110 protein-coding genes, 1 tRNA gene and 5 pseudogenes (1 of these 116 only partly in view) are annotated in these 113,990 nt (G+C 58.8%); 37 read left to right on the top strand and 79 right to left on the bottom strand.

Annotated features, from left to right (window positions below):
• Nucleotides 1-86, top strand: partial view of an amidase gene (locus C5F70_RS04880; protein WP_104902819.1) — the end only. Its footprint begins 1,321 nt before the window's first position; only the last 86 of its 1,407 coding nucleotides appear in the window; its start codon lies beyond the left edge, outside the window; the stop codon is at nt 84-86.
• A 153-nt stretch (nt 87-239) separates the two neighbouring features.
• Entirely contained in the window at nt 240-1,103 is an 864-nt protein-coding gene (locus C5F70_RS04875) for a LysR family transcriptional regulator (protein ID WP_017847522.1), read from the top strand.
• Nucleotides 1,104-1,279: 176 nt separating this feature from the next.
• Here the strand turns inward: C5F70_RS04875 and C5F70_RS04870 are convergent, their stop codons facing one another.
• From C5F70_RS04870 to C5F70_RS04810, 13 genes and pseudogenes are all read right to left on the bottom strand, one after another.
• Entirely contained in the window at nt 1,280-2,791 is a 1,512-nt protein-coding gene (locus C5F70_RS04870; protein WP_104902818.1) for a hypothetical protein, read from the bottom strand.
• A 115-nt stretch (nt 2,792-2,906) separates the two neighbouring features.
• Nucleotides 2,907-3,284: a hypothetical protein gene (locus C5F70_RS04865; RefSeq protein WP_104902817.1), complete on the bottom strand. Its 378-nt coding sequence runs from the start codon at nt 3,282-3,284 to the stop codon at nt 2,907-2,909.
• 247 nt (nt 3,285-3,531) lie between these two features.
• Complete coding sequence (locus C5F70_RS04860; protein ID WP_104902816.1) at nt 3,532-3,894, bottom strand: hypothetical protein; 363 nt, start codon at nt 3,892-3,894, stop codon at nt 3,532-3,534.
• A gap of 30 nt (nt 3,895-3,924) precedes the next feature.
• Nucleotides 3,925-4,136, bottom strand: a pseudogene (locus C5F70_RS04855) (hypothetical protein); the annotation flags it as partial.
• Nucleotides 4,137-4,162: 26 nt separating this feature from the next.
• Nucleotides 4,163-4,540 carry a hypothetical protein gene (locus tag C5F70_RS04850; protein WP_371920060.1) on the bottom strand — a complete coding sequence of 126 codons (378 nt, stop codon included), beginning with the start codon at nt 4,538-4,540 and terminating at the stop codon, nt 4,163-4,165.
• Nucleotides 4,540-4,902, bottom strand: coding sequence for a hypothetical protein (locus C5F70_RS04845; protein WP_046490582.1), 363 nt, complete (start codon nt 4,900-4,902; stop codon nt 4,540-4,542). Before C5F70_RS04845 ends, C5F70_RS04850 begins: the two co-directional genes overlap by 1 nt.
• A gap of 2 nt (nt 4,903-4,904) precedes the next feature.
• Nucleotides 4,905-5,138: a hypothetical protein gene (locus C5F70_RS04840; RefSeq protein WP_104902815.1), complete on the bottom strand. Its 234-nt coding sequence runs from the start codon at nt 5,136-5,138 to the stop codon at nt 4,905-4,907.
• Nucleotides 5,139-5,302: 164 nt separating this feature from the next.
• The gene (locus tag C5F70_RS31430) at nt 5,303-5,527 is read right to left on the bottom strand and encodes a hypothetical protein (RefSeq protein WP_371920059.1); all 225 of its coding nucleotides are present in this window, start codon (nt 5,525-5,527) and stop codon (nt 5,303-5,305) included.
• Between the two features lie 20 nt (nt 5,528-5,547).
• Nucleotides 5,548-5,925 carry a hypothetical protein gene (locus C5F70_RS04830; protein WP_104902814.1) on the bottom strand — a complete coding sequence of 126 codons (378 nt, stop codon included), beginning with the start codon at nt 5,923-5,925 and terminating at the stop codon, nt 5,548-5,550.
• Between the two features lie 2 nt (nt 5,926-5,927).
• Nucleotides 5,928-6,923, bottom strand: a complete 996-nt coding sequence (locus tag C5F70_RS04825) for a hypothetical protein (protein WP_104902813.1) — start codon at nt 6,921-6,923, stop codon at nt 5,928-5,930.
• Nucleotides 6,924-7,059: 136 nt separating this feature from the next.
• Nucleotides 7,060-8,123, bottom strand: a pseudogene (locus tag C5F70_RS04820) (lipocalin-like domain-containing protein).
• Nucleotides 8,113-10,575 carry an FtsX-like permease family protein gene (locus C5F70_RS04815; protein WP_104902812.1) on the bottom strand — a complete coding sequence of 821 codons (2,463 nt, stop codon included), beginning with the start codon at nt 10,573-10,575 and terminating at the stop codon, nt 8,113-8,115. Before C5F70_RS04815 ends, C5F70_RS04820 begins: the two are co-directional and overlap by 11 nt.
• Nucleotide 10,576: 1 nt before the next feature.
• On the bottom strand, nt 10,577-11,245 hold the full coding sequence (locus tag C5F70_RS04810; RefSeq protein WP_104902811.1) for an ABC transporter ATP-binding protein: 669 nt from the start codon (nt 11,243-11,245) through the stop codon (nt 10,577-10,579).
• Between the two features lie 279 nt (nt 11,246-11,524).
• On the opposite strand from C5F70_RS04810, the gene C5F70_RS04805 reads away from it, so the two are divergent.
• The 3 genes and pseudogenes from C5F70_RS04805 to C5F70_RS04795 all read left to right on the top strand — a co-directional run bounded on the left by C5F70_RS04805 (nt 11,525) and on the right by C5F70_RS04795 (nt 15,573).
• The gene (locus C5F70_RS04805) at nt 11,525-12,205 is read left to right on the top strand and encodes a histidine phosphatase family protein (RefSeq protein ID WP_104902810.1); all 681 of its coding nucleotides are present in this window, start codon (nt 11,525-11,527) and stop codon (nt 12,203-12,205) included.
• 186 nt (nt 12,206-12,391) lie between these two features.
• Nucleotides 12,392-14,047, top strand: a complete 1,656-nt coding sequence (gene arnT, locus C5F70_RS04800) for a lipid IV(A) 4-amino-4-deoxy-L-arabinosyltransferase (RefSeq protein WP_104902809.1) — start codon at nt 12,392-12,394, stop codon at nt 14,045-14,047.
• Between the two features lie 9 nt (nt 14,048-14,056).
• Nucleotides 14,057-15,573 (top strand): annotated as a pseudogene (locus tag C5F70_RS04795) (ArnT family glycosyltransferase).
• 92 nt (nt 15,574-15,665) lie between these two features.
• On the opposite strand, the gene C5F70_RS04790 reads toward C5F70_RS04795, so the two are convergent.
• The 9 genes from C5F70_RS04790 to C5F70_RS04750 form a co-directional block, all read right to left on the bottom strand.
• Entirely contained in the window at nt 15,666-16,172 is a 507-nt protein-coding gene (locus C5F70_RS04790) for a hypothetical protein (RefSeq protein WP_079444284.1), read from the bottom strand.
• A complete protein-coding gene (locus C5F70_RS04785) occupies nt 16,169-16,687 on the bottom strand; it encodes a hypothetical protein (RefSeq protein WP_104902808.1) in 519 nt (172 codons plus the stop codon). Before C5F70_RS04785 ends, C5F70_RS04790 begins: the two co-directional genes overlap by 4 nt.
• Nucleotides 16,684-17,310, bottom strand: coding sequence for a hypothetical protein (locus C5F70_RS04780; RefSeq protein ID WP_256588360.1), 627 nt, complete (start codon nt 17,308-17,310; stop codon nt 16,684-16,686). The genes C5F70_RS04785 and C5F70_RS04780 overlap by 4 nt, the downstream gene beginning before the upstream one ends.
• Before the next feature lie 200 nt (nt 17,311-17,510).
• Nucleotides 17,511-18,443 carry a pyridoxamine 5'-phosphate oxidase family protein gene (locus C5F70_RS04775; protein WP_104902806.1) on the bottom strand — a complete coding sequence of 311 codons (933 nt, stop codon included), beginning with the start codon at nt 18,441-18,443 and terminating at the stop codon, nt 17,511-17,513.
• Between the two features lie 79 nt (nt 18,444-18,522).
• Nucleotides 18,523-19,407, bottom strand: a complete 885-nt coding sequence (locus C5F70_RS04770; protein ID WP_104902805.1) for a LysR substrate-binding domain-containing protein — start codon at nt 19,405-19,407, stop codon at nt 18,523-18,525.
• Nucleotides 19,407-20,327, bottom strand: coding sequence for a LysR family transcriptional regulator (locus C5F70_RS04765; RefSeq protein ID WP_079444289.1), 921 nt, complete (start codon nt 20,325-20,327; stop codon nt 19,407-19,409). The genes C5F70_RS04770 and C5F70_RS04765 overlap by 1 nt, the downstream gene beginning before the upstream one ends.
• An 18-nt stretch (nt 20,328-20,345) precedes the next feature.
• The gene (locus C5F70_RS04760) at nt 20,346-20,978 is read right to left on the bottom strand and encodes a glutathione S-transferase family protein (protein ID WP_046490607.1); all 633 of its coding nucleotides are present in this window, start codon (nt 20,976-20,978) and stop codon (nt 20,346-20,348) included.
• A 132-nt stretch (nt 20,979-21,110) separates the two neighbouring features.
• A complete protein-coding gene (gene fetB, locus C5F70_RS04755; protein WP_104902804.1) occupies nt 21,111-21,902 on the bottom strand; it encodes an iron export ABC transporter permease subunit FetB in 792 nt (263 codons plus the stop codon).
• Entirely contained in the window at nt 21,899-22,576 is a 678-nt protein-coding gene (locus C5F70_RS04750) for an ATP-binding cassette domain-containing protein (protein WP_104904527.1), read from the bottom strand. Before C5F70_RS04750 ends, fetB begins: the two co-directional genes overlap by 4 nt.
• A 256-nt stretch (nt 22,577-22,832) precedes the next feature.
• On the opposite strand from C5F70_RS04750, the gene C5F70_RS04745 reads away from it, so the two are divergent.
• Complete coding sequence (locus C5F70_RS04745) at nt 22,833-24,038, top strand: DUF1835 domain-containing protein (protein ID WP_104902803.1); 1,206 nt, start codon at nt 22,833-22,835, stop codon at nt 24,036-24,038.
• Nucleotides 24,039-24,157: 119 nt separating this feature from the next.
• Here the strand turns inward: C5F70_RS04745 and C5F70_RS04740 are convergent.
• Nucleotides 24,158-24,442, bottom strand: a pseudogene (locus C5F70_RS04740) (Hcp family type VI secretion system effector); the annotation flags it as partial.
• Between the two features lie 110 nt (nt 24,443-24,552).
• Here C5F70_RS04740 and C5F70_RS04735 point away from each other — a divergent pair.
• The 3 genes from C5F70_RS04735 to C5F70_RS04725 all read left to right on the top strand — a co-directional run bounded on the left by C5F70_RS04735 (nt 24,553) and on the right by C5F70_RS04725 (nt 27,116).
• On the top strand, nt 24,553-24,912 hold the full coding sequence (locus C5F70_RS04735) for a hypothetical protein (protein WP_236255045.1): 360 nt from the start codon (nt 24,553-24,555) through the stop codon (nt 24,910-24,912).
• A gap of 147 nt (nt 24,913-25,059) precedes the next feature.
• Nucleotides 25,060-26,505 (top strand): PAAR domain-containing protein, encoded by a 1,446-nt coding sequence (locus C5F70_RS04730; protein WP_104902800.1) that lies wholly within the window; start codon nt 25,060-25,062, stop codon nt 26,503-26,505.
• Nucleotides 26,502-27,116, top strand: a complete 615-nt coding sequence (locus C5F70_RS04725; protein ID WP_104902799.1) for a hypothetical protein — start codon at nt 26,502-26,504, stop codon at nt 27,114-27,116. Before C5F70_RS04730 ends, C5F70_RS04725 begins: the two co-directional genes overlap by 4 nt.
• A 241-nt stretch (nt 27,117-27,357) precedes the next feature.
• Here C5F70_RS04725 and gspD read toward each other — a convergent pair whose 3' ends face one another.
• The 18 genes from gspD to C5F70_RS04640 form a co-directional block, all read right to left on the bottom strand.
• Complete coding sequence (gene gspD / locus C5F70_RS04720) at nt 27,358-29,481, bottom strand: type II secretion system secretin GspD (RefSeq protein WP_104904526.1); 2,124 nt, start codon at nt 29,479-29,481, stop codon at nt 27,358-27,360.
• Between the two features lie 5 nt (nt 29,482-29,486).
• A complete protein-coding gene (locus tag C5F70_RS04715) occupies nt 29,487-30,005 on the bottom strand; it encodes a general secretion pathway protein GspN (protein WP_046382760.1) in 519 nt (172 codons plus the stop codon).
• The gene (gspM, locus tag C5F70_RS04710; RefSeq protein ID WP_017847564.1) at nt 30,002-30,601 is read right to left on the bottom strand and encodes a type II secretion system protein GspM; all 600 of its coding nucleotides are present in this window, start codon (nt 30,599-30,601) and stop codon (nt 30,002-30,004) included. The genes C5F70_RS04715 and gspM overlap by 4 nt, the downstream gene beginning before the upstream one ends.
• Nucleotides 30,576-31,574 carry a type II secretion system protein GspL gene (locus C5F70_RS04705; protein WP_104902798.1) on the bottom strand — a complete coding sequence of 333 codons (999 nt, stop codon included), beginning with the start codon at nt 31,572-31,574 and terminating at the stop codon, nt 30,576-30,578. Before C5F70_RS04705 ends, gspM begins: the two co-directional genes overlap by 26 nt.
• On the bottom strand, nt 31,571-32,272 hold the full coding sequence (locus C5F70_RS04700; RefSeq protein ID WP_046486560.1) for a hypothetical protein: 702 nt from the start codon (nt 32,270-32,272) through the stop codon (nt 31,571-31,573). Before C5F70_RS04700 ends, C5F70_RS04705 begins: the two co-directional genes overlap by 4 nt.
• Nucleotides 32,269-32,877: a prepilin-type N-terminal cleavage/methylation domain-containing protein gene (locus tag C5F70_RS04695; protein ID WP_104902797.1), complete on the bottom strand. Its 609-nt coding sequence runs from the start codon at nt 32,875-32,877 to the stop codon at nt 32,269-32,271. The genes C5F70_RS04700 and C5F70_RS04695 overlap by 4 nt, the downstream gene beginning before the upstream one ends.
• Nucleotides 32,874-33,206 (bottom strand): type II secretion system protein, encoded by a 333-nt coding sequence (locus C5F70_RS04690; protein WP_104902796.1) that lies wholly within the window; start codon nt 33,204-33,206, stop codon nt 32,874-32,876. Before C5F70_RS04690 ends, C5F70_RS04695 begins: the two co-directional genes overlap by 4 nt.
• Nucleotides 33,203-33,628 (bottom strand): type II secretion system protein, encoded by a 426-nt coding sequence (locus C5F70_RS04685; protein WP_104902795.1) that lies wholly within the window; start codon nt 33,626-33,628, stop codon nt 33,203-33,205. Before C5F70_RS04685 ends, C5F70_RS04690 begins: the two co-directional genes overlap by 4 nt.
• 7 nt (nt 33,629-33,635) lie before the next feature.
• Entirely contained in the window at nt 33,636-34,046 is a 411-nt protein-coding gene (gene gspG / locus C5F70_RS04680; protein ID WP_017847570.1) for a type II secretion system major pseudopilin GspG, read from the bottom strand.
• 20 nt (nt 34,047-34,066) lie between these two features.
• Nucleotides 34,067-35,269 carry a type II secretion system inner membrane protein GspF gene (gspF, locus tag C5F70_RS04675; RefSeq protein WP_104902794.1) on the bottom strand — a complete coding sequence of 401 codons (1,203 nt, stop codon included), beginning with the start codon at nt 35,267-35,269 and terminating at the stop codon, nt 34,067-34,069.
• Complete coding sequence (gspE, locus tag C5F70_RS04670) at nt 35,266-36,975, bottom strand: type II secretion system ATPase GspE (protein WP_104902793.1); 1,710 nt, start codon at nt 36,973-36,975, stop codon at nt 35,266-35,268. The genes gspF and gspE overlap by 4 nt, the downstream gene beginning before the upstream one ends.
• Nucleotides 36,976-37,362: 387 nt before the next feature.
• The gene (locus C5F70_RS04665) at nt 37,363-39,753 is read right to left on the bottom strand and encodes a TonB-dependent receptor (RefSeq protein ID WP_104902792.1); all 2,391 of its coding nucleotides are present in this window, start codon (nt 39,751-39,753) and stop codon (nt 37,363-37,365) included.
• A 176-nt stretch (nt 39,754-39,929) separates the two neighbouring features.
• Nucleotides 39,930-40,217 (bottom strand): cyd operon YbgE family protein, encoded by a 288-nt coding sequence (locus C5F70_RS04660; RefSeq protein ID WP_017847574.1) that lies wholly within the window; start codon nt 40,215-40,217, stop codon nt 39,930-39,932.
• The gene (cydX, locus tag C5F70_RS04655; protein ID WP_017847575.1) at nt 40,214-40,336 is read right to left on the bottom strand and encodes a cytochrome bd-I oxidase subunit CydX; all 123 of its coding nucleotides are present in this window, start codon (nt 40,334-40,336) and stop codon (nt 40,214-40,216) included. Before cydX ends, C5F70_RS04660 begins: the two co-directional genes overlap by 4 nt.
• Before the next feature lie 22 nt (nt 40,337-40,358).
• Nucleotides 40,359-41,495: a cytochrome d ubiquinol oxidase subunit II gene (cydB, locus tag C5F70_RS04650; RefSeq protein ID WP_017847576.1), complete on the bottom strand. Its 1,137-nt coding sequence runs from the start codon at nt 41,493-41,495 to the stop codon at nt 40,359-40,361.
• On the bottom strand, nt 41,488-43,059 hold the full coding sequence (locus tag C5F70_RS04645; RefSeq protein WP_104902791.1) for a cytochrome ubiquinol oxidase subunit I: 1,572 nt from the start codon (nt 43,057-43,059) through the stop codon (nt 41,488-41,490). The genes cydB and C5F70_RS04645 overlap by 8 nt, the downstream gene beginning before the upstream one ends.
• Nucleotides 43,056-43,232, bottom strand: a complete 177-nt coding sequence (gene cydP / locus C5F70_RS30765) for a cytochrome oxidase putative small subunit CydP (RefSeq protein WP_017847578.1) — start codon at nt 43,230-43,232, stop codon at nt 43,056-43,058. Before cydP ends, C5F70_RS04645 begins: the two co-directional genes overlap by 4 nt.
• Nucleotides 43,233-43,391: 159 nt before the next feature.
• Nucleotides 43,392-44,729, bottom strand: a complete 1,338-nt coding sequence (locus C5F70_RS04640; RefSeq protein WP_017847579.1) for a sigma-54-dependent Fis family transcriptional regulator — start codon at nt 44,727-44,729, stop codon at nt 43,392-43,394.
• Nucleotides 44,730-44,970: 241 nt separating this feature from the next.
• On the opposite strand from C5F70_RS04640, the gene C5F70_RS04635 reads away from it, so the two are divergent.
• The 11 genes from C5F70_RS04635 (at nt 44,971) to C5F70_RS04585 (ending at nt 56,444) form a co-directional block, all read left to right on the top strand.
• Complete coding sequence (locus C5F70_RS04635; protein ID WP_017847580.1) at nt 44,971-45,849, top strand: MBL fold metallo-hydrolase; 879 nt, start codon at nt 44,971-44,973, stop codon at nt 45,847-45,849.
• A gap of 54 nt (nt 45,850-45,903) precedes the next feature.
• Complete coding sequence (locus C5F70_RS04630) at nt 45,904-47,574, top strand: bifunctional protein tyrosine phosphatase family protein/NAD(P)/FAD-dependent oxidoreductase (protein ID WP_017847581.1); 1,671 nt, start codon at nt 45,904-45,906, stop codon at nt 47,572-47,574.
• A gap of 28 nt (nt 47,575-47,602) precedes the next feature.
• Nucleotides 47,603-48,409 (top strand): sulfite exporter TauE/SafE family protein, encoded by an 807-nt coding sequence (locus tag C5F70_RS04625; RefSeq protein WP_017847582.1) that lies wholly within the window; start codon nt 47,603-47,605, stop codon nt 48,407-48,409.
• A 447-nt stretch (nt 48,410-48,856) separates the two neighbouring features.
• A complete protein-coding gene (locus tag C5F70_RS04620) occupies nt 48,857-49,039 on the top strand; it encodes a hypothetical protein (RefSeq protein ID WP_017847583.1) in 183 nt (60 codons plus the stop codon).
• Between the two features lie 352 nt (nt 49,040-49,391).
• On the top strand, nt 49,392-50,948 hold the full coding sequence (locus C5F70_RS04615; RefSeq protein WP_104902790.1) for a methyl-accepting chemotaxis protein: 1,557 nt from the start codon (nt 49,392-49,394) through the stop codon (nt 50,946-50,948).
• Between the two features lie 255 nt (nt 50,949-51,203).
• Nucleotides 51,204-52,235 (top strand): phosphate ABC transporter substrate-binding protein PstS, encoded by a 1,032-nt coding sequence (gene pstS, locus C5F70_RS04610; protein WP_026140103.1) that lies wholly within the window; start codon nt 51,204-51,206, stop codon nt 52,233-52,235.
• 74 nt (nt 52,236-52,309) lie between these two features.
• A complete protein-coding gene (pstC, locus tag C5F70_RS04605) occupies nt 52,310-53,275 on the top strand; it encodes a phosphate ABC transporter permease subunit PstC (protein WP_026140104.1) in 966 nt (321 codons plus the stop codon).
• Entirely contained in the window at nt 53,275-54,168 is an 894-nt protein-coding gene (gene pstA, locus C5F70_RS04600) for a phosphate ABC transporter permease PstA (protein ID WP_026140105.1), read from the top strand. The genes pstC and pstA overlap by 1 nt, the downstream gene beginning before the upstream one ends.
• Nucleotides 54,169-54,244: 76 nt before the next feature.
• Nucleotides 54,245-55,006, top strand: a complete 762-nt coding sequence (pstB, locus tag C5F70_RS04595) for a phosphate ABC transporter ATP-binding protein PstB (protein ID WP_017847588.1) — start codon at nt 54,245-54,247, stop codon at nt 55,004-55,006.
• A 104-nt stretch (nt 55,007-55,110) separates the two neighbouring features.
• Nucleotides 55,111-55,812 (top strand): hypothetical protein, encoded by a 702-nt coding sequence (locus tag C5F70_RS04590; protein WP_104902789.1) that lies wholly within the window; start codon nt 55,111-55,113, stop codon nt 55,810-55,812.
• Complete coding sequence (locus C5F70_RS04585; protein ID WP_169885755.1) at nt 55,809-56,444, top strand: hypothetical protein; 636 nt, start codon at nt 55,809-55,811, stop codon at nt 56,442-56,444. Before C5F70_RS04590 ends, C5F70_RS04585 begins: the two co-directional genes overlap by 4 nt.
• 248 nt (nt 56,445-56,692) lie before the next feature.
• Here C5F70_RS04585 and C5F70_RS04580 read toward each other — a convergent pair whose 3' ends face one another.
• Complete coding sequence (locus C5F70_RS04580) at nt 56,693-57,592, bottom strand: LysR family transcriptional regulator (protein ID WP_104902787.1); 900 nt, start codon at nt 57,590-57,592, stop codon at nt 56,693-56,695.
• A 499-nt stretch (nt 57,593-58,091) separates the two neighbouring features.
• Between C5F70_RS04580 and C5F70_RS04575 the strand changes: the two genes are divergently transcribed.
• Complete coding sequence (locus tag C5F70_RS04575; RefSeq protein ID WP_256588358.1) at nt 58,092-58,844, top strand: amidohydrolase family protein; 753 nt, start codon at nt 58,092-58,094, stop codon at nt 58,842-58,844.
• A 405-nt stretch (nt 58,845-59,249) separates the two neighbouring features.
• Nucleotides 59,250-59,519: a DUF2790 domain-containing protein gene (locus tag C5F70_RS04570; RefSeq protein WP_017847593.1), complete on the top strand. Its 270-nt coding sequence runs from the start codon at nt 59,250-59,252 to the stop codon at nt 59,517-59,519.
• A gap of 167 nt (nt 59,520-59,686) precedes the next feature.
• On the opposite strand, the gene C5F70_RS04565 is transcribed toward C5F70_RS04570, so the two are convergent.
• The 4 genes from C5F70_RS04565 to C5F70_RS04550 all read right to left on the bottom strand — a co-directional run bounded on the left by C5F70_RS04565 (nt 59,687) and on the right by C5F70_RS04550 (nt 63,705).
• Complete coding sequence (locus C5F70_RS04565; protein WP_104902786.1) at nt 59,687-60,829, bottom strand: FAD binding domain-containing protein; 1,143 nt, start codon at nt 60,827-60,829, stop codon at nt 59,687-59,689.
• Between the two features lie 52 nt (nt 60,830-60,881).
• Nucleotides 60,882-61,994: an alkene reductase gene (locus tag C5F70_RS04560; RefSeq protein ID WP_102618323.1), complete on the bottom strand. Its 1,113-nt coding sequence runs from the start codon at nt 61,992-61,994 to the stop codon at nt 60,882-60,884.
• A 37-nt stretch (nt 61,995-62,031) separates the two neighbouring features.
• Nucleotides 62,032-62,676: a DsbA family oxidoreductase gene (locus C5F70_RS04555; protein ID WP_057005726.1), complete on the bottom strand. Its 645-nt coding sequence runs from the start codon at nt 62,674-62,676 to the stop codon at nt 62,032-62,034.
• A gap of 111 nt (nt 62,677-62,787) precedes the next feature.
• Complete coding sequence (locus C5F70_RS04550) at nt 62,788-63,705, bottom strand: LysR family transcriptional regulator (RefSeq protein WP_104902785.1); 918 nt, start codon at nt 63,703-63,705, stop codon at nt 62,788-62,790.
• Nucleotides 63,706-63,940: 235 nt separating this feature from the next.
• Here C5F70_RS04550 and C5F70_RS04545 point away from each other — a divergent pair, with 235 nt between their 5' ends.
• The 3 genes from C5F70_RS04545 to C5F70_RS04535 are packed head-to-tail and all read left to right on the top strand — an operon-like array spanning nt 63,941 to nt 67,928.
• The gene (locus C5F70_RS04545; protein WP_104902784.1) at nt 63,941-65,215 is read left to right on the top strand and encodes a c-type cytochrome; all 1,275 of its coding nucleotides are present in this window, start codon (nt 63,941-63,943) and stop codon (nt 65,213-65,215) included.
• On the top strand, nt 65,212-65,676 hold the full coding sequence (locus C5F70_RS04540) for a (2Fe-2S)-binding protein (RefSeq protein ID WP_017847599.1): 465 nt from the start codon (nt 65,212-65,214) through the stop codon (nt 65,674-65,676). Before C5F70_RS04545 ends, C5F70_RS04540 begins: the two co-directional genes overlap by 4 nt.
• Nucleotides 65,673-67,928 carry a molybdopterin cofactor-binding domain-containing protein gene (locus C5F70_RS04535; RefSeq protein WP_104902783.1) on the top strand — a complete coding sequence of 752 codons (2,256 nt, stop codon included), beginning with the start codon at nt 65,673-65,675 and terminating at the stop codon, nt 67,926-67,928. Before C5F70_RS04540 ends, C5F70_RS04535 begins: the two co-directional genes overlap by 4 nt.
• 130 nt (nt 67,929-68,058) lie before the next feature.
• Here the strand turns inward: C5F70_RS04535 and C5F70_RS04530 are convergent, their stop codons facing one another.
• From C5F70_RS04530 to C5F70_RS04515, 4 genes are all read right to left on the bottom strand, one after another.
• Nucleotides 68,059-68,778: a TetR/AcrR family transcriptional regulator gene (locus C5F70_RS04530; RefSeq protein ID WP_104904525.1), complete on the bottom strand. Its 720-nt coding sequence runs from the start codon at nt 68,776-68,778 to the stop codon at nt 68,059-68,061.
• 67 nt (nt 68,779-68,845) lie between these two features.
• Nucleotides 68,846-69,490, bottom strand: a complete 645-nt coding sequence (locus C5F70_RS04525; RefSeq protein ID WP_104902782.1) for a DsbA family protein — start codon at nt 69,488-69,490, stop codon at nt 68,846-68,848.
• An 85-nt stretch (nt 69,491-69,575) separates the two neighbouring features.
• Complete coding sequence (locus C5F70_RS04520) at nt 69,576-70,493, bottom strand: LysR family transcriptional regulator (RefSeq protein WP_017847603.1); 918 nt, start codon at nt 70,491-70,493, stop codon at nt 69,576-69,578.
• 13 nt (nt 70,494-70,506) lie between these two features.
• Nucleotides 70,507-71,739 (bottom strand): MFS transporter, encoded by a 1,233-nt coding sequence (locus tag C5F70_RS04515; protein ID WP_104902781.1) that lies wholly within the window; start codon nt 71,737-71,739, stop codon nt 70,507-70,509.
• 387 nt (nt 71,740-72,126) lie between these two features.
• Here C5F70_RS04515 and C5F70_RS04510 point away from each other — a divergent pair.
• Nucleotides 72,127-72,525, top strand: a pseudogene (locus tag C5F70_RS04510) (transposase); the annotation flags it as partial.
• Nucleotides 72,526-72,589: 64 nt separating this feature from the next.
• On the opposite strand, the gene C5F70_RS04505 reads toward C5F70_RS04510, so the two are convergent.
• Complete coding sequence (locus C5F70_RS04505; protein ID WP_104902780.1) at nt 72,590-74,173, bottom strand: ABC-F family ATP-binding cassette domain-containing protein; 1,584 nt, start codon at nt 74,171-74,173, stop codon at nt 72,590-72,592.
• A gap of 620 nt (nt 74,174-74,793) precedes the next feature.
• Here C5F70_RS04505 and C5F70_RS30485 point away from each other — a divergent pair.
• The 3 genes from C5F70_RS30485 to C5F70_RS04480 all read left to right on the top strand — a co-directional run bounded on the left by C5F70_RS30485 (nt 74,794) and on the right by C5F70_RS04480 (nt 77,863).
• Nucleotides 74,794-75,141 (top strand): hypothetical protein, encoded by a 348-nt coding sequence (locus tag C5F70_RS30485; protein WP_141123336.1) that lies wholly within the window; start codon nt 74,794-74,796, stop codon nt 75,139-75,141.
• 572 nt (nt 75,142-75,713) lie between these two features.
• On the top strand, nt 75,714-77,057 hold the full coding sequence (locus tag C5F70_RS04485) for a site-specific integrase (RefSeq protein WP_104902777.1): 1,344 nt from the start codon (nt 75,714-75,716) through the stop codon (nt 77,055-77,057).
• Nucleotides 77,058-77,125: 68 nt separating this feature from the next.
• Nucleotides 77,126-77,863: a hypothetical protein gene (locus tag C5F70_RS04480; protein ID WP_104902776.1), complete on the top strand. Its 738-nt coding sequence runs from the start codon at nt 77,126-77,128 to the stop codon at nt 77,861-77,863.
• A gap of 15 nt (nt 77,864-77,878) precedes the next feature.
• On the opposite strand, the gene C5F70_RS04475 is transcribed toward C5F70_RS04480, so the two are convergent.
• Both C5F70_RS04475 and C5F70_RS04470 read right to left on the bottom strand, forming a co-directional pair.
• Nucleotides 77,879-78,943, bottom strand: coding sequence for an inovirus-type Gp2 protein (locus C5F70_RS04475; protein ID WP_158683836.1), 1,065 nt, complete (start codon nt 78,941-78,943; stop codon nt 77,879-77,881).
• A 290-nt stretch (nt 78,944-79,233) separates the two neighbouring features.
• Entirely contained in the window at nt 79,234-79,446 is a 213-nt protein-coding gene (locus tag C5F70_RS04470; protein WP_104902774.1) for an AlpA family transcriptional regulator, read from the bottom strand.
• Between the two features lie 618 nt (nt 79,447-80,064).
• Between C5F70_RS04470 and C5F70_RS04465 the strand changes: the two genes are divergently transcribed.
• Entirely contained in the window at nt 80,065-81,033 is a 969-nt protein-coding gene (locus C5F70_RS04465; protein WP_104902773.1) for a DUF932 domain-containing protein, read from the top strand.
• A gap of 806 nt (nt 81,034-81,839) precedes the next feature.
• Here C5F70_RS04465 and C5F70_RS04455 read toward each other — a convergent pair.
• Nucleotides 81,840-82,187, bottom strand: coding sequence for a helix-turn-helix domain-containing protein (locus C5F70_RS04455; RefSeq protein ID WP_104902771.1), 348 nt, complete (start codon nt 82,185-82,187; stop codon nt 81,840-81,842).
• Nucleotides 82,188-82,460: 273 nt separating this feature from the next.
• Here C5F70_RS04455 and C5F70_RS04450 point away from each other — a divergent pair, with 273 nt between their 5' ends.
• Nucleotides 82,461-83,192: a hypothetical protein gene (locus C5F70_RS04450; RefSeq protein ID WP_104902770.1), complete on the top strand. Its 732-nt coding sequence runs from the start codon at nt 82,461-82,463 to the stop codon at nt 83,190-83,192.
• A gap of 977 nt (nt 83,193-84,169) precedes the next feature.
• On the opposite strand, the gene C5F70_RS04445 is transcribed toward C5F70_RS04450, so the two are convergent.
• The 15 genes from C5F70_RS04445 to thrS form a co-directional block, all read right to left on the bottom strand.
• Complete coding sequence (locus C5F70_RS04445) at nt 84,170-85,162, bottom strand: restriction endonuclease (protein WP_104902769.1); 993 nt, start codon at nt 85,160-85,162, stop codon at nt 84,170-84,172.
• Nucleotides 85,163-85,194: 32 nt separating this feature from the next.
• Nucleotides 85,195-86,667, bottom strand: coding sequence for a class I SAM-dependent DNA methyltransferase (locus C5F70_RS04440; protein ID WP_104902768.1), 1,473 nt, complete (start codon nt 86,665-86,667; stop codon nt 85,195-85,197).
• Nucleotides 86,664-87,452 (bottom strand): HNH endonuclease signature motif containing protein, encoded by a 789-nt coding sequence (locus tag C5F70_RS04435; protein WP_104902767.1) that lies wholly within the window; start codon nt 87,450-87,452, stop codon nt 86,664-86,666. The genes C5F70_RS04440 and C5F70_RS04435 overlap by 4 nt, the downstream gene beginning before the upstream one ends.
• A complete protein-coding gene (locus C5F70_RS04430) occupies nt 87,449-89,143 on the bottom strand; it encodes an AAA family ATPase (protein ID WP_104902766.1) in 1,695 nt (564 codons plus the stop codon). Before C5F70_RS04430 ends, C5F70_RS04435 begins: the two co-directional genes overlap by 4 nt.
• Before the next feature lie 2 nt (nt 89,144-89,145).
• Complete coding sequence (locus C5F70_RS04425) at nt 89,146-90,909, bottom strand: restriction endonuclease subunit S (protein WP_104902765.1); 1,764 nt, start codon at nt 90,907-90,909, stop codon at nt 89,146-89,148.
• A complete protein-coding gene (locus C5F70_RS04420) occupies nt 90,906-93,686 on the bottom strand; it encodes a type I restriction-modification enzyme R subunit C-terminal domain-containing protein (protein WP_104902764.1) in 2,781 nt (926 codons plus the stop codon). The genes C5F70_RS04425 and C5F70_RS04420 overlap by 4 nt, the downstream gene beginning before the upstream one ends.
• A 204-nt stretch (nt 93,687-93,890) precedes the next feature.
• Nucleotides 93,891-93,967: transfer RNA gene (locus C5F70_RS04415), tRNA-Pro, on the bottom strand.
• Nucleotides 93,968-94,057: 90 nt separating this feature from the next.
• The gene (locus tag C5F70_RS04410; protein WP_003174972.1) at nt 94,058-94,414 is read right to left on the bottom strand and encodes a MerR family transcriptional regulator; all 357 of its coding nucleotides are present in this window, start codon (nt 94,412-94,414) and stop codon (nt 94,058-94,060) included.
• Nucleotides 94,395-94,697: an integration host factor subunit alpha gene (gene ihfA / locus C5F70_RS04405; RefSeq protein WP_002553164.1), complete on the bottom strand. Its 303-nt coding sequence runs from the start codon at nt 94,695-94,697 to the stop codon at nt 94,395-94,397. The genes C5F70_RS04410 and ihfA overlap by 20 nt, the downstream gene beginning before the upstream one ends.
• A gap of 3 nt (nt 94,698-94,700) precedes the next feature.
• Complete coding sequence (pheT, locus tag C5F70_RS04400; RefSeq protein ID WP_102618316.1) at nt 94,701-97,079, bottom strand: phenylalanine--tRNA ligase subunit beta; 2,379 nt, start codon at nt 97,077-97,079, stop codon at nt 94,701-94,703.
• Nucleotides 97,080-97,105: 26 nt separating this feature from the next.
• Entirely contained in the window at nt 97,106-98,122 is a 1,017-nt protein-coding gene (gene pheS, locus C5F70_RS04395; protein ID WP_017847666.1) for a phenylalanine--tRNA ligase subunit alpha, read from the bottom strand.
• A gap of 109 nt (nt 98,123-98,231) precedes the next feature.
• Nucleotides 98,232-98,588, bottom strand: a complete 357-nt coding sequence (gene rplT, locus C5F70_RS04390; protein ID WP_002553161.1) for a 50S ribosomal protein L20 — start codon at nt 98,586-98,588, stop codon at nt 98,232-98,234.
• Nucleotides 98,589-98,618: 30 nt separating this feature from the next.
• Entirely contained in the window at nt 98,619-98,813 is a 195-nt protein-coding gene (rpmI, locus tag C5F70_RS04385; RefSeq protein ID WP_002553160.1) for a 50S ribosomal protein L35, read from the bottom strand.
• A gap of 60 nt (nt 98,814-98,873) precedes the next feature.
• Nucleotides 98,874-99,425, bottom strand: a complete 552-nt coding sequence (gene infC, locus C5F70_RS04380) for a translation initiation factor IF-3 (RefSeq protein ID WP_169850653.1) — start codon at nt 99,423-99,425, stop codon at nt 98,874-98,876.
• Nucleotides 99,425-101,356, bottom strand: coding sequence for a threonine--tRNA ligase (gene thrS, locus C5F70_RS04375; protein WP_104902763.1), 1,932 nt, complete (start codon nt 101,354-101,356; stop codon nt 99,425-99,427). The genes infC and thrS overlap by 1 nt, the downstream gene beginning before the upstream one ends.
• A 367-nt stretch (nt 101,357-101,723) precedes the next feature.
• Here thrS and C5F70_RS04370 point away from each other — a divergent pair, with 367 nt between their 5' ends.
• Together C5F70_RS04370 and C5F70_RS04365 are read left to right on the top strand one after the other, a co-directional pair.
• Nucleotides 101,724-102,038, top strand: a complete 315-nt coding sequence (locus C5F70_RS04370; RefSeq protein ID WP_082118816.1) for a hypothetical protein — start codon at nt 101,724-101,726, stop codon at nt 102,036-102,038.
• A 289-nt stretch (nt 102,039-102,327) separates the two neighbouring features.
• Nucleotides 102,328-102,540: a cold-shock protein gene (locus C5F70_RS04365; protein WP_003234260.1), complete on the top strand. Its 213-nt coding sequence runs from the start codon at nt 102,328-102,330 to the stop codon at nt 102,538-102,540.
• A gap of 72 nt (nt 102,541-102,612) precedes the next feature.
• Here C5F70_RS04365 and C5F70_RS04360 read toward each other — a convergent pair whose 3' ends face one another.
• Both C5F70_RS04360 and C5F70_RS04355 read right to left on the bottom strand, forming a co-directional pair.
• The gene (locus C5F70_RS04360) at nt 102,613-102,933 is read right to left on the bottom strand and encodes an I78 family peptidase inhibitor (protein WP_017847669.1); all 321 of its coding nucleotides are present in this window, start codon (nt 102,931-102,933) and stop codon (nt 102,613-102,615) included.
• 144 nt (nt 102,934-103,077) lie between these two features.
• On the bottom strand, nt 103,078-103,386 hold the full coding sequence (locus tag C5F70_RS04355; RefSeq protein WP_026140116.1) for a hypothetical protein: 309 nt from the start codon (nt 103,384-103,386) through the stop codon (nt 103,078-103,080).
• A 171-nt stretch (nt 103,387-103,557) separates the two neighbouring features.
• On the opposite strand from C5F70_RS04355, the gene C5F70_RS04350 reads away from it, so the two are divergent.
• On the top strand, nt 103,558-103,770 hold the full coding sequence (locus tag C5F70_RS04350; RefSeq protein ID WP_017847671.1) for a hypothetical protein: 213 nt from the start codon (nt 103,558-103,560) through the stop codon (nt 103,768-103,770).
• Between the two features lie 33 nt (nt 103,771-103,803).
• On the opposite strand, the gene C5F70_RS04345 is transcribed toward C5F70_RS04350, so the two are convergent.
• The 7 genes from C5F70_RS04345 to C5F70_RS04315 are packed head-to-tail and all read right to left on the bottom strand — an operon-like array spanning nt 103,804 to nt 110,771.
• Entirely contained in the window at nt 103,804-104,832 is a 1,029-nt protein-coding gene (locus C5F70_RS04345) for a nucleoside hydrolase (protein WP_104902762.1), read from the bottom strand.
• 26 nt (nt 104,833-104,858) lie between these two features.
• Entirely contained in the window at nt 104,859-105,263 is a 405-nt protein-coding gene (gene rbsD, locus C5F70_RS04340) for a D-ribose pyranase (RefSeq protein ID WP_017847673.1), read from the bottom strand.
• Nucleotides 105,260-106,177: a ribokinase gene (gene rbsK / locus C5F70_RS04335; RefSeq protein WP_104902761.1), complete on the bottom strand. Its 918-nt coding sequence runs from the start codon at nt 106,175-106,177 to the stop codon at nt 105,260-105,262. Before rbsK ends, rbsD begins: the two co-directional genes overlap by 4 nt.
• A gap of 23 nt (nt 106,178-106,200) precedes the next feature.
• Nucleotides 106,201-107,223, bottom strand: coding sequence for a LacI family DNA-binding transcriptional regulator (locus tag C5F70_RS04330; protein ID WP_104902760.1), 1,023 nt, complete (start codon nt 107,221-107,223; stop codon nt 106,201-106,203).
• 3 nt (nt 107,224-107,226) lie between these two features.
• Nucleotides 107,227-108,204, bottom strand: coding sequence for an ABC transporter permease (locus C5F70_RS04325; RefSeq protein ID WP_017847676.1), 978 nt, complete (start codon nt 108,202-108,204; stop codon nt 107,227-107,229).
• Entirely contained in the window at nt 108,201-109,754 is a 1,554-nt protein-coding gene (locus tag C5F70_RS04320) for a sugar ABC transporter ATP-binding protein (protein ID WP_104902759.1), read from the bottom strand. The genes C5F70_RS04325 and C5F70_RS04320 overlap by 4 nt, the downstream gene beginning before the upstream one ends.
• 57 nt (nt 109,755-109,811) lie before the next feature.
• Nucleotides 109,812-110,771, bottom strand: a complete 960-nt coding sequence (locus C5F70_RS04315; protein WP_026140120.1) for a sugar ABC transporter substrate-binding protein — start codon at nt 110,769-110,771, stop codon at nt 109,812-109,814.
• 563 nt (nt 110,772-111,334) lie between these two features.
• On the opposite strand from C5F70_RS04315, the gene C5F70_RS04310 reads away from it, so the two are divergent.
• The 3 genes from C5F70_RS04310 (at nt 111,335) to C5F70_RS04300 (ending at nt 113,562) form a co-directional block, all read left to right on the top strand.
• Nucleotides 111,335-112,423 (top strand): asparaginase, encoded by a 1,089-nt coding sequence (locus tag C5F70_RS04310; protein WP_017847679.1) that lies wholly within the window; start codon nt 111,335-111,337, stop codon nt 112,421-112,423.
• A 190-nt stretch (nt 112,424-112,613) separates the two neighbouring features.
• The gene (locus C5F70_RS04305) at nt 112,614-112,865 is read left to right on the top strand and encodes a DUF1654 domain-containing protein (RefSeq protein ID WP_017847680.1); all 252 of its coding nucleotides are present in this window, start codon (nt 112,614-112,616) and stop codon (nt 112,863-112,865) included.
• A gap of 4 nt (nt 112,866-112,869) precedes the next feature.
• Nucleotides 112,870-113,562 (top strand): endonuclease, encoded by a 693-nt coding sequence (locus tag C5F70_RS04300; RefSeq protein WP_017847681.1) that lies wholly within the window; start codon nt 112,870-112,872, stop codon nt 113,560-113,562.
• Nucleotides 113,563-113,605: 43 nt separating this feature from the next.
• On the opposite strand, the gene C5F70_RS04295 is transcribed toward C5F70_RS04300, so the two are convergent.
• Nucleotides 113,606-113,986, bottom strand: a complete 381-nt coding sequence (locus C5F70_RS04295; protein WP_026140121.1) for a hypothetical protein — start codon at nt 113,984-113,986, stop codon at nt 113,606-113,608.
• Nucleotides 113,987-113,990: the final 4 nt, after the last annotated feature.

The following is a 113,990-nucleotide window of genomic DNA, read 5'->3' as shown; positions in this document are numbered from 1 at the left end:
ATGAGACGGTGTTGCGGGTTTGCCAGGCATATGCAAAAGCATTCCCTACCGCCCCCCTGCCAGCCCCGATCACCGGAACAGCGTAGATCCAACCCAACGCTGGGAGGGGGCTTGCTCCCGATGGGGGTGTGCCAGAACCCGATCAGTCAACTGACACACTGCAATCAGGAGCAAGCCCCCTCCCACAGTTCTTGAGCGCATTCCACTACAATAGGCCCCCAATCATCCCTGGGGGCTTCATGGACATCGAACTGGCACGCACTTTCCTCGAAATCACCCGCTGCGGCAGCCTGGCCGCGGCGGCCGAGAAACTGCACGTCACCCAGACCGCCATCACCGCCCGCGTGAAGAACCTCGAAAGCCAGCTGGACAGCACGCTGTTTGTGCGCAACCGCGCCGGTGCGCGACTGACCGCCGACGGCGAGGCCTTTGTGGTGTACGCCAACCAACTGCTGCAAACCTGGGAAGCCGCGCGCCGCGACCTGCCATTGCCCGAGGGCTATCGCAATGTGCTGCATATCGGCGGTGAGGTCAGCCTGTGCAACCCGTTGATGCTCGGCTGGGCCCAGGCCTTGCGCGAACATATCCCAGGCTATGCGCTGCGCACGGAAATCCGTGAGGGCGAATACCTGCTGCGCCAATTGGAACTGGGTGTGCTCGACGCCGCGCTGGTGTTCCAGCCGCAGTACTGGCCAGGTTTGCAGGTGGAGCAGGTGCTGGAAGAAAAGCTGATCCTGGTGCAACTGGTGAGCAAGCCGGGCCCGTATGTGTATATCGACTGGGGCCCGGGGTTTCGCCAGCAGCATGACGCCGCGCTGCCCGACAAGGCCCGCGCCGCGCTGAGTTTCAACCTCGGGCCCTTGGCGCTGCAATACATTCTGGAGAACGGCGGTGCCGGATATTTCCGTACCCGAGTGGTGCAAAGCTACCTCGACAGCGGCGTGATGCAACGCGCGCCCAAGGCGCCGGAGTTCAGCTTCCCGACGTTCCTGGTGTACTCACGGGCGCGGGATTCGGCCGTGTTGCAGCAGGCGCTGGAGTTGCTGCGCGGTGTGGTCAAGGCGGAAAGCGACTGGTCACAACGCTGGGACCCGCTGATTTGAATGTTCACGCCTGAGCCCGTCCTATCGAGGGCTCGCCTATTGGAGCAAAAACTCGCACATTCGCCACCGCCCGAGAGCATGGCACGCGTGCCGTTGAAACTGGCGCTGACGCCATAATGCAAAAAGGGCATACAGGCGCTCGGCCTGTATGCCCTGGGTACTACCGGTTTACTGCATCAGCTCTTGGTGCTGCTGAGCAGCGTCTGTTTGCACAAGTGGCCGAAGCTGACGTACTCGACATTGTCACCACCGACACCGATGCCCGGATACTCCAGTACTTCCATGCGCCACACGCCGTAGTTAAAGTCGCTGCGCCAGGTGTTTTTGTAGCCCTGGGCATAATCGACAAAAGTGGTCTGGAAATCACCGGAGCACGTGCCCACGTTGATCGTGCCGCTGGCTTGACCCGAGCTGTCGGTGGCCGCCGAGTAGGCCTTGTAGACGATATTGCCGGTGTCCGGGTTGATATGCTGATCGAGATACACAATCGGATGCAGCCCTACCAGCGGCGCACCGGTGCTGTCCGACAGGCCCATGGTCCAAGTCAGGTCGCGATAGGCTTGGGTGGTCATGTAGCCATAGCCCACATTGGAAGCGGAGAACGGGATGCGCAACACGTTCGCCTCGCCTTTTACATCAGGGCTGTTCACCCGCAGGCTGGAACCCAGCGACAGGTTGTATTTGCCCGTCGCGCTCCACGGTTCGTTCGGGTGCTGGTTCGGACGCACGCGCACCTTGACCACCCCTCCGACGCCAGGGCTCGGGATCGAGGTCGATAGCACATTCGCGCCCACGGTGACCCACTGCGCGCCATCGAAACGCTCCAGTATCCATTTGCCCCGCGCGCTGCCGCTGGCGGCGTCGGCAGTCAATGCGATCCCCACGCTCTGGCCACGTACTGCGGTGAAGTCGAAGTAATCAACGTCATCGAGACTGTCGGCATTGCCACTGATGTAGTTCAGCGTGTCAGGCAGTTTGAAGGCGGTGTCCGGCGTGTCATTGGGTTCGAAGGCGTCGAGGTTGGTATCGACCGCCACACCGAACTGAAAGCCCGACCCCTGGACCGCCGCGTTGGCTTCCATGAACCAGTAGTAATCACCGGCCGGCACCACGCCGCCAAGGCTCTCATCAGCGGTGCCCGGGTTATTGGAGGTGCCCAAGGGCAGCGGATTGCCCTGGCCGTCGTCCTGAAACAAGGTCAACGACATGTCGGTGCCCGTCGTCTGGCTGACCAGCAGAGCGTTGATCCGGGCCTTCTTCGGCAGGTTGAAGTGGTAGCACAGCAGGTCGCCGGTTTGCACGCCGGTGATCGTATAGAGCGCGTTGACATCCAGCGTGGTTTCACAGCCCTGAACCAGCGCCGCCTGCACTGCAGCAGCCTGTTTGGCAGTGGCTTTCTGTACTTGGGTGACGGGGGCCGGCGCGGTGTTGTCTTCCACCACCGAGTCGGCCTTGGCCTTCGCGGCGAATACCGCTTTCTTCGACTGAGCGCCTGCCCGCAGTTGCTGTTTCAGCGCCGTGGGAGCCTTGTTGGCGGCGATTTTTGCACTGGATTTCAACGCCTGTTTGACGCTGGGTTGAAGCGCTTGCGCAGCCAGGTGAGGGTATTGCTCGGCCAGGGCGAAGGCCGAAACGAAGCAGGAGGCCGCCATGGCTGCACCCAGCATAAGGTTTTTTTTCGATTTCATTTTTTATCCATCCATAGTTAAAAACTGAAGGTCAGGTGACATCCGGTCACCTGGGATGGACTGTAGGATATTACTGTATGTATGTACAGTATTTTTGAAAGAAATGCAGTGCCTTTCAGATGATGACGTTGCACCACCTGCGCCAAACCGACCAAACGACCGTTGCGATAGCCCAAATGAACGCAAGGTAATAGGGCCACAACACCCAACGTTTGAGCGCTAAAGGAATAGACGCCAGTTCGGCTTCGGTCACAAGACCGGCTTTCACATGACGTTTAGAGTCTGCAAGGTATTCAAAAATCAGCATCATGCGATATTGTCTGTCGATCCATTGGTTTCGTCCCCAAAAGCGCTTGTTGTTGCGAACTTCTTCATTTTCACTGAAGTAACTTTCCAACTCGTCGAGTTTTGTATATTCGGCAAATAGCAGCAGTCCCAAGACGACAGACATCCCAACAAACAACACAATGGAATAAACGAGAAAAAAATCCATGGTTAAGCCCCCTCTGGCTGGAATATCAAATCACCAATGAAGTTGGCGTCGAAATATAGGCAAGCGAATACTGTCCGGACACAAGCCCCAGGGGGCTCAATCACATTTAGGAAGTTGCCTACACAGAAGAAGATCGGCGCCTACAGAAAAGTGCTAATACCTGGTCATCTCCAGAGCCCTTAAACCTCACCGACCCTTCCAGTACGGAATACTCAGGTTCATCCAGGTGGCGGTGAGGACAGGTGAGCTACCATCGGTACCAAATTTCCCAAACGACTGATGCGATCAGCCAAATAAAAGAAAGACGATACGGCCACAGTGCCCAACGCTTGAGCGCTATAGGAACAGACGCCAGCTCGGCCTCGGTCACAAGACCTGCTTTCAAAAAGGGTTTTGGGTTTGATAGAAAATCAATCATCAGGCCCATCCGATGAAATCTGTCGATCCGCTGATTTCTTTTCCAAAATCGCTTATGGTAACGAACCTTTTCGTTCTCACTAAAGTAACTTTCCAACTCGTCGAGTTTTTTATATTCGGCAAATAGCATCAGTCCCAAGAGGATAGACATCCCAACAAACAGCACAATGGTATAGACGAGAAAAAAATCCATAGTCAGGCCCCCTCTGGTTGAAAGATCAAATCACCATCGTTCTCTATGATCTTGCCGCCGAGAAACCCCACCTTCAAACTGCACCGGCCCTTGCCAGTACGGAATATCCAGGCCTTCGGGTTGACAGCTTCAGTTATGGACAGCGGCGTTGTGCAGGGTTTGGGTTGACCTTCGCGGTCGTTCCAGGTGCCGGTGAAGTAACCCGTACTGTCCTTTTTCCTTACGCGAAACAGCATCAACTGCTCAGGTGTAGGAAAACGAGCGACCACTAGAGCCAAGTGCACCAATAGCCCCAGCTAATAGCCAAAATCATCGCAAGGCGATATGGCCACACGGCCCAACGCTTAAGTGATAACGGAACGCAGGCCAACGCTTCCTCAGTCACAAGACCTTCTTTCACGTAGCGTTTTGACATTAGCAGGATATCAATCATCAGGCCCATGCGATGAAATCCGCCGAACCGTGGGTTTGGCCCCCAGAGTTGCTTACGTTTACGAACCTCTGCGTTTTCACTGAAGTAACTTTCCAGCTCGTCGAGTTTTGTACGTTTGGCAAAAAGCATCAGTCCCAGGACGACGAACGCCCCAATAATCATTACAATGGTGTAGGCAAGAAACAACGACATCGTAGCATAGGAAATATTCATCACCACTTATACCAAACGGACCAAACGCCTAATGCAACAAGCCAGATATAAGAAATGCGATATGGCCACAACGCCCAACGCTTGAGCGCTATAGGAACAGACGCCAGCTCGGCCTCGGTCACAAGACCTGCTTTCAAAAAGGGTTTTGGGTTTGATAGAAAATCAATCATCAGGCCCATCCGATGAAATCTGTCGATCCGCTGATTTCTTTTCCAAAATCGCTTATGGTAACGAACCTTTTCGTTCTCACTGAAGTAACTTTCCAACTCATCGAGTTTTTTATATTCGGCAAATAGCATCAGTCCCAAGAGGATAGACATCCCAACAAACAGCACAATGGTATAGACGAGAAAAAAATCCATAGTCAGGCCCCCTCTGGTTGAAAGATCAAATCACCATCGATCTCTATGATCTTGCCGCCTAGAAACCCCACCTTCAAACTGCACCGGCCCTTGCCAGTACGGAATATCCAGGCCTTCGAGTTGACAGCTTCAGTTATGGACAGCGGCGTTGTGCAGGGTTTGGGTTGACCTTCGCGGTCGTTCCAGGTGCCGGTGAAGTAACCCGTACTGTCCTTTTTCCTTACGCGAAACAGCATCAACTGCTCAGGTGTAGGAAAACGAGCGACCACTAGAACCAAGTGCACCAATAGCCCCAGCTAATAGCCAAAATCATCGCAAGGCGATATGGCCACACGGCCCAACGCTTAAGTGATAACGGAACGCAGGCCAACTCTTCCTCAGTCACAAGACCTTCTTTCACTTAGCGTTTTGACATTAGCATGATATCAATCATCAGGCCCATGCGATGAAATCCGCCGAACCGTGGGCTTGGCCCCCAGAGTTGCTTACGTTTACGAACCTCTGCGTTTTCACTGAAGTAACTTTCCAGCTCGTCGAGTTTTGTACGTTTGGCAAAAAGCATCAGTCCCAGGACGACGAACGTCCCAATAGACATTACAAGGGTGTAAGCAGGAAAAAACGACATCATTAAACTCCCTCCCTCGTTCAAATTGGAATGTTGCACCACCTGCGCCAAACCGACCAAACAACCGTTGCGATAGCCCAAATGAACGCAAGGTAATAGGGCCACAACACCCAACGTTTGAGCGCTAAAGGAATAGACGCCAGTTCGGCTTCGGTCACAAGACCGGCTTTCACATGGCGTTTAGAGTCTGCAAGGTATTCAAAAATCAGCATCATGCGATATTGTCTGTCGATCCACTGGTTTCGTCGCCAAAAACGCTTATTATTGCGAACTTCTTCGTTTTCACTGAAGTAACTTTCCAACTCGTCGAGTTTTGTATATTCGGCAAATAGCAACAGTCCCAAGACGACAGACATCCCAACAAACAACACAATGGAATAAACGAGAAAAAAATCCATGGTTAAGCCCCCTCTGGCTGGAATATCAAATCACCATCGATCTCTAGGATCTTTCCACCCAGAAACGCACCCTCATCGCCAAATTCACTACTTCCGACATACCCTCCAGCAGCGCCTCCAATAATTTCGCACGCCAATGCACCGCGTCCTTTCAAAGCAATACCCAGAAACATGTTGCATGCACGACGAGCTGCTTTCGCCCCGACTGTTCCAAGAACAGCTCCCCCCTTAACCCCACCCGCCAACCTCCCCATCTCCACATACTTCGCCCGCCGACACTGCGCCTCCCGCCCCACCATACACGCCTCCTTGATCTCCAAACCCGCTGCGCCCACATCCAGCGCCAGCCCAACATAAGTGCCCTTGCCCAACCACTTCGACGTCTGCGAAATCGCCTTCAAGCGCTGTGCATACCCGGCGATCTCGCCTTTATTCAGATAGCTTTTGGTCGAAATCCCCAGCACCTTCTTCAGCGATTGATTGCCGCGCAATCCCGTGCCAAATCGTGCGGCACCGCGCAGTTGCGTGCCCAGCAGCGCCAGCAGCACTTGGCGCTGGCGGATAAACGCCTGGCGATCCAACCCGCCGGCTTTCAGGCGTTGATGCAGACGTTCGATTTCCTCCAACGTATTCACGACTTCATCCAAGTGCCGCGACCACGCCGATGTCGCACTGCCGATACCTATCGAGCCATACGTCAGAAGGCTCTGCAGCAGGTCGTAGTTATCGATCATCGTCTGTGCAGCCGCAGCGTCCAGCTCCAGGTTGCGATCAATTTCCTCGGCATAACGCACCCACCAGGATTCATTCCAGGAACAACTGACGCTCTCCGTGTCTGGAACAATCACCATCCGCCCCGGTATCACCCACCCACGGCGCAGGTGATGATTCAACACATCAAAATGGTCAGAGTGCTGGCGGCTCATGCCGTGGCCCATCAGCCAGGTTTTCAAACTGCTGTAGCTGATTGGCTTGTCGTTGATGTATCCCCGCGCCATGCCTTACATCCTTGATGCGATGAAGTTGGCGTCGAAATATAAGCAAGCAAACACCGCCCCGGCACAAGTCCGAGGGGGCTAAATCACATTTGGGAAGTTGCCTACGCAGAAGAGGATCAGCACCTACAGAAAAGTGCTAATACCCGGTCATCTCCAGATACCCAACCCCACCCTCAAACTGCACCGGTCCTTCCCAGTACGGAATATTCAGGTTCATCCAGGCCTTCGGGTTGACGGCATCGGTGGTGATATCCAACTGCTTGCCGGGAATTTTCAGCGACCAGCGTGTGGGGATACGTCGCCCGTCGATGTCAGTGGTGGCCAGTGGCGTAAGCTGGATATCGGCGTTGTGCAGGGTTTGGGTATGGCCCTCGCGGTCGATCCAGGTGCCGGTGAGATAACCCGTGCCGTCCTTTTGCCTTACGCGAAACAGCATCAACTGCTCGCCACGGTCCAGGTGCAGGGAAAACCAGTCCCAGCCGGTCTGGCCGGCGGCCAGGGGTTGGCTGCTCCACTCGCGGTCGAGCCAGGCCGGGCCCGTGACCTGGTACACCTTGCCGTCGAGGCTGACGCTGCCGTTGGCGGTGAAAAACGGCTGGCTGTAGTAGTACGAGGCCTGGCCTTGGTCGGACTTGCGGCTGTAGCCGTTGTCACCTTGCAGCACCAACGGGCGACTGGACGTCAGTTGCAAGTCGTAGGCGAATTGCGGACCGCTGGCCTTGAGTTGCATGTCCGCCAAAGGGCCGGCGGCGCCTGGGCGGGTGGCGAAGCTCCAGTCGTCGATCCACGCACTGAACGGCGCGGCCCGGGCCCCGGCCTGGTCGACGCCGCCACGGGCGTAGCGCTCGGCGGCGTAGTGCCGGGTGGCCGAGGTGACGGCGGCGTGGCCGAGCCAGATCGTTGAGTCGTGCCAGCCCGGTTGCGTCGGCCCGGCCTTGAGGGCATTGCGAAACAAGGTCCATTGCACGCCGAACACATGGCCCTGGGCGTCTTGCAGGTTGGCGGTGACGTACCACCACTCGATGCGAAAACCGGCGTGAGGGCCGTGGTCCTCAGGAAAAGCGAAGACCTTGCCGGGCACCACCTGGGCAAAATCCGCCGCATCACTGCCCAGGCCGGCGAAACTTTCCTCGGGCGCGGGGCTTTGTCACAGCCGCTCACCAGCAACAGAGCGAGGCACAGCAGCGCCTTAATCTTCATGGGCAAACGTCCTCAACAAATCCGCCGGGCGACTGCGGTACAACTGCCACAATGGCCATGCCGACGCCAGCAACGTGGCCAGCAACGCCAGCCCCAGTAGTTGCGCCAGCTGCCAGGGAAAAATATGCAACGGCAGGCGCCAGCCAAATGCCTGCACATTGATCACCGCATCCAGGCACCACGCCAACAGCAACCCCAAGGGCAACGCCAGCAGCAGCGTCAGCACCGCGAGCAGCCAGGTCTGTCCCAGGTTGAGCAGCATCAATTGTCGGCGCGTCACGCCCAATGCCCACAGCGGGGCGAGTTGGCCGAGGCGGCTTTGGCTCTGGGTCAGCAGGCTGATGAACAGCGCCACGCCCGCCACGCCCAGCGTCAGGCTGTTCAAGGCGGCGGTGGCGGCAAAGGTGCGCTCGAACACTTGGCTCGACCAACCCTTGAGGGTCTGTTGGTCAACGATACGGCTGTCGTCCAGGGTGAACTCGCGCTGCACCTCACGCACCAGCGGCGCCACGTTTTGCGGCAGTACGCGCAGGTTGAAGCGCGCCGGCGACAGCGTCGGCCAATGCGCCAACAGGTGCTGTGCATTGACCAGCACGTGGCCCTTGGGGTTGCCATAGTCGGCGTAGATCCCCACCACCTGGGGCGACCACACACCGTCGGGCGTGGGGATGTTGACGGCGTCGCCCACTTGCACATTCAAGCGCCGCGCCAGTTGCTCGCTGAGCATCAGCGTGTCACTGCGCAGCAACTGGTCCCACGGCGCGCTCGCAGCTTCCAGCAACGGCCAGTGCTGGCGATAGGTCGGCGCGTCGACCACGCCAAACACATCCGCCGGCCAGCCCTGTAATTGCACGGCGACCTGCCAGGTGGGCAGCACCGCCTGCACCAGCGGTTGTTGCGTGAGCCAGGTATTCAAGCTGTCGGCCTGGGCCGGGGTGCTTGGGTTGAGGTACAGCTCGGCGGTGAGGCGTTGTTCCAGCCAATTGCTGAAGGTCAGGCGAAAACCCGAGGTCATGGAACCCGCGCCGATGTTGGCCGCCAGCGCCAACAGCAACGCCATCAGCGCCAGGCTCAAGGCCGGCAACTGTTGGCGGCAGTCGGCGAGAAACCACTGCCCGAGTACCGAGCGGCTGCGTCCCAGCAGCGCTTTCAACAGCGCATTGAGCAGCACCGGCAGCCCCAACGCGGCACCGAGCAGCAAGGCCGCCATCAGCACAAATCCGGCAGCCAGACTGTTGCCCCACCATAGCGCCAACAGCGCGATCAGCAACGCCGCACTCGCCACCCGGCCCTGACGCCGCAACCAGCGCCCATGGGCCTCATGCCAGGCCTGAGGGTTGGCCAACGCCAGCAACGGCAAGCGCGCCGCGCGCCACACACTGCCGGCCCCGGCGAGCAACGCCCCGAGCAGGCTCAGGCCCAACCCGGCGAGCCACCACCATGGGCTGAGGCTCAACTGCCCCGGCACTTCAGCGCCGTACAGGCCGCGCAGGCTGGCGGCCACATCCGGCAGCAAGACACTGGCGAGCACATAGCCGCTGGCGACACCGAGCACACCGCCAAGCAGGGCCAGGGCGCCCAGTTCCATGCCCAGGCCGAGGAGCAACATCCGCCCGCTGACTCCGCAAGCACGCAAGGTGCGCAGCAGCCCGCGCCGCTGTTCCAGGGCCAGGCCGATGGCGGCATGGACGATAAACAGCCCGACCACAAAGGATAAAAAACCCAGCGCATCCAGGTTCAGGTGAAAGCTTTCGGTGAGGCGCGCGAGGTTATTGTCCTGCGCCTGTTTGAGTTGCAGTCCGGCCGGCGGCGTGGGATGGGTGGCGGCGAACGATGTGTCGAGCAACAACCGCGACAGGCGCCCCGGCATGTCCAGCAACGGTTGGGCAAAACCGATGTCGGTCAGCAACAGGCCGGGGGCCATGTCCGCTTGAACCTGCAACGGCGGCAAGGCTTGCCCGCTGGCCGTCAGCGGCCGTTCACCGGCCTGCAACCCCAGCGCCTGCAAGGTGTGTGGGGCGATCCAGGTGCGCCCCGGCGGGTCGAAGAACGCGACCATTTGCGCCTGGCTCAAGCGCTGCCCCGCCACCGCGCCGCTGCCGGGCAGCGACACCGGATCGATGCCCATCAATTGCAGGCGCCGGTCCTCATGCCCCTTGAGCTGCACCCGCCCTTGCACCACCGGCGACACCGGCCAGCCAGCGCGGCGCAACTGGGCAAACAGCGCCTGGGGGAAGCTGGCACCGTCGGGCATGCTGAGGCTGGCCTGGGGTTCGCCGCCGATCAACTGACTGGCTCGGGCGTAGCTGTCCCGCGCCTGGCTGTTGAGCGCTTGCACCCCGGTCAGCAGCGCGGTGGCCAGCCACAGCCCGGTCAGCACACTGAAAAACTGCACGGGGTGGCGCCGCCAGTGGCTGAGCAACGCGCGTAAAGTCCAATAGAGCACCGCCATCTCAGCCGACGTCCGCAGGCAGCACGTGGCCGCGGTGCAACACCACCTGCCGGTCGAGCCGTGCGGCAATGCGCGGGCTATGGGTAACCATCAACAAGCTGGTGGGGGTGTCGCGCAACAGGTCCAGCAGCAGTTGCAGCACCTCATCGCTGGTGGTCTCATCCAGATTGCCCGTCGGTTCGTCCGCCAGCAGCAAGCCGGGTCGAGACGCCAGCGCCCGCCCCACCGCCACCCGTTGCTGCTGGCCGCCGGAGAGTTGTTCCGGGTAGCGCTTGAGCAGATCCCCCAGGCCCAGACGCTCGACCAACTGCGCTTGCCAACGCGGATCAAAGCGCCCCGCCAGGCGCGCCTGGAACGCCAGGTTGTCGTCGACGCGCAAGCTGCCGATCAGGTTGAACTGCTGGAACACCAGGCCGATCTCAGTGCGCCGCCAATCGGCCAACTGCCGCTCGCTCATCTGATCCAGACGCTGCTCACCCACGCAGATACTGCCGCCGTCGACACGATCCAAGCCGGCCACCAGGTGCAACAGCGTGCTTTTCCCGCTGCCGGACTCGCCCATCAGCGCCAGGCTGCCACCCTGCGCCAAGTGCAGATCAACCCCGGCCAATACCGTCAGCGGGCCCTGCGCAGTGACGTAGCATTTATGGACACCTTGCACTTGCAACATGGGAACGCTCGCTCGCCAGTGGACTGCAATCGAGGATAACGGCTGACCGCCCTCGCCACGCAAATTTTTCACATACATTTCACCGGTTACCTACCGACCACCGAATAAAGTGCCGAACAAGCGTCAATAACGCTCAACTTATTAGTTGTCGGCACACATAACTTTTAACGCTCCGGTTTTCAGCAAAAAGACAGCAACTGTATGACAGGCTCTTGCTCCACTACGGGCCCAGTCAAACGGTTGTGCCTGACTAATAAAAAGCTGCCTGACATCCCCACGGTGAATAGTGTGGTTAACCTGACCCTGACCAAACCGCGTTCGTATCAAGCTCGGGCAAAACGCCTGAAAAAACTCTGGCTGGGCACGACAGCGCTCGCCCTGTTCGGCACATTGCTGACAGGTTTGCTGGCCTGGCCTGTATCGCCACCGGACCTGAGCACGGCCAATCGCCTGCTGACCTCAGGTCTGCTGGCCAATTGGCGCGATGGCAATCTGGTAGTGCTGGTCCGCCATGAAGAACGCTGTGACCGTTCCTCCAATCCTTGCTTCGGCCCCGCCGATGGCCTGACGATCAACGGCACCCAACAGGCCGTCGAAATCGGCAAAGCCTTTAAAATACTGGGCATGGAGGGTACAGACGTGTTCAGCAGCCCGACCACCCGCACCGCCCAAACCTCGCTGTTCATGTTTGGCAAGACCGAACTGTCGCCAAGCCCGCTATCGATCTGCGGCGATGCCATGGGTGAGGAAATCCTCAGCCACAAGCAACCCGGGCACAACTTTGTGCTGATTACCCACAGCGCCTGCATCAGCGACATCGAACGGGACCTCGGCTTCCCCCACGCCAAATCCACCGAATACGGCAGCGCGTTATTCGTCAAGGTGCTGGGCAACGGCAAGCTCAAGGCCGTGGGCATTATAAACAGCGGAGACTGGCCAGAGGCGCTCAAGCAACTTTAGACACTTTCACCTACACAAGAGGTAGATGTTCAGCCAAACGACAGCCAACTTCTGGCATGTTTAACTGCGCCTGTTAGTTAAGGACGTCATGAATACTTTCAGCCCATTAGTGAACACTGTGACCTTTTATCGCACTTTTTCCTTACATCCTTTTCCTGCACTTAAACGTCAAGGAGCGACGTTCGCATGACCCGATTCAAACCCCTTCCCTTACTGCTACTGGCCTTCGTCGCGTTTTATCTCCTGCCCCTGGGCCTGCACGGTCTATGGATACCCGATGAAACCCGCTACGCCCAGATCAGCCAGGAAATGCTCATGAGCGGCAATTGGACCGCACCGCATTTCATGGGCGTGCGTTATTTTGAAAAACCCGCCGCCGGCTACTGGCTGATCGCCCTCGGCCAGTCGGTGTTCGGCCAGAACCTGTTCGGTGTGCGGATCGCCTCCGCGTTGACCGGCGGCCTGAGCGTGCTGCTGGCCTACCTGATCGCCCGCCGCCTGTGGAACGACCCGCGCAAAAGCTTCGCCTGCGCCCTGCTCTACTTGAGCTTCGGCCTGGTGGCGGGGCAAGCCGGCTACTCCAATCTTGATCCGCAGTTCACCTTCTGGGTCAACCTCAGCCTGGTAGCGCTGTGGTTTGCCCTCGACAGCCGCACCCCGCGAGCCCGACTCGGCGCTTGGGCCGTGCTGGGGCTGGCCTGCGCGATGGGCTTCATGACCAAGGGCTTCCTCGCGTGGCTGCTGCCGGTACTGATTGCCGTGCCTTATATGCTCTGGCAGCGGCGCCTGGGTGAGTTGCTGCGGTACGGCCCGCTGGCGATCGTCGTGGCAGTCCTGGTGTGCCTGCCGTGGGTGTGGGCGGTCCATGTGCAGGAGCCTGACTACTGGAATTTCTTCTTCTGGCACGAGCACATCCGCCGTTTTGCTTCGGGCACTGCACAACATGCGCGGCCGTGGTGGTTCTTCCTGCCGATCATGGTCGTCTCGTGCCTGCCCTGGGCGGGGTTGCTACCGACCACGCTGCACCAGACCTGGAAAGAAAAGCGCCAACCGGCGACGGCCTTTCTCGCCCTGTGGATGCTGCTGCCGCTGGGTTTCTTCAGCCTGAGCAGCGGCAAGCTGCCGACCTACATCATGCCGTGCCTGTTACCGCTGGCGTTGTTGATGGGGCATGCCTTGATCGATGCGATACAGCAGGGCAAAACCCGCGCGATCTGCATCAACGGCCTGCTCAACTTCATGCTTGGCATGGCCGCGATGGTGACGTTGATCTGTCTGCAGATCGGCGACCCGCTGTACGGCAACAGCCACGCGGAGATGTTCAGCCTGTCGTTGACCTTCATTGTGCTGCTGGGCTGGGTGCTGACCAACCTGCTGCAAGCCTTTCGCCCGCTGACACTCTGGGCGACGCCGGCCCTGGGCATCGGTTTGCTGGTGCTACTCCTGCCAGCGGGTATGCCGGCGCGGATATCGAATAACGAAATGCCCGATCAGTTCGTGCTTGAACACCTGGAAGAATTGCAGCAAACCCAAGCACTGCTGAGCAACGAGTTAGGCTCGGCATCCGCACTGGCCTGGCGCCTGAACCGGTCGGATGTCGCGTTCTATGACACCGAAGGCGAGCTGCAATATGGCCTGCAATACCCAGATACCATACACCGCAAGGTCGGGCTGGATGACGTCCAGTCGTGGCTGGCCGAAGCCCGCCGCCAAGGCGCGGTCGGGGTGCTGATGCGCGTCAGGAGCACCAGCGAACACCTTGAGGAAGGGCAACTGCCACCCGGCGGCAAGCGCTATCGCAAGGGCGACCTGGTGCTCACCCTTTATCCAAAACTCCCTTAGGAACCGTCCATGAGTGTCTGGAAAACCGAACGTGGCGCCCTGCTGCTATTGCTGGGCGTGTCGGCCCTGCTCCTGCTGCTGGGCCTGGGCAGTCGCGACCTATGGGGGCCCGAAACCCGTTGGGCGAACATCGTCGTGCAGATGCTGCAAAGCGGTGACTACTTCGATCCCTACCTCAAAGGCACGCCGTATTACGACAAGCCGTTGCCCTCCTACTGGCTGATCAGCGGGTTCGCCAACCTGATGGGTGGCCTGGGGCCGTGGTCGTTGCGCCTGTCGTCGGTGATTGCCGGATGGTTGAGCATCTGGCTGGTGTACCTGATCGGCGAGCGCCTGTTTCGCAAAGGCACCGGGCTGATTGCCGGGTGGATGCTCGCCACCACCTTCTACTTCCTGTTCTGGGCGCGCGTGGCCACGGCGGATGTGCTCACGGTGTGCGGCGTGCTGGCGGCGGTGTGGTGGTACTGGCGCGGGCCGGATGACACACGGTTGTGGCGTTACACGGTGTTTTTCCTGCTGTTGGCCGCGACCTCGCTGTTCAAGGGCTTGATCGGTTTTGTGCTGCCAGGCCTGGTGCTGCTGCCGCATCTGCTCAGCGAGCACCGCTACAAACGTCACCTCAACCTGCGCCTGGTGCTGGCCCTGCTGATTGCCGCCGGGTGCTATGCCATCCCCTTCGTGCTGTCGCACTTCTACGGAGCGCCGACCTACGGCGAAAGCGGGCTGGCTCTGGTATTCCGCGAAAACGTCGTGCGTTTCTTCGACCCCTTCGACCATATGGGGCCGATCTACACCTATCTGATCTACCTGCCCGCCTACACCCTGCCCTGGGCACCGTGCTGGTTGCTCGGCCTGTGGCTGGCCGTGCGGCATTGGCGCCAGACCCCGCCCAACGTGCGCTGGCTGGTATGGGGCCTGGGCCTGCTGTTCGTGTTCTTCACCGCCAGCGGCAGCCGCCGCAGTTACTACGTGCTGCCGCTGGTGCCGTTCGCCCAGTTGCTGGGAGCCTGGTGGCTGAGCGAACGGCTGGCGAAAAAAACCGCCAGCTGGCCGCGCTGGCAGAAAGGCTTTGGCATTGCCGCCGCACTGATGCTGCTGGTGCTCGGCGTGGTGTACCCGTGGACCAACGGCAACGGCGGCGTGACGCGTCTCGTCGAGGACGTGCAAGCTCAAGCGGAGAAGACCGCGCCATGGAACCAATGGCAAATGGTGCTGGTGGAAGTCGATAACAAACTGCCGATGTACCTGCAAAACGGCGGTCAGCCGTTCTACTACGTCGCCGAAACCCAGGACTTCCCCCGCCAGGGCGACAGCGCTGCGTTCATGACCTGGCTGGAACACACCAGCGGCCGCCGCTTCGATCCGCAACACACGATTATCATCGCGCAGTACTCCAAGGACGATCCCACGCCCCTGGCCTACCTGGGCGCGGATCATCAGGTGATCACCACCCAGCCTGACAATGGCGAGCGGCTGTTTCACCAGCGTGCGGGGGGAGCGTGGCGTTTATCCCGATGTCGCGCTGACCTGCCCGCCCCTGGCGCTCGACGACAGCCAAAGCCACACGCTGTTGGCGCCGCAGGGGTTGCCGCTGCGGCGCCGAACATCCCTCACCGGCTCACTGATAGGGAATCAAGCGATCGCGGTCCAGGTCTCGCATCAGGTCGCCGAGCATTTCACTCTCGCTGCGCGGTTCGGTCATGGGGATGTACCAAGTCGTGGCCGTCCAGCCGCCACGCTTGTAGGCATAGGTTTTCAGCAGTTGACCGTCCTTGAACACCGAGCCATGCAATTGCCGCTCGTAGGTGTAGGGCACTGGCACGGTCAGCAGCGTCAGAGCGCCGAGTACTGCGGGGAGCACTCCGGCCCCTTTACCGCCACTCTGGTCGACCAACAGGCTGTAGCCGGTCTTGCTGAAACCACCGTCGAGAAAACTGAAGGCGCCTGTATCACGCAGCAACTGGATGACTTCGCGCTGCTTTTGCTGATCGAACCGGGATTCGGGCGGCGGCATGGTGACGCTCATCGGCACATAGGCGCGCTGGGCTTTGTAGTCCAGGGGTTTGAGGGCGGTGCCGCAGCCGCCGAGCAACAGCACGGCAGCCATTAAGGTGATCCTGATCATTGCGTGTGCTCCACAGGCAGTAGGCCATCACGTTGTACATCCTGGGCAAAGGCGCGGGTGATACGGTTTACGTTCTCTTGCTGCATCCCGCCGCTGCCATCGAGCAGCCAAGTGTATTTGTGGGTCACGTTGCGATAGCTGTATTGCTTCAACAGCTTTCCATTCTGTTGCAGGGAAAACTCGGTGGTGGTGTCGATACTCTGGGACAAGGGCAGCAGAAACAGCGTCGCCGTACTCAGCAGAATTACCGGGAAAGGTGGCAACTCGCGCTGGCTATTGAAGCGGATCAACACCGAATAATCCCCTTCCTTGCCTTGGCCGGTTTCGACACTGCGAAACACTCCGGTTTCGCGTAACTGGTTACGGATTTGCGCGGCATTCAGCGGGTCGTCGACCATGACATGGATCGGCTTGAGGTAGTCCTGACCGTCGGGCAACGCGCGCTCTGGCAGGGTATTGGTGGCCGCACAGCCAGTCAGCAGCGCCAGGACGCCCAGGGTAATAACGCGGTTCATGGACGCATCTCTTGAGGGGTGTTCTGGCCCGCAGCGGTAGACGGCGGCGCGATGATATGCGGGGCGGCGCTGCGATAATCCAGCGGTATCAACTCCAGCGCCGGCAAGCGCGGAACCGATTGTCGCGCGATCGGCTCATCGCGACCTTGCTGGTCGCGCCAACGGAAGGCGCACAGGGACGCCCCCAGGCACAGCGAGCGAAATTCACCGAGGTAATAGGCCTTGCCGGCTTGCAGGCGCATCGGCAGGTTGAACTTCTCCCGAGCCTGGACCGAGGTGTAAGTGGTGCCCAGGGTGGGTGAATAGGTGCTGGAGAAGAATTGGAAATCATAAAACTCATAATCTCCCGGTTTGAGCGGCAGCACGAACACACTGGCGACGCCGGTCTGGTCCTTCACATCCTGAGACGTTTCCCGCCCGACACCGACCCATATACCCGCGGCCCCGAAGGCGGAGCCACGCTTGCGAAACAACAGGCGCTGGTTGGGTGCGGGAGACGCCTTGAGGTTCTGCGGGCCGATGGAGCCCACAAGATAAGCCACCGGTTCTTCGGGGCCGGGTTGCAGCGGCTGACTGACCAGCGACGCGGGCTGGGTACCGCAGCCCGCCAAGGCTGCAGCCATTAAGAGCAAGGCCAAAGGCCTGGAAAAGCAAAACATGTCGAATCCTGAACGCGGGCAAAAAGGGAGCTGCAGACGCCACAGGAAAGACATGCAATGAGCCATCCTGGCGCTGCGCCTCGCGTCACTGCGAGGGGGGCGAATGGTACGGGACGGATGAGGGTTTGACCACCCGCTCACCCCCCAGGCTTTCCAGCGCAGCCCTACCAGCGCCCCGTCGCCAGGCTGTACGGCGAAAACTCCGCAAACCGCCACCTCAACGCCAACGCCGCCGGGCGGCGGACCACCTGTTCCACCGTGACCGTCCACAACCGCTGCGCACCCTCGAACCGCGCCACCTCGGGGCCGTTGAGGATCAACGAAGTGCGCCCGGCCAGGTGCATCACGTCGCCCGATGCAAAGTCGATGAACAACAACCCCGCCACCGGGTTGGCGTGCAGGTTGCCCAGGGTGTTGAAGAACAGGTTGCCGGCAAAGTCGGGGATGGTCAGCACGTCGCCCTCCACACGCACGAAGCCGCGGTTGCCGCCGCGATGGGAGACGTCCACCGAGCGTTCGCCGTCGATGTCCACATAACTGGCGACGAAGAACGTGTCGGCGTTGCGGATCATTGCGCGCGCGGCGTCATCCAGGCGGCTGCTGCGCTCGGCCACGCCCCCGGGTTGACGGGCGATCCCATCGACAGGGCGCAGTTGGATGTATTTGGGGCAATTGCCGAAGGTCTGGACCACATCGACCGCAAACCCCTCGGCATCCAGCGCGCCAACCCGACCATTCAGGCGATTGCGGCGGCGCGTGTCGAGGTCGATGCCGAGCAAGCCGACGGCGGCCCCTGGCTGCAGGGCCGAGCGCGCCGGGTCGCCGCTGCCGGGCAGGCTGTCGATCTGCAAGGTGTACGGGTCGGGTGAATGGGCAAACCCCGGCGCGCCTTCGATCATCGTCGCCCAGGGCATGCCGTGCGCGTCCACCACGCCGAGCATCAGGTACGGCAACAGCGGATAGAACCCTCGGTGTTGCTCGGGCAGATGATCGCGGATCACCTTGGCGCCAATCATGTCCATACGCTCGGCGGCGCCGGCGCTGGCTTGCATCTGCCGTTCGCCGGCGTGCCAGGGGGAGTGTTCGATCAGGTTCATGGCGATCACCTCGTGTCAGATAGCCAGATGCTGCGCCCCGCCACGCGGCGAGAGAATACCCACGTTCGGCAATCGAGCATTACGCCAACTGAAATGCCGGATGCTCGCGCAACGCCGCCACGCAGTGATCGACAAAACTGCGCACGCGCATCGGCGCCTGGCGGCCTTCGCGGTAGACCACGTTGACCGGCAACGGCGCCAGCTCGTGGGCGGGCAGGACGCGGCGCAATTGCGCGCTGACCAGGTGCTCGTGAACCGGGTAGCTCAGGCACCGGATGATCCCCGCGCCATGCACAGCCGCATTGATCGCACCTTGCACCGTGGTGCAGCGCAGGCGTGTACGCGCCTTGAGGTGGGTATGGGGGAAATCCCAGTGGACCTGATCGGCGCTGGCGATCAGGCGATGCTGCTTGAGGTCGTGCGGGTGCGCGGGTTCGCCGTGGGCCGCAAGGTAATCGGGGCTGGCGCAGAGGACCTGCCGCACCTGGCCGACTGGCCGCGCGATCAGCGACGAGTTGGGCAGCGCACCGACCAGGATCGCCACGTCCAGCCCCTCTTCGTGCAGGTTCGGGTAATAGTCGTGGTAGCGGGCTGTCAGGAACACATCAGGATGGCGATCCATATAACCGGCCAGGATCGGCGCCATCACATACCGGCTGAACAGAAACGGCAGGAACACCCGCAGATTGCCCTGGGCCTGCACATGCGAGCCGTTGGCCGAGGCTTCGGCGGCGTCCACGGCCGCCAGCAGGCGGACACAGTCGGCGAGGTAGGCACGGCCGGCTTCGGTGAGACGGACACCCCGCGTGCTGCGTTGCAGCAATGCCACCTGCAGACGCGCTTCCAAGCGCGCCAACGCGCGCACCAGCGTCGCGCCGGACACCCGGGCGCTGCGCGCCGCCGCCGCCAGGCTCGGTTGCCCGGCCAGCGCCGCAAACAGCTGCATATCGCGATAGCGCTCCATCAGTTCGGCCGCTGCGACGCTGGGTTCAGGCCACGGTCCTGCGCGAAACGCTGGGTGAGGAAGTCGACGAAGGTCTGCACCTTCGCCGGTACGCGGGCGCCCTTCTGGAACACCACCTGGATCGGCAGCGGCGCGGGCTCGAACGCGTCGAGGACAATCTCCAGTTCACCGGCCGCCACCGCCGCCGCCACTTGATAGGACAGCACCCGGGTCATGCCCCAGCCGATGCGCGCCAGGTTGATCGCGGCGTTGTTCGCCGTGACCACCAGGCGCGGCTCGATGGGCACCGTCAGTTCCTGCTCGCCGTCGACGAATTGCCATGCGCTGATCAATTGGCTGGCCGACGACGTAGCGATTTTGGCCTCACGCAACTGCGTGGGATGTTGCGGCCGCCCGTGCCGGTCGAGATAGCCGGGCGACGCACACACCACTCGCCGCACTTCACCGACCTGGATCGCCTGTTGCCCCGGCTCCTGCAGATGGCCGATACGCACGGCCACGTCGACACCTTCGTCGGTCATGTTCACCACGCGATCGACCAGCAAAGCGTTGATGTTCACCAGAGGAAAACGATCGAGGTACGCCCCCAGCAACGGCGCCACATACAGCTCGCCAAACAGCACCGGGGCGGTCACGGTCAGTTGGCCGCAGGGGATGGAGTAACTGCCCGCCGCCGCTTCCTCGGCTTCATTCAGCTCGGCGAGGATGCGTCGACAATCTTCCAGGTAGCGCTGGCCGGCTTCGGTCAGGTGCAGGCTGCGAGTGGTGCGCGCCAGCAGTTGGGTGCCGATGCGCTGTTCCATCGCGGCAATCGCCCGGGTCACGCTGGGCGGCGAGGTTTTCAGGCGGCGTGCGGCGGCGGCGAAGCTCTCCTCCTCGGCCACCGCGAGGAACACCTGCATTTCATGAAAGCGGTCCATCGGTGTCCCTCTTGAAGGTTACTGTGATTGCAGGCCCACCGCCGTGCGTGGCATGCCGACAAACCCCGGCAAGGCTTCGATACTGGCCAGCCAGGCGCGTACTTGAGGGTAGTCGGCCAGCGACACATTGCCTTCCGGCGCGTGAGCCACGTAGGTGTAGAAAGCGATGTCGGCAATGCTCGGCTGCTCACCGACCAGGAAGCGGCTTTGGCCCAACTGCTGCTCTACCAATTGCAACAAGGCGTGGGAGCGGCTGATGGCGGCGACGGTATCGACATCCGCGCCAAACACCACCGCCAGCCGCGCGGTCGCCGGCCCGGCGTGGAGCTGACCGGCGGCGGCCGACAGCCAGCGCTGCACACGCGCCTGCCCCAGCGGGTCGCTCGGCAGCCATTGGCCGTTGCCGTACTTGCTCGCCAGGTACAGCAGAATCGCGTTGGAATCGGCGAGTACGGTGCCGTTGTCATCGATCGCCGGCACCTGGCCGAACGGGTTGATCGTGTCGACGAATTCAGCGGTTTTGTGCGCGCCTTGCTTGAGGTCGACCAGGATGAATTCGCTGGGCAGACTCAACAGCGACAGCATCAGCTCGACCCGATGGGAATGGCCGGACAGGGGGAAACCATAGAGTTTGATCGCAGGCTGGGACATGAAAGGCTCCAAAGAAGTGGGGGTCTTGACGCCAGGCATGTTCCGCCGTGGCGCCTATCGATGGAATCACCAGGATTTACAATCGAGCATTTCACGCGGTGAAACAATCACCGACAGTCCATCGCCTGGCCGTCAGCGCTCTTGCAGCCGATCGCGCAAAAACCGATGGTTCCTGGAAAACAGGCGCCGGTAGGTGAGCAGCACCGCGCCGACCGTGCCCAACGCCGACGAAGCGGCGATCAGAAACATGATCACGATCTGGTAGCGCACCGCATCCACCGGGCTCTCGCCCGCCAGCACCTGGCCGGTCATCATGCCGGGCAGGCTGACGATGCCGACCACGGCCATCTGGTTCAGCGTCGGGATCATCCCGGCGCGCACCGCCTGGCGGATCGCTTCCTGCGCCGCTTCCCAGCGTGAGCCGCCGAGGGCGAGGATCATCTCGATGGTGTTGCGGCCCGAGGTCAGTTCCTGGGTCATGCGCTCGATGCCCAGGGACACGCCGGTCAGGGTATTGCCGAGGATCATGCCGAGGATCGGGATCGCGTACTGCGGCTCGTACCACGGGTGGATGCGAATCACCGCAAACAAGCCCACCGCCGTGACCAGCCACGAACTGCCCCACACCGACACGATGCTGTCGATCCGTTGCCCACGGTAAGTGCGCCGCCCGCGCCCCGCCGCCGACAGGCCGGCAATCAGGGTCATCGCGCACATCAGCGGCAGCACCACGTACCAATAGGCGAACGCGAACACCCAGCCCAGCAGGTAACCGATCGCCAGCAGTTGCACCACGGTACGCACGGCGGCCCACAGCAACTGGCGCTCCAGGCCCAGGCGCAACGCCAGCGACAGCGCGCCGTTGATCAGGATCAGCGCGGCGGCGATGGCCATGTCCAGCGCGGTCAGGTTCTGGTAGTTCATGCTTGGGTGGCTCCGCTCAGCACACCGGCGCTCATGTGCAGGTGGATGTCACTCATGCGTTGGGCCTGTTCCAGGTCGTGGGACACCCAGACATACGCGCGGGTGGGGTCATCGGCGAACCAGGCATCGATCAGCGCTTCGACATCACGCGAGGACGCGGGGTCGAGGGCGGCGGTGGGTTCATCCAGCAACAGCACCTCAGGGTTGAGCTGCAGGCTGCGGATCAACGCCACCACCTGGGACTCGCCGCCCGACAGGTCACTGGCATTTTTTGCCAGGAAGTCCGGCGACTTGCCGGCATGCTGCAGCAGCGCGGTGACGGTCGCCAGCTCGAAATGACGTTTACGCAGGCTCTTGAGGCTGAACGGGAAACGCAGGTTGTCCAGCACGGTGCCGTCGATCAGCGCCGGGCGTTGGGACAGGTAGCAGATGCGGCTGCGGTACTCGGGAATGTCTGCGTTAGCGATCGGCCGGTGATTCCACAGGACCTGCCCCGATGTGGGCGCGTCCAGCAACGCCAGTGCGCGCAGGAACACGCTCTTGCCGGAACCGGACGCGCCGGTGATCGACACGCGGTCGCCGCGGTGCAGGGCGAAGTCAGTGGGCTGGAGCAAGACCGCCTGGCGACGCTCATCCCGGCGCGCCAGGGCGCGGGTTTCGATCAGTGCGCTCATGGACGCGAGGCTCCTCATGTTTCGGTCAGGCGCAATGGTGAAGCAGGCGCGCAGGCTTTTCATAGCAATAGTTCAAGCGATGGCGACCGGTCCTGTGGCGGGCGCCTTGCAATCACCCCCTGCCCTGCCTATATTTGCCGCCTGGCGCTCTCTACGCCACCTTCCGCGGAAAGGGCTGCGCCCAAGACAGTGAAGCACTCAATCATTTCTACGACTCCCAACCTTAAAGCGGAAAAGGTGTGTGCAAGGAGCTCGTATGTCGCAACGCCGCGTATCCTCGACCACTGATGGCCGTCTCAACCTTGAGCAGCAGCGCAAGCGCGCCAAGGAACTGTTGCCGCGCCTGAAAAGCGAAAACCCCGACGCCACCTTGTCCCAGGCGCAATGGCAGATCGCCAAGCAGCTGGGTTTCAGCAGTTGGCCGCAGCTCAAGGCCCATGTCGACGCCATCGACTTCGCCGCCCGCCATCCCGATTTCGCCGCCAGCGATGAAGCCCGCACCAGCCATTGGCGCTGTGGCAACGACATTGCCCACAGCCTGCAATTGGCGGGGTTCAAGGGGCACTTCCAGATGCTCACCGACCCGCTGTGCATGGGCCCGGTTCGCGACCTGCCCCGCGAGGCATTCCGCGCCATGCGCAGCACGTTCATCAGTCACGCCTTTGCCCTGGGCGAAGCGGATGTGGCGCGCCGTGTCGCCGACGAATACAACCAACTGGAAACCTTGGCCAGCGCCGAACACAGCGTGCTGTGGTGCGAGGCGGATGCGTATGACCAACTGTTCCTGATCCGCACCCTGGCCGCTCTTGACCAGGCACCGCGCAAGTTGGAGTTGATCGAGGTGGACAGCATCCCGGGGGTAGAACGGTTTATCGGCATTGGCCAACTGGCCCCCGATGTACTGGCGTGGTTATGGCCGCAGCGGCGCTTGATCGATGACGAGGCGGTGCAGTTGGCAAAACAGGCGTGGGCGGCGTATTGCGCCAGTTCCCCGGTGCAGTGGGCGGAACTGGCCCACGGGACGCACACGGCGCTGCCCTTTCTTGCACGCGCTTTACTGCGCCAGTTGCAGGAGTTGCCCGGCAGTCAGGATGGCTTGTCACTGACCGAACGCCTGTCCCTGGCCTACATCGCCGAAGCGGGGCCGGTAGCGTTCGGGCGCGTGTATGCCGAGCTGATGGCCAAGCGCGAACCGCTGCCGTTCCTCGGCGACATGATGTTCCATGCACTGCTGCGGCCGTTGATCGACGGCGAGCATCCTTTGTTGACGGAAACCGAGGCCCATCTTGAATGGCCTCGGCGGATGCTGGCGCTGACAGCGCTGGGGCACACCGTGCTGGGCGGCGATGCTTATTGGCTGGACCACGCCAGCCATGAACGCTGGGTCGGCGGTGTTTGCCTGAGGCCCGGCCAATCGCATTGGGCCCTTGATGAACAGCTGTCGCCGGTATGGCGGCCTTGATTCGCGGAGGGGATTTCGTCCGGGCCGGACATAATATCTGTGAGGCCCAGTGCAAGGCGGTCGTGCCTTGTGTGAGCTGAAGCAGCGGGTATTGCTGTTGCAGAAGTGACGGCGAAGGCTCAGACCTTAACATTCTGCCGGATATTCCAGCCGAACTTCACTGGCCCACCGTCCTTGGCGCCGTCGGCCTTCTGCGGCTGGTAGCTGACGTCGACGCTGGCGAAGTTCAAGGCGATGCTGTCGTAGAGCACCTCATCCTTACTTTCAGCAGCGGTGCCGTAGGACACCACCATGACTTCCTTCAGGGTGATCACCAGATACTCCACCGGGCTGGAACCGCCCGCCTTGCGCACTACCAGTCTTGCTTCGGGATAATGCTTGCCGGTCGCGCAGGCCATCATCAGCAGGCATCTTTATTGAAAACCATTGGGAATTCATCAAGCGGTACATGCCAGTAATCGGAGCAGACATTCTTGTCGCATGCACCTCAATAGGATTGACGGCGATCCTGACAATGCTCACCTATCTCTCGACGTACCCCATTGGTTTTGCTACCAAGACATCATTTTTCGGCGCTACGGGGCTTGGTGCAGTATTTGCCCTTGCCAAATACGAAGTGTTATACGGACGCATCCACTGGGTCTGGCTGAACATGGCGATATACCTCATCTGCCTGCTGGTATCACTTCCCGCAATCGCCTACCGCCCCAACGCTTATCTCTACTCCATGGCCCTCCTCAGCCCCCTGATCGGCCTACTGATCCTCAACAGCAAGCGCTGCCGCGAACTGCGCCACAAGATGCTAGAAATCCGCCACAAGCGCGAAGCCATCATCGCCACCCTGAAAAAACAAGGCCGCTGGAAATGGTGGTAACCCGCGCGGTTGCTGACACCCCCGACTTTCGGCCTCACCAACCCGATAACCGAAGCAACCTACATCCGACTCGGAAGCATCTGACTTCTCGCCCTCGCCTGCCATGCCTAGCCTGCTGGTCCCGCCCACAATAAGGACACCGCTGGCATGCGGCGCTATTTCATTACCCGAGGGGCCAAGACCACCGCTGGCGGGACCGTCGTCGGCGGTTTGACGGGCTTTCGCATCACCCAAGTGGACATCGCCCTTGAAGGTCATGAGGTGCTTTGCCCGGTATGCAAAACCACCGGAGTCATAGTCTGTGTTGGCCCGCGCCTGGAGCAGTGGGCACGAGGGCGACGGGTGGCGCTCTCGGACGATCTCTGCCGCTGTAAATGCGACCCGCCCCCGCGCCTGCTGGCCGACCAGTTCGAGCGGTTTCAGACCCTTACCGCCGAAGACTCCGCGGTACACCGCCGAAGCGCGACCGCATCGGAAGCGCCAGCGCCAACACCCGCGAAAAAACCCACCCCGAGCTCAACGCCTTCCGCTTTCAGCGAAATACTCGAGTCAGCCTGCGAGCGCAATTGGCGCTTCTACCAGAAGCAGGCAGAAGACGTGATCGCCCCCGGCGGCAAGCTGATCGCCGACCCCAGATTGCGCAACCGGCTCATCAACTCGGCGTATGCCCAGCTCTGGCGCCTCGACAACCGTTTTCAGTGGGCTGGCCTTGCGGCGTTTGCCTCCAAGCAAGTGGGGTGCGGTTTGCTGCACGCGGCAGAATCCATCGAGAAAATTCAGGCGGAATTTGAAGCGGCGGAGCAATTGCGAAGAAGTGCCCGGAAAGGGGTTTGGGGATTGTTCAGCGCCGAGGAGCGTGAACGGCAGGCAAAGCTGCGGGAGTACGAGCGGCGCCTGCGGGAGTATGAACAGGCCAGCCGTAATAACCCGGTGCCTGATGTTGATTGGCGGCGCGAGGGTGAACCGTTATCGAGCGTGCAGCAGCTTTATCAACATGTGTACGAGATGATGGCGATGGGCAATACCACGCTGTTTTTGGATGTGTTTCCGTTGCATGCGTTTTATAAGGAGCGGGGGTTGGGGTTGCTTGAGACCTGTCTTCGGTCGCGCAAGAACATTTATGAAAAGGCTCAGCCACCCGTGCTATGGCCCATCGGAAACGAGACACTAGAGTTTGGTACGAATCACAGTGAAATCCTGAAAGCTTTCGAGGCAATTGAAGCTGGCAATATCGCCAAAAGTGTTGAGTATCTCGCTGACCACGAACAAAGAAACATCCTTCAGCCAGTGATGTATACCGACCAAAAGCTGGTAGCCCTGCTGCGTAGTAACCATCTTTCCTATGTCACAGGCATACCGTCCGGGGCCGCGCAAGCCATTGAGCTGACGCTGGCAAATCAATGCCGCCCCGTCGAAGATGATCGAACCATTGAATTCAGCAACAGCCCTATCGCTAACCTGGCCGATATCGATCAACGCATGGCCTTCGTGCTCAAGGCCGCGGCGAAATTTGATGCACTGCTGCGTAGCAATGAGCGGCAGCGAATCGAACAGGCGCTAGAAGACATCGCTGAAGACAGGGGTGTCCGATGAGCCGGATCACGCAGATCGGTTGGCGACGTGTTGGGCTAGGACTGTTCGCTGTCGTACTTTTCTTAGGGTTAGCGATACGTCTCGGCACCGATGAACCGGAGATTGCATTGACGCCTGGCGAACCCTGGGAAGATATGCGCCAGCGCTCCAGCGCAAAGATTGGCCCAGCCATTCCGGGGCATCACTGGTTCAGGGCGCCCAAATCCGATGCCCGACTGCGGCTCGTAGACCCTCAATATGGATTCATAACTCCTTTGGCCCGTTTCTTCACGATAGGCTTCGATGATGAGCAAATCGATGGCATCCGCATGTCCCCTCAAATCGAACCGCTATTGCTCGATGACACGCTTGAAATCGTGCTGGACTTACAGGAACAGTGGCGCAAAGGTGGCTGGACCCCCATCCATATAAAAGACGACCCACCCTTCGCCGACACCCCTCAATGGCGTGCCCGCTTGCGGAACGTGAACCTGGGCGGTACGTCCTATTGGCAAGCGGCGGACAAATACCAAGTGATGATGGTGGTCAATCGCTTCAAGGACGTTCGACATCCCACTGAAGAACGCTATCTCATCAAGCTGCACCTGGCCGCGCCGTGGATACCGCAATGATCAGATACCCACTTTGGCGCCGGCGAACCGAGGGTTGCGTAGACGCCCGGCTGCGGCTCGTAAAGCCTGAATATGGATTCGTGCCCCCCAGGCTCGCTTCTTCACAGTGAGCTTCGAGAGTAATGGAAGGGTCAGCAGTGTCCGCATTTCCCCTCAGGTCGAACCGCTTTTTACTCGATGACACGCTTGAAGTCGTACTGGATTTACAAGAGCCATGAAGCGGCATTTTGACCGCGCGCCTTCAGTTCGCTGGCCGCAGCAGCTGCATCTGCTGGCGATAGTCATCCGTCACCTGCCGCGCCTGGCTGCTGCTGGTGATCACCTTCGGCGTAATCAGCACAATCAGCTCAGTGCGGTCCTTGGATTTGCTGGTGTTGCCGAACAACCAGCGCAGGCCGGGGATTTTCCCCAGGTACGGCACGGCACTGACGCTCTCGCTGTTGTCCTGTTTGATCAACCCGCCGAGCAATACGGTCTGCCCGCTCTGCACGGCGACTTGCGTCGAGACTGAACGCGTGGAAATACGCGGATTCACCGGCGTGTCGCTGCTGCCGGTCTGGTTCTCGGCATCGCTGACCTGCTGCTGGATATCCATGTACACCAGGCCGCCCGGATTGATGCGCGGCACCACGTCCAGAATCACCCCGGTCTGCACGTATTCGACGCTGCTCAGGGTGGTGTCGGCATTGCCGGTGTTCACCGTGGTCTGGCTGATAGGAATGTTGTCGCCCACCTGGATCTGCGCCGGCTGGTTGTTCATCACCACCAGCGACGGCGCCGACAGCACCTGGGTGCGGCCGTTGGTTTCCAGGGCATGCAAGGCCACTTGCAGGTTGGAACTGACGAAGGAATAGAACAACGAATCCGACGCCCCCAACCCTGCCCCGCCACCGCCCAACGCGCCCTGGCTGCCGGAGGCGTTGGCGACTGTGGTGCTGGTGGAATTGCCGGCCAGGCGACCGAGGTACCACTGCACGCCAAGGTCCAGTTCACCGGTGAGTTTGACTTCGAGGATGCGCGTCTCGATCTGCACTTGCAGCGGCGGATTGTCGAGGCGTTTGATCGCGGTTTCGATCTCTTTCCATTGCGCCGGGCGGGTACGCACCAGCAGTTGGTTACTGCTTTTTTGCGCGGTGATGCGGGTGCCGGCTTCGAGGCTTTTATCCGGTGCCGGTTCGGGCGTTTCGGCGACGGGCTCGGGCTCGTCGGCAGGCGGCGGCGGGTTCTGCAGGCCACCGGCATTGTTGTTGAGCGATGACAACGTGGTGGTGCGCAACCCCGGCGCGACCTTGGCCGGCGTATCGTCCTTGATCGCGCCGTTGCCGTAGATCTGCCGCAGGTACTTGGCCAGGTCCGAGGCCTTCATGTTGCGCACGTCGTACACGTACATCTGCGGTTCGTTGCCGCCGCCTTCGTCGATGGTGCGAATCCAGTCACCCACCTCGCTGAGGTACTGCGGCTGGGAAGAAATCGCCACCACCGAGTTGGTCCGCTCGATCGGCAGAAAGCGCAGCATGCCCGCCAGGGGCATGCCGCTGTCCGGGCCGAACATGGCTTGCAGCTCGGGCATCAGCTCGGCCACCGACGCGCGTTGCAAGCCGAATACGCCCACCGACATGCCCTTGAGCCAGTCCACATCGAAGGTGTCGATGGTGGCCTGGTAGTTGGCCAGTTCTTCCGGGGTGCCGGCCAGACTCAGCACATTGCGCGCCGGGTCCACCAGCAGAAAAGCGTTTTCGCGGGCGAACGGCTTGAGCAGTTTCTGCATCTCGGTGGCGGAGATATAGCGCAACGGAAACAGCCGCGCCGACAGGCCGTTGGACGGTGGCGCCAGGTTCATCTGCGGCACCAGCTTGCCCGCCACCGCCTGGTTGGCCGGCAGGATCACGTAGCGGTTGCCCTGTTTGATCATGGCGTTGTCGGTCCAGGACAACAGGGTTTCCAGGATCGACAGCGCCTGCTGTTTGTCCACCGGCTTGGAGGTGGAAAAGCTGACATTGCCTTTCACGCCTTGGGCGATGCTGTAGTTCTCGTGCAACAGGTCGCCCATCACGCTGTTGATCACCGCTTCGATCGGCTGGTCGGCGAAGTTGAACACGATATCGCCGCCCTGCTCTTTCGCCGGCAGGCTGGCGCTGGGTGGGCGCACGAATTGCTGGCTGCCCCGCCTCACCTGGCGTTGGGGCGCTACCTTCGCCGCGGGCTGCGGGCTTTGCGCCGCCGGCACCTCACTCGGCGGGCGTTGCGCGCCGGTGCCTTGCATGGCTTCGTGAAGTAACGCGTCGTCCGCGTCGAGGCGGTCGGGCAGTGAGCCACAGCCGCCCAGGGAGACGGCGGTAGTCAGGCAAAACAACGAGGTGCGCAGATCGATCAAGGGAAGGGCTCGCGAGGCAGGGAAATCGGTGGCCGGGTCGACGGCGGCGGCAAGCGCTTGGCGTACAGGTTCAAGGTTTGCGTGCGGCCGTCCAGGGTGAAACGGGCGGATTGCGGCGTGAGGTGGTCCAGGCGCCAGCCGTTGGGCAGCACCTGGCCCAGGCGTACCGTCAGCGGGCGGCCGTCGGCCTGCTTGAGCATCGCCATTTGCAGATTGCCGGTGATCAGGATGCCGCTCAGGGTCAGGTTGGCCAGGCTGCTGGCCTGGGTGTTGCCGACGGCGCGATCGGGGCTGCGATCCGCGCTGAACAACGGGGTTTGCCAGGTGCCGGCGAGGCTGTCCAACGTCACGCTGGGGGCGACTTGCACCCGCGCAGAGGAATGCCCGCGCACCGCCGGTTCGGGCAGCCACTGCGGCTCGTCGCCGATGCTGCTCAGGATGAACGCCATCAACAGGCCCAACGCCCCGACCAGGCCGAGCAAGCCCCATTCCAAGGGGCGCAAGACCCCGATCATCGGGCCACCTGCGGTTGCAGGTAACCGCGCACCAGCACCTGCACCACCAACTGCCCCGCCCCGCCGCTGGCCGGCGCCTGTTTGCCACGGCGGATGCGCAGCTCATCGACGAACAGAAACGGCGGCTGGTATTCCAGCTCATGCAGGATCGCGGTCAGCGGTTCGATGGCGCAATCGAGGGTCAGGCTGACCTGCACCTGTCGATACGGTTCGCCGTCGTCCTGCTCCGGGGTGATGGGTTTGCGCTGGGTCAGGCTGCAGCCGCCGCCGAGGTTGGCGTGGCGGCTGATCAGATCGGCGAGGCGTTGCATCAGGTCGGCGGCGACCCCATCCGGGTCATCCCCCGGCAGCAGGCTGGTTTGGCTGGCCGGGTCCTGGCGAGCCTGCTCCAGTTGCTCGCGCAGCGCATCGCCCTGGCGCAACACGCCGGCATAGCGTTGCTGCTGTTCGCGCAGTTGTTCGGCCTGTTCGCCCATGGCACGCAAGGGCCCGGCGAACCAGCTGTCGATCAACAGCCAGTACGCCGCGCCGAGCACCACGGCCAGGATCAGCAACGCCGTGCCACGGCGTTCACGGGGTGTGAGGGGTCGGCGCATCGGCGGCCTCCGGGCGAAGGTGGGCACGCAAGGCAAACTGATCCTTGCCGCTGCGCGCATCGGGTTGAATCACGCCTTCGAACTGCGCATTGTCCAGGCGGTGACAGCCTTTGATCCGGGTGATCAGGGCGCTGGCCTTGGCGCTTTGGCCGGAGAAGGCAATCTCGCTGCCCTTGATGTCCAACTGGTCGAGCCAGGTGTCGGCGGGCAGGCATCGGGTGAGGTCGTCGAGCAGCGCCACCAGCGGCGGCTGGGCCACCTTGCGCCGGGTCAGGTATAGCACCGCGCCGCGGGTGGCGAGCAGTTGCTGACGCAGCGCATGCACCTCGGCGACCTGGGCCTTTTGCTGCTGGACGCTGTCGTACATGGTGTCGAGCACGCGCTGGCGATCGTTGAGCCACAGCAGCATCGCCGCGATCAACAACGCGCCGCACAGCCACGGCAAGCTGCGTTGCAACCCCTTGCCCGGCGGACGCGGACGCGGGCGCAAAGGCGCGGGCAGCAAGTCGATGCCCAGGTCGCCGACATCCACGCGATGCGGCTGCAGGCCGAGGGCGGCGCAGTCGCTGAGGATCTGATCGAGGCGCTCGCGCAGGATCGCCACCAGCGTCACCTGCAGTTGGGTCGGCGTGCGCCGTTCCTGGCGTGCGACGAAGTACAGCCGGTCGGCCTCGAACGGCGTGTAGCGATCCAGTTCATAGCCGACCACGGCGCTGAGGTTGCGCGCAGCGGCTACGGGCAAGTGGATGGTTTGCAGCAGCACGGCGTCGGCCGCGAGCACCAACACATGCCGCGCGTTGCCCGGCGCCGACGCGACCGGCTCGCTCAACGGCCAGTGCCAGCGCTGCTCGGGCGGCTCGTGCAACGCCAGCCACGCCGGCACACACGCGCGCAGCTCCGTGAGCCACAGGCGCCAACCTTGTTGCAGCAGGCTGCCACGCCAATAACGGGCGATGGGTTCCAGTCGATTCATTCTTGCCAACGCAACACCCGGTAGGGTTGTGCGCCGTCCTCCGTTGGGCTCAATAAAACCGTGACTTGCAGGCGTGCTTCATAGCCACCGGGGCGTTGTGCGCGGCTGTCGACCACCAGCACCTCGCCGGGGTCGGCGCCCTGTGCGCTCTGCTGCGGCAGGTTGAGGGCCTGGCGCATCAGCGCGCTGGCGAACGCCGGAGCGGGCCGATCCAGGTCGCTCCACAAGGTGAGCTCGGGCAGCAATTGGCGGTACAGCGCCTGGCTCATGCCGGGCAATTGGCGCACTTCTTCGAGCACGCGAAACGGTGCCAGCCCCTGCTTGCGCCGTGCGTCCAAGGCCTTGGCCACCTGCGTGGCCTGCGCCGGGCTGGCGCCGCAGGCCAGGGCCAGGCGCGTGAGGTCGTGCGCCTCGGCGTTGACCAGGTACAGCTTGCCGCGCTCGCTGCGCAGGCTGACGTGCAACTGCGCGTCATCGAAGGTCAGGAGCCTTTCACGGCCGTCGGCGATCCAGTGCCGATCGGCCATCGCCAGGGCGACGCCGGCTTGCGCTGCGAGCACCGTCTGGGTGTGCTGGCGATGCCACAGCGCCTGGCGACTTTCCAGCTGCACCCAACCGGCCAAGCCGCCCAGCAACACACTGAGCAAGGCCAACACCCACAGCACCAGCAGCAGCGCCGCCCCGCGTTGCCGCCTCATTCGCCCGACGCTCCGCTGGCCAGGTTCAAGCGCAAGGCAATCACCTGAGTGACCCACGGCACCGGCCCGTCGACATGCGCGGCGATCCGCACCGCAGCGGGCAAGCGTCGGGGCCACGGCCACTGGTCGATCCATCCGGTGGGTTGGCCCAGGGGCGATACGCCGCGATAACTGAACCGCAGCGCCGCAAGGTTCGTCAGCAGCACTTGCGGCGCATCGCGGGAAGCATCGGCCTGCCTTTCCAACCGCGAGAACCCCACCTGCAGATCCTCTGCGACCCGTTGCAGGGTGAAGCGCTGAATCCCGCCGCCGAGCACACCGGGCAGGGTCGCGACAAACTGCAGACGCTCGGGCTCCCCTAAGAAAAACCCCGCGCTCTGGCGGTCGTCTTCGCTGGCATCCAGCGGCAACGCCTCACTGATCGCGGTGCGCAGGAACTGCTGGGCGGCGCGCATCTCGTCCAGGCTCACGGTGTACTGTTGGGCCTTGGCCACCGCGCGATTGGCGCCGAGCAACGCACCGCTGAGCAGCACCAGCAGCACCGCGAGCAGGCTCAGCACCACGAGGATTTCCAGCAGGGTGAAGCCCCGCTCGCGGCGCCTCACTGGCGCACCTTCAGGGTGCTGAACCGGGCCTGGCGCGGCCCCTCGCTGACGATCAGGTCGAGACGATACAGATGGGCTTGCTGACGCACGCAGGTCAGTTGCCAGTGGATGCCGTCCAGCGCGCCCTGGCTGACACCTTCGACCAGGCGCCCCTCCGCTTCCTGGTCCAGCACACTCAGGGCGGCATGGCTCAGGCGGTCGCTGTGAGCCGCTTGCGCCAACGAGCGCGCGCTCTGGCCGAAGGCGACCAGCAGCACCGTGCTGCACACCGCCATCAACGTCAGGGCGGCGAGCATTTCCAGTAACGTGAAACCGGCCTGGCGCTTCATGGCAGCGCCTTGGACTGCACGCTGCCGGTCAGCCAGCCAATGTCGATGCGCCAACGCCGGCTGCCGTTGGCCAGCAGCAGATGGCCGCCGGTGGAACTGCCGTCGGGATAGAACTCCACGGCGGCGCCGACCTGTTCGGCGGTATGCACGGTGACCTGCAGCTGCGGCGGCCAGGCGTGCGGGGCGCGGCCCGGGGCCTGGAAGGTCAGGCGCTGCAGATCGAATGCGGTCCTGGCCACACGCGCGTCGACAATCGCCGCGGCCCGCGTGGCGCGCAGGGCGTCGACCATCTGCCCGACCACGCGGCGCTCGTTCGCCGCCTGCACGGCCTCGCGCACACCGAGCCCCAACAAGCCGACAGCGAGGCTGATCAACAGGATGACCACCAGCATCTCCAGCAAGGTAAAGCCGCGTTGGGGCATCGGCGGGTTATTCCCAGTTGCCCAGGTCGGCGCTGTAGCCGTCGCCGCCCGGTTGGCCGTCCTGGCCGTAGAAGATCAGGTCGAAGGCGCCGTGTTCGCCCGGGAAGCGATAGCCGAATGCATGGCCGAACGGGTCTTTCAGCTCCGACAGCTTGGCATACGGCCCGGCCCAACTGCTGGCGTTGCCGGGCTTGTGCACCAATTGCTGCAGGCTGTTGGGCGGTGAGCCGACATCCAGGGCGTAGCTGTCGATTTTCATGCTCAGGCTGGCCAGTTGCGCCTTGCCCGCGCCGTACTTGCCCTTGTCCACATTGCCACCGACCTGGCGCACCACGATGGTCGCGACAATGCCCAGCAGCACGATTACCGCGAGCATTTCCAGCAGGGTGAAACCGCTTTGACGGCGTTGAGTTCTCATCGATCGGGTTCCTTGAAGGTTCATATATGGCTGGTCAGGCTCATCAACGGCAGCATGATCGCCAGCATGATCACGGCCACCAGCAGCGCCATGACCACGGTGAGGGACGGCACCAGCGCGGCGAGCAGGCGCTCGATGCCGCGCCTGGCTTCGATGTCGAAGATGTCGGCGACCTTGAGCAGCATGCTGTCCAGCTCACCGGCCTGTTCGCCGACGTCAATCATTTGCAGGGCCAGCTCGGGCAGCAGCGGTTGCGCACCGAACGCACTGGCCAGGGTGCCGCCGCCTTTCACCGACTCGGCGGCCTCGGCCACTTGGGCCTGCAACGCGCGGTTGGTGCAGACCTGTCGGGCGATGACCAACGCAGGCAGCAAGGCCACACCGTTGCTCAGCAAGGTGCCCAGGGTGCGTGTCAGGCGCGCCGCTTCGACCCGCTGCAACAACGGGCCGAGCACGCGCAGGCCAAGCAGGCGGCGGTCGTAGCGTTCGCGGCGCCGGGGGTCGCGCAGGCGTGCCGCCAGGGTGCCCAGCGCGACGCTCGACCCGGCCAACAGCAGCAGGCCGTAGGCGCCGAGGAATTGGCCGAGGGCCAGAATCACTTCGGTGATCAACGGAATCGGCACGTCCAGGTCCTGGAAGATCGGCACGAACTGCGGCACCACATACGCCAGCAGCAACGCCAGGGAGCCGAGCACGCCGACCACCAGGAACGCCGGATAGATCAGCGCATTGATCACCTCGCCGCGCAGCCGCTGGCTGCGTTCGAGGTAGTCGCTGAGTTGGCGCAGGGTGCTTTCCAGCGCGCCGCCGGCTTCACCGGCACGCACCATGCTCAGGTACAGCGGGGAAAAGGTGCTGCCCTCTTCTTCCAGCGCGGCGGATAACGGTCTACCCGCCTTGACGTGGTCACGGATACGCTCGATCAGTACACGCACTTGAGGCTGGCCGGGCTGCTTGAGCAGCAAGCCCAGGGAACGTTCCAGCGGCTGACCGGCGCCGAGCAACGTCGCCAACTGCTGGGTGAAACTCACCAACGTCGCGCCCGTCAACGGCCCGCGCCGCAAGGCATGGCGCAGGCCCTGGCGGCCGGCGGCGTCGATCTGCAACAGCAGCCAGCCGCGCTTGTGCAGGATCGCGATGGCGGCGCTCTGATCCTTGGCTTGCAGCGTGCCGCGCTGGGTCACGCCCTGGCTGTCGAGGGCACGGAAGGTGAACAGACTCACGCGCCATCTCCACGGGTGACGCGCAGCACTTCTTCCAGCGAGGTGACGCCCGCCACTGCCTGGCGCAGGCCTTCTTCATGCAAGGTGCGCAGGCCCGCACGTCGGGCGGCCTGCTCCAGCGTCGCGGCATCGGCGTGGCGCATCAGCAGGCCGCGCAGTTCGTCGTTCATCACCAGCAATTCAGTGATCGCGCTGCGGCCGTGGTAGCCGCCTTCGGCGCCGGGGCGGTAGAGCAAGATCGGGCGCTCATAGGTGAAACGTTGCAGGCCATGTTCCTCGATCAACTCCGGCGGCGCTTCGAAGGCGACGCGGGTCGCCGGGTCCAGGCGCCGCACCAGGCGCTGCGCGAGGATGCCGCTGACGGTCGAGGCGATCAGGTAACTTTCCACGCCCATGTCCAGCAGGCGCGTGATGCTCGCGGCGGCGCTGTTGGTGTGCAGGGTGGAGAGTACGAGATGGCCGGTGAGCGACGACTGGATCGCGATGCGGCAGGTTTCCAGGTCGCGGATCTCGCCGATCATGATCACGTCCGGGTCCTGGCGCACGATGGAGCGCAGCGCGCCAGCGAAGTCCAGGCCGATGGCCGGCTTGACCTGGATCTGGTTGATGCCTTCGAGCTGGTATTCCACCGGATCTTCGACGGTGATGATCTTGCGCTCGGCGCTGTTGAGCCGCGCCAGCGCGGTGTAGAGCGTAGTGGTCTTGCCGGAGCCGGTGGGCCCGGTGACCAGCAGGATGCCGTGGGGCCGTTCGAGCACGTCGAGGAAGGCGGCCAGGCGCTCGCCGTCGAAGCCCAGACTGGGGAAGTCGAACTGCACGGTTTGCCGGTCGAGCAGGCGCATGACCACCGACTCGCCGAAGCTGGTCGGCACCGTGGACACCCGCAAGTCCAGCGCCTTGCCCTGGATGCGCAGCATGATTCGCCCGTCCTGGGGCAAGCGCCGCTCGGCGATGTCCAGGCGCGCCATGATCTTCACCCGCGAGATCACCGCCGCCGACGAACTGGCCGGCGGCGCTTCGGCGTCGTGCAGCACGCCGTCGATGCGGTAGCGCACCTTGAGTTGGTTTTCGAAGGGTTCGATATGGATGTCCGACGCACGCTGCTCCACCGCCCGCTGCAGGATCAGGTTGACCAGGCGGATCACCGGCGCTTCGGAAGCCATGTCCTTGAGGTGTTCGATATCTTCCAGCGCGCCGCCCTGCTCATCGAGGTTCTCGATCAGGGTGCCCATGGCGGAACGGCCCTGGCCGTAATAGCGCTCGATCAGCGTCTCGACTTCAGTGCGCGGGCCAATGGCCAGCCACACTGGCACATCACAGGCGTAGGCCAGGGCCTGGAAGGGATAATGCTGCGCCGGGTTGGCCGCAAGCACGCGCAGCCCGCCGTGGGCCCAGCCCATGGGCACCACTTGGTAATGGCGCATGAAGCGCTCGGTGAGCGCGGGCAACGGGTCGAGCAACGGCGGCGCGGCATCGGCGAGCAACAGCGGCGCGCCGAGCAACTCGGCCCAGGCGCGCGCCAGTTCGACTTCGGACACCAGCCCCAGGCGCGTGAGCAGGCCGAGCAGGTCGCTGCCGTCCAGGGACAAGCGCCGGGCGCGCTCCAGGTCGACGGTTTTCAGCCCGGCGTGCTGCATCAGCCACGCGCACACGCGGTCGGTGTGCGGTATCTGCGTATGGCAGGCATCGATGGGCATTGACGACATAGTGGGGTGTCTAGTTGCGAGAAAGTATGGCTATTTGGAACTACTGGATATAAAAATAAAATGCCATTAGTTCGCCACGCCGCAGTCGGAGTTAACTGGGTTAATCGACTGGAAGTTCCAGCGCTAGTTCCTGAAGCGGGGAAACAAACTGAAAAGAATAGCCTGCAACCGCCTTTAAACAGCCGCGAAAGCCTTGATTTAAAGCCTCCAAGCCGACACCCAAGGATTCAGCTAATTGCAATTAGCCACTTCACCAATCAGAGCCAGGCGCCGAAGTTTTTCCTCGACGCGCATCAAGCTCAAACTTTCAAACAACCTTGTTATTGATCTTCATTGCCGCTGAACGCTGGGTTTGCCGCGTGATAGTAAACACAGACGATCGGCCAGTCAGAAGTCGACCGTCGCCGACAACAGGTAAGTCCGCGGCGTCGACAAGGTCAGCCCCGGTTCGCTGTCGTCCGACGCGCCCGCCGAGCTCCAGTAGCGTTTATCGGCGACGTTTTCCACATTCGCGCGCAGGGTGATGTGTTTGTCATCGACCTTGAACGCATACCGCGCGCCCACGTCGATGCGGTTCCAGGCGTCGATTTCCTTGGTGTTGGCCTGGTCCAGGTATTGCGAGCTGGAGTAGATGCCGCGCGTGGTCAGGGTCAGGCCTTCGAGGCGTGGCACGTCCCATTCCGCGCCGAGGTTGACGTTGTACTTGGGCGTGGCCGGGGCGCGGTTGCCATCGAACGTACCGTTGGTGGTGTGGGTCAATTCGCTGTTGATGTACATCACGCCGCCCAGCAGGCGCAGGCCCTTGAGCGGTTCGCCGAACAGGCTGAGTTCCACGCCGTCGTTCTGGCGCTTGCCGTTGGGGCCGAACACCCGCGAGGTCGCGTTGGTTTCATAGGCCGGTTGCTTGATGCGGAACACCGCGGCGGTCACGGCGAACGCACCGGCGTCGTATTTGGCGCCGACTTCCACCTGGCGGCTGATGAACGGCGGGAAGATTTCATCTTCGTTGACCGAGGTGGAAGGCGCGACCTTGCCCTGGCTCAGGCCTTCCAGGTAGTTGGCGTACAGCGACAGCGCGTCGGTGGCCTTGAACAGGATGCCGCCGGACGGCGAGATTTTTTCTTCGTCGTAGGCGGTGTCGCCTTTGACGTTGTTGGTCCAGTCCTCCACCTTCACCCGCTGCCAGCGTGCGCCGAGGGTCAGCAGCAGGCGATCGTCGAAAAAGCCCAGGGTGTCGGACAACGCCACGCCGCTGAATTTATTCTCGGTGTATACCTGCGCATCCTGGCGGATGGCGGTGGACGGCGTCGGTGTTTGCACCGGGTTGTAAAGATTGCTCGGCGGCGCCGCATAGCGTGCGCCGCCGTTGGTGAAGTCCATGAAGAAGTAGCTGGCCGCCAGGTTGACCTCGTGGCTCACCGGCCCGGTATGGAACCCGCTGCGCACGCCTGCCGTGGCGGTACGCACATTTTCATCGCGGCTGAAGTCGCGCGGCTGCACGCTGAAATCCCCTGCACTGTTGCTGACGGAAACGGCGTGACGCAGGAAGTCGTGGTTGCTTTTGCGCGCGCCGACACCGCCGTAGAGCATCAGGTTATCGCTGAGGTCGAACTCGGCATTGAGCGTGCCAAACGTGTCGTTGGTGCTGGCCTTGCTCCACGACTGCGCGTAGTTGCGGCGTACATCGTTGGCGCTTGGCACCGGGGCCGCGGCGGCCACCTGCACGCGCTCCTGCGGGGCGTTGGTGTCGCGCTCGGTATGGCCGATATCGCTGGAAAGGCGCAGGCGCTCACCGCGAAAGTCCAGGCCCAGCACGGCCATTTCACGGTCGACACGCTGGTGATCCCACTCGGTGTCACCGGCCTGTTTCACGCCGTTGAAGCGCAGGCCGAACTTGTTGTCCTCGCCGAAACGCCGGCCCACGTCCACCGCGCCGCCAGCCTGGCTATCGGAGGCCCAGGTGCCGGTGAACGAGGTGATGTCCTTGTCGGTGGCGCGCTTGGGCACCACGTTGATCCCGCCGCCCACACTGCCGCGCGGCGAGATGCCGTTGATCAATTGGCTGGGGCCTTTGACGATGTCGACGCGGTCGGCCATTTCCATGTCGATGGTGTAGGTCGGCAACACGCCGTACAGGCCGTTGTAGGCCACATCACTGTTGAACAGGCTGAACCCGCGAATGGTGAACTGTTCATAGCGCCCACCCGCCGGGTTGGTGGCGCGCACCGACGGGTCGCTGGCGATCAGGTCGCCGAGGGTCCGCGCCTGCTGGTTCTTCACCGCCGCCTGGGTGTAGGTGGTCATGCTGAAGGGCGTGTCCATGAAGTCCCGCGAGCCCAGCAGGCCCTGCGAACCGCGTCGCGCCACTTGCCCACCGGCGTAGATATCGCCGTCGGCTTCGCTGCGGGTCCCGAGGATGGCGGTCGGCGCCAGTTGCAGGCTGCTGCCCTGCGGCACCGGCACCAGCATGTAGGCCTGCTCCCCCATCGGCTGCAGTTGCAGGCCGGAACCTTGCAGCAGGCGGGCAAAACCTTCTTCCACCGCGTACTCGCCGGATAAACCACTGCTACCGCGGCCACTGACCAGCGCCGGGTCCACCGCCAGGTTGACCCCCGACAACCCGGCGAAACGGGTCAACGCGGCACCCAGGCTACCGGCCGGCACTTGGTAGCTGCGGCGGGTGGCGGTGTCTTCGGCATAGCTGATCGGGGTAAACAGTGGGCTGGCGCTGAGGCTCAGCATCAGGCTCAGTTTGAGCAAGGGGCGGACGGCGGGCATGGGCGGAAGCTCTCGATTTTGTTCACTTACCTGGAATGACAGGCGAGGTGAAAAAAAGGGACAGGCTTCCGCGCTTTTTCTAGCAAATAACCACTAAGGCTCAATCAACCGACAGGTTGACTCGACGATCCCGGCGCCGCGCAGAGCCGCCACGGTGGCGTCGGGATCGTCCGTTTTCAGTGTAGGAACTTCAACCAGCCAGCCAGTGCCAGCGCGGCAAAGCAGGTCCAGCCCGAGAACAGCCAGCGCCACACGCGCGCACGCGGCACGAACCCCACGCCCCGCACAAAGGCCACACTCATCGCCGCGAACAAGGCCATTGCCAGCCCATGATCAGCTTTGCCGTCCGGGGTGGCCATCAGGGGCGGATAGAGCGTACACACCAGCATGATCGCGATCGCGATAAGCAAGCTCAGCGGGTGAATGCGTGAGGGCGCCGGAGCCTCGGCGACACGCGGCATCATGGCCGCGGCTCCTCACGGTCGCTCAGGGCACGCCCCGCTTCGTTCTCGCCCCACATCGCATTCAATATGGCCAGCAACAAGGCGAAACCGACTCCCAGCATCCAGGCGAAATACCACATAGTCTTTGCTCCTCTGATGGCGTTAGTAGGCCGAATGTTCGTTGGCTTTGATCTGTGCCACGGTGACCTTGCCGCGCATGACGCGATAGGCCCACGAGGTGTAGATCACGATCAGCGGCATGAAGATCAACGTGGCCCAGAACATGATCGCCAGGCTCAGATGACTGGCCACGCTGTCCCACACGGTCAGGCTGGCCGCAGGCACGGTCGAAGACGGCATGACGAACGGGAACATGGACACACCGGCGGTGCTGATCACACCGACCACCGCGAGCGACGAGGCGACAAATGCGGCCAGGGTGCGGCGCATCAGCATCAACAATGCGGCACCGGCGGCGCCCGCCAGGCCCAGCGCAGGCAGCAGCCACAGCGCTGGATAATGACCATAGTTGGCCATCCAGGCGCCGGCTTCGCGTACCACGGTCTTGTTGAGAATGTCCGGCAGCCCGGCGATGTCCACCACCGAGGTAATGCGATAGCCGTCGATCGACTGCAACCACACCCCGGCAATGACGAATGTGCACATCAGCACCAGCGCCGCGCCAACCCCGCCCTTGATGGCGCGAGCCTGGATCACGCCTTCAGTGCGGTGCGCCAGGTAGGTACCGCCTTGCAGGGTGATCATTGCACTGCTCACCACACCGGTCAGCAGCGCGAAGGGGTTCAGCAGTTGCCAGAAACTCCCGGTGTATGTCGATACCAGCAAGTTACTGAAGTGGAACGGTACGCCTTGCAGCAGGTTGCCGAACGCGATGCCGAACACCAGCGGTGGTACGGCGCCGCCGATGAACAGGCCCCAGTCCCAGGTGCTGCGCCATTTGGCATTGTGAATCTTGCTGCGATAGTCAAACCCCACCGGGCGGAAGAACAGCGCCCACAGGACCAGAATCATCGCCCAATAGAACCCGCTGAACGCGGTGGCGTACACCACCGGCCACGCGGCGAACAGCGCCCCGCCCGCGGTGATGAACCACACCTGGTTGCCGTCCCAGTGCGGCCCCACGGTGTTGATCGCGACGCGGCGTTCCACGTCCGAGCGGCCGACGAAGGGCAGCAAGGTGCCGACGCCCATGTCGTGGCCGTCCATGATGGCGAAGCCGATCAGCAGTACGCCGACCAGTGCCCACCAGATAAGTTTCAGGGTGACGTAATCAAACATGGTGGAGTTCCTTCATGTTGGCATCGTGGGCATAACGGCCGGTTCCGAGGCTACCCGGCCCCTGGCGGGCGAACTTGACCATCAGGAACATTTCAACCACCAGCAGCACGGTGTAGAAACCGACGAAGCCTGCCAGCGAGCCATAGATGTTATTGACGCTAAGGGTGGAAACACTCATGTGAGTGGGCAGCACGCCGTAGATGGTCCAGGGTTGACGGCCATATTCAGCGACGAACCAGCCCAACTCACAGGCCAGCCAAGGCGCAGGCAGCATGCACAGGGCCCAACGCAGCAGCCAGCGGCGGCGTGTGCAGGCCGACTGCAAGGTACTCCAGAAAGCCAGACCGAACAGCAGCAGCATGGCGAAGCCCATCGCGACCATGACCCGGAACGACCAGAACATCGGGGTCACGTGCGGTACGGTATCGTTCACCGCCTTGTCGATGATCTCCGGCGTGGCCTGGTTGACGTCTTCAACGTACTTTTTCAGCAGCAAGCCAAAGCCGAGGTCCGCTTTGTACTCTTCGAAGGTATCGAACGCCGCCTTATCGGTGCGATCGGCCCGCAGGGCTTCAAGCGCATTGACGGCGGTAATGCCACGCAGGATGCGCGCGCGGTTTTTCGCTTTGATGTCATGAATGCCTGGGATCTGCTTGCTGACCGAGCGCGTGCCGATCAAGCCCATCACCCACGGTACATCGACTTCCCAATTATTCTTGGACTCGGCTTCGTTGATGCTGGCCAGCAAGGTCAGGCCCGCCGGCGCGGGTTTGGTTTCCCACATGGCTTCCATGGCCGCCAGCTTGGTTTGCTGCGCCTCACCCACGGTGTAACCCGATTCATCCCCCAGCACGATCACGCTCAGCACCGACGCCAGGCCGAACGCCGCCGCCACCCGGAAGCTGCGTTTGGCAAACTCGACATCACGACGCTTGAGCAGGTACCAGCTGGAAATCGACAGCACGAACATCGAACCGGTGACATAACCGGCCGACACCGTGTGCACAAACTTGGCCTGGGCGACCGGGTTGAACACCACCGCCCAGAAATCGACCATCTCCATGCGCATGGTGATGTAGCTGAATTCCGATCCCACCGGGTTCTGCATCCAGCCATTGGCGATCAGAATCCACAGCGCCGACAGGTTGGTACCGATGGCCATCAGCAACGTGACCAGCAAGTGGTGCTCTTTCTTCAGGCGATCCCAGCCAAAGAAGAACAGACCGATCATGGTCGATTCGAGGAAGAACGCCATTAAGCCTTCGATGGCCAGCGGCGCACCGAAGATGTCGCCCACGTAGTGGGAGTAGTACGCCCAGTTGGTACCGAACTGGAATTCCATGGTGATACCGGTTGTCACACCCAGGGCGAAGTTAATGCCGAATAACTTGCCCCAGAAGCGCGTCATGTCCTTCCAGATGACATTCCCGGTCATCACATAGACGCTTTCCATGATGACGAGCAGCCAGACCATGCCAACCGTCAGCGGTACGAATAGAAAGTGGTAAAGCGCAGTAGCTGCGAACTGCAGCCGTGACAAATCCACCAGTTGTTCTGAGATCACTTGCTTGCCCCTTGAGTCGAGGTGGGTACACCGAAACGGTTGCCGACGATGTTCGGGTCGACACTGACGTGCGAATCCCGGATGAACAGCCACCACAGCACGCTCAGCAGCACGAGCTTGATCAGCACCGCGGTGAGTAGATGGCGTAGTAGGCGTTTGTCGGAAATAGTCATGTCTATGCAGTAAGCACAGGGCATGCCAAAGCCAGATCTTCTATTTTTATCGTTATAAAACAATTGGTTATTGGTTTTTTAGCGGTAGCCCTGGCGCACCGCTGCTGGTCAATGCGCTGCCAGTCTGGCAGCTTGGCAGTCACTGGCAGTCGTAGAGGGCTAGGCCAGGCCTTGTTCCTTCAGGCGCCGGTACAAGGTCCGGTCGCTGATCCCCAGGTGCTTGGCCAGTTCACTGCGGGTGCCTTTGAATGTGGCCAGGGCCTGCGCCAGTGTGCTGCCGTCGAACGGCGTCGAAGCCGCAGGCGCAGGCGCAGCCTGAGGTGGCGGCGCCACGGTGGCCTGGGGTAAATGGATGGCGCGGATGACCCCATCGTCAGCGAACAGGCTCGCCCTTTCCAGGACGTTGCGTAACTCACGCACATTGCCTGGCCATGAGTACTGCTGCAGGGCTGCCAGGGCTTCGGCATCGATGGTCAGTCGACGTTTGCCGGCACCACGCCGTTGCAGGAATGAATTCACCAGCAAGGCGATGTCTTCTACCCGGTTGCGCAAGGGCGGCAAATGAATGGGGAAGGCGCTGATGCGGTAGTACAGGTCCTGCCTGAACTCGCCTTTTTCCATCATTTTTTCCAGCGGCTTGTGGGTGGCGGCAATCAACCTGAAATTGGCGTGGAAGGTTTCGACACTGCCGACCCGGCGATAGGTGCCCGATTCGATCAGGCGCAACAGTTTGACCTGCATGGCCAACGGCACATCGCCAATCTCATCCAGGAACAATGTGCCGCCCTGGGCGGTTTCGACCAAGCCGGGCTTGCGGCTGATGGCGCCGGTGAAGGCGCCTTTTTCATGGCCGAACAGCTCGCTCTCAAAGAGTGTTTCGGTCAAGCCCGAGCAATCCACCACGACAAACGGCCCGCTGGCCCGTTCGCTGGTTTCATGGACGGCGCGCGCGAACAGCTCCTTGCCGGTACCCGACTCGCCCAGAAGCAGCACCGGCAGCATGGACGGCGCCACCCGCTGCAGTTCCGACAGGGCAAGGTTGAAGGCCGGTGAACAGCCGACCAGCCCTTCGTTGCTCGGCCGCGCCGAGGCGCTGCGCACCAGCGTTAGGCGCTCAACATAAGCGGTGATCGCCCCATTTTCGTCGAGGATCGGCCGTAATTCGACGTCGACATGCTCAGGCCCCCGAGGCGTGTGGTGGATGTGCAAGACACGATCCGGCCCGCGCTTTTCCTGGGCCTTCTTCATCGGGCAATTCTCACCCGCCTGGTCACAAGGGACGTCGTAATGGTGTGAGATCTGATAACACTTATGGCCGATAAAGGGTTTGTCAGCGCTGCCGAACTGGCGCTGATAGGCCGTGTTGGCTGCCAGGATGTTGTAGTCCGGATCGAGCACGATCATCGGATTGGGTTCGTGTTCCAGAAACGAAACAAGCGACTGCACTTGATCCGGGTGTGGGACGGCGTTGGCTGGGGTAGGCAGAAAAGTCTTCATCATGGCTCCTGGAATCCATTTTTCCATCCTGTTGTGGCACTGCCACCTCTGTCAAGGCACTGCCAATGGCAGAAGAATCCCCCAGATACAGGCCTGAATACCCCTATACAGAAACACAAAGCCCAATAAAATCAATTGGATATTAGGCTATTTCGGCAAAACCATGGCCTGGCAAACTTATTGCTATGTCAGTCCTTAGTCTAAGCGGCTCGAAAAAAAGCCCCCCCTAAGGAGACAGTTCATGCGCGTCAAACTTCACGTCGAAGGCTTCTTCGACTCTGCTACCAACACCGTCAGCTATCTGGTACTGGACGAGACCACCCTCCACTGCGCGATCATCGACAGCGTATTGGATTACGACCCTAAATCCGGCCACACCGCCACCACGTCCGCCGACCGCCTGATCGCGCGGGTGAGCGAGCTGAATGCGCAGGTCGAGTGGATTCTCGAGACCCACGTCCACGCCGACCACCTGACCGCCGCGCCCTACCTGAAAGAAAAGCTCGGCGGGAAGATCGGCATCGGCAGCCAGATTTCGACGGTACAAAAGGTCTTCGGCACGCTGTTCAATGCCGGTAGCGATATGCCCCGCGATGGCAGTCAGTTCGATCACCTGTTCGTCAACGACGAGTCGTTCAGCATTGGCACGCTGCATTGCACCGCACTGCATACACCCGGCCATACGCCGGCCTGCATGACTTATGTCGTCAGCGATGGCAGCGAAACGGCGGCCTTCGTCGGCGACACGCTGTTCATGCCCGACTACGGCACTGCCCGCTGCGACTTCCCCGGCGGCAATGCGCGCACGCTGTTCCAGTCAATCAACAAAGTGTTGAGCCTGCCGGCGGATACATTGCTGTATATGTGCCACGACTACCAGCCGGGTGGCCGCGAGGTGCAATTCGTCAGCACCGTTGCCGAACAGCGCGAGCAGAACGTGCATGTGCGTAATGGCATCAGTGAGGAGGAGTTCGTGGCGATGCGTACCAAGCGGGATGCCTCGATGGACATGCCGACCCTGATCCTGCCCTCGGTCCAGGTCAACATGCGAGCCGGGCATTTGCCCGAGCCTGAATCGAACGGGATTCGCTACCTGAAAATTCCACTCAACGTCGCCTGACATTCCCCCACCCTAAAAAAAATCATAAGAAAAATACCCATAACGGAGACACTTATGGATATCCGCCGCCTTGCGCCTGCTTTATCAGTATCAGAACAGATTTTCCCCAGCCAATTGGCCGAACTGAAAGCCGCCGGCTTTCGTGCCGTCATCTGCAACCGCCCCGATGGCGAAGGCAGTGACCAACCGTTGTTTGCCGAAATCAAACGCGCCGCCGACGCGGTCGGCATCGAAGCGCACTACCTTCCCGCCGAGTCGGGCAAAGTCACCGACGAGCAGGGGATTGCCTTCGGCGAGTTGCTGGAAACGCTGCCCAAGCCGGTGTTGGCTTATTGCCGGTCCGGGATGCGCTCGACAACGATGTGGGCGCTGTCGCAAGCAGGTCAGCACGACCTGCCGCACATCGTCGAAAGCGCCAAAAAAGCCGGCTTCGATATGAAAGGCGTGATCCGGCGGATCGCGAACCAGGGCCGCACGCCGGTCGAAGTGGCCGAAGCACAACATACCGTGGTCATCATCGGCGCCGGCGCGGCGGGTATCGCCACCGCCTCCAGCCTGCTGGCCCGCGCGCCGGGGCTCGACATTGCGATCGTCGACCCGGCCGATGTGCATTACTACCAACCCGGCTGGACGCTGGTCGGCGGTGGTGTGTTCGATGCGCGCCAAACGGCGCACACCATGGGCACCACCCTGCCCCGCGGCGTGCATTGGATCAAGGCGGCGGTGGCGGCTTTCGAACCTGAGCGAAACGCAGTGATTCTGGATGGCTGCCGGGTCGTCAAATACGAGCAACTGATTGTGTGCCCCGGCCTGAAGCTCGATTGGCATGCCATCGAGGGGTTGTCGGAGACCCTGGGCCGCAACGGCGTGACCTCCAATTACCTGTATCACCTGGCGCCTTATACCTGGGAAAAGGTTCAGCAACTGCGGGGTGGCCGGGCGATTTTCACGCAGCCGCCGATGCCGATCAAATGCGCTGGGGCGCCGCAAAAAGCCATGTACTTATCGGCCGACCACTGGAAACGCAGCGGTGTGCTGGATGCCGTCGAGATCGAGTTCTACAGCGCCGGCGCGGTGCTGTTCGGGGTTCCCGACTATGTGCCCGCGCTGATGGAATACGTCACCGCTTACGGCATCGACCTGAATTTCGGCAACACCCTCACCCGCGTCGATGGCCCGGCGCGGACGGCCACGTTCAGCGGCGTGAACCCGGATGGCAGCCCCCGTGTGCTGACCCGTGAGTTTGATTTGCTGCATGTGGTGCCACCGCAGGTCGCGCCGGACTTCATTCGGGTCAGCCCGTTGGCTGACGCGGCCGGCTGGATCGATGTCGACCCCGCAACGCTGCGTCACAAAACCTTTGCCAATATCCATGCGCTGGGCGACGCGGCCAACACGAGCAACGCCAAGACTGCGGCCGCTGCGCGCAAGCAGGCGCCAGTGGTGGCGCATAACGTGCTGGCGGCCATGGGCAAGGCCAACGGCTGCGCGCAGTACGACGGTTACGGCTCCTGCCCGCTGACGGTGGAGCGCGGCAAGATCGTCCTGGCGGAGTTCACCTATGGCGGCAAGGTCGCTCCCAGCTTCCCGTCATGGCTGATCGACGGCACCCGCCCTTCCCGGCTGGCGTGGCTGCTCAAAGAGCGGATTCTTCCGCCGCTGTATTGGAAGGGTATGCTCAAGGGCCGCGAATGGCTGGCGAAACCCGAGTTGACCGACCAATGAAATCAGCGCTGAACGCAAGGAGACTGAGATGATCATCGTCTTACTGCTCGGGCTGACAGTCGGCGTGATTCTGGCCCTGACCGGCGCCGGCGGCGGCATACTCGCGGTGCCGTTGCTGGTGTTTGGGGCGGGCTTGAGCATGGCCGAGGCCGGGCCCATCGGGTTGTTGGCGGTGGGCCTGGCCGCGACGCTGGGCGCGGTGATGGGCCTGAAAAACGGCACCGTCCGCTACAAAGCGGCGCTATTGATCGCCACCGCCGGGATCATCTGCTCGCCCCTGGGCCTGTGGTTGGCGCAGCGCACGCCGAATCGTCCGTTGACGATCCTGTTTGCCTGCGTGCTGATGTACGTGGCGTTCCGGGTATTCAAACGGTCGTTGCCGCCGTCCCCGGCGTCGAAGGCCGCCGTCGCGACCAAACCGCCGCCCTGCGTATTGGACGCCCAACGCGGCAAGCTGAACTGGACGGCGCCGTGCGCCTGGGCGCTCACGGTGTCGGGCGTGATCGCGGGCGGGCTTTCGGGGTTGCTCGGCGTGGGTGGCGGCTTTGTGATGGTGCCGGCGCTGCAGCGCTACACCAATTTGACCGCGCAGTCGGTGCTGGCGACGTCGCTGGCGGTGATTGCGCTGGTGTCGATGGCCGGCGTGGCCGCCAGCTCGGCGGCCGGGCATTTGCAGTGGGCCGTGGCCCTGCCGTTCTCCGTGGGCGCCTTGTTTGGAATGGCCGGCGGGCGCCTGATCGCGGCGCGGCTGGCAGGCCCGCACTTGCAACGCGGATTTGCCGCCGTGTCGATGCTGGTGGCGGTGGCCCTGCTGGTCAAAGCGCTTGGATCGTGAGCGCGGATTCCCGACTTTCCAGGCGTGCGTGAAACACGCCTGTCAGGGTTCAACGTCACGCTTCGGTCGTGCCTGGCAGGCGTGGGCATTGGCGGGCCATCGTGGCAGCCGTTGATCACCCGGGCCACCAAGATACAAGTACCCGCGCGGCACGTTATTAGATAAAGGCTAAATAAATATCCAACTTATCGGCTGAATCGAATCACTGGCTTAATCCGAGAAAATACTATAAGTGCGCGCGCAACATTATAAATCGCATGAATAGGCGCCCCAAAGGAATTGAACTTTACCGCCTCACCCGTTAGCCATTAGTCGAATACTGCCTTTCGCGGACAGCGTTTTATAGTGTGTAATAGAAAAACCATCCACTATTAAAATTGATTCCCGGTACTTTGAATGTCGCCCATCCCCTCTTCACCGAATACCCTTCCGATAAATGAGGAGCTGTTGCAATTACTCCAAGCGACGGCTAACGCCCAAACCGCCTGGATGACAACTGTCAATCATTTGGAAGCGGCCTGTGATGAGGTATGGCTGGCTCGCATGTGGGAAGTCGAACACCTTGAAAATCAATACAGGGCCTGCCAGGACCAGCTGTTTTCCTATCTGAAAAAAGCGATCAAGATTTAGACTTATCAGTACGGCCCTGCACTCTTTTCGGTCGTTCGCGCGCCGAAAACAGCGCCCGCCAGAACTCGGGCCAGCTGAATATTCGACTAAAGTACAAAGCCGCACTACGCGTGTCGAAAAAGCCACCTTAGTTGAATAGCCGACAACTCCGCCAACGCCCGACAGACGTGGAGCTGTATCCTTTCAGTCGCACCGCCAATCAATCTCCCTCGCATCCTGATATTTTTCATACATGGCCCGAATTGCCATCTGGATCAGCATGATCGTCACACTAGTGCTAAAGCATTGGGAGGGATGGTCGACATTCAGGGGATAACGGATCAATCAACCTGCGTTACTCACTGGAGTCCATATGTTCGGCTGGATCAGCAATATCCGAGTCAGTGCTAAATTAAGTTTGGGATTCGGCCTGGTACTGGGGCTTGCGTTGTTGCTGGCCGCGACCGGCTGGTACGCAGTGGTGACATTGACCGACCGCGGGCTCAAGGTTGAGGAAATTGCTCAGGTCAGCGATTACACCAAAGACTTGCGAATCATTCGCCTACGCATCGGTACGAGCACCCAACCGGATGCCTATCAACCGCTGCAGCAAACCCTGGATCGCCTCGCAGCCCACTTGGACAGTATCGGGGATACGTTCGTCGACCCACAGGATCAAAACCTGATTCAACAGCAGGAAAATGCAGTCAAAGGGTACGGGCAACTGCTGCATGAATTGGCCACCCCCAACATTGACCAGGCGCCCTTGTTTAAACGGATGGGCCAGTTGGGCGACGTGTTGCTCGACACCACACAAAAGCTGATTGAATCGCAAAACACCAAACGCGATACCGATGCCGCGTCCGCCAAGGCCTCGCTGAGCCTCGTCGCGACCCTGGCGCTGCTGCTGGGCGCGCTCGCCGCATGGGTGATCACACGGCAAATCGTCAATCCACTGCAACACACACTCCAGGCGGTGAACCGCATTGCCCGGGGCGATTTGACCGAGCATGTGACGGTGACCCGGCGCGATGAGCTGGGCCAACTGCAGTCGGGCCTTCAGCAGATGATGCTCAACCTTCATGAGCTGATCGATGGCATTCGATCCGGCGTCATTCAGGTTGCCAGCGCGGCCGAACAACTGTCGGCGGTGACCGAGCAAACGAATTCGGGGATCAGCACCCAGAAAGCCGAAACGGATCATGTCGCCACCGCAATGAACGAGATGACTGCCACCGTCCACAACGTCGCACGCAACGCCGAGGAAGCTTCCGTCGCTGCGTCGGCCGCCGATCAGCAAGCCAGCGAGGGCGAGCAGATCGTGGGTGAAGCCATCGAGCAGATCCAGCGCCTGGCGACAGAACTCAACCAGTCGGCAGACGCTGTGCGCTACCTCCAGGAACAGAGCGATAAAATCGGCGGTGTCCTGGATGTGATCAAAGCCGTCGCCCAGCAAACCAACCTGCTGGCGCTGAACGCCGCGATTGAAGCCGCCCGCGCCGGAGAGGCCGGCCGTGGTTTTGCGGTGGTAGCCGACGAAGTGCGCAACCTCGCCCTGCGCACCCAGCGCTCCACCGAAGAAATCGAGAGCCTGGTCGCCGGTGTGCAAAGCGGCACCCAAGCCGTGGCCTCGGGCATGGAAAGCAGCCTGCTGCTGAGCGAAAGCAGCGTGGAATGCACTCACCGTGCCGTCAGCGCGCTGGAGAACATCACCAGCAAGGTCTCGATCATTCAGGCCATGAATCAGCAGATTGCGACGGCGGCGGAAGAGCAAAGCGCCGTCACCGAGGAGATCAATCGCAGCGTGATCAACGTTCGCGACATCTCCGACCAGACGGCCAACACCTGCGAGGAAACCGCCGCGTCGAGTAACGAGCTGGCGCGGCTGGGACATGAGCTGGAACGGCTGGTGGAGCGTTTCAAGGTCTAGGTGCGGCGGCCTGGGCTTTGCCAGAGGCCATCACTCCCCTTTCTGATCGTCTGTCAGGAGCGGGCAAGGCTCAGACTTTGCCCCCTCAGCCCCTCCCCCAAAAAACAAAGGGCGAAACAAGGCTAGACCACCTAATGCACAACGGCCAGGCCCTAGCGCCTGGCGCGGTTGGCGCGACCCGCCATTCAACTTTCATAAAAGCTTAACGAAAGTGCTGCAGAGTTCGGGAGCCCGTTATCACAATGAGTTCCTTCGATGAAAAATTTGATGAAGTCTGCTGCACTCGCCGTTGCGGTTTCTCTTTGTGCAAGTTCCATGGCTTTTGCTGAGGAAAGCGTTCGCCTGAGCGGCTCAGGCGCTAGTTTCCCGGCACCGATCTACCTGACCTGGTTCAAGGATTTCAGTAAGAAAACCGCAGGCGTCACTGTGGATTATCAATCCAAGGGCAGTGGCGCCGGTGTGCAGGACTTCCTGAACAAAACCGTCGATTTCGCCGCCAGTGACTCTGCAATGAAAGACGAAGATATCGCCAAGGTTGCCGAAGGCGTGCAGTTGCTGCCGATGACGGCAGGTGAAATCGTGTTGGCTTTTAACCTGCCGGGCAATCCTAAAGAACTTAAATTGCCACGCGACGTTTACTCCAACATCTTCTTGGGCAAGATCACCAAGTGGAACGACCCTAAAATCGTTGCTGCCAACCCGGGCCTGAAACTGCCTGATATGCCGATCACCGTTGTCGTGCGTGCAGACTCCAGTGGTACCACTGCGGTATTCACAAAGCATCTGGCGACGATCAACCCACAGTTCCAGAAAGATTTGGGTGAAGGCAACACTGTCAACTGGCCTGCCAGCGACAAATTCATCAAATCGCCGAAGAACGATGGTGTGACAGCGACCGTGCGCCAGACTCCGGGCGCTATCGGCTATATCGAATACGGTTTCGCCAAGCTGGCCAAGGTTGACTTTGCCCAACTGCAGAACAAGGCCGGCAAGTACGTTGTCCCTAACGCAGAAAGCGGTGCCGAGGCCCTCGCGGCAGTGAAAATGCCGGAAAGCCTGGTGGCCTGGCTGCCGGATCCGGACGGCGCCAAGTCCTACCCGATCACGTCCTACACATGGATGATCTTCCGCAAGCACAACGAGAACCCGGCCAAGGCCAAGGCGATGCGCGAAATGGTCGAATACAGCCTGACCGAAGGGCAGAAAATCGCCGACTCGATGGGTTACATCCCGCTGCCGAAATCGGTTGTGGATGAGGTTCGCAAAGCGTCCGCCAACATCCAGTAACGCACGTGAGGTCTCTCTCGGTATGCGCGCTCAGCCATACCGGGAGCGTTTCCCCCTTGTTCCGGAGTTAGCCAATGAGCACACCTTTTGTCGTACCGGTTAACCAGGATTCTGCCTGCCAGCCACCCTCTGCAAAGGATTTCCTGGTTGATCGCACCTTCCGTGCGCTCGCACGAATAGGGGTGATTCTGATTCTGGCGTTGGTCTTCGCCTTGGTATTCGAGGTGGGACGCAAGGCCCTTCCAGGCATGGAAAAGCACGGTTTTGATGTGCTTCTCGGTAGCGTCTGGGACGTTAACCAAGGCAAGTACGGCATTTTGCCGGCCATTTGGGGCACGCTCTACAGCGCCCTGATCGCGCTGCTGATCGCAGGCTTTTTCGGCGTCAGCATGGCGATTTTCCTGACCCAGGATTTCCTGCCGGCGAAGCTGGCAGCCGTGTTTCGAACCATCGTCGAATTACTCGCGGCCATCCCCAGCGTCGTTTATGGCCTGTGGGGGATTTACGTGGTGATCCCGACGATTCGCCCGCTTACGGCGTGGCTGAACAGCGAACTGGGCTGGATACCTTTTTTTGGCACGACCTTGAGCGGGCCGGGGCTGCTTCCTGCGGCGTTGGTACTGGCCATCATGATTCTGCCGACCATTGCGGCCGTGTCGCAGGACGCCCTCACCGGTGTCCCGATGAAAACCAAGCAAGCCGCCTACGGCATGGGGACGACCCATTGGGAAGCGATTCTGAAGGTGATGGTGCCATCCGCTGCCACCGGTATTTTCGGCTCCCTGGTCCTCGGCCTGGGTCGCGCGCTGGGGGAAACCATGGCGCTGGCCATGCTGGTGGGCAACGCGAACAACATCTCGCTTTCTCTGTTTGCCCCGGCCAATACGCTAGCGGCCTTGTTGGCGCTGAACTTCCCCGAAGCCGGGCCGAACGAAATCGAAGTATTGATGTACGCCGCACTGGTACTGATGTTTATCACGCTCCTGGTGAACATCATCGGTTCCATGATCATGGTCTATGCCCAACGTGGTACTAAATGATGACTGACATCACTTCCTCTACAGCCGCTTTACCAAGCCTGCAGCGCAAGTTTGAAGGCCGCGCCCTGCGCAGCCTGGTGTTGACCACACTGGTCTGGGGTGGTGCTCTACTGGCCAGCGTGCCGCTGATTTCCGTGCTCTACATGCTGATCACGCGCGGAGGGGCACGCCTGAGCCTGGAGGTATTCACCGAACTGCCGCCAACCGGTTTCGAGACCGGCGGTGGCTTCGGCAACGCGATGGCAGGCACCTTCGTCATGGTCGGTATCGCGGCGGCAATCGCAGTGCCGGTCGGCATCATGGCGGCCATTTTTCTGGCTGAACTGGGGCCAGACAGCAAGCTGGCAAACGCCGCGCGCTTTGCCGCCAAGATGCTTACGGGCCTGCCATCCATTCTGGCCGGGGTGTTTGCCTACGCGCTGGTGGTGATGACCACCGGTACCTATTCAGCACCGGCGGGTGGCGTGGCACTGGCGGTACTGATGTTGCCCATCGTCGTGCTGACGGCTGAAGAGTCGATGAGGATGGTGCCTAAAATCATGAAGGATGCGGCCTACGGCATGGGCTGTACCCGCTCGCAGGTCATCTGGAAAATCGTATTGCCTACCGGCATGCCGGCAATCCTGACGGGCGTCATGCTCGCCGTGGCCCGCGCCGCGGGCGAAACCGCGCCGTTGTTGTTTACCGCGCTGTTCAGCAACTACTGGATTTTTCACGACGGCAGCCTGGCAGTCATGAATCCGACGGCATCGCTTGCCGTGCTGATTTACAACTTCTCCGGTATGCCCTTCGACAACCAACTCGAGCTCGCATGGGCAGCCTCGCTGGTGCTGGTGATGATCGTATTGGTCGTGAATATTGTCAGCCGCATTTTCGGCAAGCCCAAGTATTGAGAACGGGAGCATCTGAATTTTGAACGTATCAACTGCGCAAATAGCCGCTCCGTTTGTCACCCAGGCGCCTGTCGTCATGGACTGCAAGCTGGACAAAATTTTCTACGGCAACTTCATGGCGGTACGTGACAGCCATGTGCCGATCGAAAAAAACAAGATCACCGGTTTCATCGGCCCTTCTGGCTGCGGCAAAAGTACCGTGCTGCGTAGCCTCAATCGGATGAACGATCTGGTGAAAGGCTTTCGGTTTGAAGGGCACGTGCATTTCCTTGGGCAAGACGTCTATGGCAAGGGCGTTGACCCGGTGGTCGTGCGGCGTTACATCGGTATGGTTTTTCAGCAGCCGAACCCATTTTCGATGAGCATTTTCGACAACGTTGCGTTTGGCCTGCGCCTCAATCGCTACAAAGGCGACCTGGGAGACCGTGTAAAGCACGCCCTGCAAGGCGCGGCGCTGTGGGATGAGGTCAAGGACAAGCTCAAGGTCAGCGGCCTGTCACTCTCCGGCGGCCAGCAACAACGGCTTTGTATCGCTCGCGCCATCGCGACCGAACCTGAAGTGCTGTTGCTGGATGAGCCCTGTTCGGCACTCGACCCGATCGCGACGCGCCGGGTCGAGGAGTTGATGGTTGAGCTGAAGAAGGATTACACCATCGCCCTGGTCACCCACAATATGCAGCAAGCCATCCGTGTTGCGGACACGACGGCGTTTTTCTCGGTTGATATTTCCCAGGGCACGCGCACCGGTTATTTGGTTGAGATGGGCCCAACGGCGCAGATTTTCGATAACCCGCGCGAACAAATGACCGGGGATTACATCAGCGGCAAGTTCAGCTAAACAGCAAACGTCCAGTCAAGACCGCATACCGCTATAGTGCCAAAGGTGCTTTAGCGGGCATCCGGTCGTTTTACCTGCTTATCTACCGTTTCCCAGGATTGCCAATGCCTGCACCCCGTCGTCTTGATTTACCTGCAATCGAACGCGCGCTACGCGAGGTGCAGAGCCGCTTTTCCGAGCTCAGCAGGCACTTTACCGAGCCGCGCGACCCCTTGACTGACGAAGTGCTGCACAATGTACTTGAAGGTTATGCGTTGATTGACAGCTATGTCGCAAGCGGCGTAGACCTGTTCGACCTTCAGCAACTGAACCTGATGCTGGAGATCAACGCCACCGTGCTCTGTGGTCGGGACCCGGTACGCCGACGGGAATACGCTCAACATCTGGCGGCGACCGAGGAACACTTCTTCAACAACGTCGAGGGGGGGATAAAAGACTTGTTCAATTGGTACTGTGCGTATCGCAGCGAATCCGTCTGGAAACGTGCAGCCGGTGTCTACGTGCGAATCCTCAGCAAGCCGCAGTTGTTTATTGAAGGCAATAACCGCAGTGGGTCGCTCATCGTCAGCTATTTGCTCATGCGCGCAGGTTTGCCTCCATTCGTGCTGACGCTGAAAAACGCCGAGGGCTACTTCAACCCGTCATCGGTCATACGCAACTCCGCCAAGCATGGCGTCAAGGCGTTGTATGAATTGCCCAAGATCAAGAAAAAGTATGCAGCCTTCCTGGAAGATCAGGCATCTGATTCAATGAAATTTCTTCTCAACGAGAAGGCCTCGCCCCTTTACCAGGAGGGTCATCGATGAGCCGGTATCCCACGCTCGCTAAATGCCGAGCTTCCGGCAGCCGGGTATGGCACGCCATGCGGCGCGCCGTCCCGATGCACGTATTCAGGCGTCAGCGCATACGCATTTCGTTCGATATCGATGACACCCTGGCCTGCCAACTCCACCACTGCGCAGTCGAGCCAAGCCGGCTGCCGGCCTGTGTGCATCGTTGGCTGGGTGAACCACTGCGTATCGGCACACGCTCCCTGACCCAAGAGTTACGTCGCCAGGGCTGCAGTATCTGGGTCTACACCTCGTCCGGTCGCACTCCGTCCTACATCAGGCGTTGGCTATTGCTGTACGGCATCCGCGTCGACGGTGTGGTCAACAGCATGCTGCATAACCGTGCCCTGACGGTGCATGGCCTGTCGAACGCGCCCTCGAAATTTCCGCCGGCATTCGATATCGACTTACATGTCGACGATTCCGAAGGCGTGCGGACTGAAGGGCGTGATCACGGTTTTCGCGTTGTTGTCGTGCATCCGGAGGATGAGCGCTGGGCACAGAAAGTCCTCGATGCCGTGGCGGAAGTCAAAGCACAGCTCGCTTGGCAACAACCGTTCAGGAACAAGAAGCCAGCACAACAATGCTCGGAAATTGTGCCCTCGTGATTTTTAGTTACCCTGGCTTATCACCGCGGCCCATGGCTGCAAAAAAAACTTCACCGTCTGGACATTCTCTTGTGTGTTCATCGAAATCGCTCCATTGCCTTTACCCAGGATCGTGTCCGATCTAACCGGACACGTTGTGGGCCTGCGGGTGAGGAAGAGGGTATTCGCACGCCGCGCGGGTATTGGCTGGCAGTCAATTCGATCAAAAGCGACGCGCAACGCGATCTTGCCTGATGCACAGGACGTGCTTAGGGCGCGAGTATTTCCTGAAGAAACGCGATGAATACACTGATGCGGCTGGAACCACGGTGGTTGGGCAGATACAGCGCATTGATGCAGGTGCTTGCACTGCCTGGGTTGACTTCATATTGCTCCAGCACCCGCGTCAGCCGACCTGCACTGACGTCCTCACGTACCAGCCAATCGGCCAATAGCGTCACCCCGCCACCGGCCAAGGCAGCCTCGCGCAGAATGTCGGCATTGTTGCTTTGCAGCCGTCCCTGCACATTCACGCGGATGACGTCCTCATCGCCCAGGAATGTCCAGTCGTGGTGGCCCGTGTGGTAATCGAAACGCAAGCACGGGTGCTCGAGCAAGTCGCGAGGGTGTCGCGGCAGTCCGGTTCGTGTCAGGTATTCGGGACTCGCCACCACCCAACGCTGGAAATAGCCCAGCCGCTTGCTGACGATGTCATCACTGACAACCGATGAACCAAGACGTACTGACACATCGATTTGTTCGCTGAGCAGGTCACTGACCTCGTCGCTCAGCGAAAGACTGATTTCCAGACCGGGATGGCGTTCAAGCAACCGCCCCAAGTGCGGGGCGATGATTCGCCGGCCGAATTCCACCGGGACACTGACCCGCAAATGCCCCTGAGCTTCGCTGCCACGGTCGGCAACGACGGCATCCGCGCCATCGATGGCCTCAAGGATCGCCACGACTTTATCGAAATAGTGCTGCCCCGCCACCGTGACGCTCGTATTGCGCGTGGTGCGGTTGAGCAGGCTGGCGCCCAACTCACTTTCCAGCCCCGCGACCTGCCGTGTCACAGACGATGTGGAGATACCGAGCTTACGCGCCGCAGATGAGTAACCCCCACAGCGCACCGTTTCGACAAACATTTTCAGCGCCAGCAACTTGTCCATGCACGGATTCCGAGATCGAAAGGTAAAGGTAGCGACTGTGCATGACCAGGCAATGGGAGTCTTGCATGGCTGTGCTCAATGGCCTGATTGATTAAGGAGGCTTGCGACCTCCCTATTGATCGGATGATAATCAGATTTGATCAAATAATCGATCGATTAATAGAGCGGCATCTCGAAGCGGGTACATGCCACGGCGAGAACCGGTCGCTCTGAACCGTTTATCACCCGCCTCGGCGGCACCGATCAAGAAAGGTGCCGATGTCCCGGTGCGATCGGTGGACATCCATGCACATTACTACCCTGAAGAGTTCTTACACCTCCTGGGAAGTGAGGGCAAAACGTTCGGTGCAAGCTATACCCGCCAGGAGACTACTTTCAGCTTCGCCACCCCGGCCGGAGGATTTGGGCCATTGCCGTTGAAATTCATCGACGTGCAGGCGCGTTTGCTCGATATGGACCATTCCGGCGTCGACGTACAGCGCTGTCCCTTAGCGTGCCAATGGTGTACTGGGCAGATCGACAACTCAATGCCCGCCTGGCACGTGTCAGGAACGATGCTGCGTCGATGGTCCATCGCCAACACCCACAACGTTTTGTGGTGCTGGCCACGTTGCCGATGCTAGAGGCTGACGATGCCATCGCCGAGCTGGAACGCGCCGCCGAATTGCCTGGGGTTCGTGGGGTGTACATGGGCACAAACATCAACGGCCTGGACCTGGACAATCCGCGCTTCGCGCCCGTCTTTGCCCGTATAGAACAGCTCGGACTCCCAGTATTCCTGCACCCGCAACAAACGGTCGACGGCAACCGTCTGAGCAACTACTACTTGAGCAACTTGCTGGGCAACCCGTTCGATACAGCTATCGCGGCGTCACACCTGATCCTCGGCGGAGCATTGGATCAATACCCTCAACTGCATGTGTCATTGCCTCACGCCGGTGGGGCTTTGCCAATACTCGTGGGACGTCTCGATGCCGGGTGGACCTCACGTCCTGAGACACGACGCCTGGCCCAGAAGCCGAGCAGCTACTTGACGCGATTCAGCTACGACACCGTGTCGCACTCCGGGCCGGTGCTGGACTATTTGATCGCCAACGTCGGTATCGACCATCTGGTCCTGGGCAGCGACTACTGCTTCGACATGGGCTATGAACAGCCGGTGCGTTTTGTCGAAAGCGTAGGCTTGGGCCCGCGCGAGAAAGCGGCAGTACTCGGCGCCAACGCGGCCAGAATCCTGAAACTCCCCGTATAGCGTTGGCAAAACTCTCGATTTCCCTTTGGCCGGCCTGACCGGCCTTTTTTTGCGAACCGTTCAAGACTTCACCAGATCGTCTCTGCCGTTCGCTCGGGATCCCAGCCAAGATGATCGAACCGAATAAACAAATACTGATCAATCATAACCATGGGCCCATACAGCTTTAAATAAATCAGTCAAAAGACTATAAAAAACCAACCGACCCGCATTGCCGACAGCAAGCACTACACCCGTTAAATTATATTGGCTCGCCTGTTGACAAACATGGACAAACATCATTTTCGGTAATAATCAGTATCCCGCCTGAGCATTTCTACAAACAACCTGGCGACAGCATAATCAGCTCCAGAAGCAAACAAAGAGATTTTGTTCCCTCTCTCATTCTTACTGGAAGACACCCTGATGAAATATGCAATGCTCGCCTCACTCATGATGTTTAGCGTATACGCTTCAGCCCATGATGGCGCCAACAACAATGCCTCTGCCCCTGAACCTGAGCGGTACAATTATTCCGAACATCTGGATATCGCCAAGGTCATCGACATCACTACAGCAGAGGACACAAACAACGCTTGTGGCCCAGTGGACGCGCACATGGTGTATGTGGATCACAAGGGTATAACGCACGACCTGCAATACAAAATACTCGGTGGCGCTTGCCAGAATGGTTAAAACTTCAAAGTTTACAGGTGCTAAAAAAGAGGAGACCGCTTCGATCTGAAGCTAATCTCCTCTTTTTATATTCAGTCTAGAAAGACTGCAACAGCCCAACGATCACAGCCCACTTTCATCCCGCCAACGCAAGGCTCTCGCCAATAAGTCCGATGTGAGCCGCTCCATCAGGCTTGGGCGATCCCCATAATCCGATTGCCCATACTCACCCCCCAATCCGCCATACGCATGCCTTCTGCAAGTTGTTGGTGCTGCCAGGCAAGCAGGGCTTTATCGAGGTCGCCGATGTCGTCGATTGTTTGCGCCAGGGCCAGTGCATTGCGGGCTGCCTTGGCCGTGCTTCCGGCGGTATGAGGACGCGGCACAAAAGCGGCGTCGCCAGTCAACAGCACACGGCCAAACACCATCTGAGGAACTTTGAGATCAAGGATCGCTTGCACAAAAATATCTTGGGTCTGGCGAATCAGTTCCCGAAAAGCCGGGTTCGCCTGCCGCTCCCCCATTCCCCGTATGTAAGCATCCTGCCCAGCGGCCAAGGCTCCGGGTGGAATGGAGTGACTACGCCGACGGCCATCGCTGTCAGTGAGCACAGCGTCCAGTTCCGCCCCTTGCGCAGCTTTCAGATACCACAGCCAATTGAACCGACGCTCGCCCGGATTAACGGAGCCATTCACGCTCGGCACCATGTATTCCAGCATCAGCGATTCAGGGTCTTGTTGAAAAACAAAGTCCTCGTAAAGCTGCATTTTGGCGAAGTCTGGAAGTTGCTCTTCATCGACCAGCCCGCGCCACACCACATACCCCGAATAGCTGGGTACTGTTCCAGGCAACACCACGCTTCGCACGGTTGAACCCGAGCCATCAGCGCCAATCAGCAGGTCTGCCTCGGCAGTGCTGCCGTCGGCAAAAATCGCAGTCACCCGGTGTTCATTCTGAGTCAGATCCACCAACGTCTTGCCACGGTGATAATGCTCAGCAGCAAATGCAGAAAATAATGAGCTGTACAGTGTGTTCCAGGACGTCTGGGTTTGCGGCATCGGCTCTTTATGCACGACGCTACCCTCTCGATCCAGATAGAGACGATCATGGGAGCGGACGCCGAGCGCATCTGCCGGATGAATGCCCGCATAACGAAAATGGTGCAGGACGTCCGCTTGCAGAACGATGCCGCCGCCACGACTATCCATCGCCGCAGGGGATCGCTCGTAAATATCGACCTGCCAACCAATCGCGCGTAACGCCGTGGCGGCGAACAGCCCGCCCAGGGAACCACCAATGACCAAGGCCTTTGGAACGCCTGAACTCTTCATTACCTTTCTCCTCGTTGCAGGGTGATTCCCGCAGCTGCGGTTTACCGTTGCGTTATGCCAACACCGGATAGTCGATGTACCCCTTGGCGTCGCCGCCAAAAAAGCTGTTGCCGTCAGCCACGTTGAGTTCGTTGCGACCACGCAAGCGAGCCGGTAAGTCGGGGTTGGCAATGAACGGGCGACCAAACGCAATGAGGTCTGCACGGCCCTGCGCAATGGCCTGTTCGGCCGTTTCGCCGGAGTAGCCACCCGCCAACATCAGAACGCCGTGGAAGTCAGTACGCAGTTGCTTGATGATCGCGTCCCAGCGTGGATCGTTACTCTCATCGAGCACTGTGCCGACCATCATCGGTTCTACCAGGTGCAGGTAAGCGAGATGCCAGTGATTGAGCCGGGATGCGATGTAGCCAAAGGTTTGTTCCGGGGTGTCATCGCCCATTCCCATGAAACGTCCCATCGGTGTCAGGCGGACAGCAACGCGTTCGGCACCTACTTCTGCGGTCACGGCTTCCACGACTTCAAGCAGCAACCGCGCACGGTTTTCGATACTTCCCCCGTAGCGATCACTTCGCTGATTGCTGGCGCTGTTGATGAATTGGTCGAGCAGGTAGCCATTGCCCGCGTGAATTTCCACACCATCCATACCGGCCAGAATCGCGTTGCGAGCGGCCCTGCGAAAGTCGCCAACGATCGCTTCGATCCCAGGAATGTCCAGCGCCTGAGGGACAGGTATATCACCCCATACGCCCTCGCCCTCTTCATTCAGGATGAAGGTCTTGCCGGGCACTGGCTGCGCGGTCGGTGCCACCGGCAAGCCGCCGTTAGGCTGGAACACCGGGTGCGACACTCGCCCCACATGCCAGAGCTGCAGGAAAATGCGCCCGCCTTCTGCGTGTACGGCCTCGCTGACAGCCTTCCAGCCCTGAATCTGCTCGTCGCTATGGATGCCGGGCGTCCAGGCATAACCCTGGCCCTGCTGCGAAATCTGTGTAGCCTCGGTAATGATCAATGCAGCACTGGCACGCTGACGGTAGTACTCAACGTTCATCGATGTCGGTACGTTGCCAGGTTGCCCCGCTCGCGAGCGAGTCAGAGGCGCCATGGCGACGCGGTGATCGAGGGTGAATTGGCCGAGTTTGATAGGGCTGAACAAGTGATGAGTCATGATGATGTCCTGAATGGATTGGGATTGAAAAACCGCCTTAGGCGGCTTGGCTTCGCTTCAGTATCTGGATCATTATTTCGATGGGCTGCGCGCCACTGATCACGTCATCTGCGATCTGGATACTCGGCACCGAGCGCACACCGGACGCCTTGGTTTGGGCTTCGAGCTTCAAGACTTCAGCGGTGCCTTCATCGGCCTTGAGAAAGTCGACAATGACCTCTCGGTCCAGCCCGGTTTCGGCAGCGATGTCGGCCAGCACAGTGAGGTCGCCGATATCCCGCCCTTCGCTGAAGTACGCCTTGAAAATGGCCTTGACCAGCAAGGAAGCATCTCGACCCGCCTGTTGCTCGCGCCATACCAACCGATGCGCGGCCAGGGTGTTGGGGGTTTTTTCGACTCGCTCGTAATCGAACTCAAGGCCGACGGCCTTACCGGCGTGGGTGACCTGTGCGTCCATGGCCTGGCTACGCGCCCAGCTGCCGAACTTGCCAGAGCGATAGGCTTTGCGATCCATGCCTCGAACCGGCATGTCCGGGTTCAACTGATAAGGCAGGAAACTGATTGGGCGGTCCGTTGAAAAACCCGAAGCGGCCAGCGCGCGTTCAAGATTTTCCTCACCGATCCAGCACCATGGGCAGATGAAGTCGTAAGTCACCTGAATTTTGGATGAATGCAAACTCATGACGGTCTCCGTGGTTGAATGTTTCACCTCCCCAAGGTAGGTGCCGGAGCGCCGACAGAGAATCCACCTGCTGCACAACGTTGCTTTTCGCAAAACGCAACGATGCACCGATCACGTCGTCGGCTGTGTTTGCGACTTGAGCAATTCGGTGAGGAAATCAATGAACGCATTGATACGTTTCGAGCCGCGATGATTGGGCAGGTACAAGGCCGAGATCGCTGAACTGGCGCTGTTCGGATTGACGACAAAAGCGTCGAACAAGGAAGTGAGTCGACCACTGTCGACGTCATCATTGACCAACCAATCGGGTAACAGCGCCACCCCGCACCCGGCCAGCACCACTTCGCGCAGGACCTCGGCATTGTTGCTCTTGAATTGCCCTTCGACGGGCACGCGCAGCTCTTGGCCCTGCTCTGTAAATGTCCAGAACTGCTGTGGCGCGCCATAGTTGAAGCACATGCACTCGTGCTGCATGAGGTCCATGGGCCGGTCGGGAAATCCTCGAGCGTTCAGGTACTCGGCGCTGGCGACTACGCGGCGGCGAAAGTTGCCGATGCAGCGGCTGACCACCGTTTCCATCGCCGCTGGCGACCCCAGCCGGATCGATAGATCGATGCGTTCGCCGAGCAAATCGACGATGTCGTCCGATAGCGTCATATCCAGTACGAGCAGGGGATAGCGCGCTAAAAGCGCGCCGATATGAGGGGCAATAAGACGCTGTCCAAACGCCACGGGCACGGAGATGCGCAACTGTCCCGCGGGCACTTCACCGCGGTCCGAAACTGACTCGTCGGCGTCAGCCATGGCGCTCAGAATATCCCGGCTTTTCAGGTAGTACACACTACCGGCATCGGTCAACGTGACTTGCCGGGTAGAGCGATTCAGCAGCACGGCCCCCAGGTCATCCTCAAGCCTGTCGATCATTCTGGTGACTGAAGAGGTCGCCAGATTGAGTTGCCTGGCGGCAGACGAAAAGCCCTTGGAATCTACTGACTGGATGAATATTTTCAGTGCGAGCAGCTTGTCCATGAAACCCCTTCCGTCATTACGCTCCTTGAGCGCCTATCTTTGGACATCGGCGCACCCTGCGCGAGTTAACGGTTGTTAATTCTGCCGCCGTTGCGCCTGGCGCAATGTAGCGTTGCGCCTTGATGGGGTACTCCATCACAAGCGCCCTCTCTAAGCTCACGACATGGAAAATCGCCGCCCATCGCACGCGGCGGATTGAAAAATCTGGCGTTAATTCAGCTCGAGAGGTAAGGCGATGAAGCGCAAGACGATCATCGGTGCCGTTCTGGCAATCGGCGTCGCGGGGTTAGGCTTTGCGTTCTGGATGATGTGGAGGCCGGAAATTGCCACTGTCAGCCAACCCCTGAATGCTGATCGCGAGACGCTGGACAGAGGCCGCCGCGTGGTCGAAGCGGGCGACTGTGCGGTCTGTCACACACGGCCAGGGGGCGCCTACATGGCCGGTGGGTTGCCGCTGGTAACGCCCTTCGGAACCCTCTTCACCACCAACGTCACCCCGGACCCGCAGTCCGGTATCGGTCAGTGGTCGCTGGACGCCTTTGAACGGGCCATGCGTGAAGGCATCGCGCGTGACGGCCACTTTCTCTATCCGGCCTTCCCCTACGTGCATTACCGGAAGCTGAGCGATGCCGATATTGCCGACGCCTATGCCTTCCTGATGAGCGTGGACCCGATCAAATACACCGCACCGGAAAATCATATGGTCTTCCCCATGAACTTCCGTCCGCTGGTGTCTTTCTGGAACTTACTGTTCCTGCATGGGGATCCGCTGGAACCACTTCCCAACCGATCAGCACAATGGAACCGCGGACGTTATCTGGTCGAGGGCGCGGGGCACTGTTCGTCGTGCCATTCGCCCCTGAATCTGATTGGTGGGGAGAAAGGCAGCGAACTGTTCAACGGTGGCGTCGTCGACGGCTGGACAGCTCCTGCCCTGCGCGGAATGACCGAGGCACAACACCCCTGGAATGAAGCCCAGTTGGTCGCCTATCTGACGGGCGAGGTCGCCGAAGGACATGGCGCAGCGGCGGGCCCGATGTTGCCGGTCAGCCTGAGCATCGCGCAATTGCCGGCGGAAGACGCGCATGCCATCGCGCAGTACATTCTTGACCTCAAGAAAACTTCATCGGATGCCCCATCGCCGCCCTGCACCTCTGGGGTCAAGCCCAGCGCCACGGCGCTGCGGGGCGCCGCGTTGTTCGAGGGGGCCTGCGCGAGTTGCCATGGCCGCGCGGCGCCGATGCGCGTCATTGAATCGCGGCCGGCACTGGCGAACACCTCGGCGGTGAGGGCGGACTCGCCACGCAATTTGATCCAGACCATCCTGCAGGGCATCCCGATGTCCAGCGCCGCTTCCAGCCACTACATGCCTGCCTTCGCCCACAACCTGGACGACACCCATGTGGCCGCACTTGCCGAGTACTTGCGCAATGAAAGCTGTGCAAACCGACCCTGGACGGATCTCGACAAGACAATCAAAAGTATTCGGGCTCAGGAGCAGCAACCGTGATCACACTTGACATCAACGGCAAGACTCACGAACTGGACATCGCGGACGACATGCCCCTGCTATATGCCTTGCGCAACCAGGTGGGGCTCAATGGCGCCAAATACGGCTGCGGCCTGGGTCAGTGCGGCGCGTGCACCGTGTTAGTGAACGACAAGCCGGTGTTTTCCTGCCTGACGCCCTGCGGCGCGCTGGCGGGCAAATCGGTACGCACCGTCGAGAGCCTGGGCAGCGTCGACCAACCGGGGCCGTTGCAGAAAGCCTTTATCGATGAACAGGCCGCCCAGTGTGGTTATTGCATCGCGGGAATGATCGTGAGGGCGCAGGCGCTGCTGGAGGCCAACCCTCATCCGGACGATGAAACGATCCGCCGCCACATGGCACCCAACTTGTGCCGCTGCGGCACCCATGTGCGGATCTTCGCCGCGATCAAGTCGGTTGTCGCGCAGGGAGGCAAGGTATGAAAACCCCCACGCAAAACGTCAATCTGAGCCGCCGCGCCTTCGTGATAAACGGGGCTTTGGTGATGGGGTTCGCGATGCTTCCAGGTATTCCCCGTGCCTTCGCTGACACCGAGGTGGACACCTTGGGTACGACAATCCTGGCGCCTGATCTGCCCGGCAGCCTGCGGGCCACGCCCTATCTGGACGCCTGGATCCGCATCGATGCGAAAGATGGCATCACCGTCTACACCGGCAAAGTGGAACTGGGCACGGGGGTTAAAACTGCGCTCCTGCAGATCGCCGCCGAACGCCTTGAAGTGTCACCTGGGCTCATCCGTTTTCTCACTGCCGACACTGCACTGACACCCAATGAAGGTTACACCGCCGGCAGCCATACGATCGTCGACAGCGGCACTGCACTGTTCAACGCCGCGGCCCAGGTGCGGCAGTTGTTACTCGAGTCCGCAGCACGGCAATGGCAGCGCAGCATCGACAGCCTGACCACGCGGGATGCGGTGATCTACGATACACAAGGCCGCAGCATGACCTACGCACAGGCAGTGGTGGGGGTTCAACTGCATCGCTTTGCGTCGGCCAACTCGCCCTTCAAGCCCGCTGGCACTTTCACCCTGATCGGCAAATCGTTGCCTCGGCTGGACATCCCGGCCAAAGTCAGCGGCGGTGCGGCCTATGTGCAGGACATGCGGCTGCCCGACATGTTGCACGCCCGGGTGATCCGCCCGCCCCGGCGCGGCAGTCAGCTTCTGGAGATCGACGAGGCCGCCCTCAGGCAACTTCCCGGCGAGGTGAAACTGGTCCGCAATGGCAGCTACCTCGCCGTGGTCGCCACCGATGAATGGCTGGCGGTCAAAGCGATGCGCGAAGGCTACGCCAAGGCCCGCTGGACAGAAGGTAACCCGCTGCCTGACTCGACACACATCCATCAACTCCTCACCGAATTACCGGCGCGGCGCTATCCGGTGAGCGCCAAGGGTGACCTCCCGCAACCAGTGCCGCGTGCTTACAAGGCCCGGGTGACCAAGCAATACCTGATGCACGGCTCTATCGGGCCCTCCTGCGCAGTGGCCTGGTTCAAGCATGGAACATTGACCGTCTGGACCCATACCCAAGGTGTCTACCCTCTGCGCGCGGGTATCGCCGAGATGGTCGGCCTGCCAGTGGCTCAGGTGCGTTGCATCCACGCTGAAGGTTCCGGTTGCTATGGCCACAATGGCGCCGATGACGCCGCCGCCGATGCCGCGCTGATTGCCATGGCCATTCCCGGCAAGCCGATTCGGGTGCAATGGATGCGCGAACAGGAAAACCTCTGGGAGCCCTACAGCTCGGCCATGCTTGCCGAGGTGGAAGCGGGACTGGACGACAGTGGGCGTCTTCGTGACTGGAAATACGAACTCTGGAGCACCCCGCACAACGAACGTATCGTCAATGCCGGGCGCCTGTTGCCGGCGTGGCTGTTGGCCAATCCCTTCACCCCGGCACCTTCGGTGCCGATCGCTCAGCCCGAAGGTGACGGCGACCGTAATGCCGTTCCGTTGTATGAGATACCCAACCTGAAGGTCGACATGAACTTTGTGCTGACCATGCCATTCAGGACCTCGGCCATGCGTTCGCTCGGTGCCCATATCAACGTGTTCGCCATCGAGAGCACCGTCGATGAACTGGCGGCTAGGGCCACCATCGACCCGGTGCAATTTCGCCTGAATCACTTGAGCGATCCGCGAGCACGGGCGGTGGTGGAGCGCGTGGCCGCTGAGTTCCGCTGGCCGCACAAAGCAACGGGACCCGGCAGCGGAATCGGCTTCGCCTTTGCCCGCTACAAAAACATCATGGGTTACTGCGCGATCGCCGTGCAGTTGCATGTGCAGCGCCAGACCGGGCAAGTGATGATCGATCGCGTAGTCGCCGCCGTCGACGTGGGGCAAATTGTCAGCCCCGACGGGCTGCTCAATCAGATCCAGGGCGGCATCGTGCAGTCCGCGAGTTGGACGCTCTATGAACGAATCCTCTATGACGCCAGAGGCATGCACAGCTTCGACTGGAGCGGCTATCCGATCATGCGTTTTCCGGATTTACCGCAACAGGTCGAGGTCCACATGATTGATCAGCCGGATCAGCCATTTCTGGGTGCCGCAGAAATCGTCCAGGGCCCCATGGCCGCAGCACTGGGCAATGCCATCAACGATGCCACCGGCAAGCGTTTGCTCGATCTGCCCCTGGCACGACGTGGCTGGCAGGATGCCCTGGGGTCATGACCGATCCGGGCGGTGTCGACGTTATGCCCTTCAGCCAAAAGTAAGCCACCCGATTCCGGCGAAACGTCTGAATCGGTAGCCAGGCGCACGCTCGTGAGCGCCTGGAGCTCATGCAGCAACTAGTTAACGATCAATTCAAGCGAGGCTTCTTACCCAAATCGTTATCGACTTGCTGCAGTACGTGGGGACTGCCGTTAAGGAACGCATCGACCATTTGCTCGATCAGCGCATCTATGTCTTCAGTCACTGGAAGATCGTAAATCCATTTGCGAACACCGATATAGAAAATACTGGCATGCAGACTCCAGATCAGCTCGAGCTCTTTTTCATTGATCGTGTCACCTGAGGATGGCGCCAATCCATGAGTCTGGCGGATTTCTGCAATGACAGGGATGAAGACCCGCTCACGCAATTTAGCCAGATACCGATCATTGATACCTTCACGTGTCAGCCCGGCGAATACGAAGATACGAATCCACTCTCGCCGCAGAATCACACGAGCGTATGAGGTGTAGAAATGAACCAGGCGAGACTGAAGGGGTTCGGAGCGATCCTTGATCATCGCCTCCCACGAGGAATCCCACTGATATACCTCGTCGTACACGCGGTCTATCAGTGCCTCTTTGCAGGGGAAATATCGATAGAGTAAAGGTTGGGTAATATCCAGTTGTCGCGCCAGCTCACGGGTACTGCCCGAGAATCCGCACGTCGCAAAATGCTCGATAGCTTTCTGCACGATTTGCTTTTCCCTGACCTCAGGCGAAAGGCGTCGAGTCGTCGATTTGACGGGGTCTGTTGATTTCGCTGATTTTCCCGACTCGTTCTCGTCTCTATCTTTTGAGTCTTGCATAACGCCTCGCTGGAGCTTCATTAAGGCATCATACAAAACAAAAGAATGCACTGGCTATGAACCACACCTATTTGGCCAGACGACTTTCAATATCCTTCTTGAACAACGCAGGTCGGCTTAAATAATGCCCCATGGCCAACACTTCCATTTGGCCGTCGATCTCCAGCGCAAATGCCGGAAAGCCGCGCGCATTCAGAGCTTCAAGCATCTCGTTGCTGTGCTCGATGTGGTCTTGCAATGAGTCTGCAGTGATCAAATCAAAAGTTGCCATAAACGATTCGGGTTCAAACCCAAGCTCATTGGCAATGCCGGCGATTACCCCTCGGTCAGCAATGGCCTGACCTTCTTGGTAGTAGGCAATTTGCAGGCGTTTGAGCATTTCGATGCCACGTCCGGACAGCTGTTGAGCGGTCAACATCGCTGCAATCGGTGGTGAAGAGTCCAACTGGACATTTTCATGTTCCAGTACGCCTTGAACATAGGCGTCCGCGAAGGTTTGTTTGCTGAATGCCGTAATCCGGGCTTCGTGAGGACGAACAAAATCGCGCCACTCACCCGACATCAACTTGCTTTTGTCCCCCGAGAGCATGCCCACGCCATGGGCCTGAATTTCCAGGCCAGGAATAGCGGTGGCCGCCGTGATCATCGGCGCCGCCCCATAGCACCAGCCACAGAACGGGTCGTAGACGTAATGCAATGTCGCAGTGCTCATTCAAATCTCCGGGATCTGCCGTGCCACACGGCGAAAGGGGTTCGTTACGTCGTGGATCAAACATGCGAAAACAGCAATGAGGCGATCAGCGCTCGGCCAAGCCTTCAGGCCCGAGCAATTCGCTGATGAAATCGATAAACGCATTGACGCGTTTGGAGCCACGATGATTGGGAAGATACAACGCAGAAATGGCCGAACTGGCATCGTTCGGATTGATAACAAAGGACTCGAACAATGACGTCAAATCACCGCTGCCAATATCGTCGTTGACGAGCCAGTCAGGTAACAGAGCCACCCCGCCACCCGCCAGCGCAACCTCACGTAAAACTTCCGCATTGTTGCTTTTGAAGCGCCCCTCAATCGGTACCCGAGTCTCCTCACCTTCCTTTAAGAAAGTCCACACCTGTTGCTTTGGGCCGTAACTAAAACGCAGACACTCGTGCTGCATGAGGTCCATGGGATGTTCAGGAAAACCATGTGCATTCAGGTACTCGGCACTGGCCACAACCCGGCGTCTGAAATGACCGACGGGACGACTGACGACACCATCCATGGCTGCTGCCGATCCCAATCGGATCGCCAGATCGACGCGTTCCCCCAGTAGTTCGACGATGTCATCGGAGAGCGTCATGTCCAACACAAGTTGAGGGTATCGCTTCAACAGCGAGGCAATATGCGGCGCAATCAGACGGCGCCCCAGCGCTACAGGCACGGAAATACGAAGATGACCCGCAGGGAGTTCCCCGCGGTCAGTGACCGAGGCATCCGCCTCGGCGACAGCATTCAGCACCTCCCGCGCTTTCAAGTAGTAGGCGGCCCCGGCATCTGATAATGAGATTTGACGCGTGGATCGATTAAGCAAGACAGCGCCTAGTTCCGCCTCAAGCCCATCGATCATCCGAGTCACAGAAGACGTCGCCAGGCCTAACTGTCGAGCGGCAGAAGAAAAGCCCTTCGAATCCACAGCCTGGACGAACATCTTCAATGCGAGCAGCTTGTCCATGACACTCCTTGACTCACCCGTTGTTCATCTTGAGCATTGCGCCAGTTCGGGTCCGACGAGAAACCACCGAGAAGACGACCAAAGCGACCAGTGACAATCCGCTTCCCACCGCAGCAATCGCCAACCAGCCGGCATGTTCATAAAGCGAACTGGCCACCGAAGAACCGATTGCACCACCGATAAAGATACTGATCATGTACAACGCATTCAGACGGCCTCTGTTAGCAATGCCCAAGGCGTAGACGGCTCGCTGACCCAACACCATGTTCATTTGCACTGCAAAATCCAGCGCTACACCGGTGACCGCTAACCCAATCACACCGTAGAAGGGATTGATGAAGGCCGGTAGGAAACTCAATACCCCCAGCACCATGGCCAACTGCGACGCTCGTCGAGTATGTCCTGCATCAGCGAGTCGACCACTGATAGGTGCGGCAATTGCACCGATGGCGCCGACCAGAGAGAAAATCGCAATCTGACTTTGCGTGAGGCCGAACTCACGACTCAATATCAACGGCACAGCGGTCCAGAACAAACTGAACGCCGCAAACATCAGCCCTTGATAAAGCGCGCGCTGACGCAGCACGGGCTCGCGACAGAACAGTTGTCCCAGGGACATCAGCAATTGACCATACGACGCGCGATGGGTCGGTTGCCATTTAGGCATGGTCATGCCAATCACGATGGAGATAACGAGCATCAAGGCGGCGGCCCCGATAAACACCGCCCGCCAGCCCAAATGATCGGCAACCAGACTCGACAGCGGCCGCGCAAGCAGAATCCCTAGCAGCAAGCCACCCATAATCCCGCCAACTACCCGACCGCGAGATTCTTCCGGTGTCAGATGTGCCGCCAACGGGATAAGCATCTGCACGGAGACTGAGCTGAAACCGATGAGTGCCGACACCACTAGAAATACACTCGGCTGCTTGGACAAACCGGCGGCTACCAGGCTGAAGATCGTAATCACAATTGTCGCGATCATCAGCCGACGGTTTTCTACCAGATCCGCCAAGGGCACCAGGAAAAACAATCCGAGCGCATAACCAATCTGAGTCAGCGAAACGATGAAACTCGCGCTTCCACTCGACATGCCGATATCCGGGGCGATCAAGCTGATAATCGGTTGAGCGTAATAGATGTTGGCCACGATGGCACCGCAACAAAAAGCAAACAGAAGCACGAGCCCCTTTGTCATCGACGCTTTTTGTATCGTCGCTGCTGTATCTCTTGTAGAAACGCCCATGCCATAGACTCCTGAGGTTCGACAGCGGTGACTCTTCAGAAAAAGTCACGCGCATTGATGTTTTCCAGGTCAACAACATAGGCGGCACTGCATCTTGAGAGAATATGGTCAGGACGCAACGTCGCGTTGCGTCTTGCGCAAGAGATACCCGGGCTCAGTGAGCGCCCCCGCTTGATTCGAGGACGAGGAATTGATCGAGACGCCTCATTGTCGGCCCCTCCGCCTCATAACTTTTGACTTGCCTGGCCTCGCTCATCTGATGACCACAACTCACCTATCAGCCGACTGGTGAACGACGGGCGAGGAATCGCCACGCGCCCAGTAAACTGAATCGCCGATGATCCAAAGGCCAAATACGACTTCCGATGGGATCTGGCTGCTTACACGGTGGCCGAGCTGTTGCATGGCGAAGAAAATGCGGTGTACGCGGACGCTGGATACACCGGTATCGAGAAGCGTGAAGAACATGAAAGTCGTGAGGTGATCTGGCAAATCGCGGCGCGCCGCAGCACCTATTCCAAGTTGAATAAACGCGGTGTGCGTTACAAAGCCAAGCGCAAGATTGAGTACTGCAAAGCACAAACACGAGCCAAGCTTGAGCATCCATTTCGGGTGATAAAGCGGCAATTTGGTGACGTGAAAGTGCGCTTTCGCGGTCTGGTGAGAAACACAGCTCAGTTGACTACGCTGTTCGCTCTGTCAAACCGGTGGATGGCTCGAAAAAGGCTGATGGGTATGGGCGAAAGCCCCCGCAAAACACGATATATATCGGGCCGTTTCGGCTGATAGCGATGAGTGTCGGGAAAGTTTCGACTTGCCGCCGCAACGCGGCAAGTTGATCGGAGCATCCCTAGCTTTTGAGATGAAATTCGCTGTCCAGACGAATACCCTGTAAGAAAACTTCGTCGTGGGACACCACGATCAATGCCCCTTGGTAATGAATCAGCATCTGCTCCAGCGCGATTCTGCTGGGCAGATCCAGATGGTTATCCGGCTCGTCCAGCAACAGCAATTGCGGAGGGCGTTGTGCATACAGCTGCGTAGCCAAGGCTATTTTCAGCCGTTCGCCACCGCTTAGCTGGCAGGTCTTGAGCATCGCACGATTCGCATCAATTCCCATTTGAGCCAGGCGGGTCCGCGCCTCGGCCTCGGGCAACTCCGGATTACTCCCGTAGAGCCATTGCACTGCCGTGCGTTCGGGGTACTGCAATCCGGCGTGTTGATCCAGCCAGCCAACATGGCAACTGCGGATGACTTCGCCTTCGTGTACCGGCAGTTGGCCGGCGATCACTCGCAACAAGGTCGATTTGCCGCTGCCGTTGGCGCCCAAGATCGCCATGCGCATAGGCCCGGTCAGCGTCAGATTGATCGGTGCCGCGTAACCGAACGGGAGAATCACGTCGTTGAGTTGCACAATCAACTTGCCATTGGGCACTACGCTTTCCGGGGACAACATCATTCGTTGAACGTCCGGCGCACACCGCGCACGGGCCTCAGCAATCCGTTGTTGCTGCTGTTCCCGGGCTACCAGTTGATTGAGGCGCAATTTTCCCTGACTGTTTTCACTTCGCTCTTTCTGGGCGTTGGTGATCAGCTTGGTCTGATTGCCGTCACGGGCCTGGCGGTCGCCGCGGGCATTGCGCCGTTGCTGACGCTCCATCTGCACAACCATCTCACGTTGCTCACGCTTGGCCTGCGCCCGCTCCCCCTGCAATGCCGACTGGAACGACTGCTGCTCCTGCTCGCGTGCCGCAGCATACTGACTGTAGTTACCGCCATAAACCGACAGCCCCATGGGCGAAAGCTCGACAATTTCGTTCACGTGCTCCAGAAGTCCGCGGTCGTGGCTGATCAACACCAGGCCGTTGGGCCAGCGATCAATCTGCTGCGCAAGCTTGTGTTGCTGATCGATATCTAGGTGGTTGCTGGGTTCATCCAGAATGAGCCAGTCGGCCCGAGACAACCACGCCCCAAGCAGAGCCACACGCTGCCGCTCGCCTCCACTGAGGGCGTCGGTACGGGAGTCTGCATTCAAACGGCCCAGACCGATCTTCTCCAGCTCCGCCTGAAGGCGTGTGGCGCAATCCCATTGGTCAACCGCTAGCGAATGGTCGTCATCGTCAACGCTGCCCAAGGCAATGCGATCCAGCGTTGCCAGAATATGGTCAACACCGGCCAGTGCAGCAACGCTAGGATAACGCTCGGGCTCCAGTAACTGCGCCACGGCGTAAACCTGCCCTTCGCGACGAACGATGCCGCTGGTGGGCAGTTGCTCCCCCGTCAGGAGTCGGCCAAGCAACGACTTGCCACAGCCATTGGCGCCCACGATGCCCGTGGCCCTGGTACTGAAGGTGTGGGTCAATTGATCGAACAGAACGCGCCCGTCGGGCAGGTTGTACGACACTTGATCAAGTTGAAGTAACCGTTGAGTCATGACGCGTCCTTAAACAAGCGGCCCGATAGGCACTGAATCACTCCCTGATGGTGCGCAACAGCACCCGGCGGATGGGCCATGACCGTGAACACCTCCACCGGCCCCAGCAAAGCCGCGAGACGCAGGTTGATTTCGTCAAACTCGATCCGATGACCATTGAGTGTGAGCTGACTGTCGGCCCGCCCCAGATACGACAACTGGACTGAATCGCCTCGGACTCTCTAGACACCTTGCGAGCTCAATGGACTGCCCCCAGCATCGTAGACATCTCCAGCCTATGCCCCGATACGGGTATTCGCTGGTAAATTAGCCCAACGTCAAAAACTCTTAACCTTTTCATGTGAGCTCTTAAGCTCAAGTAGGTATGTGTCGCATGAAGATATGCAATTGGGCGTTTCTCGTCAAAGGGCCACGCTCCTCCTTAGAGTGCCTGCCTCAGATCACGCCTTGGTGGTCATTGAGCCTGTCGACTGAGCACCTCGAGTGGGAGGTATTCTTACCCGACGAACAACACGAAGAGGATTTCGAAAAGCAACTCGATATGGCCATTCAGGCAATTGTCAGAATGAACGGTATTGCTGTCAGCGCCGGACATCCCGGCCTGATCGAAATGACCCACCTTGCTGGATTACTGGGGACAACCAAATGCAGAGTCCTACGAAGGGTTGTATAAAATTTACGAACTCATTCAGTCAGTCGCCCCAGAGTTGCCCCGGGCCATATCCAACAACAAACTTTCTCGTCTAAAACAAACCTGCAACAACATTTCCTCAGGCCCTACAGCCAGACATGCAGACCTCAATGCGGATCCGGTGAGCAAACCTCTACCGCTTTCAGAAATAAGACAGACCATCGGCTATCTTTCCGAACTCTTCATTCAGTCCATCACGCTGCCTCCCCAGCAGGCTGACGACCCCACCTATGACCAAACCGCCGAAATCGCGCACCGCCCCGATGGGAGGGCATAGGGCATAATTGGTGCTTTCATCATCAGGAACTTCATAGCCCCCATCAACACGCACCTCTCCCGATGACACCATGTATATCCGACGACTGTACCGGAGCCTGAGCGATTCCCGGACCATTTCACTAGCAACAGTGAGCTCCGCACTGCCTATAGCCATCGCTAGTAGCTCGCTTCACTTTAACAAGCGACTTCGCACCTTCAAACTCTTGCACTAATACCACTGCCCAAGGGCACGAGAGTCGAACGCCGCTCAAGCGGCATATTTACCGAGACCCAAACAATCCGCGGGAGTAAATGTGGGAGTATTTTTGAGACATGAAAAAGCCCAATCTTTTCAGATTGGGCTAAGTCATTGAAAAATATGGTCGGGACGGAGTGATTCGAACACTCTACCCCTAGCACCCCATAAAGGTGATTATCTATCCAAAGCAATCCTGACAAATCTAGAGAAAACCTCAGCCCCCTATATTTTACTGAGCTTTAGCTATTTGACAGTCCAAGCGCATCCGATAATATTCCTTAGAAGCCAATCTCAATTGGCAACGAATTGGCAACTGGAGCAACGGATAGACAATGGCAAAGATCACCGACCGACAGATGACAGCAAAGCCGGGCAGCAATGACAAATGGCTGAGCGAAGTTGCCATCTGGGGGCATGGTAGTTTGGTAGCACGCATCACGCCCAGCGGTGAGCGCCTTTTCTACTTTCGCTACTCAAACAGCAGCGGTGACCGCGTCACCTACCCAATTGGTACCTACAGCCGCGATGGGCTGGAAGGCACCATGACGCTCGCCGAAGCAGGCCAGCGAGCCAAAGAGCTTGCTGGTCTGCATAAAGCTGGAACTCGTAATATCAGGGAGCATTTGGCTGCCGAGGGTGCCTCCCGCATTGCCGCCCGCGATGCGGAACTTGACCGCCTAGCCTCAGAAAAGGCTGATAAAGACGCAGAACAAGCTCGGCAGGCTGCGAGGAAAAGCGTCACCGAGCTATTCGAGCATTGGGCCAAGGTTGATCTGATCAACCGTAAGGATAAAGGCGCAGAGGTACGTCGTATGTTTGAAAAAGACGTACTGCCGCTCTTAGGAAGCTTCGCTGTAGCAGACATAAAAAAAAGCCACATCACAGCAGTAACCGACACCATGCTGGCTCGCGGAGTCAATCGCGCGGCAAAAATTGCCTTTTCCTTGATGCGCCAAATGTTCCGTTTTGCAGTAGATCGCGATTTAATTGAATACGATCCTACCGCCAGCATCCGTAAGGCCAAGATTGGCGGCAAGGATGTCGAACGCGACCGAGTTCTAAGTGATGAAGAAATTCGCACCTTAGCCAAGGTTGCCCCTGAAGCCGGTTTGCTGCGCTCTACCGAGGCGGCGATTTGGATTGCGCTTTCCACCTGCTGCCGTATTGGGGAGCTTCTTGCCGCGCGCTGGATACATTTAGACCTTATCAAAGGCACTTGGCTAATTCCTGCTGAGAATAGCAAGAATGGCAAACCCCACAGCATTACTCTGTCGTCGTTCGCCATCAAGCAGTTCGAGCTTGTTCGAGCAATTAACGCTAACTCCACCTGGTGTTATCCCAACACCGATGACAGCGGGCCAGTTTGCTCTAAAACAGTAACCAAGCAACTTGGTGACAGACAGCGCCAGCCAGAACAGGGCACAATGAGTCGACGAAGCTCTAAAGCCCAGGCACTGCTGTTACCAGGCGGAAAATGGACGCCTCACGATCTACGACGCACAGGTGCCACGGTTATGACCGCGCAGGGAGTCCTACCTGAGGTAGCAGAACGCTGCCTGAACCACACGGAAGAAAACAAAGTGAAACGCACCTACCAACGTCATAGCTATACAACAGAGATGGCAGAAGCTTGGTATAAGCTAGGCAACCATCTGGAGCAGTTGATACTGCTCTGACTTTCGCTCTGACAGCTGCGGCGTTTGGGTAGAACTAGCAAAAACCTCTCAAGAGATAAGGAAAGAATATGGCAGGCTGCGATTCAAAAATTGAAGCCTTTAACTTAAACACCACAATCGAGAAAACACTCAGCATATTGAGTTTATTACTCTACCGACTGGAGTTAAAGTTTGACCTATCAGCACATATGGCAGGCATCCACCAGGCCATCATGGACGGCACCATCAATGCTGAAACCATTGAACAAGAAGAAGATAACCGGAACCTTCAAAGCAAAATCAAAGCTCCTTACAAAAGTCATTTTCATCATGCTTGCATATACACAGAGCTCGCAAAAATTAAACAAGGGGAACGAGATGAAAACACTGCATGGTCATTTATTGTCCAGGCAAACTACCAAGCCGGATTGACCTTCGGAATTCTGAGTACGTATCCCGGAGTAGATGAGGAAGACGTATTGAGCAAACTTGGCAGGAAAGCGACCCAAGCAAGACATTCGGAGTATGACCCTGAGCGGCGCGAGGTCATCAAACTGCTCTCATCCCCGCCTTCGGGAGGATGGAAAAGTGAGAAAGAGGCCTTTGAATCCATCATCGAACCGCTTAAGAGCATCATCAACGAAAGCCTGAAGACGTTAGGTGGCAAACGCTTCGCCCTTACAAATATTAAAAAACTTGAACCAGCGGTCAAGCGCTGGCTGAGCTACGACAAGAAAAAAAGAGAAAAAGGCGAACCTCAAATCATGGTGCGCCAAACGTATGAAAAATACTCACACGAGACACTGTCAAATCCAAATAATCATTGATCAAATAGCCACTGATCAGGTCACTATTCGTGGCCTTCCACGACGGACTTGCGGTGTTTTAGGACGGACGCCCTTTCCAAAACATCTGACGCCAGGCACTGACAACTTGAAGTATTCATCTAATTTAGTCATATATAAAACAATACGCCTTATCCCTTCTTGCGCTAGCGGATCGGCGTGATGGATCATGCCAATTCCACAGTACTCGTAACGTTCCTTGAAGGCATTACAGTTATGGTAGCTCCCGCGCCCTTCGGCAATCACAGTATTCCAGTACTCACCGATCATCCGAGCAAGGGTGACATCCTGTCGAACCTGAGCCCCGTCAAAAAATAAGAGCAAATGGTAATGCAAGCCTTTACGCTGCCCTTTCTCAAGTTTCCATGCATAGCCCAACAGACGTCCAAAGCGCCCCTTATTTAGCTCCTTCAGCAGTTTACTGCGGTGTTGCCAAGCATCCTCAAAGGAAATACCAGCTTCTCCACGAAACACCTTCAAGTAGCTTAGATCAACTCTCAGCACTAGCATGCGCGCATGGAAACCGAATAGATCGTTCACATATGAATTTAACTCCCTGTAGTTTTCTGTGACGGACCGCCGGTAATTCTTAAGTTGCTTCTTGAACGCAACACTTTTAACTTCGCACCTTATATCCTCCACACAAGAATTGAGGATACTTACAACCTCCTTGACGCGCTCTCCCCACACACTTTCTATAAGCCCAATATTATCAAGCAAATCGTACCGACCAATACACCCACTGAAAACCTCAAAATAAGGATTCAAACGAAACTCAGTACCATCATAGCTTTTTAAATACTTACTGCGAACACACCGAAGTAGGCGTCGACCTAGCGACGTCGACTTAAGTTGATGCCAGCGGGAATCATCCGAATCAATCGAAAATAATTTCTCATCAGAGGAAATTATTTCGTGAATCAATGGACCTATTTTAAGAGCCAGACCAATCCTTCTATCATACTCAACTCCTGGCACCAACTGTCCACTTTCGGTTCGCCCAAACCCCTTTAGTAAAAAATAACTTTCTACAATCTTCCTATCTTCCTCTACAAAAATCACTGAACCTCCTTCAACCCCCTACCAACTGAGCGAGTGGCACCACAATGCTTCCCACCCATGCCCCATACAAGAATTAGATACTTACTATATCTAATTGACCCTTAGCTAACATTCATATCAGTATATTAAAAACTCCATAAATTTATTGAGCAACAAGAAGCTATCACCCACATCCAGACAAGCGCACACGGTATAAAACGCATTGGGAGTTGTGAAAAAGTTAACGCACTTCAACTGTGGCAATATTCAATCCATGACACCGACAACATCCCGGTAGTTGTCGCCCCCCCCTACGCGGCGAAACACCTTTCAATCCATTCATTGATGCTGGTCTCAAGCCAACCCACGGCCGACAAACCAATTTTCATAGGCTTGGGAAAGGTACAGTCATAGCGTGGCGAACGCGGATTCAATCGGTCATAGATAGTCGACCGACTCAGCCCTGTCCGGTCTTGTACCTGCCTGATGCGCAAAACTTTCAGCGCACGGTTTCTCTCTGCCATTTCGCATCTCCAAGCATGTCTGATCACCGGACTAGTTTGGCAAATATGGGTAGACAATGCTTTTGCACTTACATGCAGAAAGATGTCACTTGCGCGCATTTTCTCCTTGACAGATCACACTGCTTTTTCCATGACGGTCCATTCTTGTCAACACCGGTTGAAAACTGACCCACTCTACCGAAGTAAAACTGACCCACCCCGGCGGTGTTTGAGGTCTGCTTATTTCTGTGGCGAGGCCGTTTCTCTCGGCACCATCTGACCTGATTTCAGCTTGTCCCTCAGTCGATAGCTCTGTCCGCTGACCTGGACGATATGCTGACACACTCGCCTCAACCGAGCGCAGAAGGACGCGGGGAACTAATTTCCTATTGGTGGGAACCAACTTTTTGCCCTTGTCCTTTCCCCTTGTTCAATCCATTCCACTTTCTTTCACATCTATATCACTGCACTGAATCCACATGGAACCCGCCCACTGCGTCGGCGAACCATGTGTTGACAGATAACCCCAGGCTGAGTGACGGCTATCAACTCAGCCAGCGATCTCACTCAATTTGTATGAACCTCCCCATAAAAACTGCTGCGCTGCGATGCCAGCTTGCCCCCCTAGGAATCTGAACCATGGCCCATCTCATCGAAACAATGGCCTACGCCGGAACCACGCCCTGGCACGGCTTGGGCAACCAGCTTACCCAGCAACAACCCATCGAGGTTTGGCAACGTGAAGCCGGCATGGACTGGCAGATCCAGGAAAGCCCGGTGCACTTCAAGGCCGACGCCGTCGGCCACCTGGGTACCATCCACTCCTACCCGGAACAGAAGGTGCTCTACCGTTCCGACACTAAGACGCCGCTATCGGTGGTTTCCCAGCGTTACCACACCGTGCAGCCGCGTGAGGTGCTGGAGTTCTACCGGGATCTGACCGAGGTCACCGGCTATGAGCTGGAAACGGCCGGAGTGCTCAAGGGTGGGCGCAAGTTCTGGGCGCTTGCGCGGACCGGGCAAGCCGCGTCCCTGAAAGGCGACGACCCGGTCAACGGCTACCTGCTGCTGGCCACCTCCTGCGACGGCACCCTGGCCACCACCGCCACGCCAACCACCGTCCGCGTAGTCTGCAACAACACCCTGACCATCGCACTGGACGGCAGCAGTCGGGCGATCAAGGTGCCTCACAACACCCGCTTCGATCCCCAGGTCGTGAAGAAGCAATTGGGTATCGCCGTCTCGCATTGGGATGACTTTATGTACCGCATGCGCATACTGGCCGAGCGCAAGGTCCACTGGCGTGAAGCGCTGGGTTTTTTCATGAACGTGCTGTGCAAGACCAGCCCCAACGTACAGATGCCCGACGTGCTGCCCAACGAGCGTGCGCTGCGCAAAGTCCAAGAACTGTACGAAGGCCGGGGCCGGGGCAGCCAGCTGGACTCGGCACGCGGTACCGCCTGGGGCTTGCTCAACGCCGTGACCGAGTACGTCGATCACGAGCGCCGCGCGCGCAGCAACGAATACCGCATGGACTCAGCCTGGTTCGGTCAGGGAGCGCAGATCAAACAACGCGCCCTGGACACTGCTCTGCAACTGGTTGCCTGAGCCTTATCTTCCTCCCCCCTATAACGCCCGCTTAGCCTCGTCGCTAATCGGGCGTTTTTTATGCCCGCAAGGTGAGCACGATGAAAACAACGTCATGGAGTAGCCCCACCAAAAGGCGCATCCGACCAAGTGGTGGGCGACTCAGTAGGCGCTCACTGTTATTCCACCAATACGGAGAAAAAAATCACATGCCTACCCTACGGCTTCTGACATCGATATTCGCCTTCTCGGGGGTGCTGGCAGGCTGCTTCGCCGTCGTCTTATTGCTGGCGTTGATGTGGCGCTTCCCCCCGCTAATGCTGGCACTCCTCGCCGCCTGCTGGCTCTTCAGCCTTTTACCCGAATACCGCGAGTCCTGAGTGGGCTGCTCCAGCGGCCTTGAGCCTCTACCCAATCAAAACGCCGCTCGCGCACTGCCGCGCTCAACGCCTTGTGCACGCCCACACACCCCGCTATCTCAATTCGACCTGGAGTAATAAAAAAATGATGATACGTTGTTTGATCTGTGAATCGCGCGCCATCCTGACCCAGGAGGCCGCCATCGGTATCGTCCTGCTGATGGGTCTGGCCGAAGGATGGCTACGAGCTTCCCACCCAACCCGAAAGCCTACCCCGAGCCAGAGCATATCGCTGTTCGCCCCCTGGTACAGCCTGATCCTGAGCAGACTAGCCTCGGTGGCCCCAAGCTATCGATCCGCTTTGCAAGTCGCGGCGGATATCACCCGCTACCAGTTCGGTGGTTTCAACTGCCAGTGCTTGCGTTGCGGCGCCACTTCGAAGCAGCACAGGAACAGGCTTGAAACGCCTCACTGACGACTGAGACGTCCCACCAGGCGTTCAACCACGCCCATCACCAGTTGACGATCCGAGGTGTCCAGCAGCGATAGGAGCTCATGAAGCCGGCGCGCTTGGTCATCCGGGCGCGGACTGACTTCCGTCAACAATTCTGCCGCCCCACATTCAAAGATCGCCGCAAACTCAAGCAGTCGCGCGATATTAGGGATCACGACGCCCCGCTCAATGCGTGACACCGCCTCATTGCCTATTCCCAATCGTTCGGCCACTTGCTCCTGCGTCAGGCCTGTGCGCATTCGCTGTTTGGCAATGGCCTGCCCTACCACACCCGCCAGGTAATTCTGATCTATCTCGGTCACGACATCCTCCCATCTCAACCCAGATGGTTGGGCATCAACCCATTGACATGAAGTGCTTAAAAGGTTGAAATTCAACTAAATAAGTTGAAAAGCACTCTCTCGATACCTTCCCATTTCCAGGGAAATCGATAAGGAAATCACCGCCAGGCCGCAGGTGCCGATCTCGTGATCGCTCTACACATATTTACCGTAGTCGCTTAATTCATCCCCCCACACCAGCCTCCCCATGGAACTGGCTCAGTTAACCAATCCCTCGCCCACAAGGATTGCCACATGAAAAGCATCGTGATTGCTGCAACGCTCCTGCTGACCACTGCAGTACAAGCCGAAGAGAGGATTTTTTTCGAACGCCCTATCTTCATGACTGACAAAGTTCCAAAAAGCATCCCCTGTGAACGTCGCACCGGCCTGATCTCTGAATGCGCGGTAGTCATCCCCGCGAAATTTCCAGCCAAAGTGGTGAACGCTGATGGTTCGGGCCTGAAGATTGTGCAAGTCGATACCTTCGCCCAAATCCTCTGTACTTTCGGCACCTGCTTCGATGAAAAGACCCAAGCTCCAGCGGGAGATGTTTCGCGGCCGTACGGGGCTGTAGAAAATATGGCCAGCCGGTGGTATGTGAACGAAGGTATGTACCTGAACCAAGATGATTCTGGAAAAGTCACTGCCTGGAAACGTGGTTTTGGCCCCAAGGGTGATAAATACCCGCCCTATGCGATTTACACAGAAGCCAACGCGACGAACATCACCGCCAGGGCCAGTGCATCGAATGAAGTCGTAAAGCTCAACCATCCGGAAAATCAGACGTACAGCAATGCAGAAGTTTGGTCCGTATGGTGTGAAGCTGGAAAAGCTAGCTGTGATGTCGCTGGGAAGGCAAAGGACAAAGCAAAACTATTCAAGGAAATGCCGATCGCCTCTTGGGGCTATTGCCAAGGGGATTTTTGCTACGGCGATGAATCACTCACCGAGGTCATCGGATTAAATCCAGCACAACACAACTAAGGTCTCGACAGCCGGATATGCTTAGCTAACCGGAGTTTACTAGGCAGAGAAAGGTGAAGCCGAATTGATCAGTAGCGCACAACTTAATGAGTGGAGCGGTGGGTGTGATGAAGCCCCCCCTTGAGCAAAACCCCATCAATGGTTCCCCTCCCCATACAACATAAACTCCATACACACCTCCGACCCTGACACATCGACAACCGTGAACTGCCACAACCGAGCGCCTACAAATGGGCGCTCGGTTGTGTCGGTTTGGGCATTTATTTTTTGCTCTGACGTTATCATCCGGGCGCCCTCCTGATGCCATTGCTGAATGGCGATGATCCACGAAAAACTTAAATCGCACCCCATGTCTTGGTTCGCGGCGGACAGAATTTGAACGGGTGCGATTATGACCTCGTTTGTCGGTAGGGCCTGAATAGGAGATAATCTAGCAAGGTCCAATCAGCTGAGGAGAGATGTATGGAGATCGATAATAATCACGATGAGCCCCAGCAGCAGGATTGCCACGAATGTGGTGGATCAGGTTCTGTTGAATGTGACGGTGATCACGATTGTGTAGCCGACTGCGACAGAGGAAGCATATTCGACTCCGAGGAAGATAAGTGGCGTGAATGCGGCCAGTGTGATGGGCCCGGATCTCTTCCGTGCAGTAATGACGGGTGCGAAGGAGCGCCAGGCTCTGATACCTACCACAAAGACTGCCCTGATTGCGATGGAACAGGACTAGTTGCAGCGTAGCGGCTGAAAAACCATTGACGTATCGAAGCCCGCCTCGGCGGGCTTTTTGCTGTTTTTTTGAAGAGATGTGGGGCAATGTCTATCATCTTGAAGGACTCAGACAGCAAGGAGTCACTCATTACCTCGCCAGTTACTGGTGCTGTCGCCGACTGAGCGAGACTACCTATATTTTTACTTCAATCGGCAATCCGTATGCAAATGCAAATGCAAATGCAAAAATACCGATCATTTCGAATTCAAGCAGGCCAATGCAGTCGCTTCAGTGGGACGATGCGTTTAGTCTCCGCGTCAGTGGCGTCGTAGTGCTCAATCAAAGCCCGCACTACGTGATCCAACGTCCACATCGCTAATGGGATGGATGCACGGTCAGCCTCATACTGGGCGTCTTTGCTGAAGCCTCCCGTGCTAACGTAAAGACCCCGATCATCCTTGTGCCGTCCACCAAGAAAGCTGCGGATGTCCTGACTACCCATCTGCCCCTTACGATGCTTGACCTCCACTACAATGCGCGGGTGCTCAAAGCCGAAGCCATCGGGTGAGGCGACGATGTCTTTGCCACGGTCGGAACCTGGTGGCGAAACCTGGGTCTTGTAGCCCATCGCACGAAGGATACCTGCAACCAGCTGCTGCATCTCATCCCAGTCGAGTTCATTTACTCGATCCTTGATTCGCTCCAACGCCTGAGACTCAATGTCGGCCAAAGGATCAGCAATACTTTCTTCAGCCTCATCCACCACTTGCGGCACTGGCTTACCCTTCAACGCAGCGATCACTTCAGCTGCGGCACTGGAAGGCACCTCGAACAAGGTTAAAGTCGAGCCCAGGCTGTTCTTGGTGCTGGTACCCAAATTGTCACGCGGTACCTCTGGCTGCTGCCACTGCACCTTGCGCACTAGCGACATGCCCTGCTCAGCCCACTCAGAGCGGTGCTCGGCCGGCCCCTTGACCTTGCCGATCTGATAGAGACGATTGGCAGGTGAATAAGTAATAACCCAATCACCATCCTGAATCTCATTAACAAAGCGCCACACTTGCGAGGCACCCGAAATCACCGTGCCCTGTTTCATCAGAGGCTCAGCCGATTGGTATAGAGCAACTAATTGTTTGCGCCCAATGCCGGGCTTCGCATGAGCGGCCAGTTGACTCCACCCGATTGCGGCCACTTCGCGCTCCCGAAAGGAGTCGTAAAGGCTTCCTGCTTCGCCGCGCACCATCCACATCCGAGCCATCTTTCCCCCTCAGCGCCGCGCCATCATCACAATCAATCGCCCACTTCAGATCGGGGTAAACTCAAAGAAACCTCACGAAACGCAAGCAACGCCGCTTCGAGATGATCAATTATCTCCTGCTGCAGTACATAAGGCGGCGGCAGGTCATCAAGATTGTCGAGGCTATCGTCTTTCAACCAGAAAATATCAAGGCTGGCCTTGTCGCGAGCCATCAACTCCAAATAGCTATAGTATTTGAAACGTTCGGTTTCAGTGCGCTGATGGCGGTTTTCCGGGTTGTAGCAGGCGATGAAATCTTGCAAGGCATCCAACTTCAGCGTGCGCGTTTTCAGCGTGAAGTGCTTATTGGTCCGTAGGTCATAGAACCAAATGCCTTTGGTGTGTATCTGCCCGTCCTTAGGTTTAGCGTCAAAGAACACTACATTTGCCTTAACGCCCTGAGCATAAAAGATGCCAGTGGGCAAACGTAGCACCGTGTGCACATCGCAGTTTTCTAGTAGCTTGCGACGGATTTTCTCACCCGCTCCGCCTTCAAACAGTACGTTGTCTGGCAAGACGACGGCAGCTTTTCCATCCACTTTCAGCATGCTGACGATGTGTTGCATGAAGTTGAGTTGCTTGTTCGAGGTGGTTTCCCAGAAGTCTTGCCGCTCGTAAGTCAGGGCCTCTCTGTCTTCCTCGCCCTCTTCATTGGTGATAGTCATGCTGCTCTTCTTTCCGAAGGGTGGGTTGGCCAGCACGTAATCCACCTTCTGCCCTGGCTCACTGATCAGTGCGTCTGACCGCTCTACCGAAGGCTCACCGTCCAGCTCCCCGATGTTGTGCAAAAACAGGTTCATTAAGCACATACGGCGCGTGTTAGGCACAATCTCGTTACCGTGGAAGGTCTTGTCGCGCAGGAACTCTTTTTGGCGCTTGTCTAGCTTAGCACCGGGTCGCGTCAACCAGTTGTAGGCGCCCAGGAAAAACCCACCCGTGCCGCACGCAGGGTCGGCAATGGTCTTCATTGGCTCGGGCCGAACGCAAGCCACCATGGCTTCAATCAAAGCACGCGGAGTGAAATACTGGCCGGCGCCGCTCTTGGTGTCTTCAGCGTTCTTTTGCAGCAACCCCTCGTAAAGGTCGCCCTTGGTGTCGGCATCCAAGCTAATCCAGTTTTCCGCGTCGATCAATTGCACCAGACGTGAGAGTTTGGCCGGATCTTGGATCTTGTTTTGTGCCTTGAAGAAGATTGCGCCCAACATGCCCACCTCCTGCCCCAACTTGTGCAAGGTGGCCAGGTAATGCGCTTCCAGCGGCTCACCCACCTTAGATGTCAGACTGGCCCAGTCATAGCCACTGGGAACATGCGTATCGCGATTGTACGGTTCCTGCGCGTATTCATGCGCTAACTTCAAAAACAACAAGTAAGTGAGTTGCTCAAGGTAGTCGCCGTAACCCACACCGTCATCACGCAGGGTGTGGCAAAAGTTCCAGACTTTCTGGACGAGGGTGCTAGTGTTCATAAAAGAGCCTCTATCCAAGCCTTGTCCCGATGTGTGCCAATGACTGATCGGAAAAAACTCGAATACTCGTGATCGTTAGATAAGTGTTCTTGCAGATGCGTGACGACGGCAGGCTGATTGCCGGCAAGACGAATCAAATCGTCCAACAGTCGCCAAGAATTTTTCTTGCTCTCCGGCGTGTTCCATTCGTTGAATCCAAGCCGATCAATCGTGTAACGCGCACGCTGGTATTCCCAAGTACCAGTTGGAGCTGCGGGCTTGACCTCCCCATCGACACCATGGGCCAACAATCCGCAATCAGCCTGTATGCAGGGGTCTAAGAACCGCGGCAACTCACCAATCAACGAGCCTGCAGGCAGCTGACATCGATGTGCCTCATCCTGAATCGGAAACTCATTCGCCTTGCCATGTAAGGTGTCGCTAACGTTTTTTTCGGGACGATTGCACCGCTGGCACGAAAGCCGAAAGTTCCACCACTCATACGCCAACCAGTAATACCCGGTATGGCTGACAAGCTTGATGCCATCTACCGTGATGCCCAACTTAGGGCGAAAGTGGTCAACATCAAAGGGAGCCCGGGAACTCTTCGCTTCGCAGTACCAGCATTTATGCCTACTACAATTTGAGAGCCAATTTTTGAGCAATCCCCAGCTGCCGTTTTTCTTGATATAGACCGACCGCAAGTCGTGTGTAGGCGAAGCGGTCACCGCAGCGATCCTAGCACTGTAGATCTTGGGCCACCGCACTGGCAGGTTCGGAGGCATAGGAATCTGAATGAATTTCAAGCCTGTCCCTCCTGCAAGTTGCGAAGCAAACTTTGCACTAGGGCATCGAGGGCCTTTTGTTTATTCTGTGGTGTGACGACAGCCCCGTCGATTGATGCGTCGGCAGCCAGATCAAATCTGGCACGCAGATACTCCTGCTCCAGCCTATCTCGAGAAGCGAAATTGAAGTCCAAACCTACAAGCCGCTCACGAATTTCCACCAATCGTTCCTGGTCAGCATTGCTTAGTGCCTTCTGCTGAGTGGAGAGCTGATGCAATGCCAATAAATCGTCGTTCGTAGCTTTGTCTAGGCTAGAACCTAAGCCAAACATATCGCTAGTCACGATGCCGGCGAAGCCCATGCCTTTCGGGTCTACGGCCGGGTTTTCGGCGCGAACCGTTCGGCTACCTGCTTCACGGTACAAGATCTGCACCTGCTCCCTGACCAGTTCAGCAATTGCCAAGGGGTTATGGGTTGTCAGCACAATATGGCTATTATCCTGACCCTGGCTGTTTTGCCCGACAAACGATTTCAAGTAGTTCAAGTAGTCCACACACCATCGTGGATTCAGGTGCGTGTCCGGCTCATCCAACAGAAACAAACTTTCATTCTCAGCGGTAAAGCGCAGCAAACCCAGTACCGTCAGCAACTGCTGCTCGCCCTCGCTCAGCTCACGGAACGTCACACTCCCATCATTCTTCTTGAGGCGTACACGGATGCGTACCTCTTCGATGAGTTCGGAGACATAGGTACTTTCTAGGTCACGGAAGAATTCATTTGCAGGCTGATTACCCACGAGCTCTCTAAGCGATTCTGCATCCTTGACATACAAATACTTGTATTCGTGCTCAGAGGTGTTTTTGTTCCATATTGATTTTTTTTTCTTTCTTTTGATTGAGATAGGTGCCGTCGACACCTTCATTAGGCGATCCAGGAATCGCTGAACTAACCCTCTTGCATTCCAAAATCGAGGATCGCCTTCCTTCGAATCCCAAGGAGGCTCACGTAGGACAAAAAGCACCGACTCGATACCATTGTCTGGATCAATTCCCAGCTCTTTCGCCAGAAAATCTTTCACCTTCTGGTCAGGTTGGATAAGAAATGCCAATAGAACAAACTGGCTGTGAACCGGCAGTGCATAGAACAAGCGCTTAGGCGCAGGATCTACTGTTGAATCTAGCAGGTCTTTGTAATAGCTCTTCAGATAGGGCTCAAACACATCTTGCATACGCGGGCTCTCGCCCGAGTAGTAGCTGAATACGTAGCGCGGCAAATACTCGGCATCTGCGTTCAAAAAGGCAGTGAGTTTGATCGGTTCACCCGGCAATGGCGTATCAACATCACCCCCGAAATCCAATACACTGGTGATCTGGTCGCTTTGCTTGATCTCCTTGGCATGGGCGACGCGAATAAGATAAGCATCCTTCTCACGATCGGGATCAGCATCAATGTTAATGTGACGAAGGTTCTCGCCCGAGCCCATGTGATACGCCAATTGAAAAGCAAAAGCGGGTGTTCGCTTCTTGCCTATCAGATCGCGAAAGATGATAGCTAGCGCCTCCAGCACATTGGATTTTCCTGTGCCGTTCCAGCCAATGACTACTGTCACCCAGTGATCCTGATCAAAGTCGATGGTGACGTTCTTCAGGTTCTTGAACTGGTGCGCCGGGCTGTCCTTGGCGCTGCCAATGGTGAGTTTATCCAAGCGCATGATCAGGCCGCCAACAGCTTAAGGCGATCGTGCAGCTTGCGACCCTGATTGTCGGTCACAGACTCCACAGCCAATCGACCAGCCTTGTCCAAGGCGCGCAGCTCGGCATAGAGCGCTTCTATTTGATCTGTCAGTGTTCCATTAGATACGCCACAGCGCCGGAAGGCCTCTTGTGCCGGTAGCCAATCGCCCGCCTCGGCAAGCACGTCAATCAATTTGCTCACCACTGCGGCGATCTCCTTCTGTTGTTTGGTCTTGCGCTGCTTGGGTTGCTTGTCACGCTCAGCCCGCTCGGCGCGGAGGCGCTCCAGCAACGCGATGGCTGGTTCGTCATCTGGGTCTTGCGGCACCAACTGGCCTGAGAAGGCGGCCCGAAGGATGTTTTGACGTTGGGCGACAGACTGTTTTAACACCAATTCAACAGAGCGTTCTTGGTCAGTCAAACTCTCAAGCAGGGCCCGGACTTGCTCCAAAATTTCCAATTGCTCTGCCGCAGGCGCAACTGGCACTGGAAAGCTTCGGAGCATGGTCATGTTGATGGAGGCAAGATTGGTGGTTTGTTTTCCAGCGTTTTGAAACCAGAGCTTCCCAAAAGTGTTGCCATGGTGGGAGATCAGCTCAGCCTGAATATCTGCGATGCAGGGTCGCATGCGAAACACATGGTTCTGATGAATACATTCGGACACCTGATTACGCCACACCCATCCTCTGCCTAACTTGTCGCGATCCCCCCCCTCGTTGAACAGTACATCCCCGTTCTGCAAGGTCAGTTCAGTAATGTCCCGCTCTGTCGCAAGAATGGTCTTAACTTCAGTCAAATCGAGATAGCCTCGCTGCACGTTGGCCACACGCAAGTAGGGCACTTCGCGAACCTCTACATTGCTGTCTCGTTTTGAGCCTTTAGCAACGCCTGAAGCTATCTCACCCAGCTTGTCCAAACTCGCCCAAACCCACCCCTCAGGCAACACCGGCAAATCGGTGGTATCAGGCTGCACTGGCTCGGGATATTTCTTTTGCCAGTCTTTGGGTGGGGTTTTGCCCTGTTCCTTAAATTTGCCCAACTGCTTTGCTTCCCAGCGGGCGCGGCGCGCTAACAGGACTCGCTCCAGCAATTGTGAGCCGCTTTCAATAGGTGGGTTCTGAGTTCTCCATTCGGCGGTGAGCGCGCCTCCCACAGCGGCCTTCAGCAGCGATTGTCGGTAATGCGCTATCTTTTTTTGCGCTACTTTGAGTTCAGCCACCCCAGCATCAAGCTCTGGCAATAACTCTTCGAGTTTTTCAACGATGCGGACTTGCTCGTTGAATGGCGCAATGGGAATCTGTGCAGAGCCAAGCGTTTTTAAATAGACACCTTTTTGGGCTGTACCTTTGGCGTTATCAGTCAACCATCGTTGCTGTTCTGGTGAGCTCAGGGCGTATGCCAAGTACCGGGAACCTATACCGCGCGGCTTGAGGACAGCAACGCTTCGCTGTAGCGAAAAAGGTGGAAGGGTTGCAGGAACCACAGCTGTCCGACCAATAGTACCGACAATCGTAAGTAGTACATCTCCAGGCGCGACTTGTGTTCGGGCATTTTCCTGTTCAAACGCGCTATTACTAATTAGTCGATAATTATCAAACAAGATTTGAAAGTCATTGATGTTCCGCGCGCTCAGCATGGGCTTCCCCGACTCAACTGCTGGCGGCGGGTTGTGAGAACCATCAACTAGCCGCTCGCAAATATCCGCGAGATCTGCGGTTTCCCAACTTGCTGGTAATTCAATCACGCCACCAACTCCTCATTCATTTCATCCATCAATTCGTTCAGTTGATCACCAAACACCGCCCACACTTTCTGCAGGCCACCCTTGTCGGCTAGTTCGGCGTAATCGAAGTCGTCACGACTGATGCTACAACTGCAGGCGATATGGTCTTTTATAAGGCGTAGCCAATCGGTTTGTTCTTGAGAAAAGGCCGTTCCGCGTTGCGCGTTGTGACGGAAAATCCAGGCTTGGAAGCGCTTGTCCACTTCGTCAGCAAAGGGCTTCAGTTCGCTCTCCAGCCCCAGGGCAAAACGTACCAGCGAGACCAAATCGGTCAGCTGGCGTTTGCGGTCTGCGCCTTTTACCTGGCTGGATTTCACACGCGAATAAGCACTCCACAACCGCTCGGTGGTGAGCATAAACGGTGGTTTGCTAAGGTGGTCGTGCAGCTCTTCAATCATGTCGAAAGTCAGCGCACGACGTTGGTAGGGCTGCTGGTAGAAAAAATCAAGCGCTGCAATATCGTCTTTGTAGGCTGCAATGTAATCCGTAAAGCTTTGAATGACGACTTTGGCCTGTGCCTCGGCCTGCTCGGAAAAGCCCGAGAAGGTTACCTGATCCAGGTTAATGTGATCGATGAGCTGCTCGCGCTCACGGCGGGCGCTTTCGATTTCGTCGCGCAGCTCAGGCTTATCAAAAGGTGCGCAGGCGGCGGCCACGCGTTCGCTGCGGGCAGCTTCGAGCTCAATGGGCAACAGAGTGTCCTCAGAGCGGGTGATACCATTCACTTTTGCCGTCGCCAGCGCGGCTTGCACAATAGCATCCGGATCTAACGCAGTGATAAGGCCTTTCCCCAATCCGGCCACTGGAATACCACCTGACGCTTTTTCAATTCGTGCTTGGGCTTTGATGTCGAGCTGCTTGGCAAGACGAACCAAGCGATTGGCCAGCGAAAGTATGGTGTCGTCGTCGCGACTGCCTATGGCAACACTTTGCAGCAGGTCTTTCAGTGCCACACCTGGCTTTTTCTCCAGTGGACGACTCTCGGTTTTTAGCGACTTTTCCACACCCACGGCATCGATCAGCACAAAGCGGGTTTTGGCGCCATCGGCACTGTTGCTGACGCGCTTAAGGCTGTCTCCATCGAGCGAGCGCACTCCCCGACCTTTCATCTGCTCGTAATAACCTTTGCTGCGCACGTCGCGCATGAACAGCAACACTTCTAACGGCTTGACGTCGGTGCCGGTGGCAATCATGTCCACGGTAACAGCAATTCGCGGGTTGTAGTCGTTGCGGAAGCTGGCAAGGATGCTGTCAGTATCTTCTTCGGCCCGGTAAGTGACCTTTTTGCAGAAGGCATTCCCTTGCCCATAAACCTCGCGCACGATGTTGATAATATCGTCGGCATGGCTGTCGGTCTTGGCGAAGATGAGCGTCTTGGGTGTTTCGTTGCGCGCTGGAAAAATCTGCGTTTCCACTGCGGTTTTCATGGCCTTAATTACTTGGCGAATTTGGCTCACACTCACCACCGATCGGTCGAGTTCTTTGCCGGTGTAGACGGTATCTTCCTCGGTTTCGCTCCAACGCTTCTTTCTAGTCTGCCGGTCCCGATGATCCACCCATTCCTTAGCTTTCAGCTTGGAGCCTTTCTGGGTAATTTCGGTTTCGATCTGATACACGTCGTAACCGACGTTCACACCATCGGCGACGGATTGTTCGTAGGTGTATTCGGCCACGATGTTCTCGTTAAAGAAGCCGAAAGTGCGCTTATCAGGCGTAGCGGTAAGGCCAATTAGGCTGGCGTCGAAGTAGTCAAGCACCTGTTTCCACAGGTTATAGATGCTGCGATGGCACTCATCGATGATAATGAAGTCGAAGCTTTCCACCGGCACCAAAGGGTTGTAGCGGACGAGCTTTTCCTGCTTGGCGGTTTGTTGCACTTCGTTGAGCGAAACATCCTCTGCCGATTCATCAATGGGCTCACCGCTCAGAATGGAATACATCCGCTGGATGGTACTGATACAAACCTGCGAATGCGGGTCTATATTGGGAGAAGCGAGCCTCTGCACATTGTAGAGCTCGGTGAACTTGCGCCCATCATCTGGAGGCGTATAGGCCATGAACTCCTGATGCGCCTGTTTACCGAGATTGCGGGTGTCCACCAGAAACAGAATGCGTTTAGCACCGCCGAACTTAAGTAGACGGTAAACTGAGGTAATAGCGGTGAAGGTCTTTCCCGCACCAGTGGCCATGTGTACCAGGGCACGAGGTTTGTTGAGTGCAAGCGACCTCTCCAGCCCGGTGACAGCGCTAACCTGGCATTCGCGTAGGTTTCGCTCAGTAAGTGCTGGCATCTGATCGGCCAAGCGGCGACGCAGGCTCTCAGGCTGGGCTAACCACGTCGCCAGAGTATCAGGTTTGAAGAAGTGAAATATTTCGCGTGAGCGCGGAGCTGGGTCGGCGCCATCAGTAAAGCGGATGATTTGACCGGTAGCTTCGAACAGAAAGCGTAGGGGCGTGTTGTCTTGGCGCCATTTGAGACCAGCGTTAGCGTAACGCTCAGTCTGGCTTTCGGTTATGGTGATATTTTTGCCGGCAGCGTCCTTCTTGGCTTCAATCACGCCCACGGCATTACGCTTTACAAACAGCATGTAGTCAGCCGGGCCGGTATCGGTGGGAAATTCGCGCACGGCTATCCCTATCCCTGCCGAAAGATTGAGCTGGTTCATGTCTTGAATGACCCAGCCGGCTTGTTCAAGCTTCTGATCAATTTGCTGACGAGCTTTTGACTCTGGCGTCATTGTGCTGGTCCCTGCGATTGTCCGCGCCATTGAATTTTAAGCAGCATCAACCCGAACTGCTTCAAGTAATGCTGGAGTCTGAGCAAGACAATCTCAATTGGCAACCAATTGGCAACCAGAACGACTTAATTCGAGCCAACCAGGAAAAACGGCAAAAACAAAAAATCCAACCACCGCTAAGTGGTTGGATTTTCTATATAAATATGGTCGGGACGGAGTGATTCGAACACTCGACCCCTAGCACCCCATGCTAGTGCGCTACCGGACTGCGCTACGCCCCGACTAGGCGTGTTACTGGGTTCGCTTCGCAATGAAGCGATCAGGAATATACCGCAAGCTTTTGAAATGTGGAAGTATTTTAAAAGCCTGAATCATTTTTTCAGAACCACCAGCACATCTTCGAGTTCGGAGATCATTTGGCGGATCAGTTGCTTGTATTGGGTGGTGTCGTCTTTGGCTTCATCACCGGACATGCGCTGGCGCGCGCCGCTGATGGTGAAACCCTGGTCGTACAGCAATGCACGGATCTGTCGGATCATCAGCACATCCTGGCGCTGATAATACCGACGGTTCCCGGTGCGTTTGACGGGGTTGAGTTGAGGAAACTCCTGCTCCCAATAGCGCAGCACATGCGGTTTTACCGCACAGAGCTCGCTGACTTCACCGATGGTGAAGTAGCGTTTGCCTGGGATGACGGGTAGCTCGTCGTTATGACTTGGTTCCAGCATAAGCCTCAACTCGGGCCTTCAACTTCTGCCCTGGACGAAAGGTGACCACACGGCGAGCCGTGATCGGGATTTCTTCTCCCGTTTTTGGATTGCGGCCAGGCCGCTGGCGTTTGTCTCGCAGGTCAAAATTGCCGAAACCGGACAATTTGACCTGTTCGTTGTCTTCCAGAGCGTGTCTGATTTCTTCAAAGAACAACTCGACCAATTCCTTGGCCTCGCGTTTGTTCAGACCCAACTCTTCGTACAGACGTTCCGCCATCTCAGCTTTCGTCAAAGCCCCCATACGTCACTTCCTTAACGTGGCGTTCAACCTTTGTTCGAGCGAGGTGAGGATATTTTGTGTCGTGGTATTCACCTCATCGTCATTAAGAGTGCGCGATGGATGCTGCCAGGTCAAGCCAACTGCAAGGCTTTTTCTATGCGGATCAATGCCTTTACCCTGATAGACGTCAAATAGCCTGAGGTCCGTCAGCCATTCGCCTGCATTTTCACGGATGACATCCAGAACGGCCGTGGCGGACACTTCACGATCGGCGATCAGCGCCAGGTCGCGACGCACTTCCGGGAAGCGCGACAGCTCGCTGAATTTCGGCATCTTGCCCAAAGCGACTTCGGCCAGGACCAGTTCAAAAACGAAGACCGGACGGTCGAGACCGAGGGTTTTCGACAGTTCCGGGTGAAGGGCACCGACGAAGCCCACCAGTCGACCTTCACGCTCGATGCGCGCCGTCTGGCCCGGGTGCAACGCTGGGTGGCTACCTGGCACGAACGAGAAGTCGTTCAGTGCTCCGGCAAACCCCAATACGGCTTCCACGTCCGCTTTAACATCGAAGAAGTCCACTGCATCACGGCCTTGGGCCCAGCCTTCCGGCAAGCGGCTACCGCAAACAACACCGGCAAGCATCGGCTCTTGCTTCAAGCCATCCAGCTGGCCGACGAAACGCAGGCCGCTTTCGAACATACGCACGCGGTCTTGCTGGCGGTTCAGGTTGTGGGAAAGTGCTTTTACCAGGCCAGGCCACAACGACGAACGCATGGCGGCCATGTCGTTGGAGATCGGGTTGGCCAACAACAGCGGCTCGACGCCTGGGTTGAACAGTTCGAACTGCTTAGGATCGATGAAGCTGTAGGTCACCGCTTCCTGATAGCCACGGGCAACCAGCAGACGGCGCAGCTCCGGCAGGTGCGCGCGCGCTTCGGCCTTGGGTTGCGGCGCCAGGCGCGCTTGCGGGTAGCGAACCGGCAGACGGTTGTAGCCGTAGAGACGGGCCAGTTCTTCGATCAGGTCGACTTCGAGGCTGATATCGAAGCGATGGCTTGGCACCTCAACGTGCCATTGCCCGGCTTCACCGGCGGCAATGCCCAGGCCGAGGGCCGAAAGCAGACGCTCGATTTCCGCTGGTTCGATCACCAGGCCAAGCATTTGCTCAACGCTTTTGGCGCGCAGGGTGATCGGTGCAATCGACGGCAGGTATTGTTCGCTGACGGTTTCAGTGATCGGGCCCGCTTCGCCACCGGTGATTTCCAGCAGCAGGCCAGTGGCGCGCTCCATGGCTTCACGCGCCAGTTTCCAGTCCACGCCACGCTCGTAGCGGTGCGACGCATCGGTGTGCAGGCCGTAGGAACGGGCCTTGCCGGCGATGGCGATCTGGTCGAAGAATGCGCTCTCAAGAAAGATGTCACGCGTGGTTGCGGACACACCGCTGTGTTCGCCACCCATCACGCCGGCAATCGCCAGGGCGCGGGAATGGTCGGCGATCACCAGGGTGTCGGCACGCAGGCTGACTTCCTGGCCGTCGAGCAGAACCAGCTTCTCGCCTTCTTCCGCCATCCGCACACGGATGCCGCCATTGATTTCGGCGAGATCGAACGCGTGCAACGGCTGGCCGAGTTCAATCATCACATAGTTGGTGATATCGACGGCGGCGTCGATGCTGCGCACGTCGGCGCGACGCAGGCGCTCAACCATCCACAGCGGCGTTGGTTTGGACAGGTCGACGTTGCGGATCACACGCCCCAGGTAACGCGGGCACGCGTTGGGTGCCAGTACTTCGATCGAGCGCACTTCATCATGCACCGCAGCAACTGCGGCAACCACCGGCCGGGTGACGGGCGCGTCGTACAGCGCGCCTACTTCACGCGCCAGGCCCGCCAGGGACAGGCAGTCGCCGCGGTTCGGGGTCAGGTCGACCTCGATGCTGGCGTCTTCCAGTTCCAGGTAGACACGAATGTCCTGGCCCACGGGCGCGTCGGCCGGCAGCTCCATCAGGCCATCATTGCCCTCGCCCACCTGCAGTTCCGCCTGGGAGCACAGCATGCCGTTGGACTCAACGCCACGCAGCTTGGCTTTCTTGATCTTGAAGTCGCCCGGCAGTTCGGCGCCGATCATGGCGAACGGGATCTTCAGGCCCGGGCGCACATTAGGCGCTCCGCACACGACCTGGAACGTCTGCGCGCCATTGCTGACCTGACACACACGCAATTTGTCGGCATCGGGGTGCTGCTCGGTGCTCAGCACCTCACCCACGACCACACCGCTGAATACGCCGGCGGCCGGAGTAACGCTATCGACCTCAAGACCGGCCATCGACAGACGAGCAACCAGCTCGTCGCGGCTTACCTGCGGGCTTACCCAGCCACGCAGCCATTGTTCACTGAATTTCATCCTGCTCTCCTAAAGATTCGTTACGACTAGCGAAATTGCGCGAGGAACCGCAAGTCGTTGTCGAAGAACAGACGCAAGTCGTTCACGCCGTAACGCAGCATGGCCAGACGCTCAACGCCCATGCCGAAGGCAAAGCCCGAGAACTCTTCCGGGTCGATCCCGGACATGCGCAGCACGTTGGGGTGAACCATGCCGCAGCCCATCACTTCCAGCCAGCCGGTCTGCTTGCAGACGCGGCAGCCTTTACCGCTGCACATCACGCATTCCATGTCGACTTCGGCGGAAGGCTCGGTGAACGGGAAGAACGATGGACGGAAACGCACCGCCAGCTCTTTCTCGAAGAACACCCGCAGGAACTCTTCGATGGTGCCTTTGAGGTCGGCGAAATTGATATCGCGATCGACCAGCAGGCCTTCGACCTGGTGGAACATCGGCGAGTGGGTAATATCGGAGTCGCTGCGGTACACACGGCCTGGGCAGACGATGCGGATCGGCGGCTTGTTCGCTTCCATGGTGCGGACCTGTACCGGCGAGGTATGGGTGCGCAACAACATGTTCGCGTTGAAATAGAAGGTGTCGTGCATCGACCGGGCCGGGTGATGGCCTGGGATGTTGAGCGCCTCGAAGTTGTGATAGTCGTCTTCGACCTCAGGGCCTTCGGCGATGCCGTAGCCGATATGGGTGAAGAACTGCTCGATACGTTCCAGAGTCCGGGTGATCGGATGCAGACCGCCCGAGGCCTGGCCACGGCCAGGCAAGGTTACGTCAATGGACTCGGCGGCGAGCTTGGCCGAAAGTTCGGCCTCCTCGAGCGACGCCTTGCGCGCATTGAGAACCTCTGTGACACGCTCCTTGGCGACGTTGATCAGCGCACCGACTTGCGGACGCTCTTCAGCCGGCAAATTCCCCAGGGTCTTCATCACCTGAGTCAATTCACCCTTTTTGCCAAGGTAGTGAACCCGGATTTGCTCCAGGGCATTGATATCTTCAGCGCTTTGCACAGCCTCAAGAGCTTGAGCGACGAGCGCGTCCAGGTTTTCCATGTACAGACTCCAGATACAAAATAGGGGAAGAGCTTGAAGGCTCTTCCCCTATTTATGACGTTTAACACCTTGGGCCACAGGAGTAGCCCAGGGTGACTGTCGGGGGTACTTAAGCCAAGGTGGCTTTAGCTTTCTCGACAATCGCAGCAAACGCCGCTTTTTCGTTCACTGCCAGATCAGCCAGAACCTTACGGTCGATCTCGATGGACGCTTTTTTCAGGCCAGCGATGAAACGGCTGTAGGACAGACCGTTAACACGAGCACCAGCGTTGATACGAGCGATCCACAGAGCGCGGAACTGACGTTTTTTCTGACGACGGTCACGGTAGGCGTATTGGCCTGCCTTGATTACCGCTTGCTTGGCAACACGGAATACGCGTGAACGCGCGCCGTAGTAGCCTTTAGCAAGTTTCAGAATTTTTTTGTGACGCTTACGGGCAATGACGCCACGCTTTACACGAGCCATGAGTTACTTCCTCTATTCTTGATCCAAAAATTAACGAAGGCGCAGCATGCGCTCGACTTTTGCCACGTCAGACGGATGCAGCAAGCTGCTACCGCGCAGTTGACGCTTACGCTTGGTCGACATTTTGGTCAGGATGTGGCTCTTGAAAGCGTGCTTGTGCTTGATACCGTTAGCAGTTTTCAGAAACCGCTTAGCAGCACCACTTTTAGTCTTCATCTTTGGCATGTTCGGATACTCCGCATTCAGTTGATAAACATAATCAGAAGGCCTGCCGTGCCCTATTGATTACTTCTTCTTTTTCGGGGCGATGACCATGATCAGTTGGCGTCCTTCCATCTTAGGATGCTGTTCGACCGAACCGTACTCGAGCAGGTCAGCTTCAACCCGCTTGAGGAGTTCCATCCCCAGCTCCTGGTGGGCCATCTCACGGCCGCGGAATCGCAAGGATACCTTGGCCCTGTCCCCATCACTCAGGAAACGTACCAGGTTGCGCAGTTTTACCTGGTAATCCCCTTCCTCCGTCCCTGGACGAAACTTGATTTCTTTTACTTGAATCTGCTTCTGGTTCTTCTTCGCCGCAGCAATCTGCTTCTTCTTTTCGAAGATCGACTTGCCGTAGTCCATCACCCGGCAAACAGGTGGGACTGCGTCGGCGGAAATTTCCACCAGGTCCAGTTTGGACTCTTCAGCGATACGAAGCGCTTCATCAATCGAGACGATGCCAATCTGCTCGCCGTCAGCGCCAATTAACCGAACCTCGCGTGCCGAGATATTCTCGTTGATCGGGGCTTTCGGTGCAGCTCGTTTATCTTGTCTCATTTCACGCTTAATAATAATTACTCCGAATCTGGGCGACCACGCCGGGAAACCGCTTGCGCGAGGAACTCAGCGAACTGGGCGACGGGCATCGAGCCCAGGTCAGCACCTTCACGAGTACGCACAGCGACAGTCTGCATCTCGACTTCCCGATCTCCGATAACCAAAAGATAGGGAACCTTGAGCAAAGTATGCTCGCGGATTTTAAAGCCGATCTTTTCATTTCTCAAGTCGGACTTGGCACGAAATCCGCTTTCGTTGAGAGTTTTTTCAACTTCAGCAGCAAAATCGGCCTGTTTATCAGTGATATTCATGATCACTGCCTGGGTCGGAGCCAACCACGCGGGGAATGCGCCCTCGTAGTGCTCGATCAGGATACCGACGAACCGTTCGAACGAGCCGAGGATCGCCCGGTGCAGCATAACCGGGTGTTTACGGCTGTTGTCTTCGGAGACGTATTCGGCTCCCAGACGGATCGGCAGGTTAAAATCGAGCTGCAAAGTACCACATTGCCAGACACGACCAAGACAATCTTTCAGCGAAAACTCGATTTTCGGACCGTAGAAGGCGCCCTCACCCGGCTGCAGATCATACGCAAGGCCCGCGCTGTCTAGCGCAGCGGCCAGTGCGGCTTCGGCGCGATCCCACAATTCATCGGAACCGACGCGTTTTTCCGGACGAGTGGACAGCTTCATTTCGACTTCGGTAAAGCCGAAATCGCGATAGACGTCCATGGTCAGCTTGATGAACGCAGCGGATTCGGCCTGCATCTGCTCTTCGGTGCAGAAGATGTGGGCGTCGTCCTGAGTGAAGCCGCGCACGCGCATGATGCCGTGCAGCGCACCCGACGGCTCGTTACGGTGGCAGGCACCGAACTCGGCCAGGCGCATCGGCAACTCGCGGTAGCTCTTCAGGCCTTGGTTGAACACCTGCACGTGGCAAGGGCAGTTCATCGGCTTGATGGCGTAGTCGCGGTTTTCCGACTGGGTAGTGAACATGTTGTCGGCGTAGTTGGCCCAGTGCCCGGATTTCTCCCACAGGCTGCGGTCAACAACCTGAGGAGTCTTGATCTCCAGGTAGCCGTTTTCGCGCTGAACCTTGCGCATGTACTGCTCGAGCACCTGATACAGGGTCCAGCCGTTCGGGTGCCAGAACACCATGCCCGGCGCTTCTTCCTGAAGGTGGAACAGGTTCAGGCGCTTGCCGATCTTGCGGTGGTCGCGTTTCTCGGCTTCTTCGATGCGCTGGACGTAGGCGGCCAGCTGCTTCTTGTCAGCCCAGGCTGTGCCGTAGATCCGCTGCAGTTGCTCGTTCTTCGCGTCGCCGCGCCAGTAGGCACCGGACAGCTTGGTCAACTTGAACGATTTGAGGAAACGCGTGTTCGGCACGTGCGGGCCACGGCACATGTCGACGTATTCTTCGTGGTAGTACAGGCCCATGGCCTGCTCGTCCGGCATGTCTTCCACCAGGCGCAGCTTGTAGTCTTCGCCACGGGCAGTGAACACGTCGATCACTTCGGCGCGCGGCGTGACTTTCTTGATCACGTCGTAATCTTTTTCGATCAGCGCATGCATGCGCTGTTCGATCGCGGCCAGATCGTCCGGAGTAAAAGGACGCTCGTAGGCGATGTCATAATAGAAGCCATCGTCGATGACCGGGCCGATCACCATTTTCGCCGTCGGGTACAGCTGCTTGACCGCGTGGCCAATCAGGTGTGCACAAGAGTGGCGAATGATCTCCAGCCCCTCTTGATCCTTGGGCGTGATGATTTGCAGGCTGGCATCGGCGGTGATCAGGTCGCTGGCGTCAACCAGCTTGCCGTCGACCTTGCCGACCTTGCCGGCCACGGTGGCCTTGGCCAGGCCGGCACCAATGGATGCGGCGACCTCGGCTACGGAAACCGAATGATCGAATGAACGTTGACTGCCATCGGGAAGAGTAATAGTTGGCATGGCGCCTCCTCTCCTAGTGGTGACCCCTACCAAAGGTCACGTGGGTTGGGATGAGCCAGTACAAGATCCAATACCAGGCCGTTCAGTGATGAACGCCTGCCTTACAGCGGCAGGAGCCTTTCGGCCAACCGGTGATCGAACCAGAGTGACTGGAGTGGACAAAAAGAAACATGGCAAGGCGGCATTTGGCGCGCCCGGAAATAGCCAAGCACACGATGCTAGCACAGATGAACGGTCATCGCGCCCACGGCGCCACAGCCAATAACAAATTCCCGCTTTTATAGCGGCAAAAGTGAACTTGAGCTGTACGTCCCCCGTCAAATCCGCCGAGAATCGCCATTCGTCCTCACGACTTTAGGAGCATTTAATGATGCGTTTTTCCTCGACCTTCGCGCTTGCAGCATCCCTTACCCTTCTCTCCCTCGGCGCACAGGCCGCCGCTCCTTCGAACTGGCCTGCGGGCGCCAGGGACGCATTCGTCAAAGACTGCAGCTCAGCCGCCAGCCAGAACGTGGACATCAAAACCGCCAAAGCACACTGCGAATGCGGCGCCGACAAGATCAATGCTGAATTGAGCACCGCGGAAATCAAGGAACTCATGACCAACCAGAACGCGAGCCAGGCGCTTAAAAACAAAGCAGTCTCGGCTATTTCGTCCTGCAAAGTCGTGAAGAAAAAGTAAGAATCGCTGCAATTCGGATGGCAGTTTTTCGGTAAAAGCCCTCTTAAAACTGCCATTTCGCACAAAATACGCAGCTTTTACGGCTTTTTTTACCAGCTGATATTTCGTGCGAAAGCCCCGTAGATCGGGGCTTTCAGCCAACCGAAGGACTAAACCCGGGGCTATTGATTAGCAAACAGTGCCTTGGGGGGGCTCCCAAGCCGAACATTTCGACTATGATAGCCCTGTGTGCCCAGTTGGCCTGAGCAGCACAGCACTACTGAAAATATATGTTTCTTGGAGATACACCATGTCTAATCGCCAAACCGGCACCGTTAAATGGTTCAACGATGAAAAAGGCTTCGGCTTCATCACTCCTCAAGGTGGCGGTGACGACCTGTTCGTACACTTCAAAGCTATCGAAAGCGACGGTTTCAAAAGCCTGAAAGAAGGCCAAACCGTTTCCTTCGTGGCTGAGAAAGGCCAAAAGGGTATGCAAGCTGCACAGGTTCGCGGCGAGTAATTCTCCGCTGAGCTAAAAAAACCCCGTCCATGTGACGGGGTTTTTTATGGGCGCTGCAAAAGCCTGTGGCTATCAGCCGCAATTGACCCGGGTGATCACCAGGTTATCGTCGGTGTTGAGGTTAAGGCGGTCGGAGCGGTATTCCAGGGTGATCATATCGTTAGGCTTGAGAATTCGGGCGTTCTGCGCACCGGCACGGGTACGCGCTTGCTCCAGCAACTGGGGCGAGGCTTTCTGGCCGATCGTGAACTCGGCGGCCTTCGCCTCACAGCGGCTATGACCGGCATCGGTCACGGCGGCATCTTTGGCTGGCTCAGAGGTACCCGGGGTGCTGCAACCCGCCAACGCGAGTGCCGCCAACAAAGTACCGAATGATGCGAGCTTCCAAGGCATGAAGCCTCCTATGATAAAAAATGGACAGAGATCGTGCGACAGCGATCAGGCGGATTGGTTTCAAGACGTAAATCGCCTGCTGGCAAGTCTGCCTGACTCAGGGCAGGCATTCGCCCGATCAATCGTCACCAGATATGAACGAATTCAGTAGATGTCGATGTAGTCAAACGGTGGCTTAGGCCAGTTCTGCTTCAAGGCATTGAAAATCTGTGTGACCCAGACCTCATCGCTGGCGGCCACGTTTCCGACGTAACCGGAGCCCTTGGCCCAGGTTTCCAGGCGAAACAGCAACCCATCGATATCGACGCCGCCGACGGCCTTGCCGGAGGAGATGTAGGCAATACCTGCCCTGGTGACTCGCAATTGAGTGTGTTCATCGTCACTGGCACTGGCAAGCAGTTGGCGCACGGCGGCCAGTGTCAGGTTCTCGGGGTTGTTCAAGTCGATCTGCACGCGGTGTTCCCCGGTCATTAAAACAGGCTGATAGTGTCGCACACTGCTTGCCTCATTTCGAAATACCTCATGCGTAAGTAGCAGTGCCAAACGCCGTACAAAATGCTTAACTGCCGACGTAAGAACCGCGTTTTAGCGCATCACCCCGTACTTCCAGCTCGTGAGACACCCATGACCACCGTAACGCTCCAAGCCGACATCAAAGCCAAGTGGCCCCAAGGGCAGAGTTCCTACAGCCCCGGAAGCCCGGAAGAATTGGCGATCATCGGTATCGACCTGTTGGTCAAGGAGTTGGGCACCCAGGCCGCGCAAGCGTTCATTGGCCAGGTTTTCGAGAAATACCCGGCCGATCACATGGGCGCACACAACCCCGGGCGCGATTAAGCACCGGCCGGCGAGCACCGACCGGCAATCACCTTACTTCAGGCGCGCCAGGCGCTCGGTCAACAGATCGAAAAAGCCCTGGGCGTCGCCATTCTCAACCCAGAACACATTCTTTTCCTGCTTCAGGCCGTCATACCAATCGACGATGGTCTGGCCAAAGGTCGGCCCTTCGCGGCTGTCCACCACCATATTGGCCTGACGCCCGCTGAACAACGAAGGCTTGAGCAGATACGCGATGACTGTGGCGTCATGCACCGGGCCGCCAGGAATGCCGTAGTGCTCCATATCGCCTTTGACGTATTCATTGAGAATATCGCCGACGACTTTGCTCGCGTTGTTGTTGATGTCGGCGATCTTCTTCAGGCGCGCTTCACTGGTCAGCACCTTGTGGGTCATGTCCAACGGCAGATAGGTCAGCTTGACGCCACTCTTGAGCACAATCTCGGCCGCGACCGGGTCGGCGAACAGGTTGAACTCGGCCACCGGCGTGATATTGCCGCCGTTGAAGTGCGCGCCGCCCATCACCACCACTTCCTTGATGCCCTGGGTGATCTCAGGCGCCTGGGTCAGCGCCAGCGCCAGGTTGGTCTGCGGGCCAAGCATGGCGATGGTGATGCTGTGCGGCTTGGCGGTGCTCAGGGTCTTGATCAGGTAATCAACGGCATTGCCTTCGGCCAGGGCCTTTTTCGGCTCATGTACGGCGACACCGGAAATGCCTTCCTTGCCATGGATATTTTCGGCGTAGATCGGCGTGCGCAGCAACGGCTTCGGCGCGCCCGCGTACACAGGAATGTCCTCTCGCCCCGCCCACTCACGAGCCAGGCGCGCGTTACGCGAGGTCTTGTCCAGGCGCACATTGCCGGCGACGGTGGTCAGCGCCCGAATGTTCAACTCCTCCGGGGAGGCCATGGCAAACAGCAAGGCCACTACATCGTCGGCACCTGGGTCGGTGTCGATGATCAGGTCGACTTTTTCCGCCGCTTGGGCGCTCACTGCGGTGAGTGCAGACAAAAGCAAAACACTCCGGAACAGATTTCTCAGGGTTGGAAGATTACGCGGCATGAAACACTCCTTGTCGTTGGGGAACTCTAGAACGTGACGCCGGACACCAGTGCGATATTGCAATAAGGCTGGCACTCGCCCGTGCGGACAATGGCACGCGCGCTGCGGCTCAGTTGCTTGAATGCGTCATGACTGAGCAGACGCCGCTCGCCGAGCGCCGCCTGGTCGGTCAGGGCATTGAGTGCGCTGAGCGCCGGCGGCTGCTTGAGCAGGATTTCTTCGGCCAGCACGTGGCTTTCCACCTGCATTTCGCTGAGCACAATGCGCAAGGTGCTGATGAAGTCGGGAATGCCCTGGGTCAGGGCCAAGTCGATCAACTCGACGCCCGACGGCACGGGCAGGCCAGCATCGCCGATAACCAGGATATCGCCATGCCCGAGGGAGGCGATCAAGCGTGACAGGGCGATATTGAGCAGCGGTGTCTTTTTCATGAGGGCACAAAACCTTGAACGTCGTGCAGCGTAGGAATAGAGGGTTGCGCGCCGGCGCGGGTGACTGACAGCGCGGCCGCCACCTGACCAAAACGAATCGCCTCGGCTTCGCTTTTGCCATGGGCCAGCGCTGCGGCAAAACCGCCGACGAACGTGTCGCCGGCAGCCGTGGTGTCCACCGCCTTGACGTTGGGTGCTGCCAGGTGCTCAACACGGTTGCCATCGCTGAACAGCGCGCCCTGAGCGCCGAGGGTGATGATCACTTTGGCGGCGCCGGCCTTGATCAACTGCGCCGCAGCGAGCTTGGCGCTGTCCAGGGAGTCCACCGTCACGCCGCTCAGGGCGGTGGCTTCGCTTTCGTTGGGGATCAGGTAATCGATCGAGGCATACCACTGCGCCGGCAAAGGACCACTGGCCGGGGCCGGATTGAGGATCACCGTCTTGCCCAGTTCACGCCCGCGCTTGAGCGCATACCCAACGGTCTCCAGCGGCACTTCAAGCTGACAGACGATTACGTCGGCGGCCTGCAACACCGCATCAGCCGCCTGCAACGAAGCGGGCGTCAGCTCACCGTTACTGCCGGCAACGATCACGATCGCGTTCTGGCTGCTGTCGTCCACCACAATCAACGCCACACCGCTGGACCCGTCGACACGGCTCACAGCCTGGCAATCGATGCCTTCGGCCAGCAACGCATCGCGCAATTGGATGCCGTAGGCGTCAGAGCCGATGCAGCCGATCATCGCCACCTCAGCCCCCAGCCGCGCCGATGCGACGGCCTGGTTCGCGCCCTTGCCACCGGGGACGGTGGAAAACGATTGGCCGATCAGGGTTTCACCGGCGCGGGGCAACCGGCTGGCGCGGGTGACCAGGTCCATGTTCAAGCTGCCTACTACCACTACTTTTGCTGGCATACATCAGTACTCATCAATTCGGTTCAGCGGTATTGGGCGAACACACCGGCAAGTGGCGCCGTCGACTCACGCAAGACAATACTCGGCGTCACGATGCGTTGATCGATCGGCAGTTGGGGGGTCGCAATTCGTCGCAGTAACAACTCGGCCGCCGTCTCGCCCAATTGCACGATCGACTGCCCGACCGTGGTCAGCGCCGGGTACACGTAGCGGCTCATTTGGATGTCATCGAAGCCGATCACCGACAATTCGCTCGGCACGCGGATGTTGCGCTCGGCTGCCGCACGCAACACGCCGAAACCGATCATGTCGTTGCTGGCGAAAATCGCGCTCGGCGGGTTTTCCGCCAGCAACTTCACTGCCGCGGCATAACCGCCGGTGCTGGTGAAGTCGCTTTCCAGGGTGCGATTGGCGGCAACGTCGATACCCGCCTCGCGCAAAGCGCGGTGATACCCCGCCAGACGCATTTGTGCCACACGGGTATGGCCGGGGCCGCCGATGCAGGCGATGTCCCGATGGCCCAGTTCAAGTAAATGCCGGGTCGCCAGGTAGGCGCCCTGCTCGTGATCTATACGCACCAGGTCGACATCAATACCGTCCAACGCCCGGTCGACAATCACCATGGGCGTGCGGACCGCGCTCAAGCCCGCGGCCAGGCCGCTGTCGTCGCCGCCCACCGAGGTCACGATCAAGCCATCGACGCGCTTCTCCAGCAACACTCGCAAATAGCTGCGTTGCTTTTCGGCGTTGTCGTCGGAGTTGCAGAGGATCACGCAATAGCCATTACGCTCGCAGTAATCCTCTATCCCCCGGGCCAGCTCGGCGAAATACGGGTTGAGGCTGTTGGGCACAAGCAGGCCGATAGTGGCGGTGGTCTTGGCCTTGAGCGAACGCGCCACGGCGCTGGGCACATAGTCCAGTTGCTTGATCGCCGCTTCCACCTTGAGGCGCACCGGCTCGCTGACCGGGCGCGTCTTGTTCACCACATGCGACACGGTGGTGTAGGAAATACCTGCAAGGGCTGCCACATCCTTAATCGTCGCCATGGTTCAGCCCCGCCGACTGGCGCGTTGACTGCGGTAGGTATCGAGGACCACGGCAATCACGATCACGGCACCGGTGATGATGCGCTTGGTGGGTTCGGTGGCACCGATCTGCGCCAGGCCAGCCGCCAATACCGAAATAATCAACACACCGAAGAACGTACTGATCACCGAGCCGCGCCCGCCCATCAGGCTGGTGCCGCCGATCACCACGGCCGCGATCACTTGCAGTTCCAGGCCGGACCCGGCGTTCGGGTCCGCCGCTTCCAGGCGCGAGATCTGGAACAGCGCCGCGACGCCGGCCAGCAGGCCCATCAGGCTGAACACCAGGATCTTGTAAGGTTTGGGATTGATCCCGGCCAGACGCACGGCTTCTTCATTGGTACCGATACCGATCAAGTAACGGCCGAACACCGTGCGAGTCAACACCAGTTGGGCGACGACGATCACCAGCAAAGCGATGATGAACGAAGGCGAAATCCCGAAGGCGATCGGATTGGACAGCCAGGCAAAGGAGTCACCGATATAAGCCGTGCGCGAGCCGGTCATCTGGTACGCCACGCCGCGTGCCATTTCCAGTACGCCAAGGGACACGATAAACGACGGAATCCGCCAGGCCACGGTGATCGAGCCGGTGATGGTGCCGGCCAGCGCGGCGCAGCCCATGCCGAGCAGGGCGGCCGGCAACACGCTCCAGCCCCAGCCGAGAATCGCCACGCTGACCGCCGACGCCGCCAGGGCCAGCACCGAGCCCACCGACAGGTCGATACCGCCGATGATCAGGATGAAGGTCATGCCCACCGCCAGCACCATCAGGTCCGGGATCTGGTTGGCCAGGGTGCTGAAGGTGTCGTAGGACAAGAAGTGATCGCTGAGCACCGAAAACAGCGCAATCATCGCCAGCAACGCACCCGCCAGCCCCAGGTAGGTGCCCAGGCCGTAAAAATTGCCGCCCGCTTTACCGGGGGAAGTTGTTGTTTTCATTGGGCATCCCTAAGCGCTGCGTCATTGAGCAGCGCGTCACGTTTCTGATAGCCGGCGAAGGCGGCGGCAAGCAATTCATCCTGGGTCCAGCGGTCGCGCTCGAAGGTCTCGATCAACCGCCCGGCAGACAGCACGCCGATGCGGTCACAGATCAACATCAGCTCGCGCAGGTCGCTGGACACCACCACCAGCGCTTTGCCCTGGCGGGTCAACTCGCCGAGCAAGGCGTAAATGTCGAACTTGGCCCCCACGTCGATGCCACGGGTCGGCTCATCGAACAGCATCACCGAGCAGTCGCGCTCCAGCCAGCGGCCAATCACGACTTTCTGCTGGTTACCGCCGGACAATTCGGACACCAACTGCGCCGGACTGGAACTGCGGATACGCATGGCATCGATCTGACGCTTGGCCAGGGCGGTTTCGTCGCGACTATTTACCACACCGCCGCCGGAAATTTCCGGCATGTTGCCCAAGGCGATATTCGCGCTGATGGATTGCGTCAACAGCAGGCCTTCGCCCTTGCGGTCTTCGGTGATCAGGGCGATGCCGTGGCCCACTGCGTCGACCGGCGAGCGAATGCTCACCACTTGGGCCGGCGACCCCAGGGCAATGGTGCCGCTGTCGGCCAGGTCGGCACCGAAGATCAGGCGCAGCAATTCCGTGCGGCCTGCGCCGATCAGGCCGGAGATGCCATAGATCTCGCCGGCACGCACTTCAAAGGAGACGTCGCGGACCTTGTCCGCACGGGTCAGCCCTTTCACCGTCAAGGCCGGGCCGCCGATGGTACGGGGGCCCAGGTCAATGTGCTCGCCCAGCTCGCGGCCGACCATCAAGGTCACCAGTTGCTCGCTGTTGTAATTGGCCATCGGCTCGACGCAGACCAGTTTGCCGTCACGCAGTACCGCAATGCGCTGGGCGACACGGGCCAACTCTTCGAGCCGGTGCGAAATATAAATGATCGCCACGCCCCGGGCCTGCAGGCGGATGATTTGCTCAAACAGCATCTCGACTTCACGGGCGGTCAACATAGCCGTGGGCTCGTCGAGAATCAGCACATGGCAATCGCCGATCAGGTTGCGGGCGATCTCGACCATTTGCTGATGGCCGATACCCAGGCTGCCGACCAGGGTGTCCGGGTCGATCGCATCCAGGCCGACCTGCGCCATCGCTTCGATCGCCGCGCTACGCAGCTGCTTGCGGCTGATCCAGCCACAGTGGCTGGGCAAGTTGTCCAGGAACAGGTTTTCGGCCACGGTCAGCGTCGGCAGCAGGTTGAGCTCCTGCATGACCATCCGCACGCCCAGCTCTTCGGCCTGGGTGCGACTGCCGGGGCGGTAGTCCTGACCGTTGAATTGCATGTGCCCGGCGGTCGGCGTGACCAGCCCGCCGATAATCTTCGACAAGGTACTTTTGCCTGCGCCGTTTTCACCGGTCAGCGCCAGCACTTCCCCGCGATTGAGCGTCAAGGTGATGTCGGACAGAACCGGCTGGGCATAGGTCTTACCGATACCGCTGACCGAGAGGACAGCGTTCGGGGCGGAAGATGACATAGGAAAATCTCCAGGCGTCCGCTCAGGGTGAGCGGACGCTGTTGGGTGCAGCCGGGATTACTTCTTGAGGACGAGTTCGACCGGGGTTTCGATCACGCCGTCTTGAGCGTCGACCTTCTCACCCTTGACCAGCTTGAGCGCGTTCTGGATACCGAACACGGCCTGCTGTGCGGCAGCCTGGTCGGCGGTCGCCAGGACACGGCCGTCCTGCAGCATCGGCTTGATCGCGGCGATGTTGTCGTAGCCTACGACCAGAACCTTGCCGGCTTTGCCTGCCGCACGCACGGCCGAGACGGCGCCCAGGGCCATGTTGTCGTTACCGGCCAACAGCGCCTTGAGGTCGGGGTATTCGCTCAGCATCGCAGAGGCGACCTTCTGGCCCTGGTCGATTTCCCAGTTGCCCGATTGGGTGGAGACGATTTTCATGCCGGCCGCGTCCATCGCATCCTTGTAGCCTGCGGTGCGCTGCTGCGCGTTGGTAGTGGTCGGTACGCCTTCGATGATGCCGACCTTGTCACCCGCGGCCAGCTGCTTGGCCAGGTAATCACCCACCAGCTTGGAGCCTTTGCGGTTGTCCGGGCCGACGAAGGGAATATCGAGGTTTTTGCTTTTCAGCACGCCCGGGTCCAGGCGGTTATCGATGTTGACGACCTTGATGCCGGCATCGGAGGCTTTTTTCAGCACGGTGACCAGTGCCTTGGAGTCAGCCGGTGCGATGACGATGGCGTTCACTTTGGCGAGGATCATCTGGTTGACGATATCGATCTGCGCGCTGGTATCGGTTTCGTTCTTGATACCGTTGGTGATCATGTCGAAATCAGCGGCGTGGGACTTCTGGTAGTCCTTCGCGCCCTCTTGCATGGTGACGAAGAATTCATTGGCAAGGGATTTCATCACCAGGCCGACCTTGGGTTTGGCGGCGGTGTCGGCGGCGAATGCAGAAGAGAGAGGCAGAGCAGCAGATGCGGCGGCAAGCACAGCGACAGCAAGAAGACGTCCAGCGAATGGCAGCTTCATGGGTTCACTCCGATCTTATGATTATTGGGAGCAACGCTTGCACCGAAGAACACTTCGGCAGCCCACCCACCCGGGTGACTGATACGAGCTTTCAAGACGTTCAGGGCGTACCCGCGAAACATCTCGCAAACGTTTGCGTTAAACAAACTATGAGAACCTTGCCAGGATTTGTCAACGGAAGAAAACCGCCCTCCACCCAAGCCCTCTAGCGCCTGCGTTCCAGCCTGTCTCGCGGGGTTATTAAACATCACCGTCGCCGGATCGTTCTCTAAAACGACAGGCAGTGCCACCGATGTCATACGCCTCCGGCGACTATCCCGTCATTATTTTCGGACAACCGAACGCAACAGCCACGCTTTGTTCGGAAAGCCGGACAAGTGCATGGACAAACCTTCTTAAAGATAATTTTAATTTGTTTTAAATCAACACCTTAGATAATAAACACGAAGGCGTTCAGGCTGGTACAAATCCTGCTCCCTTCCTGCACCTCGAGGCGTTCAGAACCGCCCGAGCGCTCTAGATGAACTTGCTACCGCACTCATCAAAAACCAGAGAGAAAAATAATGAAATCTGCACTGAAGACCTTTGTTCCGGGCGCACTCGCCCTCCTGCTGCTGTTCCCCGTTGCCGCTCAGGCAAAAGAAGTCGAAACCAAAGCCAAACTCTCTAACGTGGTGATCCTCGCCACCGGCGGCACCATTGCCGGCGCTGGCGCCAGCACCGCTAACAGCGCCACCTACCAGGCAGCCAAAGTCGGCATCGAGCAATTGATCGCCGGTGTTCCCGAGCTTAGCCAGATCGCCAATGTGCGCGGCGAGCAAGTCATGCAAATTGCCTCCGAAAGCATCAATAACGAAAACCTGCTGCAACTGGGTCGCCGCGTCGCCGAACTGGCTGACAGCAAGGACGTCGACGGCATCGTGATCACCCACGGCACCGATACCCTGGAAGAAACCGCTTACTTCCTGAACCTGGTGGAAAAAACCGACAAACCCATCATTGTTGTCGGCTCGATGCGCCCAGGTACCGCCATGTCGGCAGACGGCATGCTCAACCTGTACAACGCCGTCGCCGTCGCCGGCAGCAAGGATGCCCGCGGCAAGGGCGTGCTGGTGACCATGAACGACGAGATCCAGTCGGGTCGCGACGTGAGCAAGATGGTCAACATCAAGACCGAAGCGTTCAAGAGCCCATGGGGCCCGTTGGGCATGGTGGTTGAAGGCAAATCCTACTGGTTCCGCCTGCCGGCCAAGCGTCACACCATGGACTCCGAGTTCGACATCAAGACCATCAAGAGCCTGCCCGACGTCGAAATTGCCTACGGCTACGGCAACGTAAGCGACACTGCCGCCAAAGCCCTGGCCCAGGCCGGCGCCAAAGCCATCATCTTTGCAGGCACCGGCAACGGTTCGGTGTCCTCCAAGGTCGTCCCGGCCCTGCAGGAACTGCGCAAGCAAGGCGTACAGATCATTCGCTCGTCCCACGTGAATGCCGGCGGTTTCGTGCTGCGCAACGCCGAACAGCCTGACGACAAGTACGACTGGGTGGCTGCCCACGACCTGAACCCGCAGAAAGCGCGGATTCTGGCAATGGTTGGCCTGACCAAGACCCAGGACAGCAAAGAGCTGCAACGGATGTTCTGGGAATACTGATTCCTGGTAACACCTGTGCAGGGGCGGATTCGCCCGCCCCTGCTTCCCCGCAAAACCCTCGCTACATATCTCCCCGCCCTACATCAATTCGCTTGAATCACTGTCAGACGAGCTTGTTGAATTTTAAGCAGTTGCGAAATCGCCTACAGTTAAATACTGTATGCACGTACAGCTTACTAAGGAATACTCCGTGGCAAAGTCCTCTTCCGCAGCGCCAACCCCGCCTGATGCTTACGAACGCCTGGCCCTTCGTGTGCAAAAGATCATCAATTCGACCAACGCCCAGAAAGCCAAGGCAGCCTTGATCTTCCGCCTGCCGGATGAACCGGAGGACGAATGGCAACGTCTGCTGGAGGAAATTGCGGAGAACGACAACGTCACACTCGCCTACCGGGACGACGGTGGCGTGCAGATTTTCTGGGTTGTGCCGAAGGAAGATTGATTCAATGAGTGTCCGTTTTACTGCTGTGTTTTTGTGCCTGTTTTTTGCCGTCGCCGCCCACGCCCAAGCGCCCCGAACGTTCAGCGAAGCCAAGAAAATCGCCTGGAAACTCTACGCACCACAATCCACCGAGTTCTATTGCGGCTGCAAATACACGGGCAACCGCGTAGACCTGAAAGCCTGCGGCTACATCCCACGCAAAAACGCCAGCCGCGCCGCGCGCATCGAGTGGGAACATATCGTGCCGGCCTGGCAGATCGGGCATCAGCGCCAGTGCTGGCAGAATGGCGGGCGCAAGAACTGTACGCGGTATGACGACGTGTTCAAACGCGCCGAAGCCGACCTGCACAACCTCGTGCCGAGCATCGGCGAGGTCAATGGCGACCGGAACAACTTCAGTTTTGGCTGGCTGCCGGTGCAAAGCGGGCAGTACGGTTCATGCCTGACCCAGGTCGACTTCAAGGCCAAGAAGGTGATGCCGCGTCCGTCCATTCGCGGGATGATCGCACGGACGTATTTTTACATGAGTAAACAATACGGCTTGCGCCTGTCGAAACAGGATCGCCAACTGTACGAAGCCTGGAACAAGACCTATCCGGTGCAGACCTGGGAGCGCCAACGCAATCAGACGGTAGCCTGCGTGATGGGGCGCGGCAACGAGTTCGTCGGCCCGGTGAATCTGAAAGCCTGCAACTGAAACCGAGCGGGAAAAATCGGTATTTTCCCGCCCAATCGGCCGGTTACTGCGCGACCTTGTGTTCGATGATCTGCGACTCGGTGTCGTTTTTCTTGGCACGGGCAAGTTTTTCCGTCAGCAAGGCCTGCTTGGCTTCAGCCTCGGCCCTGGTTTGGAATGGCCCCAACAGCACCACATCCTTGCCGTCTTCCTTCACGATATAAAAATTGAAACCATGCTCCAGCAACCAGGCGGTCAGGTCGGTGATCGCCTGCAGCTTGTGATCCGGCGGGCCCACGCGCAGGTCCCACTCCTGAGCGGCAATCGCACCGGTTTGCGGCTGGCTTTCAGTCACGGCGGGCTTGGCCCTGGGCTCTTCGACACGTTTGCCTTCACCGCAACCGGCCAATGCCAACACTGCCATTGCCATCGCTACTTTACGCACTGCC

The organism is Pseudomonas sp. LH1G9 (assembly GCF_002949975.1).
In the GTDB taxonomy this organism is placed as follows: Bacteria; Pseudomonadota; Gammaproteobacteria; order Pseudomonadales; family Pseudomonadaceae; genus Aquipseudomonas; species Aquipseudomonas veronii.
This window is presented reverse-complemented; position numbering and strand designations above follow the sequence as displayed.

What these genes read in the sequence shown, in the direction of transcription:
- C5F70_RS04875 (WP_017847522.1), top strand. Translation starts at nt 240, where the DNA reads ATGGACATCGAACTGGCACGCACTTTCCTCGAAATCACCCGCTGCGGC.
- C5F70_RS04870 (WP_104902818.1), bottom strand. Translation starts at nt 2,791, where the DNA reads ATGAAATCGAAAAAAAACCTTATGCTGGGTGCAGCCATGGCGGCCTCC.
- C5F70_RS04865 (WP_104902817.1), bottom strand. Translation starts at nt 3,284, where the DNA reads ATGGATTTTTTTCTCGTTTATTCCATTGTGTTGTTTGTTGGGATGTCT.
- C5F70_RS04860 (WP_104902816.1), bottom strand. Translation starts at nt 3,894, where the DNA reads ATGGATTTTTTTCTCGTCTATACCATTGTGCTGTTTGTTGGGATGTCT.
- C5F70_RS04850 (WP_371920060.1), bottom strand. Translation starts at nt 4,540, where the DNA reads ATGAATATTTCCTATGCTACGATGTCGTTGTTTCTTGCCTACACCATT.
- C5F70_RS04845 (WP_046490582.1), bottom strand. Translation starts at nt 4,902, where the DNA reads ATGGATTTTTTTCTCGTCTATACCATTGTGCTGTTTGTTGGGATGTCT.
- C5F70_RS04840 (WP_104902815.1), bottom strand. Translation starts at nt 5,138, where the DNA reads ATGCTGTTTCGCGTAAGGAAAAAGGACAGTACGGGTTACTTCACCGGC.
- C5F70_RS31430 (WP_371920059.1), bottom strand. Translation starts at nt 5,527, where the DNA reads ATGTCGTTTTTTCCTGCTTACACCCTTGTAATGTCTATTGGGACGTTC.
- C5F70_RS04830 (WP_104902814.1), bottom strand. Translation starts at nt 5,925, where the DNA reads ATGGATTTTTTTCTCGTTTATTCCATTGTGTTGTTTGTTGGGATGTCT.
- C5F70_RS04825 (WP_104902813.1), bottom strand. Translation starts at nt 6,923, where the DNA reads ATGGCGCGGGGATACATCAACGACAAGCCAATCAGCTACAGCAGTTTG.
- C5F70_RS04815 (WP_104902812.1), bottom strand. Translation starts at nt 10,575, where the DNA reads ATGGCGGTGCTCTATTGGACTTTACGCGCGTTGCTCAGCCACTGGCGG.
- C5F70_RS04810 (WP_104902811.1), bottom strand. Translation starts at nt 11,245, where the DNA reads ATGTTGCAAGTGCAAGGTGTCCATAAATGCTACGTCACTGCGCAGGGC.
- arnT (WP_104902809.1), top strand. Translation starts at nt 12,392, where the DNA reads ATGACCCGATTCAAACCCCTTCCCTTACTGCTACTGGCCTTCGTCGCG.
- C5F70_RS04790 (WP_079444284.1), bottom strand. Translation starts at nt 16,172, where the DNA reads ATGATCAGGATCACCTTAATGGCTGCCGTGCTGTTGCTCGGCGGCTGC.
- C5F70_RS04785 (WP_104902808.1), bottom strand. Translation starts at nt 16,687, where the DNA reads ATGAACCGCGTTATTACCCTGGGCGTCCTGGCGCTGCTGACTGGCTGT.
- C5F70_RS04780 (WP_256588360.1), bottom strand. Translation starts at nt 17,310, where the DNA reads ATGGCTGCAGCCTTGGCGGGCTGCGGTACCCAGCCCGCGTCGCTGGTC.
- C5F70_RS04775 (WP_104902806.1), bottom strand. Translation starts at nt 18,443, where the DNA reads ATGAACCTGATCGAACACTCCCCCTGGCACGCCGGCGAACGGCAGATG.
- C5F70_RS04770 (WP_104902805.1), bottom strand. Translation starts at nt 19,407, where the DNA reads ATGGAGCGCTATCGCGATATGCAGCTGTTTGCGGCGCTGGCCGGGCAA.
- C5F70_RS04765 (WP_079444289.1), bottom strand. Translation starts at nt 20,327, where the DNA reads ATGGACCGCTTTCATGAAATGCAGGTGTTCCTCGCGGTGGCCGAGGAG.
- C5F70_RS04760 (WP_046490607.1), bottom strand. Translation starts at nt 20,978, where the DNA reads ATGTCCCAGCCTGCGATCAAACTCTATGGTTTCCCCCTGTCCGGCCAT.
- fetB (WP_104902804.1), bottom strand. Translation starts at nt 21,902, where the DNA reads ATGAACTACCAGAACCTGACCGCGCTGGACATGGCCATCGCCGCCGCG.
- C5F70_RS04750 (WP_104904527.1), bottom strand. Translation starts at nt 22,576, where the DNA reads ATGAGCGCACTGATCGAAACCCGCGCCCTGGCGCGCCGGGATGAGCGT.
- C5F70_RS04745 (WP_104902803.1), top strand. Translation starts at nt 22,833, where the DNA reads ATGTCGCAACGCCGCGTATCCTCGACCACTGATGGCCGTCTCAACCTT.
- C5F70_RS04735 (WP_236255045.1), top strand. Translation starts at nt 24,553, where the DNA reads ATGCTCACCTATCTCTCGACGTACCCCATTGGTTTTGCTACCAAGACA.
- C5F70_RS04730 (WP_104902800.1), top strand. Translation starts at nt 25,060, where the DNA reads ATGCGGCGCTATTTCATTACCCGAGGGGCCAAGACCACCGCTGGCGGG.
- C5F70_RS04725 (WP_104902799.1), top strand. Translation starts at nt 26,502, where the DNA reads ATGAGCCGGATCACGCAGATCGGTTGGCGACGTGTTGGGCTAGGACTG.
- C5F70_RS04715 (WP_046382760.1), bottom strand. Translation starts at nt 30,005, where the DNA reads ATGATCGGGGTCTTGCGCCCCTTGGAATGGGGCTTGCTCGGCCTGGTC.
- gspM (WP_017847564.1), bottom strand. Translation starts at nt 30,601, where the DNA reads ATGCGCCGACCCCTCACACCCCGTGAACGCCGTGGCACGGCGTTGCTG.
- C5F70_RS04705 (WP_104902798.1), bottom strand. Translation starts at nt 31,574, where the DNA reads ATGAATCGACTGGAACCCATCGCCCGTTATTGGCGTGGCAGCCTGCTG.
- C5F70_RS04700 (WP_046486560.1), bottom strand. Translation starts at nt 32,272, where the DNA reads ATGAGGCGGCAACGCGGGGCGGCGCTGCTGCTGGTGCTGTGGGTGTTG.
- C5F70_RS04690 (WP_104902796.1), bottom strand. Translation starts at nt 33,206, where the DNA reads ATGAAGCGCCAGGCCGGTTTCACGTTACTGGAAATGCTCGCCGCCCTG.
- C5F70_RS04685 (WP_104902795.1), bottom strand. Translation starts at nt 33,628, where the DNA reads ATGCCCCAACGCGGCTTTACCTTGCTGGAGATGCTGGTGGTCATCCTG.
- gspG (WP_017847570.1), bottom strand. Translation starts at nt 34,046, where the DNA reads ATGAGAACTCAACGCCGTCAAAGCGGTTTCACCCTGCTGGAAATGCTC.
- gspE (WP_104902793.1), bottom strand. Translation starts at nt 36,975, where the DNA reads ATGTCGTCAATGCCCATCGATGCCTGCCATACGCAGATACCGCACACC.
- C5F70_RS04665 (WP_104902792.1), bottom strand. Translation starts at nt 39,753, where the DNA reads ATGCCCGCCGTCCGCCCCTTGCTCAAACTGAGCCTGATGCTGAGCCTC.
- C5F70_RS04660 (WP_017847574.1), bottom strand. Translation starts at nt 40,217, where the DNA reads ATGATGCCGCGTGTCGCCGAGGCTCCGGCGCCCTCACGCATTCACCCG.
- cydX (WP_017847575.1), bottom strand. Translation starts at nt 40,336, where the DNA reads ATGTGGTATTTCGCCTGGATGCTGGGAGTCGGTTTCGCCTTGTTGCTG.
- cydB (WP_017847576.1), bottom strand. Translation starts at nt 41,495, where the DNA reads ATGTTTGATTACGTCACCCTGAAACTTATCTGGTGGGCACTGGTCGGC.
- cydP (WP_017847578.1), bottom strand. Translation starts at nt 43,232, where the DNA reads ATGACTATTTCCGACAAACGCCTACTACGCCATCTACTCACCGCGGTG.
- C5F70_RS04640 (WP_017847579.1), bottom strand. Translation starts at nt 44,729, where the DNA reads ATGAAGACTTTTCTGCCTACCCCAGCCAACGCCGTCCCACACCCGGAT.
- C5F70_RS04635 (WP_017847580.1), top strand. Translation starts at nt 44,971, where the DNA reads ATGCGCGTCAAACTTCACGTCGAAGGCTTCTTCGACTCTGCTACCAAC.
- C5F70_RS04630 (WP_017847581.1), top strand. Translation starts at nt 45,904, where the DNA reads ATGGATATCCGCCGCCTTGCGCCTGCTTTATCAGTATCAGAACAGATT.
- C5F70_RS04625 (WP_017847582.1), top strand. Translation starts at nt 47,603, where the DNA reads ATGATCATCGTCTTACTGCTCGGGCTGACAGTCGGCGTGATTCTGGCC.
- C5F70_RS04615 (WP_104902790.1), top strand. Translation starts at nt 49,392, where the DNA reads ATGTTCGGCTGGATCAGCAATATCCGAGTCAGTGCTAAATTAAGTTTG.
- pstS (WP_026140103.1), top strand. Translation starts at nt 51,204, where the DNA reads ATGAAAAATTTGATGAAGTCTGCTGCACTCGCCGTTGCGGTTTCTCTT.
- pstC (WP_026140104.1), top strand. Translation starts at nt 52,310, where the DNA reads ATGAGCACACCTTTTGTCGTACCGGTTAACCAGGATTCTGCCTGCCAG.
- pstA (WP_026140105.1), top strand. Translation starts at nt 53,275, where the DNA reads ATGACTGACATCACTTCCTCTACAGCCGCTTTACCAAGCCTGCAGCGC.
- pstB (WP_017847588.1), top strand. Translation starts at nt 54,245, where the DNA reads ATGGACTGCAAGCTGGACAAAATTTTCTACGGCAACTTCATGGCGGTA.
- C5F70_RS04590 (WP_104902789.1), top strand. Translation starts at nt 55,111, where the DNA reads ATGCCTGCACCCCGTCGTCTTGATTTACCTGCAATCGAACGCGCGCTA.
- C5F70_RS04585 (WP_169885755.1), top strand. Translation starts at nt 55,809, where the DNA reads ATGAGCCGGTATCCCACGCTCGCTAAATGCCGAGCTTCCGGCAGCCGG.
- C5F70_RS04580 (WP_104902787.1), bottom strand. Translation starts at nt 57,592, where the DNA reads ATGGACAAGTTGCTGGCGCTGAAAATGTTTGTCGAAACGGTGCGCTGT.
- C5F70_RS04575 (WP_256588358.1), top strand. Translation starts at nt 58,092, where the DNA reads ATGGTGTACTGGGCAGATCGACAACTCAATGCCCGCCTGGCACGTGTC.
- C5F70_RS04570 (WP_017847593.1), top strand. Translation starts at nt 59,250, where the DNA reads ATGAAATATGCAATGCTCGCCTCACTCATGATGTTTAGCGTATACGCT.
- C5F70_RS04565 (WP_104902786.1), bottom strand. Translation starts at nt 60,829, where the DNA reads ATGAAGAGTTCAGGCGTTCCAAAGGCCTTGGTCATTGGTGGTTCCCTG.
- C5F70_RS04560 (WP_102618323.1), bottom strand. Translation starts at nt 61,994, where the DNA reads ATGACTCATCACTTGTTCAGCCCTATCAAACTCGGCCAATTCACCCTC.
- C5F70_RS04555 (WP_057005726.1), bottom strand. Translation starts at nt 62,676, where the DNA reads ATGAGTTTGCATTCATCCAAAATTCAGGTGACTTACGACTTCATCTGC.
- C5F70_RS04550 (WP_104902785.1), bottom strand. Translation starts at nt 63,705, where the DNA reads ATGGACAAGCTGCTCGCACTGAAAATATTCATCCAGTCAGTAGATTCC.
- C5F70_RS04545 (WP_104902784.1), top strand. Translation starts at nt 63,941, where the DNA reads ATGAAGCGCAAGACGATCATCGGTGCCGTTCTGGCAATCGGCGTCGCG.
- C5F70_RS04535 (WP_104902783.1), top strand. Translation starts at nt 65,673, where the DNA reads ATGAAAACCCCCACGCAAAACGTCAATCTGAGCCGCCGCGCCTTCGTG.
- C5F70_RS04530 (WP_104904525.1), bottom strand. Translation starts at nt 68,778, where the DNA reads ATGCAAGACTCAAAAGATAGAGACGAGAACGAGTCGGGAAAATCAGCG.
- C5F70_RS04525 (WP_104902782.1), bottom strand. Translation starts at nt 69,490, where the DNA reads ATGAGCACTGCGACATTGCATTACGTCTACGACCCGTTCTGTGGCTGG.
- C5F70_RS04520 (WP_017847603.1), bottom strand. Translation starts at nt 70,493, where the DNA reads ATGGACAAGCTGCTCGCATTGAAGATGTTCGTCCAGGCTGTGGATTCG.
- C5F70_RS04515 (WP_104902781.1), bottom strand. Translation starts at nt 71,739, where the DNA reads ATGGGCGTTTCTACAAGAGATACAGCAGCGACGATACAAAAAGCGTCG.
- C5F70_RS04505 (WP_104902780.1), bottom strand. Translation starts at nt 74,173, where the DNA reads ATGACTCAACGGTTACTTCAACTTGATCAAGTGTCGTACAACCTGCCC.
- C5F70_RS04485 (WP_104902777.1), top strand. Translation starts at nt 75,714, where the DNA reads ATGGCAAAGATCACCGACCGACAGATGACAGCAAAGCCGGGCAGCAAT.
- C5F70_RS04480 (WP_104902776.1), top strand. Translation starts at nt 77,126, where the DNA reads ATGGCAGGCTGCGATTCAAAAATTGAAGCCTTTAACTTAAACACCACA.
- C5F70_RS04470 (WP_104902774.1), bottom strand. Translation starts at nt 79,446, where the DNA reads ATGGCAGAGAGAAACCGTGCGCTGAAAGTTTTGCGCATCAGGCAGGTA.
- C5F70_RS04465 (WP_104902773.1), top strand. Translation starts at nt 80,065, where the DNA reads ATGGCCCATCTCATCGAAACAATGGCCTACGCCGGAACCACGCCCTGG.
- C5F70_RS04450 (WP_104902770.1), top strand. Translation starts at nt 82,461, where the DNA reads ATGAAAAGCATCGTGATTGCTGCAACGCTCCTGCTGACCACTGCAGTA.
- C5F70_RS04445 (WP_104902769.1), bottom strand. Translation starts at nt 85,162, where the DNA reads ATGGCTCGGATGTGGATGGTGCGCGGCGAAGCAGGAAGCCTTTACGAC.
- C5F70_RS04440 (WP_104902768.1), bottom strand. Translation starts at nt 86,667, where the DNA reads ATGAACACTAGCACCCTCGTCCAGAAAGTCTGGAACTTTTGCCACACC.
- C5F70_RS04430 (WP_104902766.1), bottom strand. Translation starts at nt 89,143, where the DNA reads ATGCGCTTGGATAAACTCACCATTGGCAGCGCCAAGGACAGCCCGGCG.
- C5F70_RS04420 (WP_104902764.1), bottom strand. Translation starts at nt 93,686, where the DNA reads ATGACGCCAGAGTCAAAAGCTCGTCAGCAAATTGATCAGAAGCTTGAA.
- C5F70_RS04410 (WP_003174972.1), bottom strand. Translation starts at nt 94,414, where the DNA reads ATGCTGGAACCAAGTCATAACGACGAGCTACCCGTCATCCCAGGCAAA.
- ihfA (WP_002553164.1), bottom strand. Translation starts at nt 94,697, where the DNA reads ATGGGGGCTTTGACGAAAGCTGAGATGGCGGAACGTCTGTACGAAGAG.
- pheT (WP_102618316.1), bottom strand. Translation starts at nt 97,079, where the DNA reads ATGAAATTCAGTGAACAATGGCTGCGTGGCTGGGTAAGCCCGCAGGTA.
- pheS (WP_017847666.1), bottom strand. Translation starts at nt 98,122, where the DNA reads ATGGAAAACCTGGACGCGCTCGTCGCTCAAGCTCTTGAGGCTGTGCAA.
- rplT (WP_002553161.1), bottom strand. Translation starts at nt 98,588, where the DNA reads ATGGCTCGTGTAAAGCGTGGCGTCATTGCCCGTAAGCGTCACAAAAAA.
- rpmI (WP_002553160.1), bottom strand. Translation starts at nt 98,813, where the DNA reads ATGCCAAAGATGAAGACTAAAAGTGGTGCTGCTAAGCGGTTTCTGAAA.
- thrS (WP_104902763.1), bottom strand. Translation starts at nt 101,356, where the DNA reads ATGCCAACTATTACTCTTCCCGATGGCAGTCAACGTTCATTCGATCAT.
- C5F70_RS04370 (WP_082118816.1), top strand. Translation starts at nt 101,724, where the DNA reads ATGATGCGTTTTTCCTCGACCTTCGCGCTTGCAGCATCCCTTACCCTT.
- C5F70_RS04365 (WP_003234260.1), top strand. Translation starts at nt 102,328, where the DNA reads ATGTCTAATCGCCAAACCGGCACCGTTAAATGGTTCAACGATGAAAAA.
- C5F70_RS04360 (WP_017847669.1), bottom strand. Translation starts at nt 102,933, where the DNA reads ATGCCTTGGAAGCTCGCATCATTCGGTACTTTGTTGGCGGCACTCGCG.
- C5F70_RS04350 (WP_017847671.1), top strand. Translation starts at nt 103,558, where the DNA reads ATGACCACCGTAACGCTCCAAGCCGACATCAAAGCCAAGTGGCCCCAA.
- C5F70_RS04345 (WP_104902762.1), bottom strand. Translation starts at nt 104,832, where the DNA reads ATGCCGCGTAATCTTCCAACCCTGAGAAATCTGTTCCGGAGTGTTTTG.
- rbsD (WP_017847673.1), bottom strand. Translation starts at nt 105,263, where the DNA reads ATGAAAAAGACACCGCTGCTCAATATCGCCCTGTCACGCTTGATCGCC.
- rbsK (WP_104902761.1), bottom strand. Translation starts at nt 106,177, where the DNA reads ATGCCAGCAAAAGTAGTGGTAGTAGGCAGCTTGAACATGGACCTGGTC.
- C5F70_RS04330 (WP_104902760.1), bottom strand. Translation starts at nt 107,223, where the DNA reads ATGGCGACGATTAAGGATGTGGCAGCCCTTGCAGGTATTTCCTACACC.
- C5F70_RS04325 (WP_017847676.1), bottom strand. Translation starts at nt 108,204, where the DNA reads ATGAAAACAACAACTTCCCCCGGTAAAGCGGGCGGCAATTTTTACGGC.
- C5F70_RS04320 (WP_104902759.1), bottom strand. Translation starts at nt 109,754, where the DNA reads ATGTCATCTTCCGCCCCGAACGCTGTCCTCTCGGTCAGCGGTATCGGT.
- C5F70_RS04315 (WP_026140120.1), bottom strand. Translation starts at nt 110,771, where the DNA reads ATGAAGCTGCCATTCGCTGGACGTCTTCTTGCTGTCGCTGTGCTTGCC.
- C5F70_RS04310 (WP_017847679.1), top strand. Translation starts at nt 111,335, where the DNA reads ATGAAATCTGCACTGAAGACCTTTGTTCCGGGCGCACTCGCCCTCCTG.
- C5F70_RS04300 (WP_017847681.1), top strand. Translation starts at nt 112,870, where the DNA reads ATGAGTGTCCGTTTTACTGCTGTGTTTTTGTGCCTGTTTTTTGCCGTC.